Origin of the sequence: Diplocloster hominis (genome assembly GCF_032380655.1) — a bacterium.
Taxonomy (GTDB): Bacteria; Bacillota; Clostridia; order Lachnospirales; family Lachnospiraceae; genus Diplocloster; species Diplocloster hominis.
The window spans coordinates 57672-168071 of record NZ_JAWDIY010000002.1 but is presented as its reverse complement, the minus strand read 5'-3'; the positions used below and the strand labels follow the sequence as shown (position 1 = coordinate 168071).

146 protein-coding genes, 12 tRNA genes, 1 pseudogene and 1 riboswitch (2 of these 160 running past the window's edge) are annotated in these 110400 nt (G+C 44.6%); of the genes and pseudogenes, 18 read left to right on the top strand and 141 right to left on the bottom strand.

Features of this window, described 5'->3' with window-relative positions; genetic code table 11:
* On the bottom strand, positions 1–11 hold the 5' portion of the coding sequence (locus ABC831_RS02850; RefSeq protein WP_343246730.1) for a DUF3810 domain-containing protein. 1078 nt of this gene lie to the left of the window's left edge; 11 of the gene's 1089 nt are visible here — the first part of the coding sequence; it begins with the start codon at positions 9–11; its stop codon lies off the left edge, out of view.
* 207 nt (positions 12–218) lie between these two features.
* Here ABC831_RS02850 and ABC831_RS02845 point away from each other — a divergent pair, with 207 nt between their 5' ends.
* Both ABC831_RS02845 and ABC831_RS02840 read left to right on the top strand, forming a co-directional pair.
* A complete protein-coding gene (locus tag ABC831_RS02845) occupies positions 219–1583 on the top strand; it encodes a sodium-dependent transporter (protein WP_343246729.1) in 1365 nt (454 codons plus the stop codon).
* Positions 1584–1616: 33 nt separating this feature from the next.
* Positions 1617–4496 (top strand): ATP-binding protein, encoded by a 2880-nt coding sequence (locus ABC831_RS02840; protein ID WP_343246728.1) that lies wholly within the window; start codon positions 1617–1619, stop codon positions 4494–4496.
* 91 nt (positions 4497–4587) lie between these two features.
* Here the strand turns inward: ABC831_RS02840 and ABC831_RS02835 are convergent, their stop codons facing one another.
* From ABC831_RS02835 to ABC831_RS02450, 78 genes and pseudogenes are all read right to left on the bottom strand, one after another.
* On the bottom strand, positions 4588–5598 hold the full coding sequence (locus ABC831_RS02835; RefSeq protein ID WP_343246727.1) for an SPFH domain-containing protein: 1011 nt from the start codon (positions 5596–5598) through the stop codon (positions 4588–4590).
* 12 nt (positions 5599–5610) lie between these two features.
* Positions 5611–6051: a TM2 domain-containing protein gene (locus ABC831_RS02830; RefSeq protein WP_343246726.1), complete on the bottom strand. Its 441-nt coding sequence runs from the start codon at positions 6049–6051 to the stop codon at positions 5611–5613.
* A 403-nt stretch (positions 6052–6454) separates the two neighbouring features.
* Positions 6455–7780, bottom strand: coding sequence for a phage tail tip lysozyme (locus tag ABC831_RS02825; RefSeq protein ID WP_343246725.1), 1326 nt, complete (start codon positions 7778–7780; stop codon positions 6455–6457).
* Positions 7781–7855: 75 nt separating this feature from the next.
* On the bottom strand, positions 7856–8167 hold the full coding sequence (locus ABC831_RS02820) for a hypothetical protein (RefSeq protein WP_147601350.1): 312 nt from the start codon (positions 8165–8167) through the stop codon (positions 7856–7858).
* Positions 8168–8178: 11 nt separating this feature from the next.
* Positions 8179–8580, bottom strand: coding sequence for a hypothetical protein (locus ABC831_RS02815; RefSeq protein ID WP_147601349.1), 402 nt, complete (start codon positions 8578–8580; stop codon positions 8179–8181).
* Positions 8570–8908: a hypothetical protein gene (locus ABC831_RS02810; protein WP_147601348.1), complete on the bottom strand. Its 339-nt coding sequence runs from the start codon at positions 8906–8908 to the stop codon at positions 8570–8572. The genes ABC831_RS02815 and ABC831_RS02810 overlap by 11 nt, the downstream gene beginning before the upstream one ends.
* Positions 8905–9117 carry a hypothetical protein gene (locus tag ABC831_RS02805; RefSeq protein WP_147601347.1) on the bottom strand — a complete coding sequence of 71 codons (213 nt, stop codon included), beginning with the start codon at positions 9115–9117 and terminating at the stop codon, positions 8905–8907. Before ABC831_RS02805 ends, ABC831_RS02810 begins: the two co-directional genes overlap by 4 nt.
* Positions 9110–10138, bottom strand: a complete 1029-nt coding sequence (locus tag ABC831_RS02800) for a reverse transcriptase domain-containing protein (RefSeq protein WP_343246724.1) — start codon at positions 10136–10138, stop codon at positions 9110–9112. The genes ABC831_RS02805 and ABC831_RS02800 overlap by 8 nt, the downstream gene beginning before the upstream one ends.
* Positions 10139–10477: 339 nt before the next feature.
* Complete coding sequence (locus tag ABC831_RS02795; protein WP_147601345.1) at positions 10478–10879, bottom strand: four helix bundle protein; 402 nt, start codon at positions 10877–10879, stop codon at positions 10478–10480.
* A gap of 53 nt (positions 10880–10932) precedes the next feature.
* Complete coding sequence (locus tag ABC831_RS02790) at positions 10933–12036, bottom strand: phage major tropism determinant (protein ID WP_343246723.1); 1104 nt, start codon at positions 12034–12036, stop codon at positions 10933–10935.
* Entirely contained in the window at positions 12029–12472 is a 444-nt protein-coding gene (locus ABC831_RS02785; RefSeq protein ID WP_147601343.1) for a hypothetical protein, read from the bottom strand. The genes ABC831_RS02790 and ABC831_RS02785 overlap by 8 nt, the downstream gene beginning before the upstream one ends.
* Positions 12473–12486: 14 nt before the next feature.
* On the bottom strand, positions 12487–13275 hold the full coding sequence (locus ABC831_RS02780) for a hypothetical protein (protein ID WP_147601342.1): 789 nt from the start codon (positions 13273–13275) through the stop codon (positions 12487–12489).
* The gene (locus tag ABC831_RS02775) at positions 13276–13893 is read right to left on the bottom strand and encodes a hypothetical protein (RefSeq protein WP_343246722.1); all 618 of its coding nucleotides are present in this window, start codon (positions 13891–13893) and stop codon (positions 13276–13278) included. It abuts the gene before it with no gap.
* 13 nt (positions 13894–13906) lie between these two features.
* Positions 13907–14113: a hypothetical protein gene (locus tag ABC831_RS02770; protein ID WP_147601341.1), complete on the bottom strand. Its 207-nt coding sequence runs from the start codon at positions 14111–14113 to the stop codon at positions 13907–13909.
* 10 nt (positions 14114–14123) lie between these two features.
* The gene (locus ABC831_RS02765) at positions 14124–15011 is read right to left on the bottom strand and encodes an Ig-like domain-containing protein (RefSeq protein WP_343246721.1); all 888 of its coding nucleotides are present in this window, start codon (positions 15009–15011) and stop codon (positions 14124–14126) included.
* A 24-nt stretch (positions 15012–15035) separates the two neighbouring features.
* Complete coding sequence (locus ABC831_RS02760; protein ID WP_343246720.1) at positions 15036–17261, bottom strand: hypothetical protein; 2226 nt, start codon at positions 17259–17261, stop codon at positions 15036–15038.
* 4 nt (positions 17262–17265) lie between these two features.
* Positions 17266–17637 (bottom strand): DUF6711 family protein, encoded by a 372-nt coding sequence (locus ABC831_RS02755; RefSeq protein ID WP_195490745.1) that lies wholly within the window; start codon positions 17635–17637, stop codon positions 17266–17268.
* Positions 17638–17651: 14 nt separating this feature from the next.
* Positions 17652–22337, bottom strand: coding sequence for a phage tail protein (locus tag ABC831_RS02750; RefSeq protein WP_343246719.1), 4686 nt, complete (start codon positions 22335–22337; stop codon positions 17652–17654).
* 125 nt (positions 22338–22462) lie between these two features.
* Positions 22463–22699, bottom strand: coding sequence for a hypothetical protein (locus tag ABC831_RS02745; protein WP_147601336.1), 237 nt, complete (start codon positions 22697–22699; stop codon positions 22463–22465).
* Positions 22700–22845: 146 nt separating this feature from the next.
* On the bottom strand, positions 22846–23199 hold the full coding sequence (locus tag ABC831_RS02740) for a hypothetical protein (protein ID WP_147601335.1): 354 nt from the start codon (positions 23197–23199) through the stop codon (positions 22846–22848).
* Positions 23200–23275: 76 nt separating this feature from the next.
* Positions 23276–23695, bottom strand: a complete 420-nt coding sequence (locus ABC831_RS02735) for a phage tail protein (protein WP_195490747.1) — start codon at positions 23693–23695, stop codon at positions 23276–23278.
* 118 nt (positions 23696–23813) lie between these two features.
* Positions 23814–24182 (bottom strand): hypothetical protein, encoded by a 369-nt coding sequence (locus ABC831_RS02730; RefSeq protein ID WP_320912787.1) that lies wholly within the window; start codon positions 24180–24182, stop codon positions 23814–23816.
* The gene (locus tag ABC831_RS02725; protein WP_343246718.1) at positions 24175–24687 is read right to left on the bottom strand and encodes an HK97-gp10 family putative phage morphogenesis protein; all 513 of its coding nucleotides are present in this window, start codon (positions 24685–24687) and stop codon (positions 24175–24177) included. Before ABC831_RS02725 ends, ABC831_RS02730 begins: the two co-directional genes overlap by 8 nt.
* Positions 24656–25081: a hypothetical protein gene (locus ABC831_RS02720; RefSeq protein WP_320912789.1), complete on the bottom strand. Its 426-nt coding sequence runs from the start codon at positions 25079–25081 to the stop codon at positions 24656–24658. Before ABC831_RS02720 ends, ABC831_RS02725 begins: the two co-directional genes overlap by 32 nt.
* Positions 25074–25427 carry a hypothetical protein gene (locus tag ABC831_RS02715; protein WP_147601332.1) on the bottom strand — a complete coding sequence of 118 codons (354 nt, stop codon included), beginning with the start codon at positions 25425–25427 and terminating at the stop codon, positions 25074–25076. Before ABC831_RS02715 ends, ABC831_RS02720 begins: the two co-directional genes overlap by 8 nt.
* Positions 25428–25677: 250 nt before the next feature.
* Positions 25678–26661, bottom strand: a complete 984-nt coding sequence (locus ABC831_RS02710) for an SU10 major capsid protein (protein ID WP_147601331.1) — start codon at positions 26659–26661, stop codon at positions 25678–25680.
* A 21-nt stretch (positions 26662–26682) separates the two neighbouring features.
* Positions 26683–27354: a hypothetical protein gene (locus tag ABC831_RS02705; RefSeq protein WP_320912791.1), complete on the bottom strand. Its 672-nt coding sequence runs from the start codon at positions 27352–27354 to the stop codon at positions 26683–26685.
* A 205-nt stretch (positions 27355–27559) separates the two neighbouring features.
* Complete coding sequence (locus tag ABC831_RS02700) at positions 27560–27754, bottom strand: hypothetical protein (RefSeq protein WP_320912792.1); 195 nt, start codon at positions 27752–27754, stop codon at positions 27560–27562.
* 19 nt (positions 27755–27773) lie between these two features.
* Positions 27774–28436, bottom strand: coding sequence for a phage minor head protein (locus ABC831_RS02695; RefSeq protein WP_147601328.1), 663 nt, complete (start codon positions 28434–28436; stop codon positions 27774–27776).
* Between the two features lie 12 nt (positions 28437–28448).
* Positions 28449–30038 carry a phage portal protein gene (locus ABC831_RS02690; protein ID WP_343246717.1) on the bottom strand — a complete coding sequence of 530 codons (1590 nt, stop codon included), beginning with the start codon at positions 30036–30038 and terminating at the stop codon, positions 28449–28451.
* A gap of 248 nt (positions 30039–30286) precedes the next feature.
* A tRNA-Lys gene (locus ABC831_RS02685) sits at positions 30287–30360 on the bottom strand.
* A gap of 37 nt (positions 30361–30397) precedes the next feature.
* Positions 30398–30483 (bottom strand) — tRNA-Thr (locus tag ABC831_RS02680).
* Between the two features lie 339 nt (positions 30484–30822).
* Positions 30823–31131, bottom strand: a complete 309-nt coding sequence (locus ABC831_RS02675) for a hypothetical protein (RefSeq protein ID WP_343246716.1) — start codon at positions 31129–31131, stop codon at positions 30823–30825.
* Complete coding sequence (locus ABC831_RS02670; protein WP_243248691.1) at positions 31118–31861, bottom strand: hypothetical protein; 744 nt, start codon at positions 31859–31861, stop codon at positions 31118–31120. The genes ABC831_RS02675 and ABC831_RS02670 overlap by 14 nt, the downstream gene beginning before the upstream one ends.
* A 6-nt stretch (positions 31862–31867) precedes the next feature.
* The gene (locus ABC831_RS02665; RefSeq protein WP_343246715.1) at positions 31868–32164 is read right to left on the bottom strand and encodes a hypothetical protein; all 297 of its coding nucleotides are present in this window, start codon (positions 32162–32164) and stop codon (positions 31868–31870) included.
* A 14-nt stretch (positions 32165–32178) separates the two neighbouring features.
* A complete protein-coding gene (locus ABC831_RS02660; RefSeq protein ID WP_343246714.1) occupies positions 32179–33909 on the bottom strand; it encodes a hypothetical protein in 1731 nt (576 codons plus the stop codon).
* A gap of 9 nt (positions 33910–33918) precedes the next feature.
* Positions 33919–34575, bottom strand: coding sequence for a protein phosphatase 2C domain-containing protein (locus tag ABC831_RS02655; RefSeq protein ID WP_343246713.1), 657 nt, complete (start codon positions 34573–34575; stop codon positions 33919–33921).
* Between the two features lie 63 nt (positions 34576–34638).
* The gene (locus ABC831_RS02650) at positions 34639–35313 is read right to left on the bottom strand and encodes a hypothetical protein (protein ID WP_343246712.1); all 675 of its coding nucleotides are present in this window, start codon (positions 35311–35313) and stop codon (positions 34639–34641) included.
* A 12-nt stretch (positions 35314–35325) separates the two neighbouring features.
* Complete coding sequence (locus ABC831_RS02645; protein WP_343246711.1) at positions 35326–36234, bottom strand: cysteine hydrolase family protein; 909 nt, start codon at positions 36232–36234, stop codon at positions 35326–35328.
* A gap of 62 nt (positions 36235–36296) precedes the next feature.
* Positions 36297–37730, bottom strand: a complete 1434-nt coding sequence (locus ABC831_RS02640) for a DUF2828 family protein (protein ID WP_343246710.1) — start codon at positions 37728–37730, stop codon at positions 36297–36299.
* Positions 37731–37948: 218 nt separating this feature from the next.
* Positions 37949–38185 carry a hypothetical protein gene (locus ABC831_RS02635; RefSeq protein ID WP_195490766.1) on the bottom strand — a complete coding sequence of 79 codons (237 nt, stop codon included), beginning with the start codon at positions 38183–38185 and terminating at the stop codon, positions 37949–37951.
* A gap of 199 nt (positions 38186–38384) precedes the next feature.
* Positions 38385–38503 (bottom strand): annotated as a pseudogene (locus tag ABC831_RS02630).
* Between the two features lie 50 nt (positions 38504–38553).
* Positions 38554–38673 (bottom strand) — tRNA-OTHER (locus tag ABC831_RS02625).
* A 151-nt stretch (positions 38674–38824) separates the two neighbouring features.
* Positions 38825–38945 (bottom strand) — tRNA-OTHER (locus ABC831_RS02620).
* 3 nt (positions 38946–38948) lie between these two features.
* A tRNA-Met gene (locus tag ABC831_RS02615) sits at positions 38949–39021 on the bottom strand.
* 484 nt (positions 39022–39505) lie between these two features.
* Positions 39506–39588 (bottom strand) — tRNA-Ser (locus ABC831_RS02610).
* Between the two features lie 397 nt (positions 39589–39985).
* Positions 39986–40057: transfer RNA gene (locus ABC831_RS02605), tRNA-Asn, on the bottom strand.
* Positions 40058–40060: 3 nt separating this feature from the next.
* Positions 40061–40135: transfer RNA gene (locus tag ABC831_RS02600), tRNA-Arg, on the bottom strand.
* A gap of 768 nt (positions 40136–40903) precedes the next feature.
* Positions 40904–40975: transfer RNA gene (locus ABC831_RS02595), tRNA-Glu, on the bottom strand.
* Positions 40976–41113: 138 nt separating this feature from the next.
* Positions 41114–41203 (bottom strand) — tRNA-Tyr (locus tag ABC831_RS02590).
* A gap of 118 nt (positions 41204–41321) precedes the next feature.
* Complete coding sequence (locus ABC831_RS02585) at positions 41322–41630, bottom strand: HU family DNA-binding protein (protein WP_484840523.1); 309 nt, start codon at positions 41628–41630, stop codon at positions 41322–41324.
* Between the two features lie 248 nt (positions 41631–41878).
* Positions 41879–41952 (bottom strand) — tRNA-Ile (locus ABC831_RS02580).
* 98 nt (positions 41953–42050) lie between these two features.
* Positions 42051–42123: transfer RNA gene (locus tag ABC831_RS02575), tRNA-Phe, on the bottom strand.
* Between the two features lie 153 nt (positions 42124–42276).
* Positions 42277–42531, bottom strand: coding sequence for a helix-turn-helix domain-containing protein (locus ABC831_RS02570; protein WP_147601312.1), 255 nt, complete (start codon positions 42529–42531; stop codon positions 42277–42279).
* 11 nt (positions 42532–42542) lie between these two features.
* The gene (gene terL / locus ABC831_RS02565; RefSeq protein ID WP_343246708.1) at positions 42543–44195 is read right to left on the bottom strand and encodes a phage terminase large subunit; all 1653 of its coding nucleotides are present in this window, start codon (positions 44193–44195) and stop codon (positions 42543–42545) included.
* Positions 44196–44240: 45 nt separating this feature from the next.
* A complete protein-coding gene (locus tag ABC831_RS02560; protein ID WP_343246707.1) occupies positions 44241–44561 on the bottom strand; it encodes a hypothetical protein in 321 nt (106 codons plus the stop codon).
* Entirely contained in the window at positions 44503–44793 is a 291-nt protein-coding gene (locus ABC831_RS02555; protein WP_343246706.1) for a hypothetical protein, read from the bottom strand. The genes ABC831_RS02560 and ABC831_RS02555 overlap by 59 nt, the downstream gene beginning before the upstream one ends.
* Positions 44794–44797: 4 nt before the next feature.
* On the bottom strand, positions 44798–45115 hold the full coding sequence (locus ABC831_RS02550; RefSeq protein WP_343246705.1) for a hypothetical protein: 318 nt from the start codon (positions 45113–45115) through the stop codon (positions 44798–44800).
* A gap of 2 nt (positions 45116–45117) precedes the next feature.
* Positions 45118–45897, bottom strand: coding sequence for a hypothetical protein (locus ABC831_RS02545; protein WP_343246704.1), 780 nt, complete (start codon positions 45895–45897; stop codon positions 45118–45120).
* 4 nt (positions 45898–45901) lie between these two features.
* Complete coding sequence (locus ABC831_RS02540; RefSeq protein ID WP_195490777.1) at positions 45902–46453, bottom strand: LemA family protein; 552 nt, start codon at positions 46451–46453, stop codon at positions 45902–45904.
* Entirely contained in the window at positions 46443–46649 is a 207-nt protein-coding gene (locus ABC831_RS02535) for a hypothetical protein (protein WP_195490778.1), read from the bottom strand. The genes ABC831_RS02540 and ABC831_RS02535 overlap by 11 nt, the downstream gene beginning before the upstream one ends.
* An 8-nt stretch (positions 46650–46657) precedes the next feature.
* Positions 46658–47422, bottom strand: coding sequence for a hypothetical protein (locus tag ABC831_RS02530; protein ID WP_343246703.1), 765 nt, complete (start codon positions 47420–47422; stop codon positions 46658–46660).
* Positions 47422–47595 (bottom strand): hypothetical protein, encoded by a 174-nt coding sequence (locus ABC831_RS02525; protein ID WP_195490780.1) that lies wholly within the window; start codon positions 47593–47595, stop codon positions 47422–47424. The genes ABC831_RS02530 and ABC831_RS02525 overlap by 1 nt, the downstream gene beginning before the upstream one ends.
* 179 nt (positions 47596–47774) lie before the next feature.
* A complete protein-coding gene (locus ABC831_RS02520; RefSeq protein WP_343246702.1) occupies positions 47775–48080 on the bottom strand; it encodes a coiled-coil domain-containing protein in 306 nt (101 codons plus the stop codon).
* A 7-nt stretch (positions 48081–48087) separates the two neighbouring features.
* Positions 48088–48714 carry a 3'-5' exoribonuclease domain-containing protein gene (locus ABC831_RS02515; RefSeq protein ID WP_343246701.1) on the bottom strand — a complete coding sequence of 209 codons (627 nt, stop codon included), beginning with the start codon at positions 48712–48714 and terminating at the stop codon, positions 48088–48090.
* Complete coding sequence (locus ABC831_RS02510; RefSeq protein WP_343246700.1) at positions 48711–48947, bottom strand: hypothetical protein; 237 nt, start codon at positions 48945–48947, stop codon at positions 48711–48713. The genes ABC831_RS02515 and ABC831_RS02510 overlap by 4 nt, the downstream gene beginning before the upstream one ends.
* A gap of 2 nt (positions 48948–48949) precedes the next feature.
* Complete coding sequence (locus tag ABC831_RS02505; protein ID WP_343246699.1) at positions 48950–49861, bottom strand: hypothetical protein; 912 nt, start codon at positions 49859–49861, stop codon at positions 48950–48952.
* A 24-nt stretch (positions 49862–49885) separates the two neighbouring features.
* Entirely contained in the window at positions 49886–50212 is a 327-nt protein-coding gene (locus tag ABC831_RS02500) for a hypothetical protein (RefSeq protein ID WP_343246698.1), read from the bottom strand.
* A gap of 11 nt (positions 50213–50223) precedes the next feature.
* Positions 50224–50487, bottom strand: coding sequence for a hypothetical protein (locus tag ABC831_RS02495; protein ID WP_195490786.1), 264 nt, complete (start codon positions 50485–50487; stop codon positions 50224–50226).
* Positions 50468–50659, bottom strand: coding sequence for a hypothetical protein (locus ABC831_RS02490; RefSeq protein WP_343246697.1), 192 nt, complete (start codon positions 50657–50659; stop codon positions 50468–50470). The genes ABC831_RS02495 and ABC831_RS02490 overlap by 20 nt, the downstream gene beginning before the upstream one ends.
* Positions 50656–50907: a hypothetical protein gene (locus ABC831_RS02485; RefSeq protein ID WP_343246695.1), complete on the bottom strand. Its 252-nt coding sequence runs from the start codon at positions 50905–50907 to the stop codon at positions 50656–50658. Before ABC831_RS02485 ends, ABC831_RS02490 begins: the two co-directional genes overlap by 4 nt.
* A gap of 41 nt (positions 50908–50948) precedes the next feature.
* A complete protein-coding gene (locus ABC831_RS02480; protein WP_343246694.1) occupies positions 50949–51218 on the bottom strand; it encodes a hypothetical protein in 270 nt (89 codons plus the stop codon).
* Positions 51218–51451, bottom strand: coding sequence for a hypothetical protein (locus ABC831_RS02475; protein WP_343246693.1), 234 nt, complete (start codon positions 51449–51451; stop codon positions 51218–51220). The genes ABC831_RS02480 and ABC831_RS02475 overlap by 1 nt, the downstream gene beginning before the upstream one ends.
* A gap of 30 nt (positions 51452–51481) precedes the next feature.
* Positions 51482–51778, bottom strand: a complete 297-nt coding sequence (locus ABC831_RS02470; RefSeq protein ID WP_195490791.1) for a hypothetical protein — start codon at positions 51776–51778, stop codon at positions 51482–51484.
* A 17-nt stretch (positions 51779–51795) separates the two neighbouring features.
* Positions 51796–52041: a hypothetical protein gene (locus ABC831_RS02465; protein ID WP_343246692.1), complete on the bottom strand. Its 246-nt coding sequence runs from the start codon at positions 52039–52041 to the stop codon at positions 51796–51798.
* 40 nt (positions 52042–52081) lie between these two features.
* Positions 52082–52384: a hypothetical protein gene (locus tag ABC831_RS02460; protein WP_343246691.1), complete on the bottom strand. Its 303-nt coding sequence runs from the start codon at positions 52382–52384 to the stop codon at positions 52082–52084.
* A 398-nt stretch (positions 52385–52782) separates the two neighbouring features.
* A complete protein-coding gene (locus ABC831_RS02455) occupies positions 52783–53421 on the bottom strand; it encodes a terminase small subunit (RefSeq protein WP_343246690.1) in 639 nt (212 codons plus the stop codon).
* A gap of 136 nt (positions 53422–53557) precedes the next feature.
* Complete coding sequence (locus ABC831_RS02450) at positions 53558–53755, bottom strand: helix-turn-helix domain-containing protein (RefSeq protein ID WP_343246689.1); 198 nt, start codon at positions 53753–53755, stop codon at positions 53558–53560.
* Between the two features lie 982 nt (positions 53756–54737).
* On the opposite strand from ABC831_RS02450, the gene ABC831_RS02445 reads away from it, so the two are divergent.
* From ABC831_RS02445 to ABC831_RS02385, 13 genes are all read left to right on the top strand, one after another.
* A complete protein-coding gene (locus tag ABC831_RS02445; RefSeq protein WP_343246688.1) occupies positions 54738–55139 on the top strand; it encodes a hypothetical protein in 402 nt (133 codons plus the stop codon).
* Between the two features lie 65 nt (positions 55140–55204).
* Complete coding sequence (locus ABC831_RS02440) at positions 55205–55477, top strand: DUF7447 family protein (RefSeq protein WP_343246687.1); 273 nt, start codon at positions 55205–55207, stop codon at positions 55475–55477.
* A 4-nt stretch (positions 55478–55481) separates the two neighbouring features.
* Positions 55482–55880 carry a hypothetical protein gene (locus ABC831_RS02435; RefSeq protein ID WP_343246686.1) on the top strand — a complete coding sequence of 133 codons (399 nt, stop codon included), beginning with the start codon at positions 55482–55484 and terminating at the stop codon, positions 55878–55880.
* Position 55881: 1 nt separating this feature from the next.
* Positions 55882–56262 (top strand): hypothetical protein, encoded by a 381-nt coding sequence (locus ABC831_RS02430; protein ID WP_343246685.1) that lies wholly within the window; start codon positions 55882–55884, stop codon positions 56260–56262.
* Positions 56263–56303: 41 nt separating this feature from the next.
* On the top strand, positions 56304–56600 hold the full coding sequence (locus tag ABC831_RS02425; RefSeq protein ID WP_343246684.1) for a hypothetical protein: 297 nt from the start codon (positions 56304–56306) through the stop codon (positions 56598–56600).
* A gap of 15 nt (positions 56601–56615) precedes the next feature.
* The gene (locus ABC831_RS02420; protein WP_343246683.1) at positions 56616–57191 is read left to right on the top strand and encodes a DUF6927 domain-containing protein; all 576 of its coding nucleotides are present in this window, start codon (positions 56616–56618) and stop codon (positions 57189–57191) included.
* A gap of 28 nt (positions 57192–57219) precedes the next feature.
* Complete coding sequence (locus ABC831_RS02415) at positions 57220–57585, top strand: hypothetical protein (RefSeq protein ID WP_147601284.1); 366 nt, start codon at positions 57220–57222, stop codon at positions 57583–57585.
* A gap of 52 nt (positions 57586–57637) precedes the next feature.
* The gene (locus tag ABC831_RS02410; RefSeq protein WP_343246682.1) at positions 57638–57877 is read left to right on the top strand and encodes a hypothetical protein; all 240 of its coding nucleotides are present in this window, start codon (positions 57638–57640) and stop codon (positions 57875–57877) included.
* A 214-nt stretch (positions 57878–58091) separates the two neighbouring features.
* Positions 58092–59339, top strand: coding sequence for a DNA translocase FtsK (locus ABC831_RS02405; RefSeq protein WP_177969337.1), 1248 nt, complete (start codon positions 58092–58094; stop codon positions 59337–59339).
* A 17-nt stretch (positions 59340–59356) separates the two neighbouring features.
* Complete coding sequence (locus tag ABC831_RS02400) at positions 59357–59944, top strand: tyrosine-type recombinase/integrase (protein ID WP_343246681.1); 588 nt, start codon at positions 59357–59359, stop codon at positions 59942–59944.
* A 290-nt stretch (positions 59945–60234) separates the two neighbouring features.
* A complete protein-coding gene (locus ABC831_RS02395) occupies positions 60235–60909 on the top strand; it encodes a hypothetical protein (protein ID WP_215679714.1) in 675 nt (224 codons plus the stop codon).
* Between the two features lie 10 nt (positions 60910–60919).
* Complete coding sequence (locus ABC831_RS02390) at positions 60920–62134, top strand: RtcB family protein (protein ID WP_343246679.1); 1215 nt, start codon at positions 60920–60922, stop codon at positions 62132–62134.
* Positions 62135–62197: 63 nt separating this feature from the next.
* A complete protein-coding gene (locus ABC831_RS02385) occupies positions 62198–62872 on the top strand; it encodes an FxLYD domain-containing protein (protein ID WP_343246678.1) in 675 nt (224 codons plus the stop codon).
* A gap of 15 nt (positions 62873–62887) precedes the next feature.
* Here the strand turns inward: ABC831_RS02385 and ABC831_RS02380 are convergent, their stop codons facing one another.
* The 42 genes from ABC831_RS02380 to ABC831_RS02175 all read right to left on the bottom strand — a co-directional run bounded on the left by ABC831_RS02380 (position 62888) and on the right by ABC831_RS02175 (position 85162).
* Positions 62888–63511 (bottom strand): hypothetical protein, encoded by a 624-nt coding sequence (locus ABC831_RS02380; protein WP_343246677.1) that lies wholly within the window; start codon positions 63509–63511, stop codon positions 62888–62890.
* On the bottom strand, positions 63508–63894 hold the full coding sequence (locus ABC831_RS02375; protein ID WP_343246676.1) for a hypothetical protein: 387 nt from the start codon (positions 63892–63894) through the stop codon (positions 63508–63510). The genes ABC831_RS02380 and ABC831_RS02375 overlap by 4 nt, the downstream gene beginning before the upstream one ends.
* A gap of 12 nt (positions 63895–63906) precedes the next feature.
* Positions 63907–64188 (bottom strand): hypothetical protein, encoded by a 282-nt coding sequence (locus ABC831_RS02370; RefSeq protein ID WP_147601277.1) that lies wholly within the window; start codon positions 64186–64188, stop codon positions 63907–63909.
* Positions 64181–64387, bottom strand: a complete 207-nt coding sequence (locus ABC831_RS02365) for a hypothetical protein (protein WP_147601276.1) — start codon at positions 64385–64387, stop codon at positions 64181–64183. The genes ABC831_RS02370 and ABC831_RS02365 overlap by 8 nt, the downstream gene beginning before the upstream one ends.
* Positions 64380–64658 (bottom strand): hypothetical protein, encoded by a 279-nt coding sequence (locus tag ABC831_RS02360; RefSeq protein ID WP_147601275.1) that lies wholly within the window; start codon positions 64656–64658, stop codon positions 64380–64382. The genes ABC831_RS02365 and ABC831_RS02360 overlap by 8 nt, the downstream gene beginning before the upstream one ends.
* 10 nt (positions 64659–64668) lie before the next feature.
* The gene (locus ABC831_RS02355) at positions 64669–64974 is read right to left on the bottom strand and encodes a hypothetical protein (RefSeq protein WP_147601274.1); all 306 of its coding nucleotides are present in this window, start codon (positions 64972–64974) and stop codon (positions 64669–64671) included.
* On the bottom strand, positions 64971–65582 hold the full coding sequence (locus ABC831_RS02350) for a hypothetical protein (RefSeq protein ID WP_343246675.1): 612 nt from the start codon (positions 65580–65582) through the stop codon (positions 64971–64973). Before ABC831_RS02350 ends, ABC831_RS02355 begins: the two co-directional genes overlap by 4 nt.
* A 173-nt stretch (positions 65583–65755) precedes the next feature.
* Positions 65756–66568, bottom strand: coding sequence for a DUF5131 family protein (locus tag ABC831_RS02345; RefSeq protein ID WP_343246674.1), 813 nt, complete (start codon positions 66566–66568; stop codon positions 65756–65758).
* Entirely contained in the window at positions 66561–66716 is a 156-nt protein-coding gene (locus tag ABC831_RS02340; protein ID WP_195490818.1) for a hypothetical protein, read from the bottom strand. The genes ABC831_RS02345 and ABC831_RS02340 overlap by 8 nt, the downstream gene beginning before the upstream one ends.
* A gap of 7 nt (positions 66717–66723) precedes the next feature.
* Positions 66724–67287: a hypothetical protein gene (locus ABC831_RS02335; protein WP_343246673.1), complete on the bottom strand. Its 564-nt coding sequence runs from the start codon at positions 67285–67287 to the stop codon at positions 66724–66726.
* Positions 67288–67434: 147 nt separating this feature from the next.
* Entirely contained in the window at positions 67435–67977 is a 543-nt protein-coding gene (locus ABC831_RS02330) for a hypothetical protein (RefSeq protein ID WP_343246672.1), read from the bottom strand.
* Complete coding sequence (locus ABC831_RS02325) at positions 67965–68570, bottom strand: NAD(P)-dependent oxidoreductase (protein ID WP_343246671.1); 606 nt, start codon at positions 68568–68570, stop codon at positions 67965–67967. The genes ABC831_RS02330 and ABC831_RS02325 overlap by 13 nt, the downstream gene beginning before the upstream one ends.
* Before the next feature lie 11 nt (positions 68571–68581).
* Positions 68582–69154 carry a hypothetical protein gene (locus ABC831_RS02320; protein WP_177969325.1) on the bottom strand — a complete coding sequence of 191 codons (573 nt, stop codon included), beginning with the start codon at positions 69152–69154 and terminating at the stop codon, positions 68582–68584.
* Complete coding sequence (locus tag ABC831_RS02315; protein ID WP_147601269.1) at positions 69151–69420, bottom strand: hypothetical protein; 270 nt, start codon at positions 69418–69420, stop codon at positions 69151–69153. The genes ABC831_RS02320 and ABC831_RS02315 overlap by 4 nt, the downstream gene beginning before the upstream one ends.
* A 10-nt stretch (positions 69421–69430) precedes the next feature.
* Positions 69431–69961, bottom strand: coding sequence for a 4Fe-4S cluster-binding domain-containing protein (locus ABC831_RS02310; protein ID WP_343246670.1), 531 nt, complete (start codon positions 69959–69961; stop codon positions 69431–69433).
* Between the two features lie 9 nt (positions 69962–69970).
* Entirely contained in the window at positions 69971–70696 is a 726-nt protein-coding gene (locus ABC831_RS02305; RefSeq protein ID WP_195490820.1) for a Gabija anti-defense Gad2 family protein, read from the bottom strand.
* 8 nt (positions 70697–70704) lie between these two features.
* A complete protein-coding gene (locus ABC831_RS02300; RefSeq protein ID WP_343246669.1) occupies positions 70705–71109 on the bottom strand; it encodes a type II toxin-antitoxin system PemK/MazF family toxin in 405 nt (134 codons plus the stop codon).
* A 139-nt stretch (positions 71110–71248) separates the two neighbouring features.
* Positions 71249–72190, bottom strand: coding sequence for a radical SAM protein (locus ABC831_RS02295; RefSeq protein ID WP_343246668.1), 942 nt, complete (start codon positions 72188–72190; stop codon positions 71249–71251).
* Positions 72171–72494, bottom strand: a complete 324-nt coding sequence (locus tag ABC831_RS02290; RefSeq protein WP_343246667.1) for a hypothetical protein — start codon at positions 72492–72494, stop codon at positions 72171–72173. Before ABC831_RS02290 ends, ABC831_RS02295 begins: the two co-directional genes overlap by 20 nt.
* Complete coding sequence (locus tag ABC831_RS02285) at positions 72484–72792, bottom strand: nucleoside triphosphate pyrophosphohydrolase family protein (RefSeq protein WP_343246666.1); 309 nt, start codon at positions 72790–72792, stop codon at positions 72484–72486. Before ABC831_RS02285 ends, ABC831_RS02290 begins: the two co-directional genes overlap by 11 nt.
* 12 nt (positions 72793–72804) lie before the next feature.
* Complete coding sequence (locus tag ABC831_RS02280) at positions 72805–73008, bottom strand: hypothetical protein (protein WP_343246665.1); 204 nt, start codon at positions 73006–73008, stop codon at positions 72805–72807.
* Between the two features lie 16 nt (positions 73009–73024).
* Positions 73025–73261, bottom strand: a complete 237-nt coding sequence (locus ABC831_RS02275) for a hypothetical protein (RefSeq protein WP_147601262.1) — start codon at positions 73259–73261, stop codon at positions 73025–73027.
* 63 nt (positions 73262–73324) lie between these two features.
* Entirely contained in the window at positions 73325–73546 is a 222-nt protein-coding gene (locus tag ABC831_RS02270) for a hypothetical protein (RefSeq protein ID WP_343246664.1), read from the bottom strand.
* Between the two features lie 8 nt (positions 73547–73554).
* Positions 73555–73890 carry a DNA cytosine methyltransferase gene (locus ABC831_RS02265; RefSeq protein WP_343246663.1) on the bottom strand — a complete coding sequence of 112 codons (336 nt, stop codon included), beginning with the start codon at positions 73888–73890 and terminating at the stop codon, positions 73555–73557.
* Positions 73891–74130: 240 nt separating this feature from the next.
* Entirely contained in the window at positions 74131–74334 is a 204-nt protein-coding gene (locus ABC831_RS02260) for a hypothetical protein (RefSeq protein ID WP_343246662.1), read from the bottom strand.
* 929 nt (positions 74335–75263) lie between these two features.
* Complete coding sequence (gene dcm / locus ABC831_RS02255; RefSeq protein WP_343246890.1) at positions 75264–75785, bottom strand: DNA (cytosine-5-)-methyltransferase; 522 nt, start codon at positions 75783–75785, stop codon at positions 75264–75266.
* Between the two features lie 24 nt (positions 75786–75809).
* Positions 75810–76214, bottom strand: coding sequence for a DNA cytosine methyltransferase (locus ABC831_RS02250; protein ID WP_343246661.1), 405 nt, complete (start codon positions 76212–76214; stop codon positions 75810–75812).
* The gene (locus ABC831_RS02245; protein ID WP_195492434.1) at positions 76192–76845 is read right to left on the bottom strand and encodes a hypothetical protein; all 654 of its coding nucleotides are present in this window, start codon (positions 76843–76845) and stop codon (positions 76192–76194) included. Before ABC831_RS02245 ends, ABC831_RS02250 begins: the two co-directional genes overlap by 23 nt.
* Positions 76846–76892: 47 nt before the next feature.
* Complete coding sequence (locus ABC831_RS02240; protein WP_306780612.1) at positions 76893–77555, bottom strand: replicative helicase loader/inhibitor; 663 nt, start codon at positions 77553–77555, stop codon at positions 76893–76895.
* The gene (locus ABC831_RS02235; protein ID WP_343246660.1) at positions 77555–78397 is read right to left on the bottom strand and encodes a phage replisome organizer N-terminal domain-containing protein; all 843 of its coding nucleotides are present in this window, start codon (positions 78395–78397) and stop codon (positions 77555–77557) included. The genes ABC831_RS02240 and ABC831_RS02235 overlap by 1 nt, the downstream gene beginning before the upstream one ends.
* Complete coding sequence (locus tag ABC831_RS02230) at positions 78390–78800, bottom strand: RusA family crossover junction endodeoxyribonuclease (RefSeq protein ID WP_343246659.1); 411 nt, start codon at positions 78798–78800, stop codon at positions 78390–78392. The genes ABC831_RS02235 and ABC831_RS02230 overlap by 8 nt, the downstream gene beginning before the upstream one ends.
* Positions 78801–79020: 220 nt before the next feature.
* On the bottom strand, positions 79021–79752 hold the full coding sequence (locus ABC831_RS02225) for a hypothetical protein (protein ID WP_343246658.1): 732 nt from the start codon (positions 79750–79752) through the stop codon (positions 79021–79023).
* Positions 79753–79764: 12 nt separating this feature from the next.
* Positions 79765–80019, bottom strand: a complete 255-nt coding sequence (locus ABC831_RS02220) for a DUF2829 domain-containing protein (RefSeq protein WP_343246657.1) — start codon at positions 80017–80019, stop codon at positions 79765–79767.
* A gap of 11 nt (positions 80020–80030) precedes the next feature.
* Entirely contained in the window at positions 80031–80510 is a 480-nt protein-coding gene (locus tag ABC831_RS02215; protein ID WP_343246656.1) for a hypothetical protein, read from the bottom strand.
* A gap of 49 nt (positions 80511–80559) precedes the next feature.
* Positions 80560–80877: a hypothetical protein gene (locus tag ABC831_RS02210; protein ID WP_343246655.1), complete on the bottom strand. Its 318-nt coding sequence runs from the start codon at positions 80875–80877 to the stop codon at positions 80560–80562.
* Entirely contained in the window at positions 80877–81713 is an 837-nt protein-coding gene (locus ABC831_RS02205; protein ID WP_147601249.1) for a PD-(D/E)XK nuclease-like domain-containing protein, read from the bottom strand. Before ABC831_RS02205 ends, ABC831_RS02210 begins: the two co-directional genes overlap by 1 nt.
* Positions 81706–82509 carry a RecT family recombinase gene (locus ABC831_RS02200; protein WP_147601248.1) on the bottom strand — a complete coding sequence of 268 codons (804 nt, stop codon included), beginning with the start codon at positions 82507–82509 and terminating at the stop codon, positions 81706–81708. Before ABC831_RS02200 ends, ABC831_RS02205 begins: the two co-directional genes overlap by 8 nt.
* Positions 82510–82577: 68 nt before the next feature.
* Entirely contained in the window at positions 82578–82943 is a 366-nt protein-coding gene (locus tag ABC831_RS02195) for a hypothetical protein (RefSeq protein ID WP_343246654.1), read from the bottom strand.
* A gap of 11 nt (positions 82944–82954) precedes the next feature.
* Positions 82955–84385 (bottom strand): AAA family ATPase, encoded by a 1431-nt coding sequence (locus ABC831_RS02190; protein ID WP_343246653.1) that lies wholly within the window; start codon positions 84383–84385, stop codon positions 82955–82957.
* A 56-nt stretch (positions 84386–84441) separates the two neighbouring features.
* Positions 84442–84645 carry a cold-shock protein gene (locus tag ABC831_RS02185; protein ID WP_147601245.1) on the bottom strand — a complete coding sequence of 68 codons (204 nt, stop codon included), beginning with the start codon at positions 84643–84645 and terminating at the stop codon, positions 84442–84444.
* Positions 84646–84696: 51 nt separating this feature from the next.
* The gene (locus ABC831_RS02180; protein WP_147601244.1) at positions 84697–84891 is read right to left on the bottom strand and encodes a DNA-binding protein; all 195 of its coding nucleotides are present in this window, start codon (positions 84889–84891) and stop codon (positions 84697–84699) included.
* A 73-nt stretch (positions 84892–84964) separates the two neighbouring features.
* Entirely contained in the window at positions 84965–85162 is a 198-nt protein-coding gene (locus ABC831_RS02175; RefSeq protein ID WP_147601243.1) for a helix-turn-helix transcriptional regulator, read from the bottom strand.
* 152 nt (positions 85163–85314) lie between these two features.
* Between ABC831_RS02175 and ABC831_RS02170 the strand changes: the two genes are divergently transcribed.
* On the top strand, positions 85315–85977 hold the full coding sequence (locus ABC831_RS02170; RefSeq protein WP_343246652.1) for a LexA family protein: 663 nt from the start codon (positions 85315–85317) through the stop codon (positions 85975–85977).
* Between the two features lie 164 nt (positions 85978–86141).
* On the top strand, positions 86142–87362 hold the full coding sequence (locus ABC831_RS02165) for a tyrosine-type recombinase/integrase (protein WP_215679704.1): 1221 nt from the start codon (positions 86142–86144) through the stop codon (positions 87360–87362).
* 226 nt (positions 87363–87588) lie between these two features.
* Here ABC831_RS02165 and gdhA read toward each other — a convergent pair whose 3' ends face one another.
* From gdhA to ABC831_RS02125, 8 genes are all read right to left on the bottom strand, one after another.
* On the bottom strand, positions 87589–88923 hold the full coding sequence (gdhA, locus tag ABC831_RS02160) for an NADP-specific glutamate dehydrogenase (protein WP_343246651.1): 1335 nt from the start codon (positions 88921–88923) through the stop codon (positions 87589–87591).
* A 185-nt stretch (positions 88924–89108) separates the two neighbouring features.
* Complete coding sequence (locus ABC831_RS02155) at positions 89109–89543, bottom strand: hypothetical protein (protein WP_343246650.1); 435 nt, start codon at positions 89541–89543, stop codon at positions 89109–89111.
* Positions 89544–89775: 232 nt separating this feature from the next.
* Complete coding sequence (locus ABC831_RS02150) at positions 89776–91017, bottom strand: SH3 domain-containing protein (RefSeq protein WP_343246649.1); 1242 nt, start codon at positions 91015–91017, stop codon at positions 89776–89778.
* 129 nt (positions 91018–91146) lie between these two features.
* Positions 91147–92016 (bottom strand): DUF5688 family protein, encoded by an 870-nt coding sequence (locus ABC831_RS02145; protein WP_343246648.1) that lies wholly within the window; start codon positions 92014–92016, stop codon positions 91147–91149.
* A 979-nt stretch (positions 92017–92995) separates the two neighbouring features.
* Positions 92996–93553, bottom strand: a complete 558-nt coding sequence (efp, locus tag ABC831_RS02140) for an elongation factor P (protein ID WP_158349930.1) — start codon at positions 93551–93553, stop codon at positions 92996–92998.
* Positions 93554–93720: 167 nt separating this feature from the next.
* Entirely contained in the window at positions 93721–94794 is a 1074-nt protein-coding gene (locus tag ABC831_RS02135) for a M24 family metallopeptidase (RefSeq protein WP_343246647.1), read from the bottom strand.
* Positions 94795–94847: 53 nt separating this feature from the next.
* Positions 94848–95363 (bottom strand): YqeG family HAD IIIA-type phosphatase, encoded by a 516-nt coding sequence (locus tag ABC831_RS02130; RefSeq protein WP_343246646.1) that lies wholly within the window; start codon positions 95361–95363, stop codon positions 94848–94850.
* On the bottom strand, positions 95356–96270 hold the full coding sequence (locus tag ABC831_RS02125) for a DMT family transporter (protein WP_343246889.1): 915 nt from the start codon (positions 96268–96270) through the stop codon (positions 95356–95358). Before ABC831_RS02125 ends, ABC831_RS02130 begins: the two co-directional genes overlap by 8 nt.
* Positions 96271–96579: 309 nt before the next feature.
* Between ABC831_RS02125 and ABC831_RS02120 the strand changes: the two genes are divergently transcribed.
* Positions 96580–96786: a hypothetical protein gene (locus tag ABC831_RS02120; RefSeq protein WP_343246645.1), complete on the top strand. Its 207-nt coding sequence runs from the start codon at positions 96580–96582 to the stop codon at positions 96784–96786.
* 139 nt (positions 96787–96925) lie between these two features.
* Here ABC831_RS02120 and ABC831_RS02115 read toward each other — a convergent pair whose 3' ends face one another.
* The 12 genes from ABC831_RS02115 to ABC831_RS02060 form a co-directional block, all read right to left on the bottom strand.
* Positions 96926–97573, bottom strand: coding sequence for a VTC domain-containing protein (locus tag ABC831_RS02115; protein WP_343246644.1), 648 nt, complete (start codon positions 97571–97573; stop codon positions 96926–96928).
* A gap of 123 nt (positions 97574–97696) precedes the next feature.
* Positions 97697–98317 carry an HAD-IA family hydrolase gene (locus tag ABC831_RS02110; protein ID WP_343246643.1) on the bottom strand — a complete coding sequence of 207 codons (621 nt, stop codon included), beginning with the start codon at positions 98315–98317 and terminating at the stop codon, positions 97697–97699.
* Positions 98318–98582: 265 nt separating this feature from the next.
* Positions 98583–99860, bottom strand: a complete 1278-nt coding sequence (locus ABC831_RS02105) for an adenylosuccinate synthase (RefSeq protein ID WP_343246642.1) — start codon at positions 99858–99860, stop codon at positions 98583–98585.
* 523 nt (positions 99861–100383) lie between these two features.
* Complete coding sequence (locus ABC831_RS02100; RefSeq protein ID WP_343246641.1) at positions 100384–101097, bottom strand: DNA alkylation repair protein; 714 nt, start codon at positions 101095–101097, stop codon at positions 100384–100386.
* Between the two features lie 37 nt (positions 101098–101134).
* The gene (gene purB / locus ABC831_RS02095) at positions 101135–102568 is read right to left on the bottom strand and encodes an adenylosuccinate lyase (protein WP_343246640.1); all 1434 of its coding nucleotides are present in this window, start codon (positions 102566–102568) and stop codon (positions 101135–101137) included.
* Between the two features lie 50 nt (positions 102569–102618).
* A complete protein-coding gene (gene purF, locus ABC831_RS02090) occupies positions 102619–104070 on the bottom strand; it encodes an amidophosphoribosyltransferase (protein ID WP_158349941.1) in 1452 nt (483 codons plus the stop codon).
* A 15-nt stretch (positions 104071–104085) separates the two neighbouring features.
* Complete coding sequence (gene purC, locus ABC831_RS02085; RefSeq protein ID WP_343246639.1) at positions 104086–104790, bottom strand: phosphoribosylaminoimidazolesuccinocarboxamide synthase; 705 nt, start codon at positions 104788–104790, stop codon at positions 104086–104088.
* A 99-nt stretch (positions 104791–104889) separates the two neighbouring features.
* A complete protein-coding gene (locus ABC831_RS02080; RefSeq protein ID WP_343246638.1) occupies positions 104890–106077 on the bottom strand; it encodes a cation:proton antiporter in 1188 nt (395 codons plus the stop codon).
* A gap of 191 nt (positions 106078–106268) precedes the next feature.
* A riboswitch (Fluoride riboswitch) is annotated at positions 106269–106341 on the bottom strand.
* 131 nt (positions 106342–106472) lie between these two features.
* A complete protein-coding gene (locus tag ABC831_RS02075; RefSeq protein ID WP_343246637.1) occupies positions 106473–107756 on the bottom strand; it encodes an MFS transporter in 1284 nt (427 codons plus the stop codon).
* A gap of 101 nt (positions 107757–107857) precedes the next feature.
* Positions 107858–108844 (bottom strand): SMP-30/gluconolactonase/LRE family protein, encoded by a 987-nt coding sequence (locus ABC831_RS02070; protein ID WP_343246636.1) that lies wholly within the window; start codon positions 108842–108844, stop codon positions 107858–107860.
* A gap of 38 nt (positions 108845–108882) precedes the next feature.
* Entirely contained in the window at positions 108883–109731 is an 849-nt protein-coding gene (locus ABC831_RS02065; protein WP_343246635.1) for a sugar phosphate isomerase/epimerase family protein, read from the bottom strand.
* On the bottom strand, positions 109728–110400 hold the 3' end of the coding sequence (locus ABC831_RS02060) for a pyruvate formate lyase family protein (protein WP_343246634.1). It continues 1409 nt past the right edge of the window; only the last 673 of its 2082 coding nucleotides appear in the window; the start codon falls outside the window, past its right edge — the gene reads right to left on this strand; its stop codon occupies positions 109728–109730. The genes ABC831_RS02065 and ABC831_RS02060 overlap by 4 nt, the downstream gene beginning before the upstream one ends.

Here is a 110400-nt window from a genome sequence, read left to right as displayed (position 1 = left end):
ATTTTTTTCATTGGCATCCACTCCAGTCGAATTTTTCATTGGCATTCCTTAAAATACCCGCGTCCCAATCGTATTATATTTGTATTTGACACAAAGGTCTGCTACTATTTATAATAACAGTATTATGAAGATAGGTTCATCCTGTATTTTGCCGGTACCTATAGAATATCAAGTCCTGAATAAAATAGCAATTAAGTAACTATGAGGAAGGGGATTTTATGCAGCAAAGAGAGAAGTTTTCATCCCGTCTGGGTTTTATTTTTCTATCTGCAGGATGCGCCATCGGTCTTGGGAACGTTTGGCGTTTCCCATATATCACCGGGAAATACGGCGGCGGAGCTTTCGTCCTTATTTATCTGTTTTTCCTGATTATCCTGGGCCTGCCGATTATGGTGATGGAATTTTCCGTGGGAAGGGCCAGTCAGAAGAGCATCGGCCGCTCCTTCCATGTTCTGGAGCCCAAAGGGAGCAAATGGCATATTCACGGCTATTTCGGGCTGGCCGGTAATATCCTGCTGATGATGTTTTATACTACCGTCGGCGGTTGGATGCTGGCTTACTTTTTTAAAATGGCAGCGGGAGAATTCCAGGGATTAACCCCCGACGCCATCAGTACGAAGTACAATGCTTTGACCAGCAGCACCTCCGAGATGATCCTGTGGATGCTCATCATCGTGATCTTGGGCTTTGTGGTCTGTTCCTTCGGCCTCCAGCGGGGTGTGGAACGGATTACCAAATGGATGATGGCCAGTCTGTTTCTCATTATGCTGGTGCTGGCAGTCCGCGCCTTCACGCTGCCAAACGCGGCGAAGGGGTTGTCCTTTTATCTGCTTCCCGATTTTAATAAGATCAAAGAGGCCGGGGTGGCCAATGTCATATTTGCCGCTATGGGACAGGCATTTTTTACCTTAAGCATCGGAATCGGATCTCTGGCCATCTTTGGCAGTTATATAGGAAAAGAACACCGTCTGACCGGAGAAGCCCTCAATGTGGCTGTTCTGGACACTTCGGTAGCGCTGATCGCGGGTCTGATTATATTTCCCTCCTGTTTTGCTTTCGGTGTCAATCCAGGAGAGGGGCCCGGACTGATCTTCGTCACCCTGCCTAATGTGTTTAATTCCATGCCGGGCGGCAGGCTCTGGGGATCTTTGTTCTTTTTGTTTATGTCCTTTGCCGCGCTCTCCACCGTTATTGCGGTATTTCAGAATATCATGTCCTGCTTTATGGACCTGTGGAACTGGAGCCTTAGGAAGGCAGCGCTTGTCAACGCGGTTCTGATCGCCGTCTTATCCTTGCCCTGCATTCTGGGAATGACCGTCTGGAAAGACGTTTCCATCCTGGGTTTTGACATACAGGGATTTGAAGATTTCCTGGTCAGCAATAATCTGCTGCCGCTGGGTTCCCTGGTATACCTGCTGTTCTGCGTTACCCGCTATGGATGGGGATGGGATAATTTTATCAAAGAAGCGGATTCCGGCACCGGCATTCGTTTTCCCCGCAAACTCAGGTTCTACTTTACCTTTGTGCTTCCGGTCATAGTTTTGTTTATCTTCATACAAGGGTATTACAGTCTGTTAAAATAAAGTGCATGATACACCGGTCAGGAGGAGTAATCTATGTTAAATCGAGGCAGGGCGCGTATTGTTAGAATTCCATTTATTTTCCTGCTTTTCCTTAGTCTGATAATAGCAATCCCTTCGACAGTCTTGGCCGCCCAGGAGGAAACTCCGACTGCCGGAAACGATATCGATCTGTCGGAGAAAAAAGTATTGAGAGTCGGCCTGTCAGAATCCAAAGGGTTGAGCTTTCTCGATGAATATGGGAATCCCACCGGGCTGATTGTGGATTATCTGAATGAAATATCCAAATACACCGATTGGCAATACGAATATCACTTCGGTGATCCGGAAGAAATATTCGAGGAATCCCTGAATGGTAAATATGACCTGATGGGAGGCGTATATTATGCCCCGAGTCTGGAAGAATACTACGGATTTCCCAAATACAGCATTGGTTCTAACCAGGCTGTTCTTTATGGCCGGAAAGATGACAATCGTCTGAAAAGTTATGATTTAACCTCTCTGAACGGCATGACCATCGGGGTTTATGAACAGGCAAAAGAAAAAATACGCCGTTTAGAGGAATTCCTGAACTTTAATGATCTGAAATGTGAGCTCAAGTCTTACAGTCACGACGATATGGTGGCAGAAACACTCTATACCTATCTGGAAAATAAGGATATTGATCTCTTATTGGGCAATGATATGGAAAATGCCTCGCAATTCCGTGCTGTCACCTCTTTTGACGCGCAGCCCTATTATATTACTACCCGGCCGGGAGAACAGGAGATCCTGGACGGTCTGAACATGGCAATTGAAAAGATCCTGGATTCCACCCCCCATTTCAACGATGAACTCTATACAAAATACTTTACTAATAATAACGAAACAGATGTTCAGTTTACGGATGAAGAGCTGGCCTACATATCTGCCAATGGCAATGTGAAAATCTCCGTGGTAAATAACTGGCATCCTTTTTACTGCCTGGACAATGACAAAGACCACCATGACGGATTAGTACCTGACTTAATAGAACTAATCTCCGAGATTTCCAATCTTAATTTTACCTATGTATATGCCGACACCTATGCCGAATCCATCTCCCAGGTACAGAATGGGGAAGCTGACCTGTTGGGCTGGTATCTGGATTCCGCTGCCTATTCTGAGACCCAGAACCTGGCTCTGACCAGATCTTACCTGAGCCTGAATAACATGATCATAAGAAATAAATCCGTCTCCTATCCCGGGGATAATTTAACCGGTGGAATCATGGAAGGGCGCTCCCTGCCCGACGAGATAAGTGCCGCAAAAATCCGTTACTACCCTACCTCCTTCGCGGGGATAGAAGCTGTCAGCCGGGGAGAGATTGATTTTTTCTATGGTCTGTCTTCCTCGCTGGAACAGGAAATCCAATCCCATCAATTCCTGAATATATCGCCGATCACTTTGTCAAATAAGAGCACAGTGGTTTCTTTTGCCATGGCCCGGCCCATTACGCCGGAGCTGATGACCATATTAAACAAATCAATCTCGGCGGTCTCCAACGAAAATCTGGATTCCCTGATTGACCGGAATATGGTCTCTGTAGGCCGTACGGAAATGTCGTTAAAAGATATGATCTATGCCAATCCCTTCGCTTTCCTCGCTATATTTTCACTCATACTGCTTCTGATCGTCGCGGTATTTCTGATCGTAGTCCGGTCCCGGGTGAAAAATACTCTGATGCAGAATGAGTTGAAAAAGGCGGAAGCGGAAAGTAAAGCAAAAGGAGATTTTTTGTCCCGTATGAGCCATGAGATCCGAACCCCAATGAATGCCATCGTTGGGCTGACAGATCTAACCTGCATGATGGACGAGGTTCCCCGGAATGTGGAGGCTAATCTGAAAAAGCTCCGTTCCTCCTCTCAATATCTGTTATCTCTGATCAATGACATTCTGGATATGTCCAGAATAGATAACGGAATGCTGACTATCGCCGCGGAGCCCTTCTCCCTGAAACATATGCTGGGCGAAATCGTGGAGATGATGAACGTGCAGGCAGAACAAAAGCAGCTTATTTTTGAATACCGCTGCTCCATTGAACATGATTGGCTGATCGGTGATCCTATCCGGCTTCGTCAGGTACTGATTAATCTTTTGTCCAATGCGATCAAATTCACTTCTGCTGACGGGACGGTGGCCTTTGATATCGCTGAAACCTCTGGAGACGAACGATCCGGCTCCTTCCGCTTTTCCGTACAAGACACAGGAATTGGTATCCCTTATGACTCACAGGAGCAGATATTCGGCGCCTTTGAACAGCTGGGCGCCAATGTCTCCAAAAGTGCAGGAACCGGGCTTGGCTTACCGATCAGCCGTAACATTGTACGTCTGATGGGCGGTGACCTAAAACTTCGCAGTGAGCCGGATAAAGGTTCCGAGTTCTATTTCAGCCTGACCCTTCCATATGAGGACAGTCCCCCTGCCTCATCGGTGTCAGACGATGCCTCCATGGCTCTGAATGGGCTTCGGGTCCTCCTGGCCGAAGATAATGATCTGAATGCTGAGATCGCCACAGACCTTCTTAAGATGCAGGGGATAAATACCGAACGGGCATCGGATGGTCTGGAAGCAGTACAGATGTTTATAGAAAGTCCGCAGGGATATTACAATCTGATTCTTATGGATATCCAGATGCCGAACAAAAACGGCCTGGATGCCGCTGTTGAAATACGGGCCTGCCCTCATCCGGACGCCTCCGCTATTCCGATTATTGCCATGACTGCGAATTCCTTCCAGGAGGATGTGGAAGCCGCGATCGGTGCAGGAATGAACGACTTCATTCCCAAACCGGTTGACTCGGAATATCTGTTTGAGGTCATAAGAACACATCATTTGCTTCTCCATACAGAAACCTCTGGTATCAGCAAAAAACGGAATGATTGTACTCCAGGTTAGGAGAATAAAAAAGGAAGCAAAATTGCTTCCTTTTTTAAACTTCTCTTCTGGAATTTGGCTTAGACAGCTTACTCCTGCTCTTTCTCATCTCTTATAGTCCGAGAAGCTCCTTTTTCTTCAGATTAAATTCATCCTGCGTGATAATTCCCTCATCCAGCAGTTGTTTATACTCCCGGATCTGTTCTATATTACTCTTTTCCTTCTGCTCTCCTGCATTCTGAACAGCAGCCTGAGGCTGTGGCTGCGGCTGTGCTGCGCTAAGATTCTGGGCCAGAGTATTTCCCAGGGCCATACCAGCTCCCAGACCAGCCATACCGCCTTCCTGACGGGAAGCATCCCTCATGGCTCTGGCTGTCTGGTACTGCATGAACGTGTTCATGTCTCTGCCCGCCATACCGATTCCCGACTGCTCATCTATCATCTCCTCCACTTCATCCGGAAGGGATAAATTCTCCACGATCACTTCACTGAACGCAATACCAAAAGGTAAGGCTTTTTCATTCGCCATCTGCATAATAGATTCTGAAAGGCTCCGGTATTTGACAGCCAGATCCAGAATCGACATATTGCATTCCGCGATCGAGACCGCCGCCGCTTCCAGCAGGATGGATTCCAGGTATTTGATGATCTCAAACGTCATAGTCCGGCTCTGGGCACCAATGATCTCTCTGACAAACCTGGTCACATCGATAACCCGGAAGGAAAATTTCCCAAAAGCCGTGATCCTGGCCATGTTCAAATCTTTATCTCTGACGATAATCGGATTTGCCATCTCCCATTTATTGCCGACAAACTGTTTCAAACTAATAAAATACAGATCCGCAATCACCGGAGAGCGGAATCCGAAGGAAAATGCCTGCATTTTCGATAAAAACGGAAAATTGTCCGTATTCAATATATACGTGCCGGGTTCCATCACATCCGCCAGGTTTCCGCCTTTAATAAATGCCGCTGCCTGCCCTTCGCGTACGATTACCTGAGAGCCTTCCTTGATCTCATCGTCTCCGCCCCGGTCATACTTCTTGACCAGAATTTTACCGTTCGTGTCCACATATTCGATGACGTCCAGGAACTGCCCTTTGATCATATCCATAACTCCCATATGCTGCCTCCTCTACCTTATGGTTCTGCCCTCGCTGTCCTGAAAAGTGTTGCTGGCGATCTTAACTATATCAACAATCCATCCGACATAAAAAATTCCAATCGTAAATGTATATAGCAAGCCTGTGCCTACTTTCCCTACATAATAGCGGTGAACTCCGATCCAGCCTAAAAAGATCGCAAGGATTAACGTAGTGGTCTTACTTTTGGGTGATTTCAAAGCTGTGTTCTGCATCGGATTCATCTGGGTGTAATTTTGCTGCTGGCCAAATTGCTGCTGATAACCCTGCTGCTGACTGCCTTGCTGCTGATAATCAGGCTGCTGGTTCTGCTGCCCTGCCTGATCCACTCCCTGATACTGCGGACCGGCGGCTGCCTGGGGTGTACTCACAACCGCTCCACAATAAGTACATACACCGTTCTCGACCGGAGCGCCACATAAATTACAGTTCATTAGTCTTTCCCCCTTACTGTTGTTTCAACTCAAATTACTGGTAAGTCTGTTTTAGCTATGTGTATTATATCACACTCTTAGACCTATTTCATTAAAAAGGTAAGCTTTATTTTTCAGCCTTTATTTTTCTGGGATAACGAAATTTTAAATGGGGGCCGCTGCACTCAGTGATTCGTACGCAGCTTCATTCCGGTGCCCAACAGCATGAAAAAATGCTGTAAACAGCCCGTTTAAGACCGCTTACAGCATTTCCATTTTATCTATTTTTAATTCTAAACAATCCCCTGTGCATTCATAGCAGTAGCACAAGGTCTCAGTGTTTATGCGGTTTTTGCTTTCATTTGTATATTATGGGCATATTACCAACGAAGTCCTTTTCGATTTTATACCATCTTACATCGCTTTAGGCTTTCTGTAAATATGCAGATGAACAGAATCCGGTTTTGTCTCCATATACCACATAATACCAACGTGTTCCGTTGTAGGTTGTGTAGTAACCATAACACTGTACCGATGATCCGGCTGGCATTAAAGTGATTGCAGTTTTACCGGTGCCGGCTCCAACTCTCAGGTACAGATTGCTAGTCGTTTTGTATTTTCCGGCGATTGCTGCATCTTTACTTCTTGCACTCTCAACCCTTGCTGTACTGCCAGACACTGCCGGTTTGGATGTTGATGTGCTTCCGCTTGGGGCGGATCCGCCTACGGAAACAACGATAACAGTATGCCCTTTGCTCTTTGTAACCAGAATGTCTCCTGATTTAAGGACGGTTGCAGATGTAACGGAAACTTTTTTAGCAAACAGGCCTGATTTTTCTAATACTGACGGCTCCGTTGCGGTGCTAAAAGCTCCCACGTCAATGCCGGTTGCCTCATAGATACAACCTCTTACGAGGTCGCTGCAATCTGTTTCTGTCTTTTCTCCGATTCCTTTCATGTTGCCGTACTTTTTAAGCATTGCCATAATGGATCTGTGTGCCTGACAGTAGCCGATATTGTTGTTCATGCAGGCATCCCACATTGCTTTAGCAACTTTCTTTGCGTGTTCGTCACTCAGGAAGCGGAACATATACCATCCTTTGGTATGAACATAATAATTCTGTGTGCTTACCTCTACGCCATCCTGATCTCCCGGCTTGCCTCCGGCATACTTTCCGTTCTCATCTCTTCTTGCACTTCCGATAATTACTTTCATTGTCTTTTCCTCCTTTTTCACTGCAAACTGGTTATAATATTCCTTGGCATAAGATCCCCTGGTTGCCTTTACCTTTTGCCCCTGATCTTTCGGCTTTTCATATCCGGTCAGGATAATGTTGGATGCTTCCTGTGTGGATTTTGCGGCTTTGAGTTTTGTAAGAACCCCTTTGTACGATCCGGTCAATTCCTCCCACAGAAATTCTAACTGCATCTCTTCGTCTCCGATGGACTTATTTTTCTTCTTGGCAAAATTGAGAAGATTCTGTTTTCTGCTCCAATAGGTCCACTGTGCGTACCCATAGCCGTAGGAATCCCGGACAAAGTTCCCATAGCTGCCGTTGTCTACCGCAGCGGTATATGTTTCATCTGTATACCCGCTCTTTTTCTCACAACTGTTCTGCAGATTGCGAGGATTGAATCCGCTCTCGGCTCTTATGCTTGCCATGACACCACTTACGGCGTAATGACTTAATCCTTTAGCACAAAAGAAGTTCCATGCCCTCTCCTGTGCTGTCGTACCTTTCAATGCCATGATCCGTGCCTCCTTAAAAAGAAAGAGCCGGGTGTGTTAATTCACATCCGGCTCATGGCTCTGAATAATATTCTCTTACTGGTTTCCAATCTGTTTGATCTGCTTGATTGCCTGAATAACTTTGTCATATCCGTTCGTGGCAACTAAAAAACTAAGATACGCAAGGGCAATGAGTTCAACGCCAATCTTTGCGTTAAGCATCGTTTCTGTGTAAATCAGATACCCGGCGGACAGTGCCACGGAGATAACGACTGCGGTAACTGCTGCCATCACGTTCGATGAATAGTCAACAGATTTCTTATCCAGAAGTTTCTTGATTCCCTCAACGGTAAGGTTTGTGAGTAATGATACTGCGAACAGTGCTACAATTAAAAATTCCATTGTCATAATATGACCTCCTATCCTACTGCCTCATCATCAGAGGCTTTGTGTGTGGTTCCGTCTTTGCTTATGACGGTGCTGTTGATTGGTACTGAAAAACTGAGTTTGTTCTTTTCAAAGATGTTCATAATCGTATTTGTTCCAAGGTAAACCACCAATGGAGCTACGATTTCTTTGACGATTGTGCTTGATACATCCACCACCGGGTCCATGCCTATCCATGAGAGAACATAGGAACACGATGTAAGGATCATCCCATGAGCCAATACCGCAGTAGTGGCTACCTTTGCATAGGTGTTCAGGCTTACTTTCTTTTTCTTCTCTTTTCTCCGCCTACGCTCTCTTTTCTGCAGGATGTAAAATGTCACGCAAGCTGCAATGTAACCGAGAGCGAAACCTATAAAAATTTTAAGTATCATCTTCTACACCCTCTTTCTTCTTTTGCGGTTCTGTCGGTAGTCCTTTCAGATCTTCGATTAAGTCTGTCGCAACATCATTTCCGCCAAGTATGTGATAAGGTTCATACATCCTTGTGGCGTTCTCTCGTGCGTATATGGGGCAGTAACCCCTCTCAGACCACTTATTGTATGTCTGAACGATACCATTTCTTAAAAGAGCTTCTACGCCCTTGTCAATGGCTTTGTTTTTTAAGTGCTGATTGTACATCAGCTTCGCCATCACGCCCATTCCACTGATTATCAATCCAAAAAGAAACTCGATCCAATATTTCACGATAAAATCTATCATTCTTCACGCTCCCGTCTGTATGATCTCAAATCATACTCAATTAAATCCATCTTCTGATCCACGTCGTTTTTCATATCATCGAGTTCCTTATGCAGTTCATCCGATATTCTGCACTGCTCAATGATTTCTTCCTGCTTTTTAATTATTTCAAGCAGTTGTGTGGTTGCCTCACACAGCCTATCTACAATGACATAACTTCCATCACGCATGACTTTCCTTTAACTCCTTTGCTTCACAGGTGATCTTCTGCACCAGATTATAGGTGTCGGCGTGTTTTATCGAACCAATTCTACTTGTAAACGATTTGTCGAAAAATTCTTCCGTGATAGTTCCATCTTTGAAATTCTTCATAAGGCGTTTCAGTCTACGCATAGCATCCTTTCTGATTTTCTTCGTAGAGTTCCAATGCCTATATCCAACAAAATCCACTCCGTTCTTTGCATAAACAATGGTTGTTTTTGGATTTAATTGTAATTTAAGAACATCCGCAAGGAATATTTCTATCTGTTTCTCCCACCGTTTCAACTGTTCAAGATCCTCTGATATAATCACAAAATCATCCATATATCTCATGTAGTGTTCTGCATGAAGTGTATGTTTTACGAACATATCCAATCGGTGTAAATACACGTTGGCAAATAGTTGGCTCGTAAGATTTCCAACCGGTATGCCGACACCATCCGGGAATATCCCATTATGGTCTATTATCCGGTCAAGGATTACGAGTAAGTCCTTGTCTTTAATGTAGGTTCTAATTTCTCTTTTCAGAACCTTGTGGTCTATGCTCTGGAAGTAATGGTGTATGTCGGCTTTCAGTACATAGACTGATTTACCTTGCACAACTTCCAGATTATATAACCACCTTGTCAACTGCTTGCTGGCTCTGTGAGCACCTTTCCCTTTTCTGCAAGCGTAGGAATGGTAGATGAACTGATGCTCAAATATCGGCTCTATGTAATTGACAATCATATGTTGGATAACCCTATCGTAAAATGGCAAAGCCATGATTATACGCTCTTTGGGTTCCCAAACTTTGAATACCTTGTACTTTCCAGGAGTATATGTCAAACTTTCCAATTCCCGAATGGCTTTGCCGAGATATTCCTCTCTGTTTGCTTCAAACTCCAAAACCTCCGGTCTGTACCTTTTGCACCGCCTCGCTTTTTTGTATGCGTTTAATGCGTTCTTCATGGTACAGATGTTTTTCATAAGACCTGTTATTCTCTTCATAAATAATGCTTACGCCACACTTCCTTCGCTTTCGCTACTATTTGGCTTCGCTGTTTTAAGTTCGCCCGGTTTGCACGGGACGGGATAGCCGTCTGACTATTCAATAAATGATTATCAAATAATCCTTGTTGGCAAGCCATAGCTCCACCAATCTGACAGTTTTCAAAATAGTCACAGACGCACCACACGCCAATGTTCGTGTTCACGTTCCACGGATAATTGTTGCAATTCACAGTCCGCGAACCATCGTGAACCCCGTTGTTCCAGTTGCCACCGCCAATGAGCGCGTGCAAGCCACGGAGCGACAGTGCGAATTAACAGCTACCCCAAGATAGTTGCTTATTTTGATTTCTTTTCCTTTTGTGCCTTGTTTATTAACCCTCCGATATACGCACCGAGAATACCGATCTGTGTTGCACAATATTTGTATACTCTGTCGTTCATTGCAGAATATTTGAGATCATGTGCCAATCGGATTTTCCGTACCAATCTTCCTTTCAACCTGTCGGCTGTGTAAAGATGGCTGATTGTCTTTGATCTCTCGTATGCTTCTATCTCATCCATGATTCCGTCTATACATTCTCGTATATCCTTTTGGAGAGTGAATTTCTCATAATGTGGCATTTCTCTCACTTTCTTATGGAGATATACCGATAGGTCGTAGGCCATCTGGTGTGCCTCTGTATGAACGTAGTCCATTTTCAGAGTGGAGGGATTTTCATATTTGCTTTCGTATGCCATTACACCCAACCTTTCAACTGCAAGGGACTCGGCTTTCGCCGGTCCCCATCAGCTTACAGCGAGTCACAGACGCACCACACGCCAACGTACGTGCTCACGCCCCACGGACAACTGTCGCAAGCCACAGTCCGCGAACCAACGCGAACCCCGTCGATCCAGAGGCCACCGCCAACGAGCGCGTGCAAGCCAGTGTTGTTGGCCATGTAAAGCTGGCCAACTTTCTGACCGCTCATAACGTCATACCAGTTCCATGCTGATCCGGTAGGGTCGTGAATGAACTCATCAAGCCACTTCCATACGTTTCCAACAAGGTCTCGAACGTTCGTTGCAGAAACTGCGTTCTTAACATTTCCGCAAGTGGTTCTTGCTGTATTGGAAGTTGCGGACCATGCGTAAGTGTTGTTGCCGTCCGCTCCCTGCGGAGATCCGTATGCGCCCTTACAGAACTCAGCGTAGGTAGGAAGTCTCTTGCCTACTCTCATAGCTCTCTCGTTGGCGATATACCAGTTTAATCCCTCTGTTCCAGTAATCGGCACAGCACCCTTTTTGCTCTGCAAACCACTGGCACCATTGTCGGATGAAAGATATATGTCTCCCCAGAACGGTCCGATATAAACCATTCCGGTAGGATCGCAAGTAGGCCTGTGGAGAAGAGTCCATACAGAGTTAGGAACGATCCCCTCTGTTACGTTTGTTTCCCATCCACTTCCTAATGCCGCGCCTGATGCGCTGATTGGAATACCGGAACTATTTGTTTTTCTGACTACGCCGTAATGGAAACCGCCGATCTTTCTTGATGTAACTGCTGTATAACCGTTTGGATATGTCGTATTAAGGGAAATACGATACTGTTCTGCGGCAAAGTTCGTGGCATCTCCACCGGTAGGATCACAGATATAAATGCAATAGTCCTTTCCCACCTCAAACTTAGTTGCTGTTCCGTCCAAGTTGCTCGCTGTAAGAGTGGTTTTTTCTGTCTTAAAAACAGAATTGCCTACCGCAATCAAAACTCCTGCGATAACAGTAAGGGAACCGTTCTCCATGCGAATAAACTTCTTATCAGATGCAACGACATCGGACATAAGCGCAAGTTTCGGGGTGGTTATCTTCGCAATGTCATTTTCCATTGCTTCATCATAACCGTAGAATTTACTCATTAGCCAATTCCTCCTTAATCTGATTCAGTTCTTCGGCCGTCATGCCGAGACTGTCGTAAATGGTGTATGGTGCGGTAACTGCGATTTCTGTTGCATCCACAGATACCATAGCGGATGTGGAAATAACGGTCGTTTCCAACTGTTTCTCTCCTGTAATCTCATCCGGTTCGCCCTCTTCATGTGTTACGTTTGTGATTGTTACCGTCTTATTTCCGACAATCGCCTTTGTATTTGCTTTTGCCTCAGCACAATAGTGAATGGTAACAGTTTTCTTATCCTCTCCTACCGCAAGAACCGGACAATGAAGATAATTCATGTTTTCAAGATCTTCGATGGCTTCCAACAGGTCTTTTGCTGCAAATGCGCCATCATCCACCAAGGATTTACAATTTCTAATGTCCTCGGCGGTTGCAAGTCTCTTAGGGAAATCTCTCATTTTGTCTACCTCCGTTATTTATTTACATAGGCTCCTACAAAACCATCGACAAACGCCAATCCGTTGCCGTCCATGATTCTGAAAGTCTTATGTGTCATAAGATCCGCATTGCTGATAGAAAATGTTTTCGGGGCAACTATATAGTTGTCATTCGCAATGCTTATTGTGTACTCTCCTGCCTCTGTGAGATACAAAGGCTGAGTATAATCTGTAACAGTATATTTGTTACCGGATGTTACATTTTGTACAGTTATTGCAGCAGCAGTTCCAACGGTATCGTTGAAATGTATCTTCACTGCAAGGTTTCTGATGTGGGTTTCCACATCGTTGATTTCATTCTGCAATTTTCCGGCTGCATCCGCTGACAACTGATCTTTAATCATTGAAAACCATTGATTAAACAATATTTCCTGATTGTTCTCAAACGTTGTCATTTCAGATGTGTAGTCTTTCTTTAACTGCACAACATCCGCATTTGCCGTTGCCTGCAAATTGTCGAGAAAGATATTGAATGAGTCGAGATCCAGATTTGCTCTCTTGTCAAACTCAACTTTCTGGTTCTCAAAAAACTCTGTGAATACCTCATACAAATCTGTTCCGTTTTCCAATGCTGCCATGATTGCGTTGACGGCTGTATTGATGCGGTTGGCATCATACGCACCGAAAAACGATTCATCGTACACTGTGTACTGGGTCACATCTTTTACGGAATAACTGCCGTCTCCATTATCAATAGGTATGAACTTCCGCAGACCGGACCATACGGCATCCTTGTAGTCTGTCTTTAATCGTTCCCACGCCACTTAGAACGCCTCCCTCCTTATGCCAAAGTTAAAGGTAAGCATCTGCCGACCTCTGTATTGGTTTAATAACTGATTGAATAAATCCAAAATTAGGTTTTCAATGCGGTTGAGTTCGTTGAAATCAAAAATCTTTCCATTCGCTGTGTATAAGGGGTTCTCCCCTATGTCCGGCTTAAATGTGTTTTCAGCTATGAGCTTAATGTTTTCTTCCAACTGATTTATCTCATCCGCATAAAAATACTGGTCTTTGCTCCTATCGTCTCCCAGATCATTTATGGAAAACTCCTGGTACATTGCCACGGCTATCTCTCTGAGATATGCGAGGTTGTTCTTTATCCGGTTGAAATCCTCCGTGTTAAACCGGTCTCCGTGATAAATCCCATCATCGTCTGTGTAACCGTACCAATCTGTTTTTGGAGTGGTCCAGGAACCAGAGATAGAAATAACCATTGTTTCCGTTGTACTATTCCCGGCAGAATCCGTTGCCGTCAATACGGCTACATGATCCTTTTCCGAACCATCTATGCTTGCGGAGGCTTTATATACGGTTCCGATAGAGTGCTGAAAATTCAGTTCTTTATCGTCAAGTGTTCCTGTGACATTTGCTATATCAGCCATTATTCATCGCCTCCTATCCTTTGGTGTAATTGCCAACGTATGCCAGTGGCAATTTATCAGGAATTTCCTTGTCTGATATATTGACATAGGAGCCAACATAATTGCCGACAAATGCAACGCCTTTCAGTTCCTCAATGGAAACTGAGATTGTGTATTTCCCCTTTGCCTGCACGGGGTTTGGACTTATCGTAACGTCCCTTACCAATATGTTAGCTGCCATGCCGCACCGCCTAATCTGTTACCGAAACAGAAATTACATAGGTTGTTCCGACATCTGCCGGGTTCGGTGCCAATGAAACATCTGAGATAACCGGTGCTTTTGTATCGAGGGTTACTGTTCTTGTGACGGTCGTGGTTCTTCCGGCTCCGTCCTTTGCTACAACGGTAATGGTGTTTGAGCCATCTTTCAGGGTTATATCCTTTGAGAAAGTACCATCGTCATATACAGTTACTGCACTGCCGTTGATTGTCAGTGTAACCGGACTTGATGTTGCATCGTTGGTAGTTCCGGCTACCGTTACTTTGGTTTTATTCGTGACAAGTTTGTTTACCGGACTTGTAACTGATAACTCAGGCGGTACAGTATCGATCTTGAATGAAACACTCTTTTGAGTAGCTGCATTGCCGTCATAGTCGGATGCTTTTACAACAACGGTGTGTGAACCGTCTGAAAGTGCTGTGGACGGTTTATAACTGCATGAATAACCGGACGTTGTCTTTGTCTTTGTGATTCCAGATATTTCAGAACCATCAATAAGCAGTTTGATTGTATCTGGATTGACACCAGAATCATCATCTGTGACTGTGAATGAAATTGTCGGCTGATTGCTCGTAAGTAACTGTGATGCTGTCGGAGAAGAGATTGTGATAACCGGTGCGGTTTTCTCTTTTACCGTAAGCCTCAGCTTACTTCCGAGTGTGGCATCCGACTGGTTTACGGTAGTCGTGTTGCCGGCCTCATCCTTGGCGATGATCTGTACTCCGTAATAATGTCCTGACTGATTGTATGAGGACTTTGCCGGAGCGGTAAGCGTAGCCTTGTAAGTCTTTGATGCGCTGTCGTATGTGAGTGTGGTAGTCACACCGTTTACGATAGCCTGTACGGATTTAATAGCCATTCATTTTCCTCTTCCTTTCTGTTCTTATTTTTCTGATACCCTACGGGCAATTACCTTTCCAGATAAACTCTGTGAGAAATTAACAATGTGGCGATAGATATTGACCTTTAATCCAGGGCGATATGCGTTCTCCTGATAAACAATGTCGTTCGCATCAATCTCTGGATTTCCACGGGTATTGTATTCGTACTCAATACCGGCGTTGTAATAATCCCCAAGCCAGTCTGCCAAGTGGTTTGCCGTTTCCATATCGCTTACCAGAGGATTTTTCCATGTTATGGTCTTTCCTCTGCTATTGAGCGTTTTTACGGCATACTGCTCAACAATGTTGTATCTGTGTCCTATAATTTCAAACTGGTACTTGCCAGTAATCAGAAACTTAACTGTCACATAATAATCTCCGTTTTCTATGATGCTGACGTTTGATGCCGAGGAATTGAACGTAGCTCTGCATCCATAAGTCGGATCTCCGAGATAATACGTCTGAATATCTCCCTTTACTGCCTCCGTCTCTTCACTAATAAGAGTTTCTTCCGCAGTTCCTTTCTGGTAGGAATAGCATGGCACTCTGACTGCCTTGACAAGCTCCTGTTTGATTGATTTTGGAGAAGAGGTCATATCCTGCCTTTCCATTGTAAAATCCGTTATATCGCCAAATGAGAAGTAATCAACGACTATGCGGTTGAATGGTTCTTTTGTCTTTGTAAACTCAATCTCCATCAAATCAAAATCATCAAAATCGTGCTGCACTATCAGCCTCTTTGTAATGTCCGAATTTACCTCATACTCATCCACCTTTTTGCCGTCATTGAAAGTCCTGAATATAATTCCGTCAGGCAGTGTAGAGCCAAACATTAACTGCAAACCATAGTACATACAGGCGGTTTCCTGAGTTATGTAGATAATCGGATTTTCTTCAAATAGGCAATCCTTATTGGACTGCTGTAATGAAATATATCCGGTATACTTATCTGCCTTACTCTGGTTCTCCGGGAGATAATACATTTCTGCATTTACAGTGGTGTAGTTGTGTGCAAATGAAGCGTACTCCTGTTTTGCAGTCTCACTCTTTATATTCCGAACATGGGAATACTCTGTCTCTCCGTTGCACGTTATGTCGTACTCCGGTGCGAATGAGGATTTAATTTGTGGTCTGCCGTACCGGTTCTGTGAAAGAACACATCTGCAGGCATTAGCGATAATCTGCAAAGCCTCTTTGTGCTTAACCCTCGGTATGGGGTTTTTTGTGGTTGACTTTTTGAGGTACGGATCAATGTAGTATTCCTCAATTCCGGCATCCTGAAAGACCAATTCTGCTGCATGGTAATATGTGATTCCTGCCGGAGCATAGCGGCCTTTGTAATATTCCTCGTCCATGTTTCTGAAAAGATCCTGACACCTTATCGTTGCCGAGTAATCATCGCTTTCCCATGCACTACACTGTAACTTTGCCCCTCTTATCCATTCGATAGTGTCTGAGTTCGGCAACTGATAACCGTACCAGATATACATCTCCTGCCCTGTCTCCAAGAAGTTGATTGCTGAGTTTGGGTTGTCTACATTGAAATACTGATCGTAATTCTGTAACTTAACCATGAAATCTATCTGTGGAACATCCTCGCAAATTGGGGATATGTAGCTATCTAATTTAGAATCCATAATATCGTCATTGTAATAAACAAGACCGTAGCCTAACTGAATTGAATAAATCCTCAGTCTGGAATATGGATTTTTCATCTTGTAGAAGATGAATTTTATATATGTGGTATTCTCTAACACCTGTTCTGTACTGAACTCTGACTGATCGTTGTCAGCAATCTCTATTCTCTGTCCGCTACTCGTGAGTATGTCGAACCTGGTAGGATAAACCTCTCCAAAATTGATAGTCAGTCCTTTAATGTCTGTTGCTACAACATTCAGTTCGATAAGCAGCTCATATCCGCTTGATGGAATCAGAGGTTTACTTATCAAACCGGTGTCGTAGTAATTCCCGGAAGTATTCTCCCTTGGGAGAAAATACATAGAGCCGTCTACCTTTGTGAAGTCCTGCTCCAATGTGGCATATACGGTTGTCTCTTTTCGCTGACCGAACAACCCGGTCTGCTTTGAATAGTAGGCAAAGTTGTTACCTATGACGGTTGCATTGGCCTGTGCTTCCTGATTTACCAGACCGAATGAAATCATCATATATGACCGCTCTCTAAGAGAGCTTTTCATGCTTTCCTTGTATTCATTTGATACTTTCTGCATACAATCACTCTCCGCAATCAATAAGGTTTACTTTGCAACTCTGATAGGTAATTGGATTTCCGTCTGAATCTATCCAGTACGGTTCCGCCGTTCTATCTCCGGGGTACATCTTTATTGTTATTTTTTTCATAGTGACCGGATCTGGGAAAGTGACATATACGAAAAACGCACTCAGCACCGTAAGCATCCGGCTCCACTCTGCTGCCGTCAGCCACGGCCATTCCAGAGTGTCGAGTTTGTACTGATCTCGCCCAACTCTCTGCCCTACGACCGTGCCGTTGGCATTTCTTCCGGCATCCACCATTGTAGATACAGTTGGCTTTGCCCCACGTTTAGGAGGGGGAAAGTCATAACCATTTACTGATATATAAGCCATTCCATATCCCTCCTTTACGCTCCTTGGAAGCTGTAACCGTTGGCATTGCGCTGTGTGGTTACTGCATCCGTAACTGTCTTTCCACCGATTTCAACAATCGTCTGTTCTTTCTTATCAGCCTGTGTCTTGGTGTTCTTGGAAATCTCACTCACAGCGGTTGTTATTCCAAGATCGTCCAGAGCCTCTTTGATAGCTTCTTTCAGACCGCAGCCGGAATTAAGCGTTGCCTGCACGGTTCCGTTTGTAGATACCTCCCTTGTCACACGCTGCACGATTGCTTCATTCGTGAAATCACTTCCATAATTGTTGCTGTATTCTTTCAATGCACTGTCATTGATTTTCAGACGTGTTCCGAGGTTCACGTCCATATCAGCGAATGAATCTACCCAGGAAGTGACAATTCCTTTTGTTTTCTCTCCCTCTTTCTCTACGCCGATGTTATATCCATCTACGGAATATGCACCTAATCGTTTGAATACTCTGGACGGAGAGTTAATATCCAGCTTGTCTTTGAACCATGAGATAATACTGCTGCCCCACGATTCAATGTTGTTCTTACAGGTAGAGTACAGATTTCCTATACCGTTCTTAAAACCATCTACCACATTTTTTGCAATGTCATACCACTTGTCATAAGAACAGGTATTTGTGAACCACGTTTTTACATTAGAAGCCCATGTTGTAATGTTGCTCTTACAAGTCGTATAACTGTTTCCGATTTTCGTTTTGAAGCCGGAAATAATATTCTCTGCATAGGTACTCCACTTAGAACTATTGATGCCTCCAAAACCACTATCAGAGAACCACGTTTTGAGGTTTGAAGCCCATGTTGTGATATTGCTTTTCGTATCTGTGTACGACAGTCCTATTTTGTTCCTGAAACCAGTTATGATATTTCCTGCATAAGTGGTCCATGTGGCATTGTTGATATTTCCGAATGAAGATCCAGAAAACCAATCTTTCAGGCTACTCGCCCAAGTAGTAATGTTGTTCTTTGTGGTGGTATAGGTGTTTCCAACCTTTTCCCGGAAGCCGGAAATGATATTGTTTGCGTAGGTCTGCCAAGTATTGCTATTGATGTTTCCAAAGCCGCTGCTCGTATACCATTCCTTAACTTTGCTCGCCCAGGTTGTGATGTTATCTTTTGTAGTGGTGTATGCGTTACCCACCTTTGTTTTGAAACCAGTGATAATATCATTTGCGTAGGTGGTCCATGTACCGTTGTTCACTCCGCCGAATGAAGAACTATTAAACCACTCCTTTGCCTTTGAGGCCCATGTGGTAATATTGTCCTTGGTCTGTGTATAGGCATTTCCCACTTTCGTCTTGAAACCGGAGATAATGTCATTTGCATATCCGGTCCATGTTTCCATGTTGACCCCACCAAATGATGAATTGTTGAACCACTCTTTGGCCTTAGCAGCCCAAGTCGTGATGCTGTCTTTCGTGGTGGTATAAGCATTGCCTATCTTGTCCTTAAAGCCGGTTATGATGTTCTGACCGTGGGTTTCCCAAGTCTCTTTGCAAATCTTTCCAAAACTCGTACCCGAGAACCAGTCATTGACCTTTCCGGCCCACTCCGTAACTTTTGCTTGGCAGTCTGAGAATTTCTTTCCGATGCCTCCATTGAAAGCAGTGACAAGATTGCTTCCAAGTGTGCTGAATACGGTTGAATCGGATGAACCACCTATGCCAAATATTCCTTTGACAACATCTGTCACATTTCCGAAACAACTCAACGCTGTCTGCAATGGTGCTGGCAAAAGGGATTTAGATATTCCACCAAGCAAACCACTGACTATTTTCTCTCCGACAGTATTTATTTCTCCATCATCAGATCCAATTCCGAACTTCTTTGATATTCCCTCAACAACGCTTGTTTTCAGTTCGTTCCAAATGGCGGTCCATGATACCCATTTGAACAAATTCTTGAACGTCCACTTGGCTGCAAATACCTTAAATACTGTTTTGAGAATTGTGTCCCAGTCAATCTCGGACATTGCCGTTCCTACGCCCTTTAGAAGTTCGTACCAATCTACCTCATCTATCAAAGTGTTAATCAGTGTGCATACACCAGTGATGAGGGAATTGATTGTACCTCCTGCATCTTTCCAGTTGATGGTTTTTACGGCTTTGTTAATTGCACTCGCAAAGTCACTACCGATTTTCTTGAAATCAATCTTTGCAAGGAATTTTCCAATACCACTGAAAAGTGTCTTGATGCTGTTTCCGAGTGTCGTTCCGACAATTTCCCAGTCAATGTTTGTGATTGCCGTATTGAGGTTTGAACCAAGTCCAGAACAGAAACTATCGAAGCCGTCCTTAACTGTTTTCCAGTCGATGTTTTTCAGTGCCGTATTGACACCGCTTGCAAAGTTCTTTGCGATGTCCGTCCACGGAAATGTCTTTGAGAAATTCAGTACGGCGGTAAATACCCCATTCACGAAACCGGCAAATGTTTCTCCGATTCCGTCATAATCAATTCCGGCGATCGCATTGCCGAGAAGATTTCCGATTGCAGTTCCAAGTGAAGCCCAGTCCAACCCTTTGACAAATGTTTTTGCAAAAGTGATTGCTGAGTTTATCGTATTGGAAATTGCAGTGCCGATTTTCTTCCAAAGGTCCTCTGTCTGCAGGGCAGCGTTGATTGCATCAACAATGCCTTGTGCCAACCCCTTTGCAGTCTTATTTATCAGAGTCCAATCAAGAGTATCTAATGCACCAATGATAAGATCTGCTATTGCCGTTCCGAGACTGCTCCAATGGAAGTTTTCTACAAATGAATCAACGAACTCAAATGCAGAGTTAATAGCTTGCGCTATTGTCACACCTATTGATGTGAACAATCCAGGAGTTTCAAGGAAACCATTCAGGAATGTCGCAATGCACTTCGCAATCTTTCTCAGAGATGCTTTGATGCCGTCCCACTGAATGTTATCGAGGGCTTCTTTCAGTTTCTCCCCGAACATTCTTCCTACATCGTAGAAATCAGCTTCATCCCAAGCATCCTTAATCATCTGTGCAAGATTTTTGTACTTATCCGCAATCTCGTCTGTTTCATAACCGCTTCCATCGGCTCCGCTGTTGCTTCCACTGCCGCTTTTATCATCACTTAGGATATTAAGCTCATCTATGCCGGTGGTAAGGTTCTTTGCCGCCTTTGCAGCACCATTTAAGGAATCTGTATAATCTTTATTCTGTTTTATTGCCTTGGTATAGAACTTCTTACCTGTGAGTGCTGAGAAGAACTGTGCCAATGCGTTTGTTGCTGCAACGAGCTTCTGAATCAGATAATCCAGAATCGGAGTAACTACATTCAGTATTGGCTCAAATGCAGTTGTCAGTGATGCTCCAAGCTGTCGCAAATCGTTGTAGAGCAGATTTACGTTTTTGTGAAACTCTGTTCCGGCTCTTTTTGAATAAATAACAAGGTTATCGAATCCTGTTTTTACGAGTTCAAATAGGTGTGTAAACATTGAACGTAATAACATGAACGTTCCAAGTCGGATGATTGAGCCGAGTTTCTTTGCAAATGCACCAGATTGTTTTTCTGAAAATCCAAGGCTTTCTCTCACTCTCTTTTTGAGTTCCTTGAATTTGTTTATAATTGCAGCAATCCCAGAACGGATTTTGTTCACTACCGTTTTCACGGCAGAAATGATTTTTTGTGTCTCGTTCTTTACAGCATTTGCCACTTGCCTTACCGCATTGATGATTGCAGTAAGGATTGTCAGGATAATACCAATAATCGGTATCGCCGCCTGAACGGCTTCAAGACCTACTGCCATAGATTGGAACCCAGCGTTTGCCGCCATGCCCCCGGTTTCAATGGCCGGAAGAATTGATGCAATTCCACTTAATATAGAAGAAAAGGTTCCAAGTCCACATTTCTGTGCTGCATCCCCTATGGACTTAATGGACTTTGCCACATCCTCCATATTCTTAGGAGACTGTGAAACCGTTTCCTTGAACTGCTTAAACTGTTCCTGTGCCTGTCTGAGACCATTCACAGCTTCCTCATACTGACCGGTATCAAACCGTATCTTTCCACTCTCCATACCGCTGACAGTGGCTTTGTACTTATTGATCTGGTCTATGAGTTCCTGAATACGTCTATTAGCCGGATTTGTGTTTGCCTGATTGAGACTTTCGTTTAAGTTTGTCTGTCCGGCTGCTGCACTTTGTCCGGCAGTTCCGAGGTTGCTTTCCTCTTGTGCCAACTGACTTGCCGCTGATGCGGCACCGTTCATTGCTGCCTGTGCCTCTTCTGATGCAGTCGCAACGCTTTCTGTGGCTGCCGCTGCTTGCTGACCGTTCTCCAAAGGCTGTACACGTCTCTGTGCCCCCTCAGAATCAATTCTGATGCTGACGCGATTATTCGATCCGAGGTTTCCAAGTGCTGTGCTGACTTCCTTTACAGTAGCCGCAACCTCTTTTAATTTCGCCGTATCAACTCCTGACAGAGACTTAATGGATGATGCAATGCTTCTCATACCACTTCCGGCATTTTTAAGATCATCTCCAACGCCGGAGAAACCACGCATTACATCAAGAATCTGTTTTAACTTTTCTGTATCTAATCCCTCAGTGATTTTCTTCATTGAGGTAAGAGCTTTTGTTACTTTATCAATACCACCGTCTGCCTTATCAGTGGTGGCTTCTATTTCCAATAAAATGCTATCTACTCTGTTATCAGGCATTTTGCCACCTCACTTCGTAAAACCCTGTCCGTGGGTGGTATTGTTTGTCCGTAAAATAAGAAAACATGGGGAACTGCGCCGGACTTGCGCTGTTTCGGTTCGTCAACCTATCCCCATGTAATCAGCTACTTTTCTCTTCGCTGTCTCAATCGCTTATTATGTTCTGCGGCAAAGGCAGCGAATCTGTCTGCATCCGTCATTTTTGCTCCCGGCGGTGCGTCCTCTGTGCTGTTCATGCTTCTTGGTTGGCTTGGGTATGCCGGAGCATTTCTGCCAAGGAAGATTGCCATGGCATCTACGACATACGAACCAACGGACCACGCCAACGTATCTAAGGCTGTGGCCTGTTCTTTCGCTTCCATTTCTCTCTTCTTTTGGAATGGCTCTAATTTCGTAGGGTTCAATGTCCAAAAGGTCTCATAGGAAACTCCATAAAGGAGAGCGTTGGGAAGCCAAACTTTATTGATAATCTCTGTAAATGTTTTGTATTTACTGAGATCTATTTCCTCTACTCTGTTGCCGCCTTGGTTTTCTTTCCTCCGCTCTTCGGAGGTTCCTCGGCTTCCTCGCCAAAACCCGCGGTTTTCATTGCCTCCGTAAAGGCTTCCATGACTTCATCCATGGAACCACCGTACTTCAAATGTTCGCTCAGTATCTTTCCGGCTTTTGTGAGATCCTTTGTGCCGGTAAGGACTGCGATGATCGCTCTGATTGTCTTAAAAATCTTCATGTTCTCTCTGGTATCATCATCCAGAAGTCCCATTACATCTACATCGTGATCTTCCAGATCACACATAAGGTTTGTAAAATCGAGATCTGCTACTTTAATCTCTTTAGGTCCATTCGCTGTCTGTAAAATCATACTTATTAACCGTCCTTTCGTTAATCTGTCCTATTTGTACGGCAGAGGATTATTCCCCTGCCGCTGCTTCACTTTTTCACGCTGTTACATAATGAAGAGCCTCTTCGCCCTCATCAGTAATGGAGAATGACATTTCTCTCGCATTGTTGGAAGATCCGCTTGTCGGATATACTGCCATAACACCGGCCCACTCCCATTTGCCGTCAACACCCTCTTCTCCAAACCATAACTGGTATTTATCAACTTTTCCTGCTTCCTGCAGATCCAAGAGTTTCTTGTAATCAGCTTTCTCATACCATGCTTTGAAAGCAAGATCCCCTGTGTCCTCGATACCGTTAATGGTTCTTTTCTTCGTATCGGAAAGTGTTGTAACATCGAGTTTTTCCTTTTCTCCACCGAGATCCGGGTACTCAGTAATATCGATCAACTTCTCAAATGTTCCGGGAGCATCTGCTTTCTCGTGCATGAGATATGTCACATTTGTACATTTTGCCATCTTCGTTCTACCTCCTTGTGTTTTCCTTTGCCTAAGAGGTAAAGCCTTGAATTTATTAAGACCACCGGCAGACACCAGGCGAGTGCTTTTCGGGAGCGACCCTAGCCGATGGAGTTAATCATGTTTCCAGTTTTGAGAATCGGGTAAGGAATTGTGAAATGGAAGTATCGCTTACATTCTCCACAGGGGAGAAGTAGTCGCAATGAAATCCAATCCCTACCATATATTCCCTTGCGGAATTTGCTAACTTCCGCACTTCTGAGGCGGATTTGTTTGAATAGAATTTGACTTCCAATCCAAGATTGATACCGTCCTCTGTATTTGAAAGTGTGGATAATGCTCCGTCTCCGCCTATCTGTTTGAAATACATATAGGGGAATGATGGTGGTGTAGCTTTATACACCTGTCCTCCTTTCAAACTGCTGTATTGTTTCTGCAAGTCTTTCAGGAGGTTCGTAAAATACAAATTCACATTGTCCTTAACCATCCTTGAATACCTCGCTTGCTATTTTTTTTGCTTCTTTCCTCAGATATTGCGCCGTCTCATACATGAATGGTCTTGACGGCATACCCTCTGTAAATCGCCATGTGCCATCATCAGCCGGATAATACCAACCCTCTCTGCCGTCTTTCGTGGTAAAAATTGTTGCCCCGGAATTGTATGCCCAGTTCATTATTGCCTTGTACTCTTCGCTTGGGTGTGAACTGTCCCTACCCTTTACTCCAGTACCGAACTCAATGTACTTGCAATACCCTCCGGCACTTATGATTCCAACTCCCTCTGCCTCATCCAGGTAACCGATAATGGAAGATCTTGCTGTACCGGTATCAACCGGAACTAGCTCCTGTGCCTTTTCAACTCCAAGGTCTGTAAGTCTCTGTATAAGTTTCTCTGCGCATTTGTGTATACGCTCTTTCCGCTTTTCCAGTTTCTTAATGGCCTCATCTATGCTGTCCGGGTCAAAGGGATTGATCGTTATTTTGTCCTGCATGGATATTCCCCTTAATCTTCCGTATCGCCCATAGATTCTGTTGCAAATCATGTTTCGGGCAGACACATATATAATCTGGTTCCGTGTCCGTGGACCCGTCCTCATTGAGAACAGGAACCACATCTATGAAGAGTTTTGAGTATTCATCAATCGGCAATTTCTGTACGGTTGATATGGTCTTGTCATAGACAATATCTTTACCAAACGGAGAATCCTCTGCATTTCCTGAGTTCGGACTTACTCTCGCAAGCACACGAACCGGATTTGAATACTTCGGTATGCTCTCCCCAGTAAGGTTGCCATCCTCATCCACTTCGTCTACCGTTCCGTCATAGGTCTGGTAATAAAAGGGGACTTGGTTCAATCTGAGGTCTTTAAGTCTCAGCTTAGGCATTGCCATCCCTCCTTAACAGACCGACATAGGTTTTGGGTGGAATCTTCGCCAAGGCCAACTCAATATCTTTCTTACCTGTCTGTCCCCAGTTCCTGGTAACTCCAAGTTCTGTGTGAGATACAAGTCCACCCCTCGCATCGTCAGAGTTTATGGCTTTTGCCAAATCATAGATTTCAAACTCATACCGGTTATAAAACCTCTCCAACTCTGCCTCTGTCGGAATATCATCATCCGCCCAAAAGTGTTGATTTGCAGCCTGTTTCTGAGCTTTCACAAGGAGGACGGCAATCTGTTCGTCAGTGAGAGTTTCATCATCTAAGATGACTTTCAACAATTTAGCGTCCATAATCCGTCCTCACTTTCTTACCCTTGCTGAGTTAAAAACTCTGCGATCAGCTTTGCTTTTACGGTTTCTTTCATGTCATACCCACGTTCCGTTGCGATAGCCTTAATCTGTGCCACTGTCAGAGCATTAAGTTCTTCCTCTGTATACTTCTTTGTGGCATCAGTAACCGTCTCTTCTGTGCTCGCATCTGATGATGTGGAAACAGAAGAATCGGCTACGATACGGGAACCACCGTCAAGGGTATGACCCGCTATTCCCCCGGTTTTGTGGTTGCTGTCAGTTTGCTCGGAAGATCTGTGGAAATATTTGTGAACTTAGCACTCATCCACTCAGGACCGTGATCCAAACCAATCTGTCCGAAAATCTGATATGTTTCTCCTGCACCAGTCTTTGCAAGCTGCTCCAGGAAGAAATTGCCCTTGCCAGGAACCATCTGATGAACCGGAGCCATGATGGACGGATCGAACAGAACGGCTGTACCGGTAGGCATAGTATCAAACAAAGCAACTGCCACTTCTCCAAGAGGGGTAACTACTGTCTGTAATTTGATACCGTTCACTTCTCTTCCAAGGGGAACGATTGTAAGGTTGTTCTGCTGCGCATCAAGGTTAAGCTGCAACATTGTAGTTGCATCAACTCCGAGAACAATGTTGTCTGTCTTTGCGCCCTGATCGTGGATGGACTTTAATCCCTCTGCTACAAGCCAGTATGTGAGAGGCTTTTTAGCAAGATCAAGTACGTTGGTTGTGATAGCTGTCAGAAGTCCTCTTGTTTTATTGGCCTCTGCATCAGTAGTTGCCTTTGCGTACTTTCCGTTGATGAATGTGTACTCAATATCCTGTGCGATCTTTGCCATTCTACGAGAAACCTGAAATGCAAGCTCGTCCATAGGGTTTGCCTGCTGACCGGCCACATTGATACCCTGCAGTGTACCCATGTTACTCTGCTTTCCGTAAGAAATCGCAACGGATTTCTGGAAGATCTGAGTTACATTGGTAAGCTGGCTTCTAGTTACCATTTCCGGCTGTGGTGCAGTAAGGGATGCTGTTTCAGAAATCTCCGGCTGTTCGCCTGTTTCTGTGTTGTACTCCTGACCGCAAGTAAACTCTACATGATTGGTTACAAGAGGTCTTGCGCCAATCATAGTAGAGAACGGTGTTGCTGTCTGTCCTTTAGCGAATAACATTCCGCTAAAATTAGGAACAGCGAATGATGTTGCTGTGCCCTGTGCCATAATTCATTACCTCCTTTAGATTTATGCCTGCTGATTGTTAGCGGCACTTTGACTTAATATTGCAAGAATCGCAGCCTGTGAATCGCCTGCGTCCATTGCCTGTTTAATCTGTGCTGAATAGTCAACCTGACCTACGTTTCCAGACTGTGGCGTAGGCATCTGAGCCAAATACTGAGCGCGGATTTCCGACTCTTTCTGTTTGTCTCTTTCCGCCATAAACTTAGTGATGTTTCCGGTAACAACATCCATGCTTCCCTCATACTCTGCTGTTGCCGTAGCCTTTGCCATTTCGGCCGGCATACCCATTCCTAAGTAACGCTCCGATGATTCCGCTACCGCTTTGAATTTTTCCAGTTCCTTGACATAAGCATCTCTCTGAGCCTGCTGTTCCGCTTTTGCCTCTGCCTCCTGCTCTTCGGCTGTCTGCTTAGCTCTAAGCTGTTTGCGAAGATTTCCCTCGGATGTACAAAGTTTGTCGTTATCGGATTTCAGTTTCGCATTTGCCGCTTTCTCCTGTGCAAGCTGTGCCATAAGGCTCTCAACGGTTACTTCTCCGCCGGAGTTGTTTTCCTCATGCTTATCTGTCTGAGGCTGTTGCTGTGTACCGGATGCCTGAGTGGGCTGATTCTGCGGTGCTGTCTGAGACTGCTGCTGTGTCTGGTTCTGAGTTGTTGTGCTGTTTACATCTGCCATAATTGACCTCCTGCGTTTGAACGGTTCTCTCCGTGTGAATTTCTGCGTTTTTTTACTTGCGTCTCTGCAAGACAATAGTTGTATGCGTTTGATGAGGGTTTTCTCTAACCCGTTATCTGAAAGGAATTACTCCCTCTGTAACCGAAAAAATGAGCCGGACACGATTTTCCATCACATCCGGCTCATAGGCTCTAACTGTATTCAGTTAGTTTTTCTTTGCTGCCTTTTTGGCAGTTGTTTTCTTGGTAGCAGTTTTCTTTGCTGTGGACTTCTTTGCTGCCGCTTTCTTATTGGCAGTTTTCTTGGCAGTATCTTTCTTTGAAACGGATTTCTTTGAAGCTGCTTTCTTCTTATCGTCCATCTTTTTCTTGTCTGCTGCTGTCTTTTTTGCAGTTGCCATTGGTTTTCTACCTCCTGATTTATAATTCTACGCACCGGCAGTTGATGATCTCATCTATCGGTGCGCCCATACTATCATCGAGTGGGAACATCATTTTGTACCCATTGATGATAAAAGGCTCGTTAATAGGAACTGTTTGGCCGTCCGCCTCCCAGTGGCTAACCCGGACACGTTCATCCCTCATGCTTACCCATGTGTGGGTATTCTGTTTCTTATCCACAAGGTTCTGATGATTTATCCAGTTATATATCCAGTTTGTCTCATTTAGGGCAATCTCTGTAGCTCTGACATCAGAGAACATTCTTTTCACACTTTTTGGAACATCCTCTTCATTCATCATGCCGCCGGTCATACGAGATATTTTATATTTATCGTTGCCGTTGGCATTTGCAACTGCCCTCTCTGTGGCTTCCTGAATATACTTTGCAAATCTGTATGCCTTTTCCCTTACTTCTGTGTCGTACTGATATTCAGGCATCATGGCAAAATAGAGATCCATGAGTTCATTTTCATAATCAGCACTCGTCTTTTCATAAAGGAAAATGCCGGAAATAAGATTGAGAAACTGTGCTTCAAAGAAGTCTACAAGTGCATTTATAAACTCCTTGGCGGTTTTCTTCCGGCGGAGCTTATCGTCTTTGAGAATGTTCATTTCGTCAAAGTATTCAACCGGATTATACATAGTTCACACCGCCTATTCTTCTACCATTGCAGTCTTACTTGGCTGCTTAGATTCCTCTGTCTTATCTTTTTCCGTGTTGTTCTCCCCGCCGTTCCCCTCTTCATCCTTGTATGCGTTAGGGTTCGGTTGCTGTGTCTTTTCCTCCTTGGAGGCAAGTTTCTTCTGTATGCCATCAATAATAGGCTTACTATCAACCCATGCCTGTTGTGGATCTGTGAACAGTTCAACAGTGTTGAAAGATGTAAGACCGTCTACTCCGGCATTAAGCAACGCCACAAGGGAATTGGTCTTAGACACCAAATCATAGGTTTTTGTACGGCAGAAACGGATTTCAACATCTGCCGTCTCTATATCTTTCAGACCGTCATACGGTCTCTGATCTGTCTTAATGATTTCGATTGCCAAATCAATGAGCTGCATTTCTGGCTCAGTGAATAACTGCTCAACCGTCTTAGCGGAAATCTCCAAACACTGCCATCCATTGGATAACTGCATCGCACCGGTGGTTGAACCGCCACTTGCCTCCTGCCATGATGGTGTAGAGGTAATCTGCTCCAACTGAGAATTGAGATGATCCACAAGTTTCTGAACCTCACTCTCATTCAATGTCTGATTGAGGTAAGTGATCTTTGCTTCCTTGCCGTCCCCGGTACTCTTTGTCATAATGACTCCATCGCCGTCTACGAGGTTTTTCTTGCCCTCTTCGTTTACCTGGCAGTTGTGCATCCAGAGTAAACTCTGAACGTGTTGCAGAATATCATTGATACGGTCAGAATCCACAAGATTCATTGCATCCATCAGCGGGATAACCTTTTCAAAAATACCCATGCGGTCATTCAGATAAAATTCAACGACCGGTATTCTTCGGAGTGGGTTTGGCGCGATATTCTCTTTCAGATGATAGTCTGTCGTGTTCAACTCATGCTCAATGGTATAGCAGAAATTCTTTGAGTATGCCGTAAGAGTAATTGTTCCATCATCATGTACGGAATAGGTGCATCCTAGCACCGGTTCTCTATATGCGTCATTTGAGTACACCACAAAGGTTGTAAGTGGACTTGGAACCAATAGTTCAAATGGAGAATATCTGCTCTTATTTCTGTTCGGCAGCATCATCTGGTAGCCGACACCACAGATAAATAGGTTTCTTCCAAGGGCAATATCTTTTGCCGCTTTGCTCTGCTCCTGCATCATTTTATTGAGCATGGCGATCTTCAAATCGTCAATATTCTCTCCATCGTCCTCATCCTTTTTTCTCAAAAATCCGAATAAGGCTTTCTTCTGTTTCTTTGTCGGTTCTATCTTTGCTCTCTGTACGAAAGTGATCGGGTTGGAAAAACAATATCCCAGATGCACGTCCACAATCTTTGAAGCATTGTTTTCTACGACTGTGGCATTGAGATCCGGTCTGATTTTCTTTTCACGGTTAAGAATTGGCTGATTGCCTTTCTCATACTCAAAAAGAAAAACTTCCTGTGCCACATTCTCCTGGTGTTCCATAAACGCCTTAGATACAACCGATATGATATTGTCTTTCGTAATTTCCCTCTCATCAGTCATTAACATTCGTCTACCGAGAGTTGGACGGTTGCTTGCGTACATGAAGTTTCCCCTTTCCGAATAAAACAAAAGAACCGATCAAGTCTACTTATGACTTAACCGGCTCAAAGGCTCTTTGCTTAATTCTATTTTTATTACTTCCTTACATCCACGGCAGTTTATAAAAATCGTGCCGGATGCTCCGGGTGCTTTCTTGAAAAGAAGTTTTTCACGGTTTGCCCGCGCCTTACATACAGGGCAGTATACGTTTTCCGTTTCCAATATAGCTGCTCCTTTCTGTATGTGGATAGTTGCGTGGATGGGATTTGAACCCACGACCGTCTGATTAAAAGTCAGATGCGCTACCGAACTGCGCCACCACACATTACTGGGCGGCTCGCCACCGCCCTATCCTACAATAATGGAGGAACCCATGGCCTCTCGAAAGAGGCAATCGAACCCACAACCTTTTGATTACAAATCAAATGCTCTGCCAGTTGAGCTATCCGGGCTTACCAATATGGAGTAGCGTTCACTACTCCATATCAAGAAAGGGATAATCCACCAACGTCTATACCAAGACACCATCATTTTAACAAAAAAGGAACAACCACGCATTAGAATATCGGTGAAACCGATATTTTAATGCAGTCATTCCTTGTTAAATGATAAAATTAAAATTTTATGATGTAATTGAGTTCGTTATTATATGTCTTTTGGTTCGTAGTCAATGCAGTAATCATCCCAGGATGTGACCGCTCCATAGCAATCACTTTCCTCGTTGGCACATATCCAATCCGTTGTCCCATTAAAATTATCATGCCAAGTACATGATCCGCAATTTTCGTTACATTCCATTCTGCATCTCCGTCAATCTCTGTGCTTCTTCCGGGCTACATACCGTCACTCCGGTTTCTTCCTCACACTTCTTTACCATACCGGCTCCGTCCCCGGCATAGCTTTCCCAAATGTGCTGTGATTCTACGAACACATCATTGATACGCTTATATCCGAATCCATAGGTTCTGTGAAGTGCTATGGCAATCGCAGCATATATCTGTGGAACCATCTGGTCTGCCGCAGTAGCAACGTTCTGTGAGCGGTTTCTTCTGGCGATTTCATTCAGGGAATTTATCAGTTTGTTATTCTTCGCCATATCTTTCCTCCAGTGCATCCTCAATAATAGAGTCCGTGTAAAGAAATTCTTTCATATCTGCTCCGTAGCAAGACGGCTCGATAGGTTCTCCACCATAACAAGCCATTCCGTGAGGACATTCAGCGTTTTCAGGACAATATTTGCAATAATCCTCTCCGTCATGTGTTTTTAACCATTCATCAAGGATTTGTTCGTCTCGATGCTTTTCAAATACCGCTATTGCATCTGCCAGAAAGTCGGTCTGGGCAAACCATTTCAGATCGTCAATCACTTTCCACGGGTTATCGCCAGATACATTCATACAAACTTCATGTAACCTTTCCATTTGATCGCAGTCTTTATATTTTTCCTCTATTTCTGCGATAGGAGATTTTAATGCGTGATAATTGCGAATGTGAACATAATTGAAGTATGCCGAAGAATATTCCCCTACTTCATACTCTCCGGGTTCAAATGTGTGGTTTTGCATCACGATCTGCAAAGCAACCGGAAGCTCGATAATGAGCATTTCGGCTTTTTCAATATCCTCAGCAGCGTATTCTCCACTTTCTTCATCGCAGTGCCATCCCATGATTTCACACACATTCGTTGTGGGGCCGCTGTTCCCGAATGGTCTTTTAATATCTATTGCCGGTCTATACCTATCCTTAGAATCTATTAAAATGGAGATTCTAAAATTAAGGTCTGTCATAATCTTTATGTGCTCCGGTTTTAATTTAAAACTTGGCATATCAACCTACCTCCGTTTCATTCCTCTGACTGTGTGTTTCCTTTTGTTTCCCATAAATCTGCCACTTCCCTTTGAACCGCCAAATATGAAAGCGGACATATTTCCACCGGACGGTTTCTGTGTAGGTGGTGTTTCTGACGGTGCCGGTTTATACTTAGGTCTCCATACCATGACAATTTTATTGTTTTTGGGATCCACAAATCCAATACCATTTTCAAAGATAGTAAGATTAAGTCCATGCCGGATGCAGGCCTCTTCGATCTCTTTCTGCACCTCAACTGCTTTTTTCTGCGCTTCTGTCATACCATTTTCTCCTTTCATCGTACAGTTCTCACAAGTCTATAAATATTTTCATCATTGACGATCGTAAATGCTGTAGAATCTTTGATTAAACAGCTATCCGGCGATACGGCTTCGCACTCAAAATCTTTAAATGCCTGTTTCTGGTACGAATATATTCTGATATTTCCATCAATCGGTATTGAGATATTGGAGTTATAAAAACATACATTGCCAAGCCCGCATTGATATTTAATGCGATCCTCGCTATACGCTACTCCATGTTCATTGCACACAAAGGTAAAGAACTGTCCGGCTCCGTTTTCCAACACGATAAGCCATCCTCCGGTTATTTTATCTCTGTGTATTCCATAATTATTCACGGTATCAGTATATGGTATCTCAATGTTTTTTCCATCCAGATTCACAATGAGGTTTTCTGCAAATCTACTCACAACGCACGAATGTCCCTCAGATACCGCAAAGTAACTCTCATATCCACATTTTGTAATCGTCCGTATTCCGTTGCCTGATTTTGTGATCTGGATAGAGGTTAATGTATTGGCAGGACTTATGAAATATACTGAATCTCCTGCCGCATAAACCGGACTCTTATGTTTCTTCTCAAACACATATTCTCTATCCGTGGCAAACCAGAACGCTCTATCATCCGCTTTTATTACAATATTCTCTGCTCCAACCTCTGCGAAATGGTATTTAATTCCGCTTTCGTATGTGAATTTATTCCCATTCTTAACTTCCACTACTTCTCCGGCATTATTGATATAGCACTGCTCATTTAGAACAATTTTTACATCGTTTCCTTTGAGCATCGTGATAAGTGTAAGCCCTCCTGTTACCCCTTGTGATACCGGCTTAGTAAGAACATTTGCATTATTATCACATAGCGGACAACGAGCATATTTGCCATAATAAAACTCCTGGTGTACATCGCAGAATTTAAGGTGTTTTGCCATGTGTTTTAATTCATCCCCCATAGATCGGCTCTTATTCTCAAAAATCTTTTTCAGAGAATCAACCAGATAAGGAGATAAGTTTTTCCACGGTTTAATCGTTCTTGGTATTTTTACTTTTGGATTGTCTATTACGCATATTCCTCGTTTCATACGTTCTACAATATCCATGTCTGGTGTCATAGTCCCACCATGCGGATGAATCCTTGTAAGGGTTTTCCAAATCAAAATTGCCTCTGCGTATGTGTCTGTTTCCTCTGAAAAGTCATTTCCTTTCATCAATGGATCTTTGAATAAGTCCATGCAAACTTCACATTTTTCATCTTCCACGCTCCAACTATCGCAATCTATAAAGTACACATTTCCAGTTTTGTCAAAGAGGATGTTCTGATCGTTCAGATCCCCAATACACACTCCGGCGGAATGTATATCTCTCACGGTGTCCTGTATCTTTACGAGTATTTCCAAAATATCTTTCGTGGTTATCCCATTCGCTTTCAGATATTTTTTACTTGTGAGAACTCTTACTTCCTCTCCTACGGCTTTTGGCATAATGTAACCAATAAACTTATTGTTATTGTCATACACTGCCGTAATCGGTTTAATAGCCTCCTTTGGCAGCGGTTTGTCAATGAGCATGGCAACTTTCTTTTCCTTGGCTGCAATATCAACACAGGGTTTGTAAATTTTCAGAATATCGTTGCCAAACTCATAGATATATCCCTCGCCTCCCTCCGTTATGGGAGTAAGCTGTCTTATCTTTTCTTTTCCTATCCTCGTTAGTGCCATTTTCATAATGTCCTCCTACAATACGATTGTTGTATCGTCCTGGAATACTTTCTGATGTTTGTTTATAAACCTCTTTACTCTTACTTCCTTGCCGCTCTGCAGGACTTCCGTAAATTCTTTCTTAAATTGTTCATCTTTCATGGCGAATCGTATTCCATCAGATGCTACACCAATATTCCTGTATTCATCTTTCGGAAAAGCCTTTGTGGAAAAATTGACACCATCTTTGTACTGTTTGAGCATATCTTTATTCACATAATTGTAGGCAAAGTATTTCGGGTATTCTCCGTCAGATAGTTCTTCAAACTCAATCGTTCCGTCCAGACGTTCTTTCACGATAAAACCATCTCCGCAGTAATCTACCATGAAATGTGTCTCATTTTCAGTAACCATAAGGATCGTAAAACAAAGGAAATCTCTGATTGAGCCGGAAGTCTGCCCGAATAGACCAAGTATCTCTCCAAAAGCGGCTGCGGCAGTATATACACTACATTCATGTATAATTCTGCTGTCATTTTTCAAAAGATGGCAAAACGCTTTTGCTCCAACTTCCGAATGTTTCCCCTCCGAACAGCCATCGCAAACAACTTTCATCCCATCAAATTCAATTCCGTAGTCCTGGCAATTCGTACCGTAGTCGATATGTTGCTGACCGATTTTATTTATAACCATTGTATTTCCTCCCGTAAAAAAGAACGGCAACCCCTTTTAGGATCGCCGTTCTACTCTCATTTTTTATACGTCAAAAAAATCATCCTGTTTCGATACGGCACTCTTGGAGTTTTCAATCACTGATTTTGATAAGCAGTTGAAAGCTCTTCTGAGTTCTGATGCAGAACTGCTTACATCGAGGATATTCTTGAATCCAAGGTCTTTCGCCTCCTGTGTTGCCTGTCCTCCGAAACTGATAAACGCAGTAACGATTTCTTCCACGTTCAGATACTCTACCGCTTTCTTTGCCTTTGCAAACCCTCCCGGCTGAGAAGAGTTATCCATCCCATCTCCGAAAATTGCAAACACGGCCTTTACTCTCATTCCCTCATTTTTGAGGAAGTCTCTGTATTCTTTCAACTTCTCAGTTCCATCAATGATCGTATCGTACATAGCTGTGCATCCATCGGTGCTATACGAAGTGTCAAACTCTGTAATGCGCTTATAGCCTCCTACGGTTGCACTGTCGGAGAAGTCTGCTCTTGCAACCAGAATCTCATCACATTCTTTGGAATTGATAAGTGCATCTTTGAAATCCGAAAGAGCTTTTACCATATCTCTTTCATACATTCCCATAGAACCAGACTTGTCGATTCCGACAAAAATTAAATTGATGTTCTCACTGTCGATTTCATCAATGGAGGTATTTGTGATCTCAACCTCATCTAATCCGTCAATTATCTGTTCTGTTTCATTCATACCGGCTACCTCCTACAAAATATCATCTGTGCTTTTCACGATGTTTACATGGTACGTTTTCTTAAAATCATCAAAGGTCTGCTCAGTAACATCCTCAAACCCAGGAATGGAGGACATACAATCTTCCAGGATATAGATTTTCTGAGTGATCTCTGGGCGATTAGCGTAATGTTCGAGAATCTGTTTAATGCTTTCCAATACGCAATGGCTCTTTGCCTCTCCTGCAATAATGATCTTGTCGTAATTTTCCAGTTTGTTCAGGAAGTCGATATTGATGTAGTTCTTTGTATCATACTCAGGTTTGATAATTCCGTACATTTCGCTGAGTGGATCCTGTCCTTTTACAAGACGCTGCGTAACGGCTTTCTTTGCAACAGAGTGAAAATAAATCATGTTGGCAAACTGATTTTCAAATGCCGCACCAGATGTACCCTGTAAACAGTGGTAAGACCATACGCATAAGGTTTTCTTTCCGTCTTTTTCCAGATGTTCTACATAGTCACGGCTCTGGCGAGGGTAGATAACAGCTCTGTACTTTCCAGAATCAAGGTCTGCCAGCGTAATCGGTGTGTAAGGAGCCGGATTATTGCCATTTTCATCAATCCACCAGCACGGATGGAAAATCTGATGTGGTGTGTGGGTATCAATAGATACCGCAATGTTTGTAATTTTATCCATGTTGTTATAGATAAACTGTGTCATTCTCTCCACATCGCCGTGCGCTCCGGGAACTCCGAGTGATCCATTATCCATGAAGTCCTGCTGCACATCAATTCCGAGAAACAATACTCTCTCTTTGTTTTGTGCTGCCGGTGTAAGCTGCTCATCGTTTGCCTTTCTCAAAATCTCATTAAGAGAAATCGGATTTGTCTGTGAACCAATACTTGCGATGTTCACAATTTCATTGTAGGGTGTTTTCATTGGTGGTTATCTCCTTTTATATTTTATTTGACCGGAGCCATTTGCCCCGGTCAGTATTTACTCTATTCGACTGTGATGCAATCATATCTCTCAGAATTGATTGTATTCTCCATAGCCTCAACCGGATTGTAGCCAAGGTTCTGCAGGATCTGTTTGAATACCGTCACGGACTGTCCGCTTGCAAGCTGCACGCCTTTACGGTTGTGATCTGCATGGAATACATCGTGTCTGCTATTCACATTCCAGAAGATAATGTTAGGGATTACATAACCGGCCTTACGGAACTTATTTGCCATCTTGTCATAGAAAGACCACTCACGGTTTCCGCAATAGTCAATTTCCATATCAGAGATAACAACGATTGCTTTCGGCATTTCTTCCTGTGGAGTATTATGCTTTTTCGCAATTTCAAGAACCATCTCAAAAGCAGCTTTAAGGTCTGTGTTGCCATCCCAATTTGCTCTGCTTACGTTGCGGATCTTCTGTTCAAGGGTTTCTCCCCTCAGAATAACCGTCTCCGGTCTGTCAGAGAACGTCATAAACAGGTTGTGGTATGCTCCAACATTTCTCTCTGCAAAATAGATTGCAAGACCGATTGATGTTGCCATAGGTCTGCCTCTCATAGAACCGGACACATCCGCCATAACTAAAGCGTTTGTTCCTTTCTCCACATAATCCGGCAATGCTTTCCACTGTGCTTCGAGTACCTTACTGCTCTCTCTGCCATAAAGGATCTTCTCAACAATGTCGTAAGGGAACAGTGTTGAAGCATTGATTTTTACCTCTCCCTTTTCTGCCTTGTTGATAAACTCTCCAAACCTCTCAGCATCATGTTTCATAAATGCCTTGCGGTAAATCATCATCGCACGGCTCGGAACTTCCGGGTATTTGATTTCATCCCATCTTCCGGCTGACATAAGACTTTCAACGACACCGATCTGTTTTCTCATGCTACGGACGATTCTCTTGAAATTGTAGACCGGATAGCCTAATTTCTGCGCCGTAATGATTCCGAGTTTTCTTGTGGCAGAGCTGCTTGCATCTGCGGTCTTAATCCATTTTGCAAGTAAGGAAATTGCCTTGCCGTCATTGAGGTTCTTCAAATCTTCCTCAAACTGTTTCTTCATGGCAGCCCACATATCATCCTCTAACGGAGTTCCAATCAGAGAATACATATCATCGTATCTTCCGAACACTCCGATCAAATCAAGGTTCGGTCTGAGTGCTTCCGGGTGTTTCTCTGCCATGTAACGGATGATCGTTCTGAAAGTCTTTCTTTCTCCCAGACCTCCGCGAATATCCCTTGCATAGAACGCAATCTTTGTGGCAAAAAGAGCATCCTGATTGTATGCCTCTGCGAACAGTGTTTCGATTCTGCCCTCATCAGCTTCTCTCAGGGATCCGATTGTGCCGAATAAATCCAGTCTTGCGTCTCCTGTGGTATTCAAAGCCACAGCACCGTTTTCGGTTCTGGTAAATGAACCGTCTTTTCTCATTGCATCTGCGAAGCTCATTGTTTCCTCTCTTTCCAGGACTCTCATTTGCGGAATTGAACCGCTTCACATTGTTTTGCAGACATTGTTTTAACCATTGTGATTGCTGTAGGAGTCCCATAATAAAATTGTTTGTAAGTTCATTCAGGACGCTATTGGTTTTTATGATTAACAGTCATATCCAATAATTTGCTGTGAGCGTCCCATATAAAGTTTTATGCCTATCTGGCTAACTTTTTAAGTTCATACCGTCTGTTATGTATCGCACCAACAGAACGGCCTATTTTCTCGGACAGTTCAGAATCGGTAATCTCATGTTTGATTACCAGTGCATCTTCCTCCGCAGTCCACGGATGAGACGGATATAGAAATGACGTTTTGCTGTAATATCGCCTATGCTGTCTCTGACACGCCTTATGATACTTTTCCATATCCCTATAATCTTCTTTTCGGTTCATAGGCAACCTCATTTCTTTACATGACGCTGTTTCAAACGGGAAAATATTGTCAATGGAATTTTCTGTTTTGAAAGATTGCTGTAAGCGTCACTTAATTGCCCCGACAGGACTTGAACCCGTATACTCGATTGCTGTGCGGAACACAAGCGTTATCGCAGTCATGTTCCCTCCGGTTTACCATAACCGGCAATCGGGGCAGAGACGAGGGACGGAATCGAACCGCCGACACATGCCTTGGATTGGAATGAGATTGCTGCTGAGATCACTAACATGATCTGCGTATTCATATCATTGCTCTACCATCTGAGCTACCTCGCCATGTGGCACGTCTTATTGATTTGTAAGGACGTTTGTGCCATCGCCTTGATTGGAGAGAGTTGGATTTGAACCAACAATGAAGCAGGCCCCAAGCTGTAAGATTTGCTGTCAGCATCACAAACATGATGTATTGTACATAACTGCCGCGTCTACCGTTCCGCCATCTCTCCATATTTTGTTTTACGGCGTTTTGATTGGTCTGTGGCTTCAATCGCAATCTCATCGACACTATGGCGTATTGATTTTCCGCACCACCGGCTTTCCACACTAGCCTCAAATCATTAAGTCACTGGTTCTCTTGCTTCGTGACACCGTATTAAGTTGCGTGGGAGGGAATCGAACCCCCATCTCTTCGTTATCATCGAAAAAAGAATTATTGCTGTCCGTGTCACATGGAGCATGACAACCGCTCATAATGTTCTCTCCATTGAACTACCACGCAAGATTGCGGAGACAGGATTTGAACCTGTGACCTCCGGGGCATGAACCCGACAAGCTACCACTGCTCCACTCCGCCATAATGGTTCTTCGCCCCACAAGAACCTCTGAGTTTTCTGCTATGTCGAATTTCTCGCATAATCACTCTTAACCGTCACACAGCCGACATCCTGAACGGTGGACTTGATTAAATAATTCCGTACACTCACTATGGTTTGCTGTGATACACCCTAACCACCGGGTATGCCAATAGGAACTATCTTTCGGGAAATCTCTCTAACCCCAACTGGTTTAGCGTCCGAAGTCAGGACGGCTTTGGAGTAATGGGATTTGCACCCACTATGGAACTATGCTACTGTTAGCCACACCTTTCGCTGTTGGTACTCGGTACAATAGTTATGATTTTCAGTAGTTTCTTGGGGCGGTAGGATTACGGCTGTTTCTGTGGCTTGTCCTCGCACCTACCTCTCGCCTACCCCATTCCTTTACTATGATTATCCGTCTACCTATTCCGGCAACTCCAAATTCTGAGACCTCCTCCACCGGTGGAATACGGTCTCATAGCGGTGCATATAGGAATCGAACCTATACGGCATTTCTGCCGGATGGCTTAGCAAGCCACTCCGCTACCATTACGGCAATGCACCATAACGACTCTATTGTGAATCGAACCCAAATTTTCCGATAGACAGTCGGGCGTAATAACCTTTATACCATAGAGCCAAAACCACAAAGTAAAATGCGACCTCACACCGCGGAATCGAACCGTTCCTTTCTCTATTGGTTTTTGGATAGAGAATGTGCAACCCATACACCTACGAATCGAACGTATCCTTTACTTTGCCACGCCGTGTTAGGGATTTGAACCCCAGAGACTTTTACATCCAGACGGTTTTCAAGACCGCACCCTCGACCAACCGGACACACGGCAGAGTAGTTTTCCCTTGGTAACGTACAAGTCGGAGATCCTCTTCCGCCGGTCGTAAACGCCCTTTCGTAACCTTTTTATGGAGTGCTTTGAAAGAGTAAGTCAAGTGTCTCCAACTGGCAAGGTGGGGATCGAACCCACGACATTCTGATTAACAGTCAGACGCTCTACCACTGAGCTACAAGCCATTATTGGAGTAACAGGACTCGAACCTGCGCTAACCAACATCCGTAGTGTTGTGCTCTATCCATCTGAGCTATACTCCAATGCAGTCCGGCGGCAGCTTGGATGGTTGCCACTACCGAACCGATGCAACGTGTAAGACAGTTGCCAACAAAGGTATTTCATTTTTTTAACGTGGTTCTCGGACCTTACACCCCTCCACATGGTTCTCATAATCCACCGACTACATACTCAAAGAACCTTTGGCGAGTCCAACTCTTTATCGCCTTACCTCGGATGTACGTTGTTATCGCAGTTCTCCGCCTCTACTACATTCCTCTGCGCCTGACTAAGCATGACGGCTCGATTGGTTACGGCTCACGCACATCTGTAATCAGGTCTTTCTCGGAAGTTTCCACCGCCGCTTAAATCGCTGTAACGCTCATGCACTCTAAGCAGTAAATTTTCCGCACCGGAGTTTTTCTTGAAAACTCTTGGTAATGTAAAAGCACTTGGTGATCACCGGAACCTCGCCACCGCCAATTTTCTTTCCTGTTAAAGCCGGACTAAGAAAATCAGTTAAGAAATCCGCTCGTCCTACGGTGGGGAGTCGAACCCCACTTTCCCCGGCATGGTGTCCGTGGCATTTCCAGTTATGCTATCGTAGGCATCGTTGCAACGATGGTCTTTAGCGTGACTTACGCAAGCTCTCCAAGTTTAAGTCCTGTCGGCTTTCCCTGACTACTCACATAAGCCTCTCAGTGAGCATTGCAATCTCCCTATTTAATGATTGCTTACCACGGCTTTCGCCAATACTTTTCAGCCGGAACACTAAACCAACTGTAAACAGTCAGCGTTATTCTCGGTTGAAATGTTCGATGGGAGAATCGAACTCCCGTCCCCACCGTGAAAAGGTGGTATCTTGACCGCTTGACTAATCGAACAGGTGTGGTTTTTACTTTTTGACTGGAAGCAAGGTACCCTTTAACCACAAAAAATCGTAACCAGGTTCTTGCAATTCTCCGCAGAGAAGCCGTTCGCGTCCGGTAAATTCTCTGTGAATAGGCTGCAATCTACCTAAATGGGCGAAAGAGGAATTGAACCTCCAATGTTTACCACGAGGGAACGGATTTACAGTCCGCCGCAACACCACCAATCGTTGCCGTTCGCCCGGAATTTTCTTTGTATCGCCAAGAACATTAGGAAAGAAGCGGTGGAAACCTTAATCGCAAGAGCTACGCCCACAGGTGGAATCGAACCACCACGCTACACCAAGTTCGCTCCGATCATTTAACGATTTACCTCGTCTTTCAAAGCCTTGCCTGCTTTGAACTTAGGTGCCTTGCAAGCCGGAATGGTAATCTCTTTTCCGTTCTGGGGATTCTTGCCAACTCTGGCGGCACGCTCAGTTACTTCAAACGTACCGAATCCAACCAGCTGTACTTTTCCACCCCTGCCAAGTTCTCCACCGACAACTTCCACAAATGCGTTGAGTGCCTTTTCAGCATCGCTCTTAGAAAGTCCGGTTTCATCAGCCATAGCCTGTACTAATTCAGCTTTGTTCATTACTTCTTGCCTCCTTTCTTGTGGTCTGCATATATGGAATATGCGATTGCAATTATTACTTCTGTGATTATCGTTGCGGCAACACCGCACCAAAATTCAGGAATATACATCTTTTTGCATCCTCTCTTGTCTGCTACCTCTGGTAGCCGTCACGGTCATGCGGTAGTCATACCGTTTCTGCACTGCACCGCCGCACTCAGCCGCCTTACTTCCTCCGGTGTATCTCGGCGTAGCTTCACTGCCATGGCTATATTTATAGTTTCGTGCCGGATTGCCATGCGTGGACCATCAGGGACTTGAACCCCAGACCGTCCGGTTATGAGCCGGATGCTCTAACCAACTGAGCTAATGGTCCATACCTCACACTTGGGGATTCCATGTGAGGCTTCGGAGGAACTACATAAGTTAGAATCCTCTGATATGGAATTACTGTCGGGGAACAATAATTCTAAGTGGGAAGTGTTGGTGTCGAACCAACTCCTATGGATTTTCAGTCCATCGCTTCTACCGAGTTAGCTTACTTCCCATATTACGGCACCGTTACTGTGCCGTAATGGTTAGGAGAAACTTTAATGCCAAATACCTTGTGTTCACTCCGCTTAACTTATGTCCGTGTCACTTGGTATGGTCGTAGTATAGCGCACTAAACATTCTTTGTCAAGCGGAATAAACAAAATTTTCAAAAAAATTTGTTTTTCTGTGTGCAGTCGGCTTTACAACCATTTTTCTGAACATCAGAAATCAACTTGCTTACAGGGATTTTGAGAAAATTTGCTATATCGTATATCTTGTCGATTGACGGATAACTTTTGCATTGTTCCCAATCGCTCACGGTATTCTGCGCCACATGAACGCCCGTTGCAAGTTCGTGTTGTGTAATTCCCCTATTCGTTCTTTCTTTTTTTAAGTTGGTGGCGAAACTATATTGTCCCATGCTATCCCTTTCTATATTCCTAAGTCACTTCTCTTTACTACCTGTCCCTCTCCGCCAAGAAGAGCATCTACAAACTGGGCGAACATTGCCAGAGCGTCCGGCGCATCATCATGTTTATTCTTTCCGAGCTGTGTATAACTGCAAAGGAATGACATCATCACACCGTAATCACTCTTAGGCTCATATTCTGTAATATCCTTGAATATGACGTGTTCCTTAACCCATGAAGAATTGACGATGATCTTGGTCTCTTTGTTCTGAGTAGTGTATTTCTTCGTGATATGGCATCTGCCGCCTTTTGCTTTGACAAGTCTATCAACTTCATTTGCGGTTCTGCTACCCTCTTTGTTGCTCTCGAACTGTGCCTGCTGTACATGATGCTTAACAAGCATATCTGAGTTGAGTTCGTCCAAGGCCCCAGGGTCGATGTTCTTGAATACCAGATCTTCCAGATAGTATCTGTCTCCGTACTGGTAGAAAACTCCGAGGAAGTTGTAGTCTGTACCGGTGTCCTTGGTATCGCAGATTGCCAATATAGAATCCGGTTCTCTGTCCGGCAGTCCTCCGATATATCTCTGTAATTCTGTTGGATGATACAGAATACCCTCTCTCTCAATCGGATCACTCTTATACAGGCAGCGATATGAAACATCATCCATCGACATTTCCATATCGTGGAAGTATTTCTCATCAAATCCAACATCGTAATCGTAATCAAAGTTGCTTTTTCCGGTCTGAGGATCAATGTCTGGAACAGCAATGAACTCTGCCCTCGGATTGCCCTCATACATTCTTTCAAGCCGGCCAATAACATCATGCACACTCCATCGGGTTGCAATGTGGATCTCTTTTGCTTTCTTCTTTTTACGAGATTTAAGATCTGTTGTGTACTCTCCGTACAACTTATCCAGACGATCAATAGACAGAGCCTCTTCGATACCGGAAACCAAATCATCCACATACAGAAATCCCTCGCAACGGGTAACACCGGTAAGGGAACCTCTGATTGGTCTGCAGGTCAGTGTCTTAAACGGTTGCCATCTTCCAAGGTTTATTGTCTCTTCTTTTGCGTTATTTCCCTCAAATACAATGTCCGGGAACACATCGCTCCAACAATATTCATTGCTGGTAATTATGTTGAGAACGGCATCATAGAACATTCTCGTCATAAATCCAGAATGGGAGGACATAAGGTTTGGTGTGTTGGGGTAATGCCCCATTACAAACGATATGAAAAACTCTCCCAGTGTGGTCTTGCCGGTGCCAGGAGGCATTGATATTGATAGAATATCCAACTCATCGTCAATAAGCCTCTGCATCTTCTGTACAAGCCAATAAATCTTATTTCTTCGTGGCTGATAGTATCTGTCCTCTGGATCTCTGTTCTTTTCCACATAAAGCAGATAAGAGTCAAAATCCTTATGTTCCTGTGCTAAGAACAAAAGAGCCTTATTGTATAAATCGTAATATTTAATATCTCCTGTCGCACATAGTCTCAGTGCAAGGAATCTGACCTTATTCGCTAATTTCCGTGAAAGTTCTTTATCTTCCCGAATAACCTCATTTGCCATTCCGAGTAAGGACAGAAGATTGTCATAGTCACTCAGATCGCTTTTCAGAAGCCTTACGATAATCTCTTTATTCGATAGTTCGTGTTGAGCCATGAAAATTCATCCTTTCTCACGGCTCTACACGGCTCTGTAATATACCTACGGCATAACGATTTTAACTTTCGCATCCACAATAATTCCACATTTCATAGGATCATCGTATGTTTTAAACTGAATTGCGCCATTTTCTTTAAGTGCTCTGCCAATTCCAACTGCCATTCTGTCTTTTATGATTTCTCCCATATTGTCACTTCCTGCTTCAAATATTGTGAGTATTTTGCGTTCTCCAAATGTTCTAATCTCTTTTCTGCCATACACCGATTGCCAACCTTTTAATCGGCGGTTTTCTTCTAAGATTGTGTTATACGCTGCTTTCAGGCGTTTCCTTTTCAGGCGTGTCTCTTTCCGTTGCTTTTTCACGTTTTTCCTCCTGGTCTTTTCTATCTCGTACACTCTTACTGCAAACACTCAGAATAACCATATTAAGATGCTTATTCTGTTCTTTGAGCTGAGAGTTCTGTTCCAACAGCAGCCCATTCATCTGTGTAATTTCTTTCTTTACTTCATTGTTGGACTTTGCATCTTTCCAACCCACAACAATGTAAAGTACCAATATCGCAATCCAAATGATTGCTAAAATAACATCTACCATTCTTTTATTCCTCCGGCATATAATAAACTCCGCAGCTATACGCTGTAACATCCGCCTGTCCGTTGCCGCGAACCATAATAATGCTATGATCCATTGCTAGGTCATTTACGGCATCCTCGGATATGTTGCAATTCTTGGCTACTATCATATCAGGAGGAAAAGCATTCCCAAGTAACTGTTCAAATACTTCTTTCCCTCTCTGTTCTGTATCGTAAGCCGCAAGTGTGTAATCATCGGCGGTAATTCTTTTTCCGCTGAGTGCAATGCTTTTAACGTTGCCGATGTTCACTACGTTGCTACGATCCTGGTCTACAATATACATCTCTAATCCTCCAACCACTTATTATCAAAATAACAGAACCCGAACACGGCTGCTCCAATCAGAATTACCCATACAACCCAGAAAATTACCAGCCCGGCAGTTCCGTTTGAAACCATATAGTCCACCGCTTCATCTATCGTATCTGCCTGAATGAACGGCGTTCCGTCCTCTATGGTATTATCTTTGAGATTGGCATAGATAACTCCGCTGTATTCCGTGTTGATAACATAGTACAAATACCTCACATGGGACGATTGCTTAATTGTGTCATACAGGTAAGACCCCGGCATCTGGATTTTTCCATACGGAAACTCCACGCCAAGGAATGACACCGTTTGACTATGGCTTTCCCAGCTATCGTAGTAATCCCACGAATAATATACCTCCGTAGTGTAATAAGTCTGCGTTTTCCCATTTACCGTCCGTGTATGTGCCACCTGTCTCGTATGTCGGTTGTAGTGTTGTTCCTCAACCTTTATGTAGGCAGCTGGTACTCCACCTATTCCCGGATCTGTAACAGGATCTACTGCCACCAGATTTCCTTTCACAAACGCATTTCCTACATCAGTTCGCATACCGTACTGAAACAGTTCTGCATTTCCATCAATCTGCATGGCTTGATAGTATTCCTGATTCTGTTCGTCATTGTGTGAAGCTATCTTTTCACTAATGAAAAATCCACCCATAAGCATGATAAGGATAATGACGATGCTAAACATCAGTTCACGCACCGTCATATCCCAACCGTTGCCGGAGTAGATTATCTTACTCCGTTTCCTCATAGGCTTATTCTCCAAACAGATTGCTTACCGGCTGTCTGTCCTCTTCGCTGTATTCCAGATAGTCATAATTGATAACCTCATATCCCATAACTCCCAAGATCTGCTTATGTGGGAATTTACGCACATATTTCTTATACGCCCTTACCTCATTATTGTAGGCAGTGCGGTACTGCAGGATCATATTCTCTGTTGTTGAAAGTTCATTCATCAGTTCCTTGTAATTCTCGTTGGATTTTAATTCCGGGTATGCTTCGGCAACCGCAGCTATGGAAGTTGTCACATTCTCAATATCTGTGGTGCTGCCATTGTTTCCTCTTGCTTCTACGACATTAAGAAGAGTCTCTGCCTCATGCTTATCGTACTCCTTGACGCAATCTGCCAGATTGTAGATAAGATCCGTTCTGCGTTTCTCCTGTGCCTGAATATCAGAGTCAGCCGTAAAGACCTGTTCCTCCAACGAAACCGCTCTGTTGTTGGTACTTACAAAAATTCCTGCTATCAGTAATACAAATGCGGCTACAATGCCGACAATAATCCATGTTCCTTTATTTTTCATTGTTGTTGCCCTCCATCTTTATCATAAATTTGTTTTCTGCCAATACGATTCCTCCGGGAGTTTCCGTGAATATTGGCTCTGTTCCGTTGTAAATCTGAAATTCCACATCATTCCGGCAGACGGCATCTCCGCCGTCCATCGGAATAGCTGCCAGAACTTCTTTTGTATCGGCCTTATAGACCACCACCGTTGTCATATTGCACCTCACATGAAGTAATCATAACCGACACCATATTTTGCCATGATAAGACTCTTTGCCATTTCCTCTAGCTTCTGGTGTTCGGTCGCATCCAGATACACGCCCTCATAGGTTCCACCCTGACATCCCATCCAATCGTACTTGCAATGTAAAAGTTCATGCACAAGATCCTTTTCCATGCAGTGTTTGAACAGTGTATTGTTCTCTTTGTAAGATTCATCGCTGAGTAACTGGATGTTTGCCTGACTGGATTCAAATATGAATGTGTTATATCCGGCAGCGTCAATTACCTCTTCTCCGTTAGGGTTCATAATCTTATCCTTAACGTGTGCCAGTATTAGCCACCCATCAAGAAATAATCTGTGTTGCCACTCTCTCAGGCACTCTTCTAACTGCTCCTGGTTTTTGAATATGTCTATCGGTTTTTCTTTCCCCTCTCTCTTTTCGAGAGTTCCGCAAGTGTTGTTTTCAAAAGTCGTACCGTCCGCAACGGAAAAACACCATTTATCTCCATATCTGCGACCGCACACATAATCCCCTATCTTTACCGGTATTTTGCATCCGCACTGATTTCCTATGTTGGCAATAAGCACCAACCCGCCTTTTACGGTGCTATGGTCTATGAAAAAGTTCTCTCCACTGGCAGTCATATAATCATCAATTTTCTTGCCGCAAGTAAGCAGATCGAACATTTCACGCTGATTTTCCCCAGTCCACATCATGGTTTTTACTTCATCCGGGGACTGCGGTTTCAAGTTCAAATTATCCATCATTCGCTCTCCTTTACTTTCTTGGCAGATTTTACCTTGATTTTCTTTCTACCGAACTGCTGATATACCAGAGCAGACGCATGAACACTGTCCGTGCTGCATACGGTAACAGTTCTGCGGATTGGTTTTCTCTCAATGGTTTCAAACACTACTTTGTACCACCGTTGTTTCATTAGTTCTGCCCTCCTGTATTCTCCCGTATATTCTTTCGCACTTTTCGGCGTGTTCACATCTGATTGTGGTTAATGCCCTTTGGGTATGATCCGCCAATACAGTAATATCAACCTTATCAACGTCAGCCTCAAAATCAGGGCAGAAAGCACAATAATCTTTCACTCTGAGTTCCATTCCATTATCCATGACATCCCACCGCCTTTAACATACTGATTTTCTCTACCAGAACATCAACCGTTGCGTTGAGTTTGCTGTTCTTAATGCAAACTTCCTGATAGTCCTCATATAACTTTCCACCGTTCAGCATTTCAGTCTGTTCCTTGACTGTGGCATCCAACTCTGCATTGAAACTTTCAAGCTGTTCAATCTGTTTCCTCAGATCATCATTCTCTTTTTCTGCTTGCATATTTCTTTCTGCCAGAGATTTCTTGTTTGCTTTCAGTTTTTCGACCTCACTCGTAAGTTCTCCGAGTTTCTTTATCATTTCCCGCTCAGACATGGTTCCTTTTTCCTCCCTGTTTTACCCTCCCACGGAGAAAAAAGTCCTCGTATATCGCTTTGATAACTTCCGCATCGTAGAGTGCATTGTGTTTTTGACCTTTCGGCAAATCAATTCCTCTGTTTGTAAGGAGCTGTTCTCTCGAAATGTCAAAAGCTGCCTTTTCTGAAATATCAAGTATCGTTGCAATGTCCTGATTGATGTCGTGACAAGCCGGTGTAATAAACTCAGGCAACTTCATAGCGTTTCCTGCCAATAAGTCAATCAGTAACACCATATCGTAATGCGAGACATCTGAAACGAATACCGCAGCATAATCACTGTCAAAATTAGCGTCCATTTCAAGCCATTCCATAAGTTCGCAACAAACATCTGCCTTACTGCCGATTACAGTCGTTGTTTTATTGTTGGCTGCCAGACTTTCTTCTAACTCCGCATTGCCACTCAAAACCAAATGATCGAGAACATTCTTCTCAATCCATTCATCACACATACCCTCATCATAGTCCGTCAACTCTGCATAGAACCTATCTCCTGTGTCTGAGACAATTCCTATGCTGATAAGAGTTGTGTCCTTACGCAGACCAGTAAACTCTGTGTCAAAAAAATAGGTTCTCATGTGGTTTCCTCCGTTTCTTCCGGTGCGGCTGCAAAATTCGCTCTTAGATTTGATGTGAACAACGACTGATAGACCATTGCATAACTGTAAATCTCTCTATCCAATATCTCATCCTTTATTGCATCCGTGACCGAACTCTGCATGATTGCCGTAGGAATCTTTGATTTTTCATTCTCATAGGCTTTAATCAACACATCTCCATCATAGCCTTTTGCCAATTCTCTTAATGTCATATCTACTTCTCCGCTTTCTGTGCCTTTTTGGCTTTCTTGGCAGCCTTTTCTTCCTCTGCCATCTCAGGAATGAATTTACGGAAGATGTTGTTGTAATTTCCGTTGTTGCCGGCCCATTTCTTCACGATAGCCATAGCCAGACCGGCTTCCTCGGAATAGGTATCAGCCTTTTTAGGCTTACGAATGGTTACTTCCTTGCCATCAACAACCTTTTTCTTGATTTCCACATTATCCATGCAGTTTACAACCGTCTTTGTTCCGTCAGACCAGAACACGATTGTTGCCGGATTCTGGAACAGGACTTTCTCGATACCGTATGCTCCAATAGGCTTGTCCTCAACCATTGCTTCTACACAAAGTTTATCCCAACGATACGGGCTACCACATACATGATTGATCTTTCCAGCGTAAGTCGTGCCGTCCTCGCACTCGATAGTTACTTTCTTAAATTTCTTGTCTGCTAAACTTCTATCCATATTGTCCTCCTTAATACCTAACTGGTTAAAAATGTCTCCAAACAATGTTTCTCCCGGAATAGTGCATGATGCTATTACCTGATCTCTTAATAATCCGATTGTGGCATTTTGACATTTCTGTGAAAAATCCTCTGCGATACTCGCAACCGGTATATCATCAAAATCCGGCCATGGTTCTCCGAGGCAGCGTGCTCTTTCGATGCTCACTCTCCGCCACTGTTCTGCCGATGTTGTTGCCGTTACCTGTCTTGCATTTTCCCACCATCGGTTTTCGGTAAATGCCGAGTGTTGCATCACTCTGTCAAATGTTTGTAATGGTGGTATCAGCCGTTCTTTCGGTAATCCAAAGCGTTCAAAACCCTGCATGGCAAACGCTATCGGATCGGGTAACTGTGCCGCTTCTGGCGGTCTCCACGGTTTCTTTTCTTTCTCTTCCATTGGTGTCCTCCTTGTGATTTATTATCAAGGGTGGTATGCCCTTAATCTCATGTTGAAATTGTTCTCGATTTTCGCCACAACGCAGTCCTTTTTCAGTATGCACTTAGCACATTTTTCGAGATTTCTGTAAGGTTCTCTGCCAAAACACGGTTGAAACAGCTTGTTTATGGCAGATTTCTCCATTTTCACTTCAAAAGGTATTTCAAATCCATCTCTCAGACGAGCAATATCCGGCATATCATACTCTTCATCCAGTGTAGGCTCGGATATTTCCTTAATTTCCGCAAGCGGTATGGGATCTCCGAGCCATTCACCCATGATAAAGAGCTGTGGTCTGGTCTCATTTTCCATCCATATTCCTCCTATGCCTCTATCAGTGTGAATACACGTTTATACACATCCTTATCCGGCAGACACCGCAATTTATTCAGTGTTGTGTTTCCAAGATAAACATTATATGTGCAATCCCCTATGGTTAATGTTCCTATGCTGCCAGGATCTTTCATTTCCACCTGTACGCTATTGCTTTTATTCAGCATCGCCCGTATGGTCTTGCACACTTCCTCATTTTCTTTTTCTGATGCAAGGCAATCAAAACACGGATTTTTATTCTTTGATGATCTCATAATATTCGCCCTCGCACTCTTTCGGAGCCATAGTTCCCCATCCGTCAGCCTTTCTCAGCTCATAATGGGTTCCTCTGTCGATGGCAAAGAGTTCTTCGCCCTTATCAATATTCATTTCCATATTCTTCTCAATGTCATTTACGACAATATTCTGTAAGAAACGTGCTATCATGTCTCTTTCTCCTTTATCACTTCGGCAAACGCCGGATTCTCATGCAGCTTTTCAGTAGACCATCCTATGTGATGATACAGTTTTTCCATAAATTCAAGGCACTCTGCCTTGTCATATGCCAGTAGGAAACACAGTAATTGTTCTCTGTTATACATCACTGACGGTCCGGCTCCCATTTTGATATAATCGTAATCTGGGTAACGTACCTGAAACTCATTCTGTGTTGCTACCAGTATCTCAAATTTCACTGCTGATCCGTGCGGTTCCCTTATGCAATGTCTGAATGGTATCATTCTCTATCCCTCACTCTTTTCTCCCATCTCTCATGTTTTCGTGCCATCTGTTCCTCATCAACCGTAAGTGAAAGTTCTCCGGCACACTGCACGACATCTGTGTATTCCTCTCTGATATTGGCAATGGCTTCTTTCTCAGTAACCGGTGTCGGATTCTCTTTGCGGATAATCCTTGCCATTTTAAGAGCCGCCTTTGCCAGTTCAGTACATTCCTCGGCAAGCTGTTCCAACATTGCAGCTTCGCCAATTTCTTCAATAATTTTCATTATCTCTCCCTCTTTGTGATAATTTTCAGTCTATCCAGTGGGTATGTCTCCACTTTGCCATCCTCCAGAGCAACAACCGCTTTCGTTCCAAACAGACCTGTGACTGTATCTATCCATGTTCCTTTTCTGTTCTTGCAGTGAGCGCAATCTGGTATCTCATTGCACATATCAGCAATATCATTACAGAATTTGCACTCCGAGTAGCTTCTTGTGATTTCTACCGGTCTATCCATTACGCACATCCTCCGATACGTCAAAATTCTCTAAATGCTCATATTCGATAGTTTCTTGTCTGATTTCAATTTGATTTTCGCTATGCGTTTCTGTTCCCTATCCATCTTTTTGATGCACTTATCTAACTGCCTTGCGTATGGACTGCTATTCGGGTCTGAGCACTCCATGATAAAAGCCTCTCTGTGTGGAGACTGATAAGGGCTTTTGTATCTGTATTTTTCGTATTCTCTTCTCTCTGCCACTATCAGAATCGCAATTTTCAATACAAACCACGCTGTATTGAGCAAAACTAACCCTACGATAACCGCAACAACCGTCTTTACCATCTCTCTACCTCCACATTTCACACTAAAAAATTCTCAATTCTTATCTCTCCGCATTTCTTACACCCGCATTTGCATACCTCGTACTTAAATCCGCCGTAATCAGGTAGCGTCCAGAGGACTTCCAACACTTCCCACTCATGCTTGCACGGAAGAAAATACGATACCAAAATCTTGTCGAATAACCTTTTATACCACGGTTCCTTGTGCCAAGACCTCTTTTTATTTTCCGGGGAATTTTTGGAATTGCTGTTTTCATTGCTCATCCGGTTTTACCTCCTATGAGGCGTAAGCCTCCGCCAATTTTTAATTTTTGCCTGTTATTGTTTCTACGAGCAGACGTGACGGCATCCTCATTATGAGGTCATTACACATTTGATTCAGACGATGGTTTTCATCCGCAAGCGTATTTACCATGAGGTACAATCCCTCTTCTCTGGTAAGTTCTCCGTGCTCTATCATCTGCCATACTCGGAATACCGTTGCATTGTTCCTGATATGCGTTTCAGAGATCCCTACGGTGTATGCCTCTGTCATGCAGTCCGGTTGAACTTCCGCAATGTGTCCTCTTTCCATTTGTCCCATGCGGTCTGTTTCTTCTCTCTGCATACTTCCGCCTCTCTCTGCTTATTCTGTGTTGCTGTTTCTTTGTTTTGTTCCATATTTCTCTCTTTCTATGCCGGTAGGCATCCGCCGATTTTGGATTTTGGGGTTTTGTAAACCTTTCACTTTCCATCTGTTATCTGGATGCCGTATCTGTACTTACATTGTAAATTGGGGGGTTTACGGTAATAGGGTTCTTTGCCATTTTACGATTGGGGTGGTTTTGGGCTTTTTAATTTTTCGGGAACTCAGAGGGGTGAGTTGCCCCTGATCCGCTCCGCCCTACACCCCCGCCCCAGGGTATAAGCTGCCGGACCTGTCCCCGGATCGCTACACCAGAACCGCCGGAAACGTGCCGGAGTTCGTAAAAGTAAAAGAAAACGAACCGCAAAACCGCATAAACTCTATATATTTATATCTCCGTCCGTGTCTGCCGGATCTTTTCCGCTCATTTCCACCGGCAAACGCTGTGCGATCTCTGCCGCCGTTGGCAGTTCTGCCGCCTGCTTGCCTACGTTTAAATCTATCTTTTGCGCCGCCTGCGTGTAGCCGTGGTTGTTGTTCATGTCCGTAGCAAATACGATCGGCGGGATCTTGCCAGCAAAGGCGAGTTGTTTCTTAAATGCTGCTATACTTGTTTTCAATCTTTTTATTGTGTCAGAATACGCACCCGGGCGGGCAGTTTCCCAATTATTAAGGGTTTCCCTAGAAATCCCGGCAAAACTACAAAAGCCCTCTACGTCAGGCACCAAGCGCACACCCTCCGCCGCTCTATCCTTAATATATAAAATGTACTTTTCCGCTACCTCTGTAAATTCTTCTACGGTTTCCAACTTCCTAGGTCGTCCCCCTTTGTTCTGTACCTCTCCGCCCTCCGGCGTTTCCTCTGTCTGTAAGAATCCCGTTAAAAAGGCATCACATAAAACCGCCGTTGTTTCTGCGTCCGTTGGTTCATAGTCGCGCCCCTCCTTAAAACGTTTATAGCTCTGTTTCCTTACTCCGTTTTCGTCTCTCTGTGCCGTTTCTTTCTTCTCTGTTGCCATCTCTGCGCCCTCCTTTCCTCTGTGCCCTCTGTGGCGGTCCTACACTGTCACACGGGCAAAATAAAAAGGACACCGGGAAAAGCTGCTTTTTCGCTTCTCTCTGTGCCCTACGTTCTACTTTTTCGGCTATCCTTATTTATTTTATATGTGGATCTGTTCCGCACTCCGGCGGCTCTGTTATTTCTATCTCTATACCGCAACCAATGGCGGCGGCGTATTTCTCCATATCGTCAAGCGTGAACTTGTCGGCGTTTAGTCTCTGGTTTACGTTCTGCCGGGACACGCCCAGACGATCCGCCACCTCTTGCACCGATACCCCGCGCCGTTTCATCATAACGCGCATTTTTTCGCCAAAACTCAACCACACCGGCTCCGCCCTCCTTTCTCTCTGTACCCCTCTAATATATAGGAATATGCGCCCCGTGTCAAGTCTGCTGTTTACATGGTAAAGACTGCGCCGGGGTTTTTCTGCACTTTGTAAAGTGTACAATTTACACAATAAACCGCCGTTGTTTTGTTTAGTCGGCTATACACTTTTCACAAACTCAAAAAAATGTAAAGTTTTCGCTTGACTTTGTAAAGCGTGCGGTTTACAATACAGGCATAAAGAACGAACCGCAACGGAACAAAACGAACCGCCGGACGTTCACCAAAACAAACAAGGCAGGCGGGGCGCACGGTGTACCCCAAAAGATCAACAGCTTTCAGACCGGACCAAGGGTAGCAACCCGGACCAAGGCAACAGAAAGCCGGCACTTATTAAGACGAGACCGAAACACACGCCCCACCGCCTCCGGCTTGTATCTCCTGTGAGGGCTGCCCCTGTGGTAATGAGTGCATATATCAGGCAAAAGGAAAATTGTAAACCTGTGCTAGGGTGTACCAATTCACACCGCACATATAAAAAAGATAATTAAGTTATTGGAAGTATGAAAGCACTTTGAAACTTTCAGAACCGCACGAGATCGGGAAAGCGGTATAAAACCGGCCCGGCATCGAGTGAAAGCAGTTAGCACTCTAACAATGATTAACGCCCCCGACGCTCCCAGGGGAAAGCGGGAACCGCTCCGGAACTATTGAGCCGGGGCGATGGCTGGAACGAGTTGCCTATATACACGCAGCATAAAAGGGAATAGGACAGGCGAACCCCTGCAAGCCGCCGTCTGCAAGTCTGACGTAAACGACTTTGAAACAAAATAAAAAAGGGCGATCCGCTACACCTACCAAGCGACACGGACCGCCGCCACCCCTCCGGGCTTGTCTCCTATTATAACAGGCTTTCCCGGATGGAACAACAGAAAAGAGAGGGAAAGACCATGACAGCAGAAAAAACAATTGATTCTTTGAGATTCACAGCAACAGAGGCAGACGAACAAAAGGACCTTTTTACACCGTCCCACGTTCTCTATAAATGCCGCATTGTTAACCCGGCAAATAATCGCCGCTACACTTTTGATTATCAATGCAACCCAAGTGCAACGCATGAGCCAACAAAAGAAGATTGTTTATATTGTCTCTTGTCTGATGCTTCTTGTGCTGATAGCTGCACAGATGAGGCGGACTTTTTAACAGAGTTTGGATATATTGACGGCGGAGCGGATCAGGTTCGCAAAGGCTTAAAGGCCTATAAGGCTTGCAAGCGTACCGCGGCAGCTATTGACCGTATTTTTACAGAGGACGAAAAAACCGCCCTTAATGAATATTACGAAAATTACTAATTGACAGAAACGAGGCGCGCGCCCTCCGGGGCGCTCCCTCTCAAAATATAGGAGGCTTATATATTATGATGACATTATCAGAGGCGAAAGCCATTTATAGAACCGGAAAAGGCCACTTTTTCGACCGTGAAACGTTCAAATATTGGGGATCTCGTATAGAATCCGCTTTGTATAAAAACCGCTGTTTTGTTACCAGTGAAAACAATTTTGACGGCAGCCGCAGAGCTTACACCGTGCGCCGTTTCTCTCCTGACTTTCTCCACGTTGAGACGGTCGGAGAGTTCCAGGAACACGCTACAAAATGGGGCGCAAGAGAAGCGGCGAAGGAGGTTGTATAGAGTTATGAAAGAATTTATGTATGTTTTCCAGATTTCAAAATTGATCACTTTTGAAGTAAATTTTTACACCCTCGGCACCAACTCCGCGCCGTACTTCTCAACCTCTGCGAATGAGTTCTGCAGAAGTAAACTAGACTACACCAGAGGCGGACAGGCTCAGCGGGATCTGTTGCCGAAGTTCTCCCCGGCTCGCCGTTTCTTTGAAAAGTGGGATCATTGCCATTTACACGACTTGACCCCGGCAGAATATGAGGAAATAGCCGCAGATATTGAGGAATTGAAAACACGATACAATTATATTGAGGACATCCGCGACACTTTCCGCGGTTCCCGCTCCTCTATTCCATTTTATGATATTGTGAAACTCTCCAAGATGGAGCCCAAAAAGAAAGGGGGCGCATAGTATGAAAATCGACATTGAAAGACTTATTGACGCAGTAGCCGCAGAAAATGAGGCCTACAACGAATATTGTTATAGCTCTAAAACCTTATACCGTGGTCCCTTTGAGGAAATCACAACCCGAAAAAATCATGTTAATTATGCGCGAGAGGTTCACGACAGGGAACAAAACGCCGTTGATACATTGGCGGAGGTTTTCCAAATGGACACAGAGACACGCAACCGGCTTTATATTGCAACTAGAGCCGTGAACCGATGGCGGAACGCTACACAGTGGGCGCGGCTTATCCCGGACACCATGCAAGACCAGATCCGCCGGTTTATCTTCGGAGAACCCGAAGCACCTAATAGCACTTGTAAATATTGCGGAGTATGGCAGGCATAGACGGACGGCGGCGGATATATTGAGAGATCGGAGGCTTTAGGATGGCTTATAAATATCTGAACCGCTCCGCAGTATTGGAACATCTGCAAGAGGGGCAAACCGTAAATATTGATGAGTATATAGAGAAAATGCAGTTTTTCAAGAAATACGGAAACAACCAGGGAATCTATATAACAGACAGCCGCTATATTGAGTATAGAGAAATCGGCTTGCACTATTTCAAGTATGATACATTGATAAAATTCTTTGAGGATTTCAAACAGAGGAACCACGCAAAACGTATATTGATAACATTCAGTAAAAACCACCGCTTACAATGTGAGCCGGTGCAGGATTAAGGAGGCCTTTATATTATGGGATGGGATTATACACACGCTACACACTACACCAGAACCGGAGCTATTGACCGGAAAGCAGAAATTGACGAGCTTTACACATGGCAGAACGACACCAGAAAAGCCGAGGTTGTGCGCTCCGCAATGGTAGGCGGTACATATTACGCCGCTGTTAAAGTAACCATATTGAGCACCGGAGAGGCTGAGACATTCGCCGCCGTTGTATTGACGCACACCAACAGCCGGGATTATTTCAACTTTGGAGTTAAGACGATGGGAGAAAGTTCTGGACCATGTGAAGATCATTGCCCGGCTTCTATTCTCTCTCTTCTCTCCCCTACTGATTCAGAATATGCCAATAACTGGCGCGAGAGATGCAGAAAGAACATTGAAGCAAAGAAAGATCCGCACGCATTGAAAAATTTACCTGTCGGCGCAGTGATCCGCTTTACTCTCCACACTGGGGAAAGCATCGAACTATTGAAACACGCCGCGGCGTATCAGTTCAAACGCCCTTTCTGGTTCTGCCAATCATCCGGCCGTTATATGCCAGCAACCAGGATCCCGGCAAATTATGAAGTAGTCACAGCATAACATATTGAGTTTAGGAGGATAAGAAACCATGAATAATACAGCATTGAGAATTGAGAACGGTATGAGCAGTTTTGAGTTACTGCAGGCCAAGGTGTCAAGCCTTGAAGCAACAGAAAAGCGCATGAGCATTGAAGAGGATCGCCGCATGGCTGCCATTGATGCAATGGATCGCACCTATAACAACCCATCCACACCGCGCCGCACACGCTTTGAGCTTTCTATTGAGCTTCCTATTCAGCGTGAGGCGTTGAAAAATTACCACAATGAGCGCAGCCGGGTATCTGCCGAGCTTCGAGGATTGAGAACGGCTATTGACCTGATTCTAACCGTTTCCAACTACGGCGGAGAGGTTACACCCGGAAACCGCCGATTGATTGAGAGTATTTTGATCTAATCCGTTACATTGTAACGATATGTAACACGTTGTAATATGGAGGTAACGCAAAATGTTAGAAATGTCATTCTATAAAGGTACCTTGGACAGAGCCAAGGCAAGGGAAGTTGTTGAGGCATCCGAAAAGCCTTTGATGTTCCGATATGGCTTCGCTTTTAGGGGCGCAGAGAAAAGACCTATAACCAAAGAAAAAGCATTGAGTATTATTGATGATTCCGGCAACTATCTGGATATAACAGAAACAGACAATGAGATCCTTTTGAATACTTTTTCAAGTAATGATATGTGGTAGGAGGTATGAACGTGGTAGTTATTTCATTGACAGATAGAGAACAGACATTATTGAGTGACAGTGTATTGACGATGATAGAGAACGCAGGGCAGGCGCAACGCCTTGTATGTGACACTGAATCGCAGAAAGCTATTGACATACACATCAAAGAATTACAGGCATTAAACAGAAAGTTGTGTACTACCGGCATCCGGTAAAGAAAGGATTGAGAACCATGAGAAAGAAAAGCGTATTTATTAACTGTATGGAGGCATTGACCGCAAATAGAAAACACAGCGAGGCCCGCACACTTCTCAATGCAGGACTGAAAGAGTCCGCAGAGAGACAGACCGCTGCCACCGCTCCGGCGTATGAACTTACAAAGCCGTATATCTTCCCTGCTGTTGATGGCAATATGACTTATCACACCTCATGGGGATCTCATGGAGTAAAGAACGAAGCCGAAACCATATTGAGTGTATTGAACTCTTTCCGCCTCCGCTCCACCCTTGCAAAAATCAATCAAGGACCACGCCTTACACAGTATGTTATTGAACCGGCTCCCGGAACTCAGGTGCAAGCCATTTTGAGACATGAAAAGGAATTTCAGGCAGCTTTACATTGCAACGCCTCTTTGAGATTTGATAATGGCTATGTGTATATTGAGGTTCCGACCGGTACAGAAACCGTGTTCCTGGGCGATATGCTCATTGATAATGAGTATCAGTCCTCCAGTGGTTTCACAATGGCGATCGGCATGGCGGTTGACGGTTCCAAGCATTACATTGATATTGCCAAGGCTTGCCATATCCTCATTTCTGGTATGACCGGATCTGGTAAATCAATCGTTCTGCATAACCTCATCTTGTCTCTATTGATGAAAAAGAATCCGGCACAGATGCACTTATATATCATTGACCCAAAAGCAACAGAGTTTGAGTATTACAAGAACCTTGCAGCGTGTACGGTTGTATCTGAGGTAAATGGTGCGGTTGAACTATTGAAGAACCTTTGTATTGAGATGGATCGTCGCTACTCCATTCTTGCCTCTACCGGCTGCCGTGACATTGACAGCTATAATACAAAGTTCGCAGATGCTCCTATGAGGCGTGACATAGTTTTCATTGATGAGTTATCCGACCTTATGAGCATGGGTGGAAAATCCGTTGAGGGACATATTGTAAGAATTGCACAGAAAGCCCGTGCCTGTGGCATCCACCTTGTAATCGCTACACAGTACCCGGTTGCAAAGGTTGTTACTGGATTGATTAAGGCAAATATGCCTACAAAGATCTGTCTCCGTGTTGGTACAGTCACAAACTCTATGGTCGCATTGGATATGGCCGGCGGCGAAAAACTCATGGGTCATGGCGATATGCTTTTTCTCCCTAACGGTTCTCTTTCCCCGGTAAGGTTGCAAGGTGGGTTTGTATCTGAGACGGCAATCAACAATGTCGTTGCCGGTTTGATGAAAAATCAGTAAGTAGGAGGATGGTTAGAATGGCAGGAAAGACAACAACGGCTTGTACGCATGAACAGTACGAGACTATCATAAAAACTTTATATGAGGGCATTGGAGACTGCATACAGCCTAATCCCCGGATTGCTACGATCCTCGTTATTGAGGCGAATGTAGGATTGCGTATTGGAGACACACTCTCCCTCCGGCGTTCCTCTTTCATCAAGACACCATCCGGCCACGCTTTCAATATCGTTGAGCATAAGACCGGAAAGGTTCGCCGTTTCAAGGTCCAGGAACAGGTCTACAACTTCCTCCTTGAATATGCGGACTCTGAGGGCATTGAGGGCGATGATCTGATATTCCCTATCGGTGTCCGGGCAGTGCAAAAGCATCTGAAAAAGGTTTGCGACTGGCTCGGTCCTGAATATGAGGATATATCCACCCATTCGTTCCGTAAATACTTCGGAACAGAGATTTACTACAAGAATGGAAAGGACATTGAACTGGTCCGCCGCCTGTATCAGCACAGTTCCGCCGCCGTTACGGCTCGTTACTTGGGTGTTACGGACGAAAAGATTGAACAGGCATTAGATTCCCACGTTGATATTATTTACCGCCCCAAATGAGGCGCATATATAGTAATGGTTCCTTATAAGATTTGTCTATTTGAGTGTCGTGTAACAGGTTTCTGGCAGTTTTTAATGTGAAAACCGCTGCCGGTATGAGGGTTGATAACGGCATACACCATCCCTTTGTTGGTTGACAGGTTTTCCGGCTTTAATGCGAAACCGGATAAGGATAGTGGGATCTCCTGACATTCGCGTATCTCCGGCGGAGCGCACGATGCCGCTTGATAAGAACGTGTCCAAATAGACAAATGCTATAAGGAGCCATTGAAGAAATGGAGGTCTTAGGCATGATTGATATTACAAACTGCAATAAAATCATAGTCGATACCATTGGGAAAACAGAGAAGATCATTGAATGGTATCAGCAAAATAAAGATTGGTTGGATGCCGAAGAGTTCCGCATCCCCATCCCCTCCGCATTGGTTGAGCTGCCGGAGGAAGATATTAAATTCTATTATGAGCAGGAGGGTGTATTCGTGAGGCTGCATCTGTATATGGGTGGCGTGTATGTCTGCAATTATCGGTATGATCCGAAAACTCAGGAAATCGAAAACATTGTCTTTCCTGCCGGATTAAGCAAAGAGAAACGAAAGGTTGCCCGGATGGTTCTTGCCGCTGACAGAACGCCATACAAGGAGGCATTGAAGTTCCATTCTCTCATGTGTTTTGCAACTCATTACCGCAACTGCATTGAGACTACGGAGCAGAAAGAGAAACGCATTTCTCATAAGCATCGAAAAATCCTGCGCCGTTCCGGCGGTGCTACACCACTGATAACCACATACCGCATTGATAGCAGACCTGTTCCTGCAGACGGTACAAAAAGGCACTACACAAAGCCTACCGAACAGGTAAGTGTGAGGGGATTTTACCGAACTACCAAAACCGGTAAACGTGTATGGGTTCGCCCTTTCACGAAATACAATGGAAATTCTGGAAATAACAAAACATACAAAGTATAGGAGGATCACTATGAGTAATTTGAAAGTTTATGCAAAAACCATCGAAGATGAGGCTTTGGAACAGATTAACACTCTTCTGTCTCAGGATTCCTTTAAGGACTGTAAGGTTCGTATCATGCCGGATGTTCACGCCGGAAAGGGATGCGTCATTGGCTTTACTGCGGATCTCGGAAACAAAGTAATTCCGAACATCGTTGGCGTGGATATTGGATGCGGTATGCTTTGCGTCAGTTTAGGGCATAGGGATTTTAATGCTGTTACATTGAATACTTTAGATCGTGTTATCCGCACCTATGTTCCAAGTGGGAAAAATGTGCATGATGGGCGGCAAATGCGTTTTGAAGAATTGAAAGAGCTTTATTGTTACCGGGAATTAAAAGATACCAAACGTCTCGAACGCTCTATTGGCACTCTCGGTGGCGGCAACCATTTCATTGAGGTTGATGTTGCAGAGGACGGTTATAAGTATCTGATTATCCATACTGGCAGCCGCAATCTTGGGAAACAGGTGGCAGACTACTATCAGAACCTTGCCTATGAGTTGATGTGCGGTAAAGATGATTTGTATGATCGTCAGGAAAAGCTCATTGCCGACTACAAAGCTGCTGGAAGAAAATCTGAGATTGAATCCGCAATCAAGGAGCTGCGCCGAAACTTCCGTGCTGTCACTCCGAAATTGCCGAAAGACCTCTGTTATTTAGAGGGTAAGTACCGCGAACAGTATCTCCATGATATGAGGATATGTCAGAAGTTTGCCTACATGAACCGTGTTATGATTGCTCAGATTATATGCAATCACATGGGATGGGGTGTTGATGCAGATATGCCGGACTTCTTTGAGTGCATCCACAATTATATCGACCACGACTCCAACATCGTCCGTAAAGGTGCTATCTCTGCCAAGTACGGAGAAAAGGTTCTTATCCCTATCAATATGCGTGATGGGTGTATTCTCGGAACTGGCAAGGGAAATGAGGATTGGAACTGTTCTGCGCCGCATGGAGCTGGACGGATTATGTCACGAATGAAAGCAAGGGAAACTCTAAACATGAGTGATTATTCAAACTCTATGGATGGCATCTACACTACTTCCGTATCAGAGGAAACCATAGATGAGGCACCGATGGCATATAAGCCTATTGATGAGATTGTGGAATGTATTGGAGAAACCGTTGATATTCTTGCGATTCTGAAACCTATATATAATTTCAAGGCGAGCGAATAATGTGGCATTGATAGACACATTGATGTATAATGGACTAAACATTTATATAGGGAGGATATGTCTATGAAGATGAGATATTTTGCCATACTGTTACTGTCGGCAGTTCTTTTGACTGGTTGTGGTGGCGGTACATCTACCAAAAATGGCACTACTGCGGTCACGACTACGACAGAAAGTAAAGACAAAACAGACCTTGCAGATTTGATGAGTACGCAGGATTATTCCTGTACTGTGGATGATTCTTTTATGTATTACGTTATGTATGTAACAAACAATTCAGATAAGGTTGTGAGTATTGATCTGAATGTGACCGCATTGGATTCTTCCGGCAGTATGGTTGGTTCTTCCAGTGATGGAACAAAAGCGGTTGCTCCAGGGCAAACAGCCGGTATATGGACCACATTTGATGAATGGGATAAGATTGATAGTTTTGATTACGCACTGTCCGTATCTGAGGAAAAAGAATACTCTCCTGTCTATTCTGACTTATCCGTTGACTACAATACTACCGACAGCGGCATTGTTGCATCCGTGACAAACAACGGAACTTCCGCCGCAGATTATGTGTGGATGGATGTGGTGTATCTTAAAGATGGGAAAATGGTTAATTTTAGCGAATTATCTTTTATGGATGATAACCAAGAATTGCAGCCAGGTACAACTCTTTCTCAGGAGGGCACTTGCTACTCTGATTCCGGTTTTGATGATGTAGTGATTGCCATAAATGGCAGGAAATGATTTAAGGCAGAGGTTTTATTCCTCTGCCTTTTCTATGAGTTCCCATGCCTTTTCATCGCCAAATTCTTTCCTTACGGCTTTCCACAATCTGAGGTACTTCTTGGATTCTCTGTCCCTTTCAGTCCTTACCTTATCAATCTGACTTCTGATACGGCTTATATACTGCTCATCCTCCGTCTGTATCAGCTTATCAGAATCCCGATACAACGAACGGATCATACTCTCTTTGAGCATATCTACCCACGGAGTAGATACCTCTGTACTGCGTCCATTGACTGAACGGCACATTTTATACTCTCTGCCGGATAAATCCTGTTTCTTTGCTTTCTTAGCGCAGTAATCTCCGATATAGACACCAATCCAGTCCGGTATCTCTTCCTTGACCTGATTGTATAATTCCCTTGTGAGAACATAATAGTTGTAATGGCCTACAAAGGATTTTGCAGCAGCACTATGGAAGTCCGCTTTCGACACCTTAATTTCATAGCACCGGAAAATGCCCTTTGTGTCATAGGTCATGTAATCAACTCTTTCTCTTCCGCAAAATCCGATTGTTACCTCATAGCAGCCAAATACACCTGTCTTTCTTGTGGCCAGTCTGATTGCTTTTTCCAGTGCTACGGTTTCCGCTGTTTTCATTTCAGATCCTCGATTGAGAATACAAGACCTACACAGTAAATCTCTCCATCTTCCCAGATGTCAAATTGTTCGCAAGGAATGTCTGTTTTGTAAGTCCATGTTGCCGGAAGTCCGTCCCTGTTCATGCCATCACACCAGACAGCATCTATCCAGTTTGCACGTTCTTCTCCCTCCTGATCCACACCGTTTCTGTCAAAGTATACTCTTCCTCCATCGAAGCAACCGCCCTCATCATAGATTGCCCCATCAAACTCCATGAGATCATCAGATGCACCGTAAACAATAACCAGACCGCTTTCCTTTGCTTCCTGCTTCACATCGTCAAAACTATCTCCGTATGCTCTTCCATTGAGCTTGTCTGCTAATTCTTTTGCTGTAATCATCGCATATCCTCCTTAATCTGTATATACCACTATTCTCTGTCCCTCCATTCTGTAACCAAAACAGAGGTTTCCACCGTCTGCTATGATTGCACAGTCATGGTCAGACAGATTATTCACGTTTCCGATAATCTCATAATATTTACAGGCATATCCGCTTTCTCCGCTCATAATAACGGTTTTCTTAGAAAGAATCTTATTCCGCTGTTTCTCTGACATACAATCCCATTCATACGGATATACCACAACTGCCTTGTCCTTGATCTTTTCGTACTCCTTGAACCATGTTTTAATCATCGGCTGACTCCTTTCTTGCATATTTGCACCCTGAGAAGTTGGTTCCGACATCAAGAAACATATCCAGAATGATTTTCTCGCTCTCTCCGCAGAAATTTATATGTCCTGTCTTTGTGTGTTTAACTATCAGCTTTTCGCAGTTAAGGCAGCACGCCTTTTCGTTCCGTTCCTCGAACCTCTGCAAAGCCGTCTTATTCATTCTGGTTTCCTGCCTTTCTGAAATGATCCGCAATTTTGCAGATTGTAGCATCTCCGACTCCTTTGATTGAGGAAATCTCTTTGAGAAATTTGTTAATATCCGCTCCGCCGGAGGACTTTTTACCCTGATTAAAACCCTCACTTCTGGCTTTCTCCACTCTGTCCTCAACATAATGTACCAACTGCTCATCTGTCATTTTCCGCATCTTTACGGCTTTTTCGTGAATCTTATCCTCGTCCGCAGTTCTGCGGCAACTTCTTTTCTTTGCCATTGTGATCCTCCTATCTCATGTATGTTTCAACAATGCACGCATCGTCCTCCGGTGTCCTTGGGAACTTAAAAATAAATCCGGCTGACATTACATCATCTTCGCATCTTTTAAGGTTTTCATATTCGCAGTAAACATTCGTTGGCCGATTCTTCTCTCCGTCCCATACTCTTGCCACCACTTTTCCCGGAAAGTCTTTCGGGCTGTCATATATCACTACTAGCGGCACTTTTATATCTGAATAGTCCACCAGATTAAGTGTCGGTACTCTCTTATACAACGGCGTGTTCTGTTTTGCTAATTTCTTCTGTTTGTTCACTCCCATACCTCCTGTAATTCCACATGGAATGATTTCAATAGTTCATCGTCCATATTTGACATAAATGTTCTGTACGATATGTCTGGCTTATTTTCCATAAACCACTCTACCGCCTTTTGATTTCTGGCTGTTCTGGTAGATAGATTTCTCCAATTATCCTGATACCGAACCCGTTTCAATTCTCCGTACCATACAAGAAATCGTTCTCTCGTGCCATTCCTATCAATCCTCATAGGCACATACGGATCAACAATCTCGTAATCTATCCGCCGGACTGCTGCCGGAACTGCCATAACCCACATTTCTCCTGTGGCAACGGCATCCGGCACTTTATCCGCTATCTGCTCCGGCATGAGGATAGCATCACTCTCTATGTAATACGCATGGATAACAACCGGCACACCGATTCTTGCCATGTTGTACGCCACTGTTCCGCCTTGCGGCATCGCCTGGATTGCACTCAATATGTTAGGTGCTACGCATATCCTCGGAGTGGTGTTATCCTCATCCGGGCAAATCTGTTTTGGAACTCTCGGAACAAATCTCTCTACTTCATCAAATGAAACGTGAACCAATTTACTGTTGCTTCTTTTTCCTCTTTGCTTCATCCTTTTTCCGTTGGCGTTCCTCCCAGTAGGGATGTTCCAACCTTTCCAGTCCAGTGCATCCTATCTGCAGGCACTTATGGACTTTCATTTGCTTCGTTGATAGATACCCTTTATGTGTTTTGCAGTACGCTACCGGCGATTTAAGCATATTCTTATCAATGCTCTGGAATAAATCAGGCATGAATAAGGGCTTTCGGAAACTCTTGAATGAGTTCTTCGCCCCAAATGTCCGTGAGGCTCGGTTTCATAAATACCGGTATGTTGTACTTTCTGCACTGCTCCACAATATTTTCAATCCATTCTCGTCTTGGTATGACTTTATCTTTTCTGCTGCCAGTCTCAGCTCCTACGATTATCCACTCCGGGATGTATGATTTCTCACTCAGCTCTCCGAAGTCTGCCAGTATAGGCTCTACTGACAAAAACGTATGGAACTCATAGTGTCCGTCCTGCCCCATATACTCCGTATCTGGATCTGTGACTGTCGTTCCGTACCACATATTATCTCTGAGTGGTAATTCTCCGTAATGATGCAGCTCCATATATCTTTTGGGGTTCTTCGTGAGGAAGAGGTAATTATGCTGTGGAGCTTTCTCACAAGCATTAAACACTTCCCCAATCCATCTATCAGGAACCCACTCTCCAAACACATCCGACATTGAACCGACAAAGATATTTCTCTGCCTCTTTTTGTCTCTGTATTCTCCCATGCGGTATCTGTGGATTGTCGGCACAAATCCATGCGGATAGGCACATCTGAATTGTTTTCCGGTCTCATCATCAACATAATACGGTTGCTCATTGATCTCATAAGTTTCAGAACCATCGTCTCCGAGTTTGTATGTCTCAGGTTCTACCAGATGGCATCCTTTCCGTGATACAAAGCGGTTTGCAATACCTCTAGCATAACAATAAGGGCATTTATGACGGCAGCCGGTAATCGGATTCCATGTGCTGTCAGCCCACTCTATTTTCGTTTTATCCAAGTCTCTTCCTCCTACCTGTGTATTTCCCTACATGGTTGATATAACCGCAATAACAGCATTTTACCTCGTCTCTAAGGCGGCTCTTATAAATCTGATTTCCACAACATCCGCAGTCAAATTCCTGTGGATTGATTTTCTTTTTCTTCATAAACGCATCACTCCTTTGGAAATAATTTGTCATAAAACCATTCAATTTCACGGCGAATCTTGAAATATCTAAATTTATCCTCTTCGCTCGTGCTTCTTACACCGATACACCCGTGAAAAGCATTTACCTCTTCTACTACCACCGGAAGCTCTGCATATTCCGTCTTTAACATCCACTCACTTCCAAGAGGGTATTTATCGAATTTTGAATAGTCGATCTTTTCGTCCGTATGAAACGGAAGATCGTATTTTCTTTTATCCACAGCCAAATCGTCAATATAGCAAGTGGCATACACTTTTCTTGGATTGTTACCATATTTTTCAACGTTTTCCGGCAGATTATCATTGACCGCATCGAACTCTAAGCCAAATTTACCGCACCAGTCCACCGCTTCTTTCAGATGTTCTTCCACTCTGCAAGTCCAAAGGATCACTTTTGCTCCCTCTGTTCTGCGTTGAATAAGATGCTGTATCAGTTTTTTGTTCGGCGCGCCAATTCCGGGCCACTTACTTTCGCAGAGTGTTCCGTCAAAATCAACCGCATAAATCGGTACAAAACTACTCATCTCCATTCCTTTCCATCCCTAAATCGAATAGGGATAATTGTGCTTTTTCTCTTTCCAGTCTCGCATTTGAAACCTCGTACATCTCGGTGTCTATCTCAAACCCTACAAACTTCACGCCGTTTCTGTGATATGCAATGAGGCTTGACGCAGATCCTACATGGGTGTCAAGTACCACCCCCCCCCCGATAGCTTAAAAGCACCTACTAGATATTCGTACAATGCTATCGGTTTCTGGGTTGGATGGATGTGCTTCTCTGAATTTGTTCCGCCAGTGTTTGAGTATCTGAACAGTTTTGCCGGGAGATTGTAAGAAGTCCACGCAATCTCCGCTTGCGAAAAGGCATCCCACGGCTGCACCTTATCCCATACAACAAAGCACTTTGTTGGTGGCAGATTGAAATAATTTCCGCCCCATATAATCTGATTTTTCGATACGCGAAACAATTCTTTGAAGTATTCCTCCGTTGGCGGTTTGCTATCCCATTCCTTTACCTGTCCACTCCGTTTCAATCTGCTTGCGGTGCTTTCGGCTGGATAACCGTTCTTCGTCCGGCTCTTATTGGTTCCCATCGCCATGTTCGGCGCATTGATTCCGTATGGTGGGTCTACGATTGCCACATCAAAGTATTTATCAGGGAAAAGTTTCATGCCGGCCATACAGTCCATGTTGTAGTAACCAAAATCTAATTTATCCACTTAATAATGCTCACTCCCTTATAACCTTTTTGAAACTCATACCACGCATACGCAACTGCACTTCCGCCTCCGGCTTTCATTTCCTCAAACATTCCATTTTTGGCGCACAGAATACGGCTGCGTGACACATATACATATCTCGGAGGGTATTTCTTAAACAGCTCGCCTCTTGCCTTTCCCTCCAAGAACTGTAATTTAAGGAACATGAACACCTTTCTCCCGTCCGGTATGATCGTCATTGCGTGTTCAATGAACTCTTTTGCGTACTTGTACGGAGGATTGGTAAGAATATCGCCATCCCACATTTCTGTTGTCTGCAAGAAGTCTATTCCGCCCTCTCCATACCCTCTGTCGATAAGGTCCGTACTGCGTACCTCGTACCCAAGTTCTATGAGACGTTCTGATAAGTGTCCTTGTCCTGCAGAGCACTCCCAAATCTTATGATTTAGCTCTGCCCCCCCCTGTAACAATGCGTCTACTGCGATAGGGTCTGTCGCATAGTAGTCGTTAATCTCTCTTTCTTTCTCTGTGTGGTTGGATGCACCAAGAGTTGTAAAAATGCTCTTGCCATTTCCGGTCCAATCTTTTCCCATTTCTGATCTCCTTATAAATATCCAAATCTGTAACCATATATGGATTCTAGTTCTCCGCGGCATACCTTGCCGACCGAGTTCGGCGGTAGATTGTACAGTCGTTCCGCCTCACGACATGAGAAAAAGATTTCTTCCTCATCGCCTATGCAGATAACCATGCGATGTTTTCCCGGCTTGTCCCTGCGGTTTCCGCACTGTACTCTTTTATCAGCCCATCTCAGGTTGTATATGCTGTTGTCGAACCTCTCTCTGTTGTTTATATGGTCTACTGTGTCATACCGCCGTCTGTTACCCATGTAGAACGTCTGCATAACTATCTGGTGTCTCTTAAATCGCACTTGGTTTCCGTCTGTATCTGTGAACATACTGGAAATATCGTATTTATCTCCGTATGCCATATTGCATAGGATCCCATTCCGTATGAGTCTGCCAAATGATGATATGTAGCACTCCATGTTGAAGTCATGCACACTCTTTACTTCCAAATTCTCATCAAACTTAACAAGCCGTGTGACTTTTCTCCATGTTTCTTCCTTGTCCGGGTACTTCCGGCGGATATACTCAAAAGTTTCTGTTTCTCTCATACTCTCTCAAATGTGTAGATTGAATTTCTGGTTGTTACCTCAATGTATTTTCCTCTATCCTCGGTCTTGAATCCGATAACTGTACTCGTAACAATCATGCCGACATACGGTGTTCCATCCGGCTGAGCCAACCATTCAATCATCATGGCATCTCCGTTTCTTGGAGTGGGTTTCTTGCACATTCTCCCTACTCTGAGAGGGTATCTGCCCTCAATTCTCGGATTGCCTTTTCTGTCTGTAATTGATACAACTCTATAAGTTTCCATGGCAGCCTCCTTAATAAAGATTCCACAAAAACAGTTCTTCGTTTTCTGCCGGATAGCACTTTTCTTTCCATTCCAGTTTTCTCACTACATCCCATGTTTTCATGCAGATATTAGATAAGTCGTACCTGTCGTACACCCTCTTGTCGATAAACAGGCGCATATCCAAGTCCTCATCGTAGAGATTGGAACTCATGTATTTCAGATTACGAATATCCTCATCTGTGGCTTCTGCATGGACTGTTACTGTGATACCATCCAAGTGTTTTAAAATTACTGGATGATCGTCCATTGTCAGACAAGCCGTATAAAGATAGATTTTCTGTCTCTTATTCTGCTTTCTGAGCATTTTAATGACTGTGTAGAGTTGTGCCGGATTTATCATAGGCTCTCCGCCGGTAATCACAACTTCCTCATAGTCCTTTAATGCCGTGATACCGCCAATCACTTTCGCCAATGATGTGTAGTCCAATTTGCTGTTGCAGCACCCCGGGCACTTCCGGTCGCACTTTGATGTGATAATTACTCTCGCTGTCTTTTTCATCTTTCCTCCTTAATCCATGCCGTCATAAAGGCTTTCAGATAATTCAACCTGTTCGTCTGTCAAATCCCTAAGTGCATTGATTATCTTCATCTTTGTTTCTTTGCATGGGAAATATCCGTACTTTGCATATCTCAGCATCCGTTCAAAAGTGCTCATTGGAAATGGAATATCTTTATCAATTACAATCCGTTTAAGATGTAGATGTTCAAAAAACGCATCATCCATCAGGATTTTGTACTCAATGTGTGTTTCCGGTATTCCAATTTCCTCTAAGAAATGCTCATCTTCCAGAGTTTCAAACGGAAGTTCTTGTCTTTTCGCTACCGCACCAGTTTCATCCTCTACTTCCTCTTTGTAATATGCGAACTTCGTGATTGTGAAATCGAACTTATTCAGAATTTCTTCCGGTTTTCCAAATATTTTGCAACAAAGTTCAATCACAACACCTGTTTCAATGTGTTTGTATGCCTTTACATTGTCGTTTTCGTAGTGGAAATGATATTTCTCATCTCTTACATCGTCTCCGTCATATCCTGGTGTCTGACTGTCAAAATACTGTACCGCATCATCAAAATCGCTTTCATTCTCAAAGAAAATATCAAGGTCCTTTACCTTTTCTTTATTGAATATGTTTTTGAAACATCCTCCACATATAAATCCTTTGTGACCGGTCATGTATTCATCAAGCCAATTTAACATCCAGAAGTTTTCTCTATCTCTCTTTATTAGAGCCATGCTTCCTCCTATCTCCGTGCCATTGCATCCTCGTATAACCGCTTATACACGTCCCTCTCAGCAGTTATCTTTGCAATTTCCAACTGTGTCTCAATGTCCAGCATCTCCACCTTTTCTGCGATAGGTTCGGGTTCTTTCTCGTCTGGCTTCACTGCTTCATTTGCAGCTTCCGCCCACTTCTTTACCAGATCATTCGATTTGATGTTAATTCCAATGCCGATACTTACTGCCAACGCTGCATCAATCTTTTTCATTTCCGCCATAGAACACTGCCCTATGTAATCTCCAACCTTATCCTTGTTTACCGTATCAATCTGCTCACAAAGCACGGTGGACGGATATTTTGAACTGTTGATTTTAACGTGTGTCGGCAACGGTTTCTTTTCCTGGGTGGTAAGGTAAACCACTTCCAATATGGGAGCCGCATTGTTTCCAATGTCATTGCTTATAATTACCGCCGGTCTACCCCCCCCTGTACATTTCCGCTATATTCGCTCTCATTGCGGATATAGAAGATTTCCCCTCTATAAAATTCTTTGTTCATATGTCCTCCTATCCCATTCGTGGATCGTAGTCCTCGAACCGTTTTATGGTTTTGAAAATTTTTCTGTTATTCACATACCTTTGAAGCAATCTCACGGTGTCTCCGCCCTTTGTGTGTTGTTTGTCGTACACCATTACATACGGGTCATAATCCATATCTCTCAGGGTGTATATCCGTTCCAAGTCCTGCTCAATCGTTGTATTGAAATTTGTCAGAACGAACACGCTTGTTTTTCTGGCTTTCCATCCGGTTATGTCTTTGAACATTTTGAACTTTGGTACAATAAGTTCTTTATCCTCATACCGATCCCAGGCGAAATGAACGCTGTCAACTCTTAACTGTCTTATCATTTCTGCCTTTTCATCTGTCATAATGCGAATATCTATGCCCTGATTGATGTTTACCTTTGCTTTGCTATCAATGAGCTGCTGCAATAAATCTTTCCAATCTTTGCAAGCTATGAGGTTCGGATCGCACAGCACTATATTTTTCTGTCCTCTCCAAAATTCCGACAAATCTGCAACTTTTCGTGAACATCTTCCCTCTTTTGCTTCAACATGGCAGAAATTACAGCCTCTTGGACAACCTCTTGTAAGAAATCCGTATGCCGTATCTTTGCATAATTCAGGGTAAAGATCGTAGTCTGGGTAAATGTGTTCCACCTCTTCCGGTAGTGTGTGATCTCTTTCTTTGTGGTAAATCTCTCTCCCGTCTACTGTTTCTATGCAATACCCAGAACCGCCGCGTATAACCTCATCTGCATCTACAAAATGTTCGTAATCCGGTGTGAAACTGAATACCTTTGACATATACACACGATCCATGTGTCCCGAAAATAATGGGCTGTACCACTCAACGGAATCGCCTATGCTTTTATGCCATGCCGATAGTTTCATAAGAGGTATGTTTGGAAAATTGTGTCCGTCTACGTCAATCAGTCCTATCCTCATAGACCTCATCCTCCTGCGGCATCTCAAACACTCCCAGCGGTTGATCTGCCACATATTCACATGCTAAGTCTCTGGGGTTTTCATCCTGTCCTCTTTCAAACAGCAAATTCATGGTGTAGCAGTCCATAAGCATTGAAATCGCCATTCTGCATTTTTCTTTCGTAGAGTATCTGCCAATCACTACTCTGCTTTCTCCTACGAGGGCGGCAACTTTGTACCGCCCATCATATTTGCTGTCCGTGCTGTATTCTGTTACCTTGTCGTTGTTCAGAACTACCGCTCCATCCTGAGACTTAACAAACATCACGTTTTGCCTCTCTTTCCTTAATTCGCCCCATCTGTCGATTGATTTTGAAATCAATTCGATCCTCTACCTCTGCTACGCAGTTAAAAATAATTTCCAACTGTGAGAGCATAATCTGCACATCTGCAATTTCATCTATCACTGCTTCTCTCATTTCCGCTGTTTTCTCATCGCTACGGCGTAATTTCAGAATGGCTTTGACGAGTTCCGAACACTCTTCAATAGCCATATCCTCCTGTGCATCGTTTCCATATGTTTCTACGATGGTGTTGAGGTTTCTCATCTGCTCCTGCGTCAATGTCTTTCCCTCCTACTTCAAAATTGTTGCGATCACGATGATTACAATAAGAATTGCCGTAAGTCCAACCCCAATCCAGATAGGGAGAAGAACTAACCACCAAGACCATGTGATTACTTTGCATAATTTCAGAGTGATTAAGATAAGCTGTAACACTCCGAAAAATCCGATACCGCCTGATGCTTTTCCACTGTTTCCATTACTGCTGTTGCTCATAAAACTGTCCTCCTGTTTACATATAAGTTGCTTCTTTGAATACGAATGTGTCCTCAGAGTCTACCTTTTCCGATAGTTCTCTCAGGCGCAGATCGTTGGAGCTGTAAATCTTTTTCTTTTTCATGTCAGCCACAAAAAACTCCTGCCCTGCCTGAATATACTCTCCAACTTTGCTCTTCCGGCAAATCTCATAGGAAGCATACTCAGTCTCTTTATCCTCTGCCTGTTTTCCCTTTGCGGTTTTCCCTAACATACCGTTTTTTCTCCTTTCTTTCATAATTATGTTTGTCCGACTAAACATTCTCTTCAAAAAAATTTAATGCAATCCGTCAGACCATCTATACAGAATAACGGCGGTATCTTCGTTAGGATAAGAAACTCCCAAGAATTTGCCACTAACTGTTTCGCAAGCCTCTGTTACTCTGTCCACGAATTTATTGAAGTCCTCTTTCACTGTCACATAATCGTGAAATCCCATTGTTCCCTCGTCTCTTTCGTGGCTTTCTCTCATTACCACCATCTGTTTTAATTTTTCCATATTGCCTCCTATTTCTTTACCTTGCAGTCTCTATATACATCCTCTTTTCCGATGAATAACTGCCCTAAGATTGCAACCAGAACATTTACCACGATACTGTTTCCGGCCTGCTTATAAAGCTGTGTGTTACTATTTACTTTCTCCGCCTTATGGAAATCTGCATCTGAGAAATCCATCAACCGCCAGCACTCTTTTGGAGTGAGCTTTCTTATTCGGTACTCTGTGCAAACCTTTGAGTTCGCATCTCCATGCGTTCCGGCGGTCAACGTTGGAGAATTGCCATTATCAGAATAAACAGATCCGCATTGACTTCCCTCGTTGGAAATCTGCCCTACTTTTGCCATTTCTGTACTCCTTTCCGCGAGATTGTCACTATGCTGCATACCGTCCTGCCCCCCCCCCGAACAATTTTCTCAATACGGCAAATCCCCATGCTTTGGGATGTAAGTGTAGGGCATACATGACCGCCGCCTTGCACTCTTCCTCGCCGTAATTTACTTGTCGGGTATGAGAAATCTGCAACTCCGCCAATCTCACATTCGATATAACCTTTCTGTGTTGCCTGCCGGATGCCTACATACTCTCTATCCATCATCCACCGTCCTTATCTCTAAAACCAGATTGTCTTTTTGAACAGTTGTGAGGGTGTTGGATATGCCATCAGTTCTTGCTTCAAGTTGAGTCATATTGCCTCTTTTTTCTGAAATCTGGTGGCTTTCGTATAATTTTCTTATCCTTTTGCCGTATTCAGTTCTGACGCAACGGCATATCGCAAAGTCAATCCTCATTTACTCTTATCTCCAAAACATAGTTGTCTTTTTGGACGGAAGTAAGTGTATTGCACAACCCCTCTGAGTTTGGCTCTAACCGTTGTTCCGTTGGTGCGCCTGTGGTTCTGTCTGATGGATTGCTTGGGTTTCGCCCTCTGCTTGCAACAATGATTCTTTCAACCACGTTTTCGCCTCCGTCTCTGTTATTATGCAAGGTACAGTACCCCCCCACTCGTAATCGCCGGAGCTATGCCGCCGGTATCATACACTCGCCCTTGGTTTGGGTTCTCTCTCGTGGAAGTGGGGAGAATATTGCCTAACCTCTTAATCCCGGTCTGCAATATCTTCTTTCCTTTCCTTGATTTCTAATATCTTTGGTTCCAAATTGCCCCCCCACAAGTGTTTAAGGTCGGGGCAATTCCGTCTACGGAATAAATTCTTCCGCTCTGAGGATTATCCCAGCTCTTTCCTACGGCGATATTCCCCAGTTGTATGCAGCGTACCTTATTTGCCATTTCATAGTTCCTCAATTACATATTTCAAATGTTTGTAGTCGCTCGCCAATAGGGTAGGACATATCATTTTGTACAATGCTTTATTGTATGGGTCGTAGATGCCACAAGCACTTTCGGAGGATCTTTGTAGTCTGTTGCCCTTATCGCTTGGCAAATACCCCCCCCCCCGATAAAACTCGGACCCTGTCCTGGACTTCTTTTTCCGGGTTCAGTGAGCCGACTACGATTATTCTGTCTGCCATTTACTTTTTCCTCCACTAAAACTTTCGGTGGATCTTTATAATCCGTTGCCGACAATGCCACTGATATGCCATCCGGGGACATTATACGTCCTCTTTCTCCGCCTGTTCCCGTATGAGCCACAATCAATGGCCGGCTCATGGTTCATCTGAGCTGTCTACTTCTGTAACACCGCATCCCAATGATGCCGGTCTACTGAGCCTCTGCCCCCCCCCTAACGGTTTTTGAGATACCGTCTAACTGACCGCTCTCTCGTAAGTCCTTGATGAGTTTCTGTGCCTTTTCAGAGTTGATGTAATACTTTTCGTCTACCTCGTCCTCCAAATAATCTTTCATTGTCTTATCCAGTGGAACCGGCTGCGGAAATTTGTAATTATAATCTCCCAAAATAGATACCATGAAACAACGCTCTCTGTTCTGTGCCACTCCGTAATCCTTTGCATTGAGGATCTGCGTATAACACTTATATCCCTTGCTTTCAAGAAAGCTGCACCAACTATGGAAATCATCTATGTTGTCTGCACTAATTACCTGCGGCACGTTCTCCATGAGAAGTATCTGCGGAAGATTTTCGGTTTCATTCAAAAGTCTTTCAACTTCCCACAGTAACCCGGAACGTGTTCCTGATCCTTTTTTCATTCCTCGCATCTTTCCGGCGAGTGATAAGTCCTGGCAAGGTCTTATGGAAACGAATACGTCATAAGGTAGGTGTATCTGTCAGTATTCGTTATTGCCAGATCACCCCCCCCTCATTGAGCAAATGTTGACAAGGTTGTGCGTGGCTTTTATGTTGTTGTAACATTCTCTGCGCCATGCGTCACTGTATGAATGACTCCTTATCTGCTCTTCCGTGAGAGGTTTCTTTCCATCCACGGATATTCCCAACTGAGTAAGTGCCTGTATAACATCCTCAGAACTCATTTCTGCACTGTAATCCGTATCATCGTCCGCCATGTGAATAGCTTTGTATGATGCCGTGGCGTGCATTTCCCATTCAGACATAAGGTAATGTTCAAACGGTACGCCAAGATTACGAAGTGCCATCGCCTGAGAACCAACCCCGGCGAACAATTCTATCAATCGCACTGGGTTGTCAGTCTTAAATGTTGGGTACATTAAATCAAACATTGAAATCTGATCCACTCGTTTTCTCCTTTCTTTGATTTTTTATCATGCAAAATCTCGCATAATTAAGCTGCCGGAAGTAGTCATTATTCGCATTTTCCCACATTGCCGGTAAGGTGCTCAGCCGTGTTTCATAACACTTATCGCACACCTTTTTCCCTTTCATTGTTGGATTTTTGCCACATATATAGCAAATGCCGTAGTCCGGTCTCTCTGAACGTGACAAATCGCATCGGTTTTTGTCTCTGTAATTTTTCAGATACGCCCTGCATCTCTGGCATAAACCACCATTCTGTGATTGATGTTTTCCGCATCTGGGGCATAGTCCGTTTTCGATGCGTGTCTGTTTTAACTGCCTTTTCCTCAGCCGATCTTTCTCTTTCTGTTCATCGGTTTTCCCTTTTTCCGAATAACTATCTTGAAATTGACCCAAGCACTCATAACATAGCTTTTTGTTAGGTTCTGCTGGATTTTTCCCACAATGAGTGCATATCCCAATCCTTTCATGGTATTTTCGGTTCTGCTTGCGTAATTCAGAATTTCTTGCCGCACAGTCAGGACACATGGATCTTTCCGGCGTTGGGTTTTCTTTACCACACTTCGGACACAATCCTCTTTCCCTCATCTCTTTGTATGATAATTTTCTCAATCCATTTCAGAGGTTCCCAGGATTTATGCGCGCTGCCCTTTCCTCCGTTACTTTTTAACGCCGAACTTCTCATACATTTCATCCAGTCTCTTTCTGGTTTCGTTTGACATACCGGATGGTGGTTCGGTCTTTTCCTCCGGCACTTCAATTTTTTGCATTTCTATCTGTGGGTCTACTGCTTTTTCCATAAGTGCTGCGTGTTTTTTCCCCATATCGGCTATGAGCATCCTTACATTCTCCGGCAGACGTGCCTCTTCTTTCATCCGCTGCACCGAAGTCCGATAGTTCCTGATAAAGTGCGACTGTTCAATGGTTGCCACTTGGTCTGAATCCATCAACGCCCACTCTTTGAGGTTTGCCGCCGTTCCAACAGCTCTTTGGCACGCCTCCGGCAGTTTTGCAAATTCCTCTTCTGAGTTGTAACCGGAGTTCCTTAACGCCCTCTGTACCAACGCCCATGCCTGCAGTTCGCTCATGCTTTCTTCCGCCGGAGCAATAATCTCCGTTGCTTTAGTGCGAATATCTGCGATGGTTGGAGGAAAACGTTCACTCGTCATGTACTTTTGTATTGCCAAGTTTGCCTGCTCATATGGAAGATCTTGTAATAATCCATACCACACATCGAAAGCGTCTTTATCTGGTATGAATGTCGGCTGTGCGTAGACCGCTTTCATAGCTTTTACCAAAATCTTAAATTCTTCTCTTTCCATTACCAGCCATCCACATCCTTTACTCTGTTTCCAATGCGATCTCCGCTATTTCTGTATGCAGAAGATGATTGCAATTTATCCCAAATAATGCCTTTCCATCCATTCGACATACATTCATCAATAAGATTGCATACGGCAGTATCTCCATAGACAGAGACCTTATTGGCAACCTGTTTTAACAACGACTTCATGCCCTGTTCCTTATATCCGTCTTTCCGTTCCGTCTTATACTTGAACCATTCGCGAAGTTTATCTGCCATTACATCAGAGATGGTGTACTCAGGGAGAAGCCTTTCAAAAATTGATTGGGTAGTTTCCCTCTTTCCCCCTTTTTTATTTTCTTTCTCTAACTCTTTCTCTAACTCTTTCTCTAACTCTTTCTCTATGTTACCTTTTTGAACATTAACGTTACTCTCTGTTACACGTTCGTTACATTCAGTGTTTTCGGGTGTCTCAGTGGGTTTTGTCTTGTTTTTTTCTCTCTCCCGATACTCCCTAACCCTCTGTGCGGATGCCGATTCAGACCCAATCATTTTCAGAGATTTTGGTAAAAATAGTGTGCCGTCACTTTCCGTAACCACAAGCTGTAATTTTGAAAATTGTTGTAACGCTTGTGTAACAATCTGTAACGCAAAACCGGATGCTTCCGCCAACATTTCTGCGTCATACGGAATATCTTCGGAAAATCGCAGTTTGCCCTCATGGTCGATTGACTCTGTAATCATCCATATATAGAACATAACCAAAAGATCGCCATTATCCTTTGCTCTAAGTATCTTGATATAGTGTTTTTCAAAGAAGTTCCGGGGCATTTTGAGCCAAAAATACTTTTTCTCAGCCATCGAACGGTCCTTTCTCTATCTCTTCAAGGAATATCTCAATCCTTGGGTTTTTCTTATCCACATAGAAGTCATGCGTAAAGTTTTCGATTTCTTTCCATCCATCGTTTTTAATCACTCCGCATTTCTGTAAAGCATCCTGAAAAACTTTGTCTGCAAAGGAAAAAATATTGCCCTTGTCACGCTGTTTATCCGGCTCATAGAAGTTGTAATGAATGATGATAGGGTTTGTAATCGTAAGTCTCGGCAACTGTGTCCTGATAGCGTTACACGCGATCATCTGGTAATCTCTTTTCATTTTTGCACCCATCTGAGGATGCCTTGCACACTCATGTAGGTAATCGTTAAGATCCGGTAAGGTTCTGGTTCTGCCGTAATAATTTCCTTTGATAACAACCTTGTGCATCCCTAAGCCCTCCTTTCTTTCATTATGGGTGGAGCCGCCGGAATGACGGCTCCTGGGTAATTTAACAAAAGATCCTTGTCAGGGGTTTATACCATTTAACTAATCGAATTTCTTAAAAGGAGGTAAACCGTTTGTGTGTTCTGCGGCTTTCGTGACATATTTTCCTCAGAGACCAATCTTAGGAGATAATTGCAGAAACATATTTACGGGTTACGATTATTTAGGAAATCACGAAAATGTTTGATACATCTGCAAGTTCTTTTTCGAGATACGCTTTGATGTTGGCTTTCGCCTCATTCTTCCATGCGCCTCCGTCTGCCTCAAACAAGGCACAGGTAACGCCATAGCGATCATTGTCCTTTACTCTGAAAATGAAGTTACTCATAGGCTGCGCAACTTCTGTAAAGGTTCTGTACGGCATCAGGCGGCACGGACTTGGAACTTCAACTTCCTGCAGAGAGGCAACGCCTTTCTTGATTGCTGCTTTCTGCCCTACTCCGGTGTCTCCGTATTCCGCAACAGTGCCGGCCTTAACATTTCCGGCAAACTGTAAGATGATCGGCTTATCATTTGCCTCAGCATCCTCGTTTAAGAACTTGGACTGCACACCGATAACAAACTCTTCGTTTCCAATGAACTGACCGAATGAAAACTCCGGGATCTCTGCTTTGACAACTGCCAGTGTTTCTCTCTGGCGGTCTGCATCCAAACTGGAAAACAGACGAACCTCAGTAGGAGATACCACCTGGGCGATGTAATGACCGGTCTTGAAATCTGCTTTACTCTTTTTGATGAAATCCACAAGGCTGCTCAGATTACTCATTGTGATACTGGTTGCTCTGAGTTCCTTGCCGATCTGTGTCATATCTTTGTCTACATAGGTTCTTCCCTCAATCGACTTAATATGAGGTTCGTCAAGGGAAAGAATTTTCTCAATAGCTGCTTTTAACATATCTTCCTCCTGTTACTGTACGATCTGCCAATCATCTGCCAACATATCAGCCTGAGATGCAAGCCATCCCATCTGTACACCGGATGTTCCGACAAATGCGATTGCTTTGTTTCCGATGGCATCATGTTCGCAGTTCACAATATCGCCACAGGCGTTTTTGTAGCTGATATTAGTTGCAAGTTCAATGTACTGGTTCTTTCCGTTCCATCCCTGCCTTGCAACTTTCTTACCAGACTTCATCTCTTCTATTGCTTTTCCAAAATTCATAATGTCCTCCTTTAATCATTAACCGCTTTCAGGCTAATAACCTTGTGTTCGGTTTTCTGTTCCGGCTGCTTTTCAATAACCTCTCCGGTTTCAGGATCACAACCAAGTTCCTCTGCCGTTACCGGTTTTTCTTCCTCAACTTCCTCCGGGTTCATGCTCATACCGCAATCGTCCAAAGTGAGCTGACCTTTGATCGCACCTTTGGAATGTTCAGTAAGGGTTGTAACACCACTTCTGAAATCCTTGTTGATGAACAACTGAGTTTTCAGTCCCATCTCAGGAGCTAACTTAATGGAAGTCTGTACCTCAACGGAAACATCCTCTCTATCATCCTCACTAGGAGTAAGAGTAATCTTTACATCAAGGACACGTTTCTTCTTTGCATCAGTGTTCAAATCCAGAATGTTATCTGAGATTTTCGCTAACGCTCTGTCGATACGTTCTTGAACGCCTCCGGCACACATGGATGCCAATGTAAGTTTCTCTGCCACTGTTTTCACTTCCTTTCTAAAGAATTATTTATAATAAGCGTATCGCCTACTATACGAATGTTTTTCCGTATCTTCTCCGAAACATTTCCTTTGCCTCGTTTTTATCCTTGGCTTGTCCGGTAGATACCATTTCAAGCTCATACGCCAACTGTGCAATGATATGGCTCATTACTTTCATTTCCTTGTTGTGATGAACACTCATTCTACTTGAATTGTGATGGTCCGGCGATAAAGGAACCCACAGACCATCCTCGTCTGCATGGCTCCTGTTCGCCCCACCCATCAAGTGGTGTCTCTCGACACCGTAAGAGCCGTCTATCATATCGTAATCAGCGTATTTCATATCAATTACGATTGAATCTTTCATTAAATCTCTCCCATCAGCATATCCATGGAAACAGGACCATCCAGAATCTCAGTATCGGCACAATAATCGCATACCTCGCATCTAAGTGGCTCAATGTCTCCATCTTTAATGCGTTGGATTTTCACGATATTGTTTTTGACCTCTGCCAGTTTTTCATCCATCATCAGCGGTGGAACTTCAATAACCTTGATTCTCGGATGAGGAATGTTGTCTGTCTTATCCTTGCTGACAGCACAAATGTAAAACGGCAAGAGATCACCTGTATTCTGTCTGTAAATCTCTCTGTACACGGCAGCTTGCAAATCATATCCCCACCATTCGCAGAAATTGAGTCTCTGCCCAAGGTCCTTTGCGTAAAAGGTTTCTGTTATGCTCTTTACTGTTTTGAGGTCAGTGATTCGTCTGCCGTCTGCACTGTCAATTTTGATTTTGACAGGAACTCCCTCAATTTCTCCGGTCATAATAACCTGTTTATCTCCGGCCATGTACTGCATGAAAACCGGATCTTTCACGGCACGGTCAATCATAATTGAGGCCTGTTTGTATTCGGATTTCAACTCTCCGGCGGTTTTACCTCTGGATGAGAAGATTTCCGGGTGCTGTGCGGAAAATGTAGGAAGTGTACCCTCAAAGTAGGCATCCACATAGGAGCCTACCATTAACGCAGTTGTGGTTACTTCCTCAACTTCTCCCCGGAGCTTCGCCATAGCGTATGCTTCACAACCCATTTTTCCGGTCGTGCCGTTGAACTCTTTGTACTGAGAAACGGACACATACTGCATATTAGCTTCTTTGGTGTAATAGTTCTCCGGGGTAAGTTTAAGAAGATTACTCATCTACTTCCTTGAATGTTCCGTCAATCACACCATCAGAACTCTCATCTGCGTTATGAGAACTCTGATCGTGAGACTGGTAAATGTCCTGTGCCTGATACTTCTCTTTCGGTTTTTCCTTAACATCAAATGCCGAACCATCTTCAAATGCCTGACACTGTTCTGCGGTATCAAAGTTGAGGTCAATCAACTTACACAGTCGGCGGAGAACTGTTTTCTTACACATCTCTCCGTAACTTTCTTTCCAAGCCTTGCTGTTTGCTGCCTTTGAGAATGTCTGTCTGGTATGTTCAATGTCCTCTTTGCTCATGGTGTCGTACATCATGGAACCGTCTTTGTAGAGGACTACCGCAAATGCACCGATAATCTCTCCGTTTGAAAAAGTCTTAGGTCTGAAATTGACATACTGCTTACCGTTTTCAATTACTTCCTCAAACTTATCTCCCTCACGGACTACCTTTGCGTATATGTCTTGAATAGGATTGCTCGAATATCTCTTGCACAGCTTGATCTCTCCCTTGTAATCAGTCTGGAACTGACACTGATTTCCGTAAGGAATTGCGTAACACTCTCCGTTAAAGAAATCGAGACCAAGGAAAGCTCCTTTTAAGAGTGTTCGCACAACGGTCGGTGCTTCGCATTTTGAGAAATCAGCTTGTCCGTCCTGCAGAACCGTCATGCAGTTCTGTAAAAATCTCTGCTTGTTGAATTTCTCCGGCAGAGCTGCAACCTGTTTTTCAAGGCTTTCGTCCAGTCCTTTATGAACTGCAACTAAATAATTTGTGTCTTTTGTTGCCATAAATAACCTCCTTGTATTTTTATGAATCTGCCTACCAAGAAAAGGCTATGGCAGGCAGATTATTTATTTTATTCGCTATCGTCTGTACCCCCCCCGAAAAGGTTCTTCAAAAAATCCGCAAAACCATCTTCGGAGTTGGGTTTAACTTTGACGGTATCGAAACCAAATTTCTTTTTCATCAGATCAGTGAGCTTTATTGTCTGCTCAGACATAATATCTTTGATGAGGTTGCTGGTTTCCTCCGCCCACTCCATTCCACCGTCAATATCTTCGAGAAATGCCTTATTTCCAGAAGAACTGCAACTGATTGATGTAGGCGTTACGGTCACTTCACAAGTGAATGGATGGATTTCAATATCTTTCGTATCATCCATAATGTGTTTGAGTGCCATCATTGTCATAAGTGCGTCAAAGTTATCATTCTTTCCTGCCATAGTGTTTCCTCCTACAGTTCAATAACTGTTAATTCATTGTTGCTTGTGGTTCTGGTTGCTATGAACTGCAACCCTTTCTTTTTGCACTTCTCATAGAGACGTGTGCGGTTTTCCTCAGACAGTTTCTCAGTACCATCAATGAGGATGATCTGTAAACCGGACGGATTCTGAATTGCCACATCAATGCAGAGATCAAGTTTTTCTCCCTCTGACAAATTGCTTACCGGCAATCCATTGATAAGAGGTATTCCGTCTTTAACGGTCAGACCCTCAATCGGAATCTCTGCGGTTTCCAGAATGGTTCCCGGAAGAGTTCTTGCCAGTTCGATCTTCTCTGTAAGACTGTTTGACTCACTCTGCAACTCATCAACCTCTTTCTGGATGTTCAACATTCTGCGCCACTCATTGATATGGCCTTTCATCTTCTCAGTCTCATTGGCTTTTGCCATAAGATCATCAATAGGTGTGGTTTCCATATCTGCGTATTCTGCGTAGGATGCCTGCTCAGCTTCATACTTAGACACGGATGCCTCATACTCCGACTGAATTACCTTTACCTTGTCCGCTTTTACACCAGCAAGGCCGTCTTTCTTCTCTCTGAGGGCTTTTATTCTCTCTTCAAGCTGCGCCAACTCACTCTCAATGTTCTTTTCCTGCTGAGCCATTTCCGTATCAAGTGCGGCAATCTTAATTTCCTTGTCTGCCTGAAATGAGCGGATTTTTCCATCGTGGCTGTCTCTAAGGCGTTTTGCCTTTTCAATAGTCTCGTTGTTCTTGCGGATCTTCTCGATCTCTGTGTAGAGTTCTGAGAGGTTTTCCTTTTCCCATCTCTCTCCGTCATAGTCGATAGGAAGTGAGCTGCCAATATCTGCGATAACTGCTTTCTTCGCACGAATATCACGGTTTACATCCTGACGGTGCATAAAGTAGTAACCGTTCTCTGCCTGAATATCATTCAGGACAGCCAAGATATTCTGCTCGTAATTTACATCCCTCGGAATCTCCCCGAACCATTCCTTGATGGTGTCAAGGTTCCAATCGTACTGAATCATATCCAAAATCGTTGCGTTCTGGGTTTTCTTATCCATAGAGATGAACTCCATAGGGGAAAGCTGCAACGGTGTGAATATTGTTTTCAGAAACGACTCAGGACTTGGAATTACATTGCCGTTCTGCTTAACAGATTTGTAATCTGTCATTGCCGTTCTGGCTTTTCTGTCAATGGAGAGACCGTTATCTGTTTCTATGTAAATCTCTCCCTCTGTCTCTCCGTTTTTTACGATAAATTCACGGTCGGAGGAATTTGTAAGAGCATATCTGATTGCGTCAATAACGGATGTTTTTCCAGTACCGTTGTCTCCGACAAGCTCAATGTTCTTTCCGTCCCCCTGCCATTCCTTAATCCCGAAGAGCTGCTTTATCGTGATTTTTGAAATCTTCATGGTGGATTTTCCTTTCTCTGTTTATGGGGTTCGGCAATGCCTTACCCCCTAAACCGCTACTGAATTACTGTTACGTTGGATGCCTGCGGTCCCTTGGTTCCGTCAACAACATCAAATTCTACGGGCTGTCCCTCTACGAGAGTCTTGTAACCGTCCATCTGCAATGCGCTGAAATGGCAGAACACGTCAACTCCATCTTCGCCTGTAATGAAACCATAGCCCTTTGCGGCGTTGAACCATTTAACTGTACCTTTTCTCATGGTGCGTCTCCTTTCCTCAAAAAATATCTATTAAACAATCCTTGCGGATGCTTAACCTATACCAAGTCGTTCTTTCTCCTGATCCAAAAGGTGGCGATATATGTAAAATCCCCACTTGGATTTACCCTCTCGCTTTATGGCATATCCAATAGGCAATTTCTCCCTTTTCATAAGTTCACGGAGCGTAATCACATCCATTTGCAACTCTTTTGCTGCATTTTTTGGTGTCACTCTCTCATTGTTCATTGCTTCTTACCTCAATCTGTTCGTTTTGCTGTGCCTTAGTTCGTTGTGGATTATCCTTTTCGTGTTTGCTCGACTAAACTTTTTGGGTAAAAAGTTTGCTGACAGGGACATTCAAAGCCGCCGCCAACGATTTCAGAGTACCGACCATAGCCTCATGCTCTTCGTTGTTTTCAAGCAGAACTATGGTTGTTCTGCTTACGCCAGACATTTGAGCTAACTGTTCCTGGGTAAGTTTCTTCTTTTCTCTAAGTTCTCTGATTCGATACGCCATTACTGCGCCTCCTTTCTTCGTCCGATGTTTGCTCGACTGAACAATTTGAGTATAGCCGACTAAACATTTATTGTCAAGCACATTTTACAAAAAAATTGACTTTTTGTACTGTGCATTGTATAATGGACTAAACATCGAAAGGAGGTTTTCGTATGACATTAGGGCAGATAATAAGGGCATATAGAGAAGAAAATAGCATGAGCATGGATAGTTTTGCGAAAGCTAGTGGTTTGAGTAAAGGTTACATATCTCAGCTTGAAAATAATCTCAATCCAAAAACAGGAGAACCGCCTGTTCCGTCTATGACCTCTATAAAGAAAGCGGCAAACGGAATGTTTATGAGTTTTGATGAGTTGTTTTCTCAGTTAGACGATAATATGAAAGTATCGGTTTCTCCCGAAAAAGTGAAAATGGCTAAGAAAGCAATCCGTATACCTGTTCTCGGTAATGTGGCTGCCGGAATACCCATTGAAGCTATTGAGGATATTATAGACTATGAAGAAATTTCTGAGGAATTGGCTCATACAGGAGATTTTTTTGCATTGAAAATCAAAGGGGATTCTATGGAGCCACGCATATGTAATGGGGATGTAGTAGTCGTCCGCAAACAGAATTATGCAGAAAGTGGAGATCTCGTCATTGTATTGGTAAATGGAGACAGTGCTACCTGTAAGAAATTGGCAAAATATCCGAGTGGCATCAGGCTAATCCCTTTTAATCAGGCATACGAACCACTCTTCTACTCAAATGAAGAGATTGAAAACAAACCAGTGAGAATCATTGGTAGAGTCGTTGAAAATCGACAGAAATACTAAAATAGAAAACCGCCTCTGCTGCTAACAGAGACGGTATCTATGAACACACACCGGAAAGCTCCGATATGCGCTCGTCTGGACAACTTGCATTATATCATCTTCCCGGTAGAAAAACAATATACCGGGCATTTTTGCGCCCATTTTTAAGAAAGGGGGATGATATTATGCGTCTGCCAAACGGTTACGGTAGTGTAATCAAACTAAAAGGCAAGAGGCGTAAACCTTATGCTGTCCGAACTTCTGAAATTGCGGAATTTGTAGAGATTGATGCTCCGAAAGATCCACCGTCTAATATCCGCCGGGAACTCAACCGGTATAACTTCAAATGGAAAAGAAAAGCTCAGATGTGGGCTGCTATTTCCTCAGATGCCATCTGTGAGTTCGCCGAGACTCTGATGCAAGAAGAGGGCTATGAGTATTCCATAGCTTACCGGCAAACGTTCAAATACCTTGAATACTTCGCCAAACAGGAACACGCCTATGCTTTTCTGTCTGAATTGAATAATGCCGATGTGGTTGCGGAACATATTAAATACGCCGAGACACCTACTTTTGCAGAGATGTATGGAAAGTGGAAAAATTATCGAAAGGCTCTGCCGGATAAGATTTCATCAAACACCTGGCGGAACTATGAGATTGCTTTCAACCACTTATCAGATTTGCACCACAAGAAATTTAATGCCCTACGAACTGATGAGGTCCAGGAGTGTATCAATAAATGGACCTGTAAATCAAACTCTACTGTCTCTAATATCCGCACGATCCTTAACAATCTATACAAGTATGCCCTAATGAACAACTATATAGAAAAAGATTTGTCTCAGTTCTTTGTATACTCATGGGTTGATCCGACAGAACAAATCCATAGTAGATATACCAATGAAGAAATTGCAACCCTTTGGTCTAAACTGTATGTGATAAACAATGTGGACCTCATTCTCATTACGATCTACACCGGCCTAAGACCTACGGAACTTTTGGAGATAACCACGGATAATGTGCATCTGGATGAACAATACATGATTGGAGGAATGAAAACAGAGGCAGGCACAGACAGAACAATACCAATCGCAGACAAAATTTTGCCACTAATAAAGAATCGGTTCAATCCGAACAGAAGATTTCTTGTGAATAATAAGTACGGAAACCACTACACCTACGGTTCGTATGTGAGTGCAAATTTCAACACCGTTATGAACAGACTCGGTATGCAGCATCTACCGCATGACGGCCGCCACACCTTTGCATCGTTGATGGATGATGCCGGAGCGAATGAGGTTTGTATCAAACTCATAATGGGTCACAGCATGAAAAACAATGTCACAAAGGGAGTGTACACACATAAAACCACACAACAGCTTATTGATGAAGTCAACAAAATTTAAGGGAGGTCATGCCTCACTTTTACTGTATAAATATTCTAAAACAGTGCCAAAAACCAAGTATATTATGCGTATATTATGCAAAATCGTTTGTATCTTGCGTGTATATTATAAGTATATTGCCAGTATATTACTATCAAATTTTTACTCAAACTTACGAACACTTACTGTAAAAATACGCACAATAAAACCCCGGAAACATTGAATTTCCGGGGTTCGTTTTTATTGATTAGCACACACCCTGTGCTAACATCGCCGTAACTACCTTCTCAAATCCTGCGATGTTGGCTCCAGCCACATAATTTCCTTCTACACCGTAGCGTTTCGCCGCATCCGCCATTTTAGAGAAGATTCCCACCATGATCTCCTGCAATTTTTTGTCAACCTCTTCAAAAGTCCAGGACAGACGCATGCTGTTTTGTGTCATCTCAAGCGCTGAGGTAGCGACACCGCCGGCATTGGCGGCCTTTCCGGGAGCGAACATGATCTTATTCTCCAGCAGATATTCCGTAGCTTCTCTGGTGGTAGGCATATTAGCGCCTTCCGCCACCGCAAAACATCCATTGGCGGCCAGAGTCTTTACATCGTCCAGATTTAACTCATTCTGAGTTGCGCACGGAAGGGCGATATCACATTTCACACTCCAGATTCCTTTGCCTTCATGATATTCGGAACCGGAAACCGCATCCGCATATTCTTTGATTCTGCCTCTGCGTACTTCTTTGATCTCTCTGACCACATCCAGATTGATACCATTGGCATCATAGATCCAACCGTTGGAATCGCTGAGAGCTACTACCTTTGCGCCAAGCTGTGTGGCTTTCTGGGTGGCATAGATAGCCACATTGCCGGAACCGGATACGACAACGGTCTTGCCGGCCAATTCTTTTCCGTTCTGCTTTAACATCTCATCCAGCAGATAGATCAGTCCATAACCGGTTGCCTCGGTTCTGGCCAGAGAACCGCCGTAGGTCAGGCCTTTTCCGGTTAGGACGCCTTCATATAGCCCTCTGATCCTTTTATACTGTCCGAAGAGGAAACCGATCTCTCTTGCTCCCACGCCAATATCTCCAGCCGGAACATCCGTATCCGCACCGATATATTTACACAGTTCCGTCATGAAACTCTGACAGAATGCCATTACCTCCCGGTCTGATTTTCCTTTCGGGTCAAAATCCGCTCCGCCTTTTCCTCCGCCGATGGGAAGTCCCGTCAGGGAATTCTTGAAGCACTGTTCGAATCCAAGGAATTTGATGATACCCTGATTTACAGAAGGATGGAATCTAAGTCCTCCCTTATACGGTCCGATCGCACTGTTAAACTGTACGCGGAATCCTCTGTTTACCTGTACCTTTCCCTGATCGTCCACCCAGGGAACCCGGAAGGATATTACCCTCTCAGGCTCTACCAAACGCTCCAGCAGTCCATTTTTTCTGTATTCTTCCTCGTTGGCCTCCACGACCAGCCTTAAAGAATCTAAGACTTCCTTTACCGCCTGATGAAATTCTGCTTCTCCGGGATTTTTCGCTACAACTTTTTCCATTACCTCATCGATGTAAGACATATGAATCCTCCTTAAATAAAAAATAACGTCCGAAAAATAATATGAGTGGACACATCCACTCATATTTTCTGACGCCTTTGTCCGCTTTTTATTATATTACGCTTTAGGCCTTTAACGCAAGCAATTTCTTATAAAATTACCAAATTTCGCTAACTTTGTTAAATTTACACAAAGATCAGATACATTTACAAATAAGATTTCAATTTCCGTATATTCAGCTCCTCCAGATCCATCAGTTCATTGGCCATGGAATCGTACTCACCTTTGACTGGCCGGTTATGTTTCAGAACCTTCATCATATTTGTCATGCCCTGGGCATTTTCCTGAATCATCATATCCGCGATATGCCCCGTGCTGGTATTCAGCAAAGTGCTGGCCTGCACGGATGACCAGGTTCTGGCTTTATCCAGGGCAGTATCCTTCTCCGGCCGGATTCCGTTCTGATTCAATACCCCGGCTGCTTTCTCTTCCATCCTCTGATACTCTGCCAGCTGCTTGTTCAGGTCCAGAGCCAGGTCCTCATCATACACCTTACTTAACACATGGTTGATATTTGTAACCACTGTTTTGGAACTCCGATAAGTCTCCTTCAAGACCGCCAAATCCGCATTTGTCAACATAAACCCGTTCTCCCTTCTTTGCAAAGTCTTATATGAAAAGGTAATTAAAACCTTGTGTTTTGTTATAGGGTATGGAGAATGTGACATGATTATACATAGCAGGACCGGCAAGTCAATGGTTGTAACCTTTCCTGTACGAAAACATACTCCCCTGACAGCTGCAGATATCATTTACCGGCATCTGCTGTCAGAGGAGCACTTGTATGAATCTAATGATATTTAATTTTGAGGTTTAATTGAGATACTGGGTTTTTACATATCCGGTCTTACCGTTGTATTCCACCTTGGACCAGCCTTCCGCATAATCCATGATTTTCTTAACCTTTTCTCCCTGGTAAATGACACCCAGCTTCGCAGAGGTCTCGCTCATACCTTCACGGAAACTAACGGATTCCTTCGCCGTAGCGGTTCCGCCGGCCGGTGTGGTTGAGGTAATCTGGCTGTTATCTTCCCCGCCGCCGTTAGCCGAATTCGCATCCGTCGTAACATATTCGCTCTTCACATAAGCAGTCTGTCCATTATAATCCACACGGCTCCACCCGCTGTCCAGAATGCCTGTCCGATGCAGTGTTTCCCCCTGGTAAACCTGTCCGACTCTTTCCGCACTTTCATTGGCGTCGCTTCGGATATTCACAGAATCCGTCGCGTATACAGTTTCATCCACATCCTGTACTCCCGCCGCCGGCTGCTGTTCCGCCGGAGGTTCTTCTGTAGGTGCTTCTTCTTCCGGCTGCTGCTCTTCGGGCTGTTCCGCACCGGCATCACCGGCCGCTTCCCCGCCGCCTTCAGCACTCTCGCCGGCATTAATCATCACAGAAGCTACTTCTGCCACTGTGGGATCTGCCGCTTTGATCTCTTCCCACTTCTGATTTACACTTGCAACCAATGCCTGAACATCATCACCTTTGGTGATATTAGCCATATAATTATCGATATCCGCATTACTGCTCTGCAAAATGTAATAAGCCCCCTGGTCATTCTGGGCCACATAGAACGATGACAATCCCGGTGCCATAGAAGCCGTTTTGTCCCCAACAAATTTAATTTCGAAATACGTGTAAACGACGTAAGAGTTATCGGTCATTCCCTTTTTTGTATAGCAGGAAATATTATTATAGCTGTCGATCCATTCCGACCTGGCCGGCAACCCCGCATCATCATCTGTCAGAGTGTCCACCATACCCTTCACGGACTCCATATCTCCGGCAGCTAACGCCGCATAATACCGGTTCATCAAATCGTTTACCTCCGGTACCGCGTCCTGCAGCAGTGCATTCTCCTCCGGAGTTACCGCCGGCGTAGCGCTGGGGTCAGCAGACGGCTGTACATTTTCCGTATTCTTGTCCCCCTTGGCATCCTTATCCTCATCCTTACCACCGATGCACTTCACGAGAACAATCACTAATACAATAATAATTACCGCAAGTATAATATATCTCGAATTGTTTTTTACAAAACGTTTAAAATCTTCCATTGGTACCTCCTAAACTTCAATCTGCATCCATTCATTTTTTGGAAAATAACTTCAATCGTTAACTATTTTACAACATATTCGGAGATTACGCAATTGGAATGTAGAAAAAACACACTTTTTTCGTTATTTTTACAAAATTATCCTGTTTGTGTTTCTTTCGTAACGATACACTTGTCCGGAGAGCACCTCCTCCACTTCCACCTGTGTCTGATTGATCTCTTCCACCATCTCCCGCAGCTCTGCCCGATTCCCATGATCCGGTATAAGTATCACTTCATGAATACTGCTGGGCAGGATCAGCAGATCCCCCCCAATCTTCCGGCTGCACTCCCGAAGCACATTCGGATAAAGGATACAGGCGGCGCCGTTCATTCTCAATTGATTCGTCAACACATACATAGGCAGCGTGCCAGAGGTATCCACCGCATCGCAAAGCTCACCCAGAACCTCCAGCATAGTCTGAAGCACATAGGGCAGCAGCTTCGGAGTATTGATCCTGGCCTGCTCATAGATCTGCGGCAAAGTTATATCCCACACCTTCATATACTCTGCCTTCACAGCCACCGAAGCAGTCCCCTCCTCCCCTACGGCGATCAGGCAATAAAAGATCACCGCCAGATCCAGGAAACGGATATACGGCATCTGTTCCAGCAGTTCCCGGTTCTTCTCATAATTCACAAGCCTGTAAACAATCCGGTCCTTTATTTTTTCATAATCCTTCAGATAATCCGTATCAAACTTTTGCTTCGGCCGGCATTGCGTATACACTTTCAGAATCTCCCGGACAATCTTATCCATCTCCATACCGTGTTCGAACGCTTCGAAGTACGGATTCAGATAAATGGTAGGGGAAACATTATTCTCCCTCTCCATAATTGTCAAACCGTCCAGCTTAACCGAATTATTTTTCACAACTGAATAAACGGTCACTCTGGCCTCCCCGCCCAGGACCTCTTCCACCCGTGTGCGCACACACTCCATAAATTGTTCGTAATTCATCCTACCATCCTTTCTGATTTTAAATAAGATATACAGGAAAAACGCACGATTTGTGCTAAGAAGTAAACCAGAATAGTTTACCCATACATCATACCGAATCCCCCGCCAAAAAACAATTAACAAAGACTAAACAAATCTGAATTTTCTATAAAGTGGCTGCTAAACTACTCGCTTATATGGGGGAGACTGATCGACTAAGGGCCGGGCTGAGAGGGAACGGGCGTACCCAAGCGGCACCCGGCGGCAATTCTCGTGGGGCCAAATCACTTCGGCCGGACCTAAGAACGGCTAACTCCGAGAGCAGGAGAACCTCTTATTGGCAGGGCCTTGAACAAACTCGCCACAAAACGGCTCGAACAGTGTTCCAGGCCCTGCGAGGTTCTCCTGCTCTCTGCGTAAGCCGTTCTAAGGTCCGGCCTCAAGTGATTTGGCCCCACGAGAATTGCCGCCGGGTGCCGCTTGGGTACGCCCGTTCCCTCTCAGCCCTATTTTACTGCAGGCTTTTTTACATTTATAACTTATCGCCAAGAACTTGATACTTTTGATTCCGACACCGTATAACTACTGCCATGTATAACATCACAAAATTCACAGAACATGGAAAAGGGCTTTTGTTAAAGCAGGGCTGAAGGGAAGGGGCGTGCCTTTGGGTGCCGGTCGGCAAATCTCGCAGGGCCAAATCACTTGAGGCCGGGCCTTAGAACGGCTTACGCAGAAGTCGGGAGAACCTCGCAGGGCCTGGAACACTGTCCGAGCCGACCTTTGGCGAGTTTGTTCCAGGCCCTGCCAATAAGAGGTTCTCCCGCCTTCGGAGTTAGCCGTTCTTAGGTCCGGCCGAAGTGATTTGGCCCTGCGAGATTTGCCGACCGGCACCCAAAGGCACGCCCCTTCCCTTCAGCCCGGCCCTAAGTCCAGACCACGCAGGCACAAAAAAACTGTGGCAGCCATTACAGCAACCACAGTTCTGTGTTCATACCTATCAGACTCTGGAGAGATATTCTCCGGTTCTGGTGTCAATTTTGATTTTTTCGTTCTGGTCAACGAACAGCGGCACATATACCGTAGCTCCGGTTTCCACTACTGCCGGCTTCGTCGCTCCGGTAGCCGTATCTCCCTTGAATCCAGGCTCCGTATCGGTAATCTCCAGCTCTACAAACAGCGGAGGTTCGATCGCAAATACGTTTCCATTGTGGGAACATACTTTTACCATTTCATTCTCTTTTACGAACTTAAGGGAATCGCCTACAGACTCTTCGTTCAGAGCGATCTGCTCATAATTCTCCACATCCATGAAGTGGAACAGATCCCCATCGGAGTACAGATACTGCATGTCCTTTCTGTCGATTCTGGCCTGCGGAAATTTCTCGGTAGGACGGAAGGTTTTTTCTATCACACCACCGTTGATAATGTTTTTTAATTTTGTACGAACAAAAGCTGCGCCTTTTCCAGGTTTTACATGCTGAAATTCGATGATCTGAAATATATTTCCTTCAATTTCCACCGTAATACCATTTCTAAAATCACCTGCTGAAATCATCTTTGAAATTCCTCCTTCAAATACATTGGGGAACGTCCATCCCCATGTTCTCATTTAGTTTATAATAAAATATCCGATTTTTCAACTGTTTTTTCTCTGGACCAAACTTCAGCCGGATTCCGGCCATATCTCAAACTGAACTTTGCTATTCACTCAAACCTGTCTAATCAACCGATTTCTATCAATTCTTTGGGCGAATGGGTCAGATTCGTACAGCCATTTTTAGTCACGATGACGAGATCCTCGATTCTCACTCCGCCAAATCCCGGCAGATAAATCCCCGGCTCCACTGTTTCCACCATATTTTCGCAAAGCACCGTGTCATCCAGCGCGGATAACCGGGGTTCCTCATGGATAAACAGCCCGAGGCTGTGTCCTAATCCGTGTCCGAAATAGTCTCCATACCCGGCGTCCTTTATTATATCTCTGGCTATTTGATCGATCTCGCTGCCTGTCCGGCCGGCCCGAATAGTATCCAGCGCTGCCTGCTGCGCAGTAAGAACAACCTGATATATCTCCTTTTGTTTTTCTGAAGCTTTTCCGATCACCACCGTCCTGGTCATATCCGAACAGTATCCCTGATAAATACAGCCAAAATCCATGGTCAGGAACTCTCCGTCCGCTAATTCCTTATCCTGGGGAATCGCATGGGGCATCGCTGAATGGATGCCGGAAGCAGCTATGGTATCAAAGCTTAGCTTCGTCGCCCCTGCATTTTTCATGAAATATTCCAATTCAGCCGCCACCTGGAGTTCGGTCATTCCAGGCCGCAGCACCTTAAGTATGTGGCTGAATGCCGCATCTCCAATGCTTTGTGCCCTGGCGATCCGCTCCAGCTCTTCTTTTGACTTGATTACCCTCAGCTGATCCAGGGCATCCCTAAGGGGAACCCATTCTTTTGCCGGCAATTTTTGCTGATAGCGCCTGGCCTCTGCCCAGGTCATTACCTCATCCTCGAAACCAATGTTGCATACCGAGTCCTGTTTCATATACATGCCCAGGGCATCTGTGTATCCGTCTCTTCCTTTGATCTCACACACGGTAAATCGGTCGCCGCACTCCTCCTGTGCCTGTGTGGTATACCGGGAATCCGTTAAAAATATACAGGACGTATCCGACAGGTACAGGCATCCGGTATCCGCCGTACATGCGCTGATATAACGCACATTCAGAGGATTTGTCACAAGAATTGCATCCAGTTCCATTTCTCTGCGTATATCGGTAATCTGTTTTTGCCTCATAATATGCCTCCATGCGGGCGTTTTCCCGCATCTGAACACCCTTTGTTCAGACGTTAACTGACTTTATCTGTTTTTCTCAATTGCCTCTGATAGAAGTATAACACGATTTTCTCCAAATAACGCTTTAAAACAATTTGAATTTCTTCTTTTGGGTGAATCGGCTGAACCAAAATCGTGCGGAGGCCGGTTCGGTTAGCCCCATAGACATCCGTAAATATCTGGTCCCCCACGAACAGCGTATTCTTCAAATTCGTATGCATGAGTTCCATTGCTTTCTGATAATTCTTCATGGATGGCTTATGGGCATCAAAAATATAGTTGACGTGTACTGCGTCGTTGAACATTTTTACCCTCGGCTCATCATTATTGGAGAGCAGACAGCAGGAAAATCCCAGCCCTTTTAAGTGAGAAAACAGTCCGGTGGCCCGCTCATCGGCCGGTGCCCCGTGAGGAACCAGCGTATTGTCGATATCAAAAATCACTCCCCGGTAGCCTTCCCGGTAAAGCTGGTCAAAATCAATATGATAGGTGGAATCGATGTATTCTCCGGGATAAAATTGCTTAAACATATTCATTGCTCCCCACTGTTTTCTTTCTTTTAAAAAATTCTAATTTGGTCTCGGCCATAATTACCGCCGCAAAGATAAGGATACAACCTGCTGCCAATTTTAAAGTCAGCTCTTCTCCCAGAAAGATCATGGAAAATATAATTCCAAATACGGACTCCATAGACAGCAGCAGCGCAGCGGTAGATGGTTTTGTATATTTCTGTCCCACATTCTGCAGCAGAAACGCTGCCATCGTGCTCAGCAGCCCCAGATACAGCATTCCTGCAATCATGTCCGGCCGCAGGGCTCCTGCCGGGAAGCCCCCGTCCAGGACCGGCGCAAGAATCCAGGAAAATACAGCGGCGAACCCCAACTGCAGGACCGTCAGCAGAACCGGATCCTCGATTTCCGTATAGCGGTCAATAAAGACAATGTGTATCGCATAGCCGAACCCACAGATCAGCGTCAGAACATCCCCTATGTTCATGGTCATATCCCCCTGGAGGGATAAAAGCCCGATACCGGCCACCGCCATAAACGCGGCGGTCACACAGTAGCGGTCCGGTTTCTTCTTATTAAATATCCAATGCAAAAAGGGGACCAAAACAACATATATAGTCGTCAGAAACGCGTTTTTCCCCGCTGTAGTGTACTGACAGCCAATCGTCTGAAACAGATAGCTTAAGAACAAGAACAGGCCCAGGATCGCCCCGTGCCCCCACAGTTTCTTACTCAGCAGACAAAGTTTCTTATGAAAAATCAAAACCAATCCTGCCGTTGCGATGGTAAACCGAAAGGCCAGCATATAAACCGGCGGTATCACATCCAGGGAACTTTTCACGATGACAAATGCAAATCCCCAGATAATAGCGGCGGACAAAAGCCCAAAACTGGCTGCTATGCTGATCTTTTTCTCTCTATCAGACATCAATCCTCATATCTCCCTTTTATCGTTTGCGCATTTCCTCATATTCATTCCGATTAATTTCACTTGCTCTTCACACGTTTACGATTATAGCAACTATTTTTACCAAAGTAAACCATTTATTTATCCGGGGTTACAGAAGGGATATTTCTCCTTCATTATCCCAGATCCTAAAATTATCGTTGACTAGATCTCGTACTTTTCATTATAATGAGAGACAGTATTCTTCTCCTTGCTCATATACGGAAGGCCTGGAGACAAACAAATTTCACCGATCAGATATTACTCTCTGAAAAACATATGGAGGTTCTCATGGAAAAGAAAAAACGAATTCTGGCACTGGCAGGTGTAATTATTCTGTTAGCACTCTATCTGTCCACTTTGATTTTCGCTCTGATCGACAGTCCCTGGGCGGACACCTGTTTAAAAGCTGCAGTTGGAGCGACCATTCTGGTCCCAGTGTTACTGTACGGCTATATCCTCATATACCGCCTTATCAAAAAAAATCATGACAAATGATTGGGGGACATGTCCATTTCGGTTTGGGACATGTCCATTCTGATTTGGACATGTCCCAAACCGAAATGGACATGTCCCCAAACGCAAAAACCGCAGAATCAATTTTTTAGAATGATTCTGCGGTTAGTGTTATCTTAGATTATAATGCCGTCGCCAGCTCGTTCAGCTGCTCGTTACCGATATGTAATACATTGGCTATGACTCTGGGAATCTTTGTCTCTTTTTTGTAGCTGACAGCTATTTTATCTTCGCTTAAACAATCCATCATATCGATCTCTTCCGCAAACAAATCGACATTTTTGTCAAGCGCAGTACGGATATTAAGGTTAAACGTGATATAATTATTGTCTTTACATTTTCCTATCTCACGCTCATACTCCCGTACCCTGGTGGGCCTCAGATTATTGATCGTATATTGTAAATAAAAGTCTCTGCACAGGGATTTTTTGTGAGTCTTCATCCACTCTACATCACCATTTAAGATTTTCTCACATTCTTCCCTGGTCAATTTGGTGTAACTTTTGTATGTCACCTGGTTCTGCCGGCTCTTCTTTTCCAGATATAGTCTGTTCTCATCAAGATTCTTAAGACAAATACTATAAAGCGGTATTCCTTCGTCTCCTGCCAGCCTTTGGTTCTCTAGCTCCGTATTCTCAAATTTCAGTTTTCTGACCTTTACATGTTCCAGTATACCATTGGGGTTCTCTCGTTCAACCATTGCCTTCATCTGCTCGTAACCGCTGTAACCGATCATACAGCTATCTTCGTAGTACGTGGTATATTTCATGAACCAGACCTCCTGTTCTGCTCACTCTTTGTTTTGTCCTTACTGGTACTACTATTATATGCAGGAAATATGAATAGGTCGTGACAAACTTCTGAAATATTTATAAAGAATCTAATATCTTTCTTAGGAAGAAATTGATTCCGAATAAACTCCAAGTTTTTCCAGTTCTTTTACCGCCTGCCCGTGATTTTCCACCAATATGGTTTGTAAACCAAGGGCCGCAGCCGCCTCCACATTCGCAGCGCAGTCATCCAGAAATACCGCATTCTGCGGTGTAATCCTGTACTCTTCTATCAGTGCCTGATAGATCTCTTTTTCGGGCTTAATCAGCTTCACACGAAAAGACAGGATCCCTCCGTCCATCTCTTCAATGAAATCCATGGTGTGCCCCAGCAGTTCAAAAGTTTTCCGGGGAAAATTCGAAAGATAATAGACCTTGTACCCGCTATCCTTTAATGTACGTATCCATGGTATGGTGAAATCATACAGCTTTACGGACAAATCCAGATGTTCAAACACCGTACGGATCTCACTTTCATATTCGGGAGCATTGGCAACCAGCAAATCCAGCAGTTCCTCATCCGTCTTTTCACTGCGGTCCATATCCGCCCATGTGGCAGACAAAAACATGGCCTTTGCCAGGGCCTGTTTTGTATCTTCATCGAAGGGCATTCTTTCCAGACAGTTTTTCCAGCAAAAATCCACTAACACGTTTCCAATATCAAAGATCACGGTTTCTATCATTTTTGAACTCTCTCCTTTGTATCATTTTTTCTAAGTTCTTATTATATCATGATTACTGATCACGTGCTATCCTTTCAGGATGGTACTAAAAACGTACTAAAACAGATACTAAAAAACTGCCGGACCGGATAACAGACAACTGCGGCGGCGTAAAACTTCCGCAGGGCCCGGAACAGTTCTAAGCCATCCGGCTAATCTGCTCCGGGCCCTGCCGGTCCGGTATCTACACCCTTTTTGTTCCATACGGATATTATCAAAATCAACCTTATCTATATATAATGTCATCCCGGCCAGGTCCGTTGGATATCATAGTAATCGGGAAGCCCAGCTTTTTCTCAACGAATTCAATATACTTACGGCAATTCTCAGGCAGCTCCTCATATTTTTTAATTCCACGGATATCGGACTTCCATCCCGGCAATATCTCCATGACCGGTTTTGCCTTATTTAACTGTCCGGTAGTGGGGAAATCCATGGTAACCTTACCGTCGATCTCATATGCCGTGCACACCGGGATCTCATCCAGGTATCCCAGAACATCCAGCACGGTAAATGCTACATCCGTCGTTCCCTGTATCCGGCATCCATATCTGGAGGCCACAACGTCAAACCACCCCATTCTTCTGGGCCGGCCTGTAGTGGCGCCGTACTCTCCGCCGTCTCCACCGCGCCGTCTTAGTTCATCCGCTTCATCGCCGAAGATCTCACTGACAAACGCTCCCGCTCCTACCGCGCTGGAATAGGCCTTGCAGACCGTAATCACCTTTTTAATCTCATAGGGCGGAATTCCCGCGCCAATGGCCCCGTACGCAGCCAAAGTAGAGGAAGAGGTAACCATGGGATAAATTCCATGATCCGGATCTTTCAAAGAGCCCAGCTGGCCTTCCAGCAAAATTTCTTTTCCATCCTGAATCGCCTGCCACAGGTAAGCGGAAACATCACAGACATAGGGTTCTGCCATCTGCCGGTATTCCATCATCGTGTCAAATAAATCAGAAGCGTTCAGCTCCGGCTTGTGGTAAAGATTCGTCAAAAGCACATTCTTCATCTCACAGACCAGTTCCAGCTTCTCCTTAAGCGCCGCTTCATCGTCGAATAATTCACTTACCTGAAATCCGATCTTCGCATATTTATCCGAATAAAACGGAGCGATTCCCGATTTCGTAGATCCAAATGATTTACCGCCAAGGCGTTCCTCCTCATACTGGTCGAAAAGGATATGGTAAGGCATCACAATCTGGGCCCGGTCTGAGATCAGAAGTTTAGGCTTCGGCACACCGCGGCTTACAATGTCATCTAATTCTTTAAACAGAATCGGAATATTCAGCGCCACCCCATTTCCGATGATGCTGGTGGTATGATCATAGAAAACTCCGGACGGCAGGGTATGCAGCGCGAATTTTCCGTAATTGTTTACAATCGTATGACCCGCGTTGGCTCCCCCCTGGAATCTGATAATGATATCGGATTCCTTGGCAAGCATATCTGTGATCTTGCCCTTGCCTTCGTCTCCCCAGTTTGCTCCTACAACAGCCTTTACCATAGGACTTCCTCCTAACATTTGTAAAATCATCAACAAGTTACGTTTTTACCGACTTCATATTATACTACAACTCTTTTTCTACTGTAAAGAAAAAAATAATAACTCGTGAAATCTCATGAATTTGGCCAAAATTGCGGATTATCTCTGCTTTTCATTATCATAATTTTTCTATCTGTCCAGCTCTTTTTATGATTTTATCTGATTAAAGCGTTAAATTCATAAGCAACAGGTAGGAATCTTTGTGGAAATTGTATCAGTATCCGTGTATAGTCTTGTTTGTATACTGTATTTACCGCATGCTGCGGGAATATAATATCCAATATTATGACCTTTTCCCATTCTTTTATGAACTTTATTCCTTATAACTGAATTACTTATGGAGCCCTATTTTTTTTTAAAAGTGTAAATGTAACACGAGATACTTCATACCGGGGAATAAAAAACAGGCAGAGTACATTGCAATACTATACATGCCATGTACTCTGCCCATATTCATTTCAGTCATCCAGACTTCGCATTTTATCTATATTTCCTGTCCCATCTTAGAATCACGGGATATCAGTCTGCGCCGTCCTTCTGTCTGCACCAAATTTTCCAGCTCCTTTATCGCATCCCTGGCTATCCAGCTGCGGGACCTGCTGCTGCTTTTTTCCATCTCGCGGGCCGCCAGAAGTGCCTTTTCCTGATAGTCAAAGTCCGATTTACCGATCTCCCGAAGTGCCCAGGATACCGCCTTTTTGACATGCTCCCTGTCATCATCGGAGTACATTTTCACCAGTTCCAGATAATGATCCCGTTCATCCGGGGTAATCTTCTTATCATGAACGACAGCTGAAGCGATCAGGGTAAACGCCCCGCGTTTTTCATAAGTTTTGCTGCTGTTACACCATTTCTCAATCAGATCCTGATAACCTTTGATCCTAATCAGCAGATTCTTGCACAGATGATCACACAGGTCCCAGGATATCACATCCTGCATCAGCCGTTCGGCTTCACGCAGCGGCAGTGTCTTCGGATCGAATACCAAAACGGCCAGCAGCTTTGCCTCATGATATCCGGAAGCCCACAGTTCACCGGCCAGTTCATTGGACCTGCCGATTTGTTTGGCCATCTTTCTGACATCTCCTGTTGAAACGCCCAGGCTGTGCTCCTTCGGAATCCCAAGCTTCCCTACATTTGCCTTATACTTCTCAGAACTCAACCCACGTAGTTCCCGGATTATTTCTTCACATTTCATCACTTCAGCCTGCTTCCTCACTTCGTCCGTTTCTCATTTACACGTTTATCTCTGCCTTCAGTCCCAGCTGCTCTTTATATTGCTCCAGCAGCGGCTGTACCACCTGGCTTAAGAACGCTTCCACCTGTTCTTTCGCGCATCCCGTATATCTGGACGGCTCCATGGATTTTTGCAGTTCCTCCAACGACAGATTAAAGGAGGGATCAGCTGCGATCAGTTCTAACAGATTATTATCCAGCCCTTTTTCCTTCACATTCCGTCCCGCCTCCATGGAGAGGGTACGGATCTTCTCATGGAGTTCCTGCCGGTCCCCGCCGGCCTTCACCGCATCCATCATGATATTTTCCGTAGCCATGAAGGGCAGCTCCGCCAGCAGATGCTTTTCAATGACCTTCGGATACACCACCAGGCCATCCACTACGTTCAGGCACAGATCCAGGATACCGTCAACCGCCAGGAATCCTTCCGGCACAGACAGACGCTTGTTAGCGGAATCATCCAGTGTCCGCTCAAACCACTGAACCGAGGACGTCATTGCCGGATTCAGCGCGTCAGCCATCACATACCGGGACAGCGAGGCGATCCGTTCACTGCGCATGGGATTCCTTTTATAAGCCATGGCCGAAGAGCCGATTTGGGTTTTCTCAAAAGGCTCTTCCACTTCTTTCATATGCTGCAGCAGGCGGATGTCATTGGAGAACTTGTGGGCGCTGGCCGCTATCCCTGCCAGCACATTCAGGACCCGGGTATCCACCTTTCTGGAATACGTCTGGCCGGACACCGGGTAGCAGTCCCGGAAGCCTAATTTGGCCGCGATCATGGGATCCAGTTTTTCAACAGTACTGTGATCCCCGTTAAACAGCTCCAAAAAACTGGCCTGTGTACCGGTAGTGCCTTTTGATCCCAGCAGTTTAAGGGTATCGATCACATGATTCAGGTCTTCCAGATCCAGCAGGAACTCCTGCATCCAAAGCGTTGCCCGTTTTCCCACGGTCGTGGGCTGGGCCGGCTGGAAGTGGGTAAAACCAAGAGTCGGCAGCGCCCTATATTCATCCGCGAATCCGGCCAGCTCAGCGATCACATTCACCAGCTTTTTGCGCACTAACAGCAGCGCTTCTTTCATTACGATAATGTCCGTGTTGTCTCCCACATAGCATGAAGTCGCTCCCAGATGGATGATCCCCTTTGCTTTCGGACACTGCACCCCGTACGCATATACATGGGACATCACATCGTGGCGTACCACATTTTCCCGTTCCTTCGCCACCTCGTAGTTAATGTCATCCTGGTGGGCCTTTAACTCTTCTATCTGTTCATCCGTAATATTTAACCCAAGCTCCTGCTCGGTCTGGGCAAGCGCAATCCAGAGCTTCCTCCAGGTCCTGAATTTCATATCCGGTGAAAATATATACTGCATCTCTTTGCTGGCATAGCGCTCAGACAAAGGGCTTTGGTATCTGTCTGTAGACATTCGACATCCTCCTGTTTACATAACTTTATTTAATTATGAGTAATTCCCGCTTATTCCACATACTCACCGCGGATATCCTCCGTAGGCGGGTCCAGCGGATATTGACCGGTAAAGCATCCGGTACAGATGGGGCGGTCTTCCACCAGCTCAGGCAGACGCTCCACCCTTAAGTAATCCAGCGAATCCGCGCCGATCAGGTCCCGTATTTCCTCAATGGTCCGGTTATAAGCGATCAGCTGCTCTCTGGAGGGAATGTCCGTTCCAAAGTAGCACTCGTACAAAAATGGCGGTGAACTGACCCGTACATGTACCTCCGTGGCTCCTGCCTCTTTTAACATCCCCACGATCCGGTCACAGGTAGTCCCCCGGACGATGGAATCATCGATCATAATGACCCGCTTACCCTTTACCGCTTCAGACAGCACATTCAGTTTAATCCGGACACTGGATTCCCGGTTGCTCTGTTTGGGTTTTATAAAGGTACGGCCCACATATCCATTTTTCACGAAAGCCGTTCCGAACGGGATACCGGACTCCAGCGAATACCCCAGAGCCGCCGCGTTTCCCGATTCCGGCACACCCACCACCAGATCTGCTTCCACTGCGGAATCCATCGCCAGATACCTGCCTGCTAACATTCTGGAGCCATAGACACTCATTCCGTCAAAATGCGTATCCGGTCTGGCAAAATAAATATATTCAAAAATACAGCGGGCTTCCTTCGCTTTCGGCTGACAGAGGCTTACATCCGAGACAATCCCGCCGTCCGGTGTGATCGTAACGACCTCGCCCGGCAGAACATCCCGCACGAACTCAGCTCCCACCGTCTCTAAGGCGCAGGACTCGGAAGCTATGATATAAGCATGATCCCGTTTTCCAATACAAAGTGGTTTAAATCCGAACGGGTCCCTGGCGCCAATCAGCTTTCTGGGGCTCATCACTATCAGTGAATACGCTCCCTTGATCTTCTTCATGGCCCGGGTAACCGCTTCCTCGACAGACGCGCTGTGAATCCGCTCCCGCGCGATATGATAGGCGATAACCTCGGAATCGATGGTTGTCTGAAAGATCGCTCCGGTGTACTCTAACTCTCTTCGAAGTTCCGGTGCATTGATCAGGTTTCCGTTATGCGCAAGCGCAAGCGTTCCTTTGACATAATTCAAAACCAGCGGCTGGGCATTTTCCCGGGTACTGCTTCCTGCGGTAGAATACCGGACATGTCCCACACCGATATCACCCTTCATCCCCTCCAGGGCTTCATGGGTGAATACTTCATTGACCAGTCCCATTCCTTTGTAGGAACTGACTTTACCTTTGGGACCGCTGGTCTCGCTGACCGCGATACCACAGCTCTCCTGGCCCCGGTGCTGCAGGGCGAACAGCCCATAATAAATAGTGGAAGCGATGTCGTTTCCATCAAAATCATAGATCCCGAAGACACCGCATTCCTCTCTTAATTTATCGGAAATATCTGTCTGCTCGTATATACCGTTTCTTTCCATTGATTGTAATTCTCCTTACAGTCCTAACCGGCGGAACACTTCCTCATAAGCTTCTTCCACATTTCCAAGATCCCGGCGGAAACGGTCCTTGTCCAATTTCTCATGAGTCTTCGCATCCCAGAGTCTACAGGTATCCGGTGAAATTTCATCTGCAAGAATGATTTCTCCTTTATATCTACCGAATTCTACTTTGAAGTCAATCAGCTCGATATCAGCTTTGGCAAAATAATCTATCAATACCTCATTTACTTTGAAAACCAGCTCAGTGATCCGGTCGATCTCTTCCCTGGTCGCCGCACCGATCGCAATGGCATAAAAATCATTAATCATAGGATCGCCCAGCTCGTCATTCTTGTAGCTGAATTCAAGAGTAGGTGCCAGAAGCCTGGTGCCTTCTTCGATTCCCAGCTTTTTGGAAAAGCTGCCGGCTGCCACATTTCTTACAATAACTTCCAGCGGCACGATCTCCACTTTTTTAACCGCTGTCTCCCGGTCGCTTAATTCTTCAATAAAATGAGTGGGTACTCCCTCTTTTTCCAGAATCTGAAAAACATGGTTTGTCATTCGGTTATTTACCACACCTTTTCCGACAATCGTCCCCTTCTTTTCCCCGTTAAAAGCAGTTGCATCGTCCTTATAATCCACGATCAGCACATCGGAAACATCCGTGCAGTACACTTTTTTTGCCTTGCCCTCATAGAGTAAATCCGTTTTTTTCATTCCGCTTTCCACCATTTCCTCTCAAAGAATCTTTTGTTTTTAACAAGAGCATTATATACCAACGTTCTTGTAAAAGCAACTGTATTTGCAGGGGTTGGGCTAAGATGCCAAGGGACCGTTCAGGAATTTTTTATAGGTCTTGTCTATCATAAATGCTCCTATGGGGGCCGATAGGAGGATCGAAACTACCGCGACTATTAATACAATATTGCCGCAGGCGAGTCCTTTGGCCAGCGGGACACCTCCGATGGCGGCCTGCACGGTCGCTTTCGGCAGCTGCGACAACAGGCAGAAAAGGCGTTCTTTTCGGTTCAGCGGGGTTTTGATTATACATAGCCAGGTGCCGAACAGCCGGAAGGCCAGCCCGATCAATAGCATGACGACCACCATCACCCCGGCTTTTGCCGCATATTGGATATCCACCGTAGCGCCTACCAAAACGAAGAGGATTATTTCGGCAGCAACCCAGAGTTTGGAGAATTTACCGGATATGCGTTTGGCCAATAGGTCGTAACGGTTATAGATCATCATACCCATGCTCATAACAGCCAGGAGACCGGAGACGGAGACGATATGTTCCAGCAGGTTTTCTAAGGTTACGAATAAAAATGAGACGCTCAGGATAATCAGAACCTTGACAGAATCCCGCATATGAAAACTCCGGAACAACTTTACTAATACCAGTCCGGTTATTACGCCCAGCGCGATCCCAAGTATAATCGATATCGGTATCTGGACAAAATCCATAATAGAGGCGCTGCCGCCCCCGGCCAGAGATACGAGAGCGGTAAAGATCACTATTACATATACATCGTCGGCAGAAGAACCGGCGATAATCATCTGGGGGATTCCTTTGTCCGTTCCCCATCCCTCGTCTATCATTTTCGACATTTTCGGAACAATCACCGCCGGGGATACCGCCCCCATAACTGCTCCGATAATCCCCGCCTCCAGAAGCGAGATATGTAGAAGCGCCGGGCCGAAAATCAGAAAAGCGATAATTTCCAGGGTGGCAGGAACAAAGCACATCATAACTGCCGGACGGCCCACCTTTTTTAAGTCATTGATGTCCAAAGAAAGCCCGGCCTTCACCAATATTATAATCAGGGCTATTTCCCTCACTTCCGGGGAAATGGAAAGAATAGATCCATCCAACAGATCGAGTACATGGGGGCCCAGCAGGATACCCACCAACAGCATTCCCAGCAATCTGGGCAATTTCAATTTTTCAAAAACAGACCCCAGTAAAAGGCCGCACAAAAAAATTAAAGCTAAACTAAATAACATAATGAATCCTCCTAGTTTAAAGTTATGAAATCATTTATTTCGCTGTCTGATCCGCTACCCAATACAAAAGGCCGATCCCTTCCGTCACCACAGAAGTTATCGGCCTTCTACATTCAAAAGTAGATTCGTTCCCAACAGGTAATTTCTACTGCCCTTCCTTATTGACAACAAAAAAACTGATAATCTCCTGTGTCATCACAGAAGTCATCAGCTTATAGCGGTTTAGGCTTATTGCCAAGGGAGAACCTCATTCCCTATTTTTGCTATCTTAACACATGTAATAAATTTTGTCAAATTTACGGCCGTTTGGGTGTTTGGGAGGGGGCTGTCCCCGGATGCCGGACGATCTCAAGCCAACGTCCGGGGACAGGCCCCTCCCATGTTCCAGCCCCGCTTCAATCCCTCAGCGGATACAACCATGCCAAAATCACTCCCGCCAAAGCCAGTCCCCCCGGAATAAGCAAAAATATCACCTGGATCGCAGTCAGCACCTCCCCTGAAGGCGCCGCATCCGGAACATATCCGGCAAAAGACAGAATCTGGGTGCAGACAATACCCGAAACGGCCATCCCCATCTTCTGGACAAAGGACAGGATAGAAGTCATGATGCCCTGAGGCCGCTGGCCGGTAAGGCGCTCTCCATAGTCTATGGTATCGGTCAGAATGACGAATACCAGACCTGTACCGATGGAAAAGCCCAACGCGGACAGAAGGCAGAAGGTCAGATTGCCCAGCCAGTTCTGGCGGCACAGGGCAGTGCATAGGATCGATAGGAAACTCAGCCCGTTGCCGAACAGGACACACGTGCGGGCACCCCACTTTCTTTTGGCATAGGGCATGAGAAAAGCGGACAGGACGGCGGCGATCGGCGTAAAAGTAAGAAGGGCGGAGCTTAGCTCGGTCCGGCCCAGATAATATTTGGCATAGTAGACAGTGGCTTCCTGCCGGATCATCATAAAAGTCAGCTGACAGAACTGGATGGCGCAGTATAACAGCCACGGTTTATTTTTTTTGAGGGAGCTCAGTGCCTTTCGGATGTCTGGATTATTTTCCGGTCCGTCAGGCCGTATCCGTTCTTTCGTGTTGAAAAAGCAGACCAGCATAAAAACGGTAAACAGGGCAGCGAACAGCAGAGCGGTACGCAAAAATCCCTGGCGCTGGTTTCCGGCCAGGTGGGTTACGAACAGCATCGTGGTGCCGGTGACAAATACCCCTCCTATATTGGAACCCAGGCACTTGTATTTATTGAATTGCACCCGCTCCCTGGCATCCGCTGTCATCAATGACATGAGCGTCGAAAAGGGGACATTCATCACCGCGTATACCAGACAGAATGCCACATACAGCGTTCCTCCGTAGAGCCCCCCAAGGCTGGCGGACAGCTCCGGCATTCCGAAAAGCAGCACGAAAAGAACACTGACGGGCCATATCCCGAACAGGAGATATGGCCGGCAGCGTCCCATAGGGGATCGGGTCCGGTCTACGACGAATCCCATCAGCAGGCTTGCCACCGCATCTACGATACGGCCGGCTATGAGGATCCGGCTGATCACAGTCAGATCCAGGCAGGCAACATCGGAAAAATAGTACATTAAATAGGAAGAAACAAATAGAAACAGGCCATTGCTGGCGAAGTCCCCCAGGCCGTAACTGAACTTCTCCGATTGTTTTATGTTCATGCTATCAATCCTATCGCAAGTCTAATCAGTTAGGAACCAGTTCTGATACTGGCATCCATTTTAATCCGTTCCTGACGTTATCAAGTTTGAAATTCGATCTGTCAGTCTAAATCCAGTTCTGACATTGTCGCAGGCATCTCATGCTGCGTATTTACCTTTCCCTCATCGGTTACCAGATCAAAACAGGACGCCACGATCCGGCCTTCCCAGATGATCGGCTCTCCCGGCTGATCCAGACCGCCGTCCAGTCCGTCGCAGTCCGGGCTCTGGGCGATGCGCTCCACACGTCCGTCCGGATATACCTTGGCGATGGCATTGGCGGAGAAATCAGCGATATATATGTTTCCTTCCTCATCGCAGACCATCCCGTCGGTGGAGGTCAGATTTTCCGGATCTTTAGCGAATACTTCGTTAGAAGCGGCTGAGCCGTCCGGAGCAAATGTAATCCGGTGTACGGCACCGTCACCGAAGTTACCCACATACAGATTTCCATCTTTTCCGAATACGATACCGTCCGCGCCGTACTGACAGTCTTCATTGTCCGTCACAAAGGTGGTGAAAATATGAGCATCTTCCAGGGTATTGGTAATGTGGATATTTTCTTCATCCAGGCCAAAGCGGTACACACAGCTGACCAGATGGCCGCTTCTGTCCTCCACCTTACTTAACAGGCTTTGGGTAACATACATATAATTGCCCCGAATCCGGATGCCGTTGGGATGTTCCATCCCGTCCGCCACTACCTTCCAGCTTTTCACACCATCCTGATCGACGATCAGTTTTAATACCCGGCCTTTGAATGCCAGCTCTTCTTTTCCCGACCATCCCTGATTATCACAGACATACAGGTTATAGTCCGCATCAAAGGCGATTCCCATATTCCGGGCGATTCCGGTCTCAGGATGAACCGGTACGTCAAACCATTTGGTAATGTTTTTGTCTTTGTCAATCTTCACCACGCAGCCCTTAAAACTGTCATCCGCATAGTTGGGGCAGGACAGGATCAGATTCCCTTCCCGGTCGATCTCCATGCCGTCGGGTGTACACACATAGTCAGGCAGGATTGTAAATAATTTAGGTTGCTTCATAATTAAAATTACCTCCTTTAGGAACTTAACTTACATGTTTATGGAATAATCTCACTCTCTTCCGCCACCTGTGCCATCACTGCTTTTACATAAGCGCTGGCCCGGTCATATTCCTCTTCTGTCTCCATGTGCTCTACAAAAGCAGGCATATCCGGGTCCAGCCGGTCCAGTTCCCGAATCAACGCCGGATAATCCAGTATCCCATCACCGGACATCCGCTCCTCCACATAAAGGGTAAACCGCTCATCCATATACAGGTCTTTTATATGACAGCTCTTGATATAAGGCCCCAGCTTCTGTACACATTCTGCCAGGAACCCGGCATTTCGGTAGTAATTCCTGGGGCTGTACATCATATTGACAGGATCCCAGTGCACGGCCAGCGCCGGGCGGTTCACCGCGTCCAGCAGCTCCAGGTAAGTTTCGATACTGTCCGGGTAAAGCCAGGCGGAAGGCTCGAAGGTATAGAACGTCTTAACCGGTCCTACCGCGTCGATAATTTCCCGTGTGGTCCGCACGATTTCATCAAAGGCCTTCCTGGTAAAGTTCTCCGGATGAGGCCCATACCATACATCCGGGTTATAGGTGCCCGTGATATTTACACAGCATCTGGCTTCGATTTTCTCCGCCAGCAGCAGCTGCCTTTTGGCAAATTCAACCGCTTCTTTTCTGGTATGCGGGTCCGGATGCAGCGGGTTATTCCAGACCCCTACTTCACCGATGACGATATCCGCCTCTGCCGCTGCTTTTTTATATTCCCCGATCACAGCATCCGGGGCGTCAGCTTCCAGCGGGCAGATCGCGGCCCGGTACCCTTTTTCCCGGACTCTCACAGCCCATTCGTACCCGTTGGTGTATGGTTTAAATATCGCTCCGCCCAGTCTCATAATGTCAATTCCATCCGTTCTATGATATGATCCTGATACACTTCATCCAGTTCCACAAAATATCCGCTCCAGCCCCAGACCCGAACGATCAGGTTCTGGTAATCCTTTGGATGTTTTTTCGCATCCAGCAGCGTATCCTTGTTCACCGCGTTGATCTGCATCTGATGCCCGCCCATATCCAGGAAGGATTTGACCAGCATGGCTACTTTCCGGATGCTCTCCCCGTTCTTGAATACGGTATCGTGCAGTTCGATGGTCAGGGGGCCGCCGTTGGCCGTCAGCTTCAGATCCGGTTTGCTGAAGGATTTGACCAGGGACACCGGCCCCTTCAGCCGGCAGAACAGGCTCGGAGAATAGTTACAGGCGAACGCCTCCCCCGCCCGGCGTCCATCCGGGGTAGCCGGAAGATTCTCCGACTGCCAGATATAATACATGGCGGACCCGGTTCCTGCCCGATAGATACCGCCCCGCTCATTGGTAAAGCCTTCCAGCGCCCCGGCAAACCAGGACAGCAGGCGGGCAGCGATTTGATCGGGATCTTCCTCATCATTTCCCATCTTGGGTCCTTCATAGCGCAGCCGGTTCAGTAATCGCTCGTGGCCTTTGTAATCCTGCGCCAATGCATCCAGCAGCTCCTGTTTTTCCACACTCTGTTCGTCGTAGACAAAC

Coding starts and splice junctions, on each gene's coding strand:
- ABC831_RS02445 (WP_343246688.1), top strand. CDS start 54,738: ATGACAGCAGAAAAAACAATTGATTCTTTGAGATTCACAGCAACAGAG.
- ABC831_RS02315 (WP_147601269.1), bottom strand. CDS start 69,420: ATGGAAACTTATAGAGTTGTATCAATTACAGACAGAAAAGGCAATCCG.
- ABC831_RS02320 (WP_177969325.1), bottom strand. CDS start 69,154: ATGAGAGAAACAGAAACTTTTGAGTATATCCGCCGGAAGTACCCGGAC.
- ABC831_RS02205 (WP_147601249.1), bottom strand. CDS start 81,713: ATGAGTAATCTTCTTAAACTTACCCCGGAGAACTATTACACCAAAGAA.
- ABC831_RS02555 (WP_343246706.1), bottom strand. CDS start 44,793: ATGGTAGATGTTATTTTAGCAATCATTTGGATTGCGATATTGGTACTT.
- ABC831_RS02715 (WP_147601332.1), bottom strand. CDS start 25,427: ATGGACGCTAAATTGTTGAAAGTCATCTTAGATGATGAAACTCTCACT.
- ABC831_RS02640 (WP_343246710.1), bottom strand. CDS start 37,730: ATGAGAAAAGACGGTTCATTTACCAGAACCGAAAACGGTGCTGTGGCT.
- ABC831_RS02760 (WP_343246720.1), bottom strand. CDS start 17,261: ATGCAGAAAGTATCAAATGAATACAAGGAAAGCATGAAAAGCTCTCTT.
- ABC831_RS02295 (WP_343246668.1), bottom strand. CDS start 72,190: ATGAGGATAGGACTGATTGACGTAGACGGACACAATTTTCCAAACATA.
- ABC831_RS02710 (WP_147601331.1), bottom strand. CDS start 26,661: ATGGCACAGGGCACAGCAACATCATTCGCTGTTCCTAATTTTAGCGGA.
- ABC831_RS02065 (WP_343246635.1), bottom strand. CDS start 109,731: ATGAGACTGGGCGGAGCGATATTTAAACCATACACCAACGGGTACGAA.
- terL (WP_343246708.1), bottom strand. CDS start 44,195: ATGGCTCAACACGAACTATCGAATAAAGAGATTATCGTAAGGCTTCTG.
- ABC831_RS02735 (WP_195490747.1), bottom strand. CDS start 23,695: ATGGCAAAATGTACAAATGTGACATATCTCATGCACGAGAAAGCAGAT.
- ABC831_RS02175 (WP_147601243.1), bottom strand. CDS start 85,162: ATGGCGTATCGAATCAGAGAACTTAGAGAAAAGAAGAAACTTACCCAG.
- ABC831_RS02200 (WP_147601248.1), bottom strand. CDS start 82,509: ATGGCAACAAAAGACACAAATTATTTAGTTGCAGTTCATAAAGGACTG.
- ABC831_RS02305 (WP_195490820.1), bottom strand. CDS start 70,696: ATGGCTCTAATAAAGAGAGATAGAGAAAACTTCTGGATGTTAAATTGG.
- ABC831_RS02135 (WP_343246647.1), bottom strand. CDS start 94,794: ATGAGGCAAAAACAGATTACCGATATACGCAGAGAAATGGAACTGGAT.
- ABC831_RS02790 (WP_343246723.1), bottom strand. CDS start 12,036: ATGAGTAAATTCTACGGTTATGATGAAGCAATGGAAAATGACATTGCG.
- ABC831_RS02235 (WP_343246660.1), bottom strand. CDS start 78,397: ATGGCTGAGAAAAAGTATTTTTGGCTCAAAATGCCCCGGAACTTCTTT.
- ABC831_RS02475 (WP_343246693.1), bottom strand. CDS start 51,451: ATGGATAGACCGGTAGAAATCACAAGAAGCTACTCGGAGTGCAAATTC.
- ABC831_RS02725 (WP_343246718.1), bottom strand. CDS start 24,687: ATGCAGGACAAAATAACGATCAATCCCTTTGACCCGGACAGCATAGAT.
- ABC831_RS02635 (WP_195490766.1), bottom strand. CDS start 38,185: ATGAACCGAAAAGAAGATTATAGGGATATGGAAAAGTATCATAAGGCG.
- ABC831_RS02370 (WP_147601277.1), bottom strand. CDS start 64,188: ATGATTAAAACATGGTTCAAGGAGTACGAAAAGATCAAGGACAAGGCA.
- ABC831_RS02425 (WP_343246684.1), top strand. CDS start 56,304: ATGGCTTATAAATATCTGAACCGCTCCGCAGTATTGGAACATCTGCAA.
- ABC831_RS02185 (WP_147601245.1), bottom strand. CDS start 84,645: ATGAGAAAAGGTACAGTTAAATGGTTCAACGCCGCAAAGGGCTATGGT.
- ABC831_RS02770 (WP_147601341.1), bottom strand. CDS start 14,113: ATGGCAGCTAACATATTGGTAAGGGACGTTACGATAAGTCCAAACCCC.
- ABC831_RS02705 (WP_320912791.1), bottom strand. CDS start 27,354: ATGGCAGATGTAAACAGCACAACAACTCAGAACCAGACACAGCAGCAG.
- ABC831_RS02265 (WP_343246663.1), bottom strand. CDS start 73,890: ATGGCAAAAGTAGGGCAGATTTCCAACGAGGGAAGTCAATGCGGATCT.
- ABC831_RS02390 (WP_343246679.1), top strand. CDS start 60,920: ATGAGTAATTTGAAAGTTTATGCAAAAACCATCGAAGATGAGGCTTTG.
- ABC831_RS02835 (WP_343246727.1), bottom strand. CDS start 5,598: ATGGGAGTTATGGATATGATCAAAGGGCAGTTCCTGGACGTCATCGAA.
- ABC831_RS02195 (WP_343246654.1), bottom strand. CDS start 82,943: ATGGCAGGAAAGAATGATAACTTTGACGCACTTATGACAATGATGGCA.
- ABC831_RS02395 (WP_215679714.1), top strand. CDS start 60,235: ATGATTGATATTACAAACTGCAATAAAATCATAGTCGATACCATTGGG.
- ABC831_RS02280 (WP_343246665.1), bottom strand. CDS start 73,008: ATGAGCAACAGCAGTAATGGAAACAGTGGAAAAGCATCAGGCGGTATC.
- purF (WP_158349941.1), bottom strand. CDS start 104,070: ATGGAAAGAAACGGTATATACGAGCAGACAGATATTTCCGATAAATTA.
- ABC831_RS02495 (WP_195490786.1), bottom strand. CDS start 50,487: ATGAGATCATCAAAGAATAAAAATCCGTGTTTTGATTGCCTTGCATCA.
- purC (WP_343246639.1), bottom strand. CDS start 104,790: ATGAAAAAAACGGATTTACTCTATGAGGGCAAGGCAAAAAAAGTGTAC.
- ABC831_RS02180 (WP_147601244.1), bottom strand. CDS start 84,891: ATGAACAATGAGAGAGTGACACCAAAAAATGCAGCAAAAGAGTTGCAA.
- ABC831_RS02675 (WP_343246716.1), bottom strand. CDS start 31,131: ATGGCGAAGAATAACAAACTGATAAATTCCCTGAATGAAATCGCCAGA.
- ABC831_RS02660 (WP_343246714.1), bottom strand. CDS start 33,909: ATGAAAATGGCACTAACGAGGATAGGAAAAGAAAAGATAAGACAGCTT.
- ABC831_RS02465 (WP_343246692.1), bottom strand. CDS start 52,041: ATGAGCAATGAAAACAGCAATTCCAAAAATTCCCCGGAAAATAAAAAG.
- ABC831_RS02155 (WP_343246650.1), bottom strand. CDS start 89,543: ATGTTGACAAATGCGGATTTGGCGGTCTTGAAGGAGACTTATCGGAGT.
- ABC831_RS02570 (WP_147601312.1), bottom strand. CDS start 42,531: ATGGGACAATATAGTTTCGCCACCAACTTAAAAAAAGAAAGAACGAAT.
- efp (WP_158349930.1), bottom strand. CDS start 93,553: ATGATTTCAGCAGGTGATTTTAGAAATGGTATTACGGTGGAAATTGAA.
- gdhA (WP_343246651.1), bottom strand. CDS start 88,923: ATGTCTTACATCGATGAGGTAATGGAAAAAGTTGTAGCGAAAAATCCC.
- ABC831_RS02350 (WP_343246675.1), bottom strand. CDS start 65,582: ATGAAGCAAAGAGGAAAAAGAAGCAACAGTAAATTGGTTCACGTTTCA.
- ABC831_RS02690 (WP_343246717.1), bottom strand. CDS start 30,038: ATGTACGCAAGCAACCGTCCAACTCTCGGTAGACGAATGTTAATGACT.
- ABC831_RS02220 (WP_343246657.1), bottom strand. CDS start 80,019: ATGAATTTTGGAAAAGCAATAGAAGAGATGAAGTCTGGTAAGAAAGTT.
- ABC831_RS02510 (WP_343246700.1), bottom strand. CDS start 48,947: ATGACATTAAGAGAATTGGCAAAAGGCTATGATGGAGATGTGTTGATT.
- ABC831_RS02400 (WP_343246681.1), top strand. CDS start 59,357: ATGGCAGGAAAGACAACAACGGCTTGTACGCATGAACAGTACGAGACT.
- ABC831_RS02775 (WP_343246722.1), bottom strand. CDS start 13,893: ATGGCTGATATAGCAAATGTCACAGGAACACTTGACGATAAAGAACTG.
- ABC831_RS02765 (WP_343246721.1), bottom strand. CDS start 15,011: ATGGCTATTAAATCCGTACAGGCTATCGTAAACGGTGTGACTACCACA.
- ABC831_RS02670 (WP_243248691.1), bottom strand. CDS start 31,861: ATGCCAAGTTTTAAATTAAAACCGGAGCACATAAAGATTATGACAGAC.
- ABC831_RS02750 (WP_343246719.1), bottom strand. CDS start 22,337: ATGCCTGATAACAGAGTAGATAGCATTTTATTGGAAATAGAAGCCACC.
- ABC831_RS02515 (WP_343246701.1), bottom strand. CDS start 48,714: ATGAGAACCTATTTTTTTGACACAGAGTTTACTGGTCTGCGTAAGGAC.
- ABC831_RS02270 (WP_343246664.1), bottom strand. CDS start 73,546: ATGGAAAAATTAAAACAGATGGTGGTAATGAGAGAAAGCCACGAAAGA.
- ABC831_RS02325 (WP_343246671.1), bottom strand. CDS start 68,570: ATGGGAAAAGATTGGACCGGAAATGGCAAGAGCATTTTTACAACTCTT.
- ABC831_RS02410 (WP_343246682.1), top strand. CDS start 57,638: ATGTTAGAAATGTCATTCTATAAAGGTACCTTGGACAGAGCCAAGGCA.
- ABC831_RS02740 (WP_147601335.1), bottom strand. CDS start 23,199: ATGATTTTACAGACAGCGAATGGACCTAAAGAGATTAAAGTAGCAGAT.
- ABC831_RS02455 (WP_343246690.1), bottom strand. CDS start 53,421: ATGGCAACAGAGAAGAAAGAAACGGCACAGAGAGACGAAAACGGAGTA.
- ABC831_RS02420 (WP_343246683.1), top strand. CDS start 56,616: ATGGGATGGGATTATACACACGCTACACACTACACCAGAACCGGAGCT.
- ABC831_RS02130 (WP_343246646.1), bottom strand. CDS start 95,363: ATGTTTAAGCAATTTTATCCCGGAGAATACATCGATTCCACCTATCAT.
- ABC831_RS02540 (WP_195490777.1), bottom strand. CDS start 46,453: ATGAAAAATAAAGGAACATGGATTATTGTCGGCATTGTAGCCGCATTT.
- ABC831_RS02230 (WP_343246659.1), bottom strand. CDS start 78,800: ATGCACAAGGTTGTTATCAAAGGAAATTATTACGGCAGAACCAGAACC.
- ABC831_RS02845 (WP_343246729.1), top strand. CDS start 219: ATGCAGCAAAGAGAGAAGTTTTCATCCCGTCTGGGTTTTATTTTTCTA.
- ABC831_RS02225 (WP_343246658.1), bottom strand. CDS start 79,752: ATGTTAAAAGCAGCTATTGAGAAAATTCTTTCCCTTGACGAACCTCAT.
- ABC831_RS02260 (WP_343246662.1), bottom strand. CDS start 74,334: ATGAGGATTGACTTTGCGATATGCCGTTGCGTCAGAACTGAATACGGC.
- purB (WP_343246640.1), bottom strand. CDS start 102,568: ATGTCTACAGACAGATACCAAAGCCCTTTGTCTGAGCGCTATGCCAGC.
- ABC831_RS02075 (WP_343246637.1), bottom strand. CDS start 107,756: ATGAACATAAAACAATCGGAGAAGTTCAGTTACGGCCTGGGGGACTTC.
- ABC831_RS02490 (WP_343246697.1), bottom strand. CDS start 50,659: ATGATAGCACGTTTCTTACAGAATATTGTCGTAAATGACATTGAGAAG.
- ABC831_RS02120 (WP_343246645.1), top strand. CDS start 96,580: ATGGAAAAGAAAAAACGAATTCTGGCACTGGCAGGTGTAATTATTCTG.
- ABC831_RS02105 (WP_343246642.1), bottom strand. CDS start 99,860: ATGGTAAAGGCTGTTGTAGGAGCAAACTGGGGAGACGAAGGCAAGGGC.
- ABC831_RS02145 (WP_343246648.1), bottom strand. CDS start 92,016: ATGAATTACGAACAATTTATGGAGTGTGTGCGCACACGGGTGGAAGAG.
- ABC831_RS02840 (WP_343246728.1), top strand. CDS start 1,617: ATGTTAAATCGAGGCAGGGCGCGTATTGTTAGAATTCCATTTATTTTC.
- ABC831_RS02190 (WP_343246653.1), bottom strand. CDS start 84,385: ATGAAGATTTCAAAAATCACGATAAAGCAGCTCTTCGGGATTAAGGAA.
- ABC831_RS02165 (WP_215679704.1), top strand. CDS start 86,142: ATGCGTCTGCCAAACGGTTACGGTAGTGTAATCAAACTAAAAGGCAAG.
- ABC831_RS02415 (WP_147601284.1), top strand. CDS start 57,220: ATGAATAATACAGCATTGAGAATTGAGAACGGTATGAGCAGTTTTGAG.
- ABC831_RS02125 (WP_343246889.1), bottom strand. CDS start 96,270: ATGTCTGATAGAGAGAAAAAGATCAGCATAGCAGCCAGTTTTGGGCTT.
- ABC831_RS02115 (WP_343246644.1), bottom strand. CDS start 97,573: ATGAAATATACCACGTACTACGAAGATAGCTGTATGATCGGTTACAGC.
- ABC831_RS02360 (WP_147601275.1), bottom strand. CDS start 64,658: ATGGCAAAGAAAAGAAGTTGCCGCAGAACTGCGGACGAGGATAAGATT.
- ABC831_RS02070 (WP_343246636.1), bottom strand. CDS start 108,844: ATGAAGCAACCTAAATTATTTACAATCCTGCCTGACTATGTGTGTACA.
- ABC831_RS02100 (WP_343246641.1), bottom strand. CDS start 101,097: ATGAAATGTGAAGAAATAATCCGGGAACTACGTGGGTTGAGTTCTGAG.
- ABC831_RS02655 (WP_343246713.1), bottom strand. CDS start 34,575: ATGGTTATAAATAAAATCGGTCAGCAACATATCGACTACGGTACGAAT.
- ABC831_RS02385 (WP_343246678.1), top strand. CDS start 62,198: ATGAAGATGAGATATTTTGCCATACTGTTACTGTCGGCAGTTCTTTTG.
- ABC831_RS02340 (WP_195490818.1), bottom strand. CDS start 66,716: ATGAAGAAAAAGAAAATCAATCCACAGGAATTTGACTGCGGATGTTGT.
- ABC831_RS02805 (WP_147601347.1), bottom strand. CDS start 9,117: ATGCGTGATGGAAGTTATGTCATTGTAGATAGGCTGTGTGAGGCAACC.
- ABC831_RS02240 (WP_306780612.1), bottom strand. CDS start 77,555: ATGGAAAGAGAAGAATTTAAGATTTTGGTAAAAGCTATGAAAGCGGTC.
- ABC831_RS02825 (WP_343246725.1), bottom strand. CDS start 7,780: ATGGCATTGAAAGGTACGACAGCACAGGAGAGGGCATGGAACTTCTTT.
- ABC831_RS02080 (WP_343246638.1), bottom strand. CDS start 106,077: ATGTTATTTAGTTTAGCTTTAATTTTTTTGTGCGGCCTTTTACTGGGG.
- ABC831_RS02755 (WP_195490745.1), bottom strand. CDS start 17,637: ATGGCTTATATATCAGTAAATGGTTATGACTTTCCCCCTCCTAAACGT.
- ABC831_RS02795 (WP_147601345.1), bottom strand. CDS start 10,879: ATGGCATACGAAAGCAAATATGAAAATCCCTCCACTCTGAAAATGGAC.
- ABC831_RS02535 (WP_195490778.1), bottom strand. CDS start 46,649: ATGACAACGGTGGTGGTCTATAAGGCCGATACAAAAGAAGTTCTGGCA.
- ABC831_RS02530 (WP_343246703.1), bottom strand. CDS start 47,422: ATGGATAATTTGAACTTGAAACCGCAGTCCCCGGATGAAGTAAAAACC.
- ABC831_RS02815 (WP_147601349.1), bottom strand. CDS start 8,580: ATGATACTTAAAATTTTTATAGGTTTCGCTCTCGGTTACATTGCAGCT.
- ABC831_RS02460 (WP_343246691.1), bottom strand. CDS start 52,384: ATGCAGAGAGAAGAAACAGACCGCATGGGACAAATGGAAAGAGGACAC.
- ABC831_RS02480 (WP_343246694.1), bottom strand. CDS start 51,218: ATGAAAATTATTGAAGAAATTGGCGAAGCTGCAATGTTGGAACAGCTT.
- ABC831_RS02210 (WP_343246655.1), bottom strand. CDS start 80,877: ATGAAAGATTCAATCGTAATTGATATGAAATACGCTGATTACGATATG.
- ABC831_RS02500 (WP_343246698.1), bottom strand. CDS start 50,212: ATGGAAAATGAGACCAGACCACAGCTCTTTATCATGGGTGAATGGCTC.
- ABC831_RS02730 (WP_320912787.1), bottom strand. CDS start 24,182: ATGGTTAAGGACAATGTGAATTTGTATTTTACGAACCTCCTGAAAGAC.
- ABC831_RS02520 (WP_343246702.1), bottom strand. CDS start 48,080: ATGATAAAGAAACTCGGAGAACTTACGAGTGAGGTCGAAAAACTGAAA.
- ABC831_RS02310 (WP_343246670.1), bottom strand. CDS start 69,961: ATGAAAAAGACAGCGAGAGTAATTATCACATCAAAGTGCGACCGGAAG.
- ABC831_RS02435 (WP_343246686.1), top strand. CDS start 55,482: ATGAAAGAATTTATGTATGTTTTCCAGATTTCAAAATTGATCACTTTT.
- ABC831_RS02745 (WP_147601336.1), bottom strand. CDS start 22,699: ATGGAAGCGAAAGAACAGGCCACAGCCTTAGATACGTTGGCGTGGTCC.
- ABC831_RS02335 (WP_343246673.1), bottom strand. CDS start 67,287: ATGGAGATGAGTAGTTTTGTACCGATTTATGCGGTTGATTTTGACGGA.
- ABC831_RS02430 (WP_343246685.1), top strand. CDS start 55,882: ATGAAAATCGACATTGAAAGACTTATTGACGCAGTAGCCGCAGAAAAT.
- ABC831_RS02720 (WP_320912789.1), bottom strand. CDS start 25,081: ATGCCTAAGCTGAGACTTAAAGACCTCAGATTGAACCAAGTCCCCTTT.
- ABC831_RS02645 (WP_343246711.1), bottom strand. CDS start 36,234: ATGAAAACACCCTACAATGAAATTGTGAACATCGCAAGTATTGGTTCA.
- ABC831_RS02695 (WP_147601328.1), bottom strand. CDS start 28,436: ATGTATAATCCGGTTGAATACTTTGACGAAATGAACATTCTCAAAGAC.
- ABC831_RS02275 (WP_147601262.1), bottom strand. CDS start 73,261: ATGTTAGGGAAAACCGCAAAGGGAAAACAGGCAGAGGATAAAGAGACT.
- ABC831_RS02170 (WP_343246652.1), top strand. CDS start 85,315: ATGACATTAGGGCAGATAATAAGGGCATATAGAGAAGAAAATAGCATG.
- ABC831_RS02375 (WP_343246676.1), bottom strand. CDS start 63,894: ATGATTACAGCAAAAGAATTAGCAGACAAGCTCAATGGAAGAGCATAC.
- ABC831_RS02800 (WP_343246724.1), bottom strand. CDS start 10,138: ATGAAGAGAATAACAGGTCTTATGAAAAACATCTGTACCATGAAGAAC.
- ABC831_RS02110 (WP_343246643.1), bottom strand. CDS start 98,317: ATGATAGAAACCGTGATCTTTGATATTGGAAACGTGTTAGTGGATTTT.
- ABC831_RS02810 (WP_147601348.1), bottom strand. CDS start 8,908: ATGATAGATTTTATCGTGAAATATTGGATCGAGTTTCTTTTTGGATTG.
- ABC831_RS02440 (WP_343246687.1), top strand. CDS start 55,205: ATGATGACATTATCAGAGGCGAAAGCCATTTATAGAACCGGAAAAGGC.
- ABC831_RS02380 (WP_343246677.1), bottom strand. CDS start 63,511: ATGAAAACAGCGGAAACCGTAGCACTGGAAAAAGCAATCAGACTGGCC.
- ABC831_RS02525 (WP_195490780.1), bottom strand. CDS start 47,595: ATGAAACAACGGTGGTACAAAGTAGTGTTTGAAACCATTGAGAGAAAA.
- ABC831_RS02650 (WP_343246712.1), bottom strand. CDS start 35,313: ATGAATGAAACAGAACAGATAATTGACGGATTAGATGAGGTTGAGATC.
- ABC831_RS02700 (WP_320912792.1), bottom strand. CDS start 27,754: ATGGCAACTGCAAAAAAGACAGCAGCAGACAAGAAAAAGATGGACGAT.
- ABC831_RS02450 (WP_343246689.1), bottom strand. CDS start 53,755: ATGATGAAACGGCGCGGGGTATCGGTGCAAGAGGTGGCGGATCGTCTG.
- ABC831_RS02830 (WP_343246726.1), bottom strand. CDS start 6,051: ATGAACTGTAATTTATGTGGCGCTCCGGTCGAGAACGGTGTATGTACT.
- ABC831_RS02405 (WP_177969337.1), top strand. CDS start 58,092: ATGAGAAAGAAAAGCGTATTTATTAACTGTATGGAGGCATTGACCGCA.
- ABC831_RS02545 (WP_343246704.1), bottom strand. CDS start 45,897: ATGAGGAAACGGAGTAAGATAATCTACTCCGGCAACGGTTGGGATATG.
- ABC831_RS02820 (WP_147601350.1), bottom strand. CDS start 8,167: ATGACAATGGAATTTTTAATTGTAGCACTGTTCGCAGTATCATTACTC.
- ABC831_RS02505 (WP_343246699.1), bottom strand. CDS start 49,861: ATGGAAGAGAAAGAAAAGAAACCGTGGAGACCGCCAGAAGCGGCACAG.
- ABC831_RS02470 (WP_195490791.1), bottom strand. CDS start 51,778: ATGGTAAAGACGGTTGTTGCGGTTATCGTAGGGTTAGTTTTGCTCAAT.
- ABC831_RS02365 (WP_147601276.1), bottom strand. CDS start 64,387: ATGAATAAGACGGCTTTGCAGAGGTTCGAGGAACGGAACGAAAAGGCG.
- ABC831_RS02290 (WP_343246667.1), bottom strand. CDS start 72,494: ATGTTTGTTAAGTCTCAGGATGGAGCGGTAGTTCTGAACAACGACAAG.
- ABC831_RS02785 (WP_147601343.1), bottom strand. CDS start 12,472: ATGAGAGATTTCCCTAAGAGACTTGCAACCGCCGAGGACATTAGAAAT.
- ABC831_RS02665 (WP_343246715.1), bottom strand. CDS start 32,164: ATGACAGAAGCGCAGAAAAAAGCAGTTGAGGTGCAGAAAGAGATCGAA.
- ABC831_RS02550 (WP_343246705.1), bottom strand. CDS start 45,115: ATGTATATTGTAGACCAGGATCGTAGCAACGTAGTGAACATCGGCAAC.
- ABC831_RS02150 (WP_343246649.1), bottom strand. CDS start 91,017: ATGGAAGATTTTAAACGTTTTGTAAAAAACAATTCGAGATATATTATA.